Origin of the sequence: Mahella sp., assembly GCF_020054945.1 — a bacterium.
GTDB lineage: Bacteria > Bacillota > Clostridia > Mahellales > Mahellaceae > Mahella.
The window spans coordinates 1-93,652 of sequence record NZ_JAIHAU010000001.1; the positions used below are offsets into that span (position 1 = coordinate 1).

Sequence of the window (93,652 nt, forward strand, 5' to 3'; positions counted from 1 at the left end):
AGCTGAGCGAAATTCACCGCATAATCGGATTTGCCTTGATTATACACATATACGGTGGTTTCGGGACCGGCCAATGCTATTTGCGACGTGCCGGACAATATGGCAGTCATGGCCTTATCGGATCCCTGAGCGGTGGTTACCTCTACTTTTAAACCTTCTTCTTCAAAGAATCCTTTATTGACTGCGACATATTGGCCTGTATAAAAGATGGAATGTATAGGTTCCGACACATTCAGCTCTATTAGCTCGCCTTGATCGCTGCAGCCTGCCAAAATAGCCAGTACTAGAATCATAAGTAAAAATACAACTGCGAATTTTTTCATATTGTTATATTCGCCTCCTTCCGATAATCCATATTATTCCGAAGAATAAAAAATGTGATTTCTATTTTCAATCACCGCATATTAGTGATAGAATGTAACTATTCAGTTATTACAATATAGGAGAGGAATCATTGATGAAGCATTCGATACTTATAAAAAACGGCAAAATACTTACCATGGCCGGACAAGATTATGATGACGGCGATTTGCTGATAGAGGATGGTAAGATAAAAGCTGTAGGCTATAACATAGATGCGGCTGAAAGCGTTGATATTGATATCATAGATGCCTCGGGGCTGTACGTATTGCCCGGCTTTATAGATGCCCATTGCCATGTTGGCATGTGGAACGATGGCATGGGGTTTGAAGGCGCCGACGGTAACGAGGATACCGATCCTTCCACACCACATTTAAGGGCGATAGATGGCGTGAATCCGTTTGACAGATGCTTTAGTGAGGCTATGGAAGCGGGTATAACCACAGTGGTCACCGGCCCGGGCAGCGCTAATGTGATAGGCGGACAATTCGTTGCGCTAAAGACGTATGGCCGCCGCACAGAGGATATGATAATAAAGGAACCGTTGGCCGTTAAAGCGGCTTTAGGCGAGAACCCCAAGCGTACCTATCATGATCAGGAAAAATCTCCTTATACACGCATGGCTATAGCCGGTATACTGCGTCAAAATCTCGTAAAAGCGCAGGAATACAAATGCAAACTAGAGGAATGTGCTCAAGATCCGGAAAAACGTCCGGAAAGGGATCTTGAGATGGAGGCTTTGATAAAAGTATTAAACAAAGAGATTCCCTTAAAAGTGCATGCACATAGAGCAGACGACATATTGACGGCAATACGGATAGCCAAGGAATTTGATATAAACATTACGTTGGATCACTGCACCGAGGGTTATATGATAGCCGATATACTAGCGGAAGAAGGGTATCCGGTCATACTCGGCCCGCTTATATCCGAGCGTTCCAAGATAGAACTGCGCAACCAAAGCATTACCGCGCCGGCTATATTATCCAAAGCCGGTATCAAGGTGGCCATCATGACCGATCATCCCGTTATACCGGTGCAATATCTGCCGGTATCGGCTGCCATAGCCGTCAGAGAAGGTATGGATGAGGTCGAAGCCATCAAGTCTATAACTATCAACGCCGCTCAGATAACCGGCATCGCGGATAGGGTAGGAAGCCTGGAAGTCGGTAAAGACGCTGATATAGCGATATTCGACGGTAATCCTTTAGAATTTCGCACAAAAAGCCGAATGGTATTTATAAACGGTCGATTGGTGTTTCGGAGGCAATAGATATGATAGAGGTAGATAGCGACGTTTTAGCGCTTAAAGATTATATCACAGATATGCGCAGACGACTCCATATGCATCCTGAAACAGGATTTAATGAGATTTTTACGCGCGATATGATACTTGAACAATTGAACACAATGCATTTCGACGAGATAAAGATTATGGCACAGACCGGAATAAAAGCTGTGATGATGGCGCCGAATGCGAGCAAAACCATAGCGTTAAGGGCTGATATGGATGCTCTATGCGTAACCGAACTTAACGATAACCCTTATATTTCTCAAAATAAGGGTTTTATGCATGCTTGCGGCCACGACGGCCATATGTCCATGCTTTTGGGCATAGCAAGATTATTGTCTGAGCATAAAAGCGATTTATCAGCAAATGTGGTTTTAATCTTCCAGCCGGCGGAGGAGTCGGAAGGGGGAGCTCAGATAATGATCGAACAAGGTGTATTGGATAACCCCAAAGTAGATGAGATATATGCCATGCACATATTCCCCGATGTGGAACAAGGGAAGATAGGTATACGGCCAGGTCCTATTATGGCGCAAACGGCTGAATTCGATATAGAAATAACCGGCCGCAGCGCTCATGGCGCTATGCCGCACAAAGGCATAGATACTATAGTCATAGCCTCGCATGTAATACAGATGCTCCAGTCTATATTGACGCGAAATGTCGATCCGGCCGAGCAGGCCCTTATAACTATAGGTCGGATATATGGTGGGGAGCGCCGCAACATAATAGCCGAACACACGATATTGGAGGGTATGCTGCGGACATTCAGCGACGAGGTATACGAGCTGATAAAGAGCAGGATCATGGCTGCACTGGAAGGGATGGGAAAAGCGTACAGTGCATCATTGAGCTATAAAGAGGTGGTAAACTATCCCGTAGTATTTAACGATATCGAATTAACAAGGCGTTTTATAAGCGTCATAGGCGAGGAAAATATCGTCGAAGTAAAACCTCAAATGATAGCCGAGGATTTTTCCTTTTATCAGAAGAAGGTGCCTGGCGTATACTTTTTGCTGGGAAGCAAAAATTCAAAAGGGGGGTTTACAGCGCCGCTGCATAGCAATCATTTTGACTTCGATGAGGATATACTCCTTATAGGGGTGCAAATATATAAGAAATTATTGAACATGAATTGTTGGGGTAATTGATAAATATGGAAATGAAAATCTCGATGCTGGATATGATCATGGCGCTATCCGCTGCTACTGATCTTATAAGCCCCTTTGTAAGCGGTCATCACAAAAGGGTAGCGTATATAGCATACAACTTGAGTAAGCAAATGGGATTACCCATTGCAGAGCAAGAAGAAATAGTGATAGCCGGCGCATTGCATGACAGTGGCGCTTTATCTCTTGAAGAAAGGCTGCATACGCTCAATTTTGAGGATGATTATCCGTATTTGCATGCGGAGATAGGTTACAGGCTCTTTAAGGATTTTGACCATTTAACCGTCTCCGCTTCTTTAATACGCCATCACCATGATAGATGGGATATACGCGGTGAAAGCACTCCGATGGGCAGCTATATACTGCATTTGGCTGATCGAATCGATGTTTTGATAGATAAAAACAGGGAAGTATTAGGACAGATAGACGGTATAAATAGCCAAATTGAGCCGCAATTTGGACACATGTTTATGCCCGGGCTAAGAGATGCATACCGCGCTTTGGCTGCAAAAGAAAGTTTTTGGCTTGATATTATATTTAAACCATTAAATGACATAAAAAGGCGATTATCATTATTAGAACCGATGCCTCTGAATATTGATAGCCTCTCGGATCTTACCGATATATTCAGGCATATAATTGATTTTAGAAGCCGATTTACAGCGACGCATTCGGCCGGCGTGGCTACGGTAGCCGAAACATTGTCTAGATTGTTCGGTTTTACAGAACAACAATGCCATATGATGAAGATAGCCGGTCATCTCCACGATTTAGGGAAACTGGCCGTACCCGAAGAAATTCTGGAGAAACCCGCGGAGCTTAACGTTCATGAATTCAATATAATGCGCAGCCATACCTTTCACACATATCGCATATTGGAAAGCGTAAAAGGATTGGAAGAGATAAACGAATGGGCATCCTTTCACCATGAACGCATAAACGGCAAGGGGTATCCCTTTCATTATAAGGGCAGCGAATTATCGTTGGGCGCAAGGATAATGGCCGTGGCCGACGTGTTTACCGCTATAACCGAAGACAGGCCATACCGCAAAGCCATGGATAAAAACCAAGCAATAAAAACGCTGAATTATATGGCGGTAGATTCTTTAGACGGCGATGCGGTATCGACGTTAATATTTAATTTCGATAAAATAAACGAAGAACGTAGGCATGTACAAAGTTTAGCGGCAGAAGAATATGACGATTTCCAAATATCGTCAGCTGAATGAATGTTGGTGCGAAAGGGGGGAGTCGAACCCCCACGCCCTTGCGGGCACTAGAACCTGAATCTAGCGAGTCTGCCAATTCCACCACTTTCGCATAATATCGCCTGCATATATGTATTATAATATAATCCAATAAAAAATGCAATAGGATAAATGGAGGGAAAATTATGAAAGTAACATTTTTGGGCGCTGCGCGCATGGTAACCGGTTCATGCTATTTGCTGGAGAACAAAAATATAAAGGTATTGGTGGATTGCGGTATGTTCCAAGGTGGAAAGGAAGAGGAAAAGAATAACTTTATGGATCTCCCGGTCAGCCTTTCCGACATAGACTATCTTCTGTTAACCCATGCTCATATAGATCACAGCGGCCGCATACCGTTGCTTTGTAAGCGTGGTTTTAAGGGCAAAATACTATCTACAAAGGCAACTGCCGACTTGTGCAGCATAATGCTACCCGATAGCGCTCATATACAGGAAATGGAGGCCGAATGGGCCACGCGTAAAGCTATGAGAGCTGGAAGGCCGCCGGTAGAACCGCTGTATACCATAGCCGACGCCGAATACGCCATGCAGTTCTTTGAACCCGTACCTTATAACGACATAATCCGATTAAACGATGATATATCTGTAAGATTTCAGGATGCCGGTCATATACTCGGTTCTGCCATAATAGAGATCTGGAATGCAGAGGACGATATAAAGCTGGTTTTCTCGGGAGACCTCGGCAATAGAAACCAGCCTATTATCAAAGATCCGTCCTTCATCGATGATGCGGATTATATATTTGTAGAATCGACATATGGTGATCGCCTTCATCAAGATAAATCCTATCGCGCTCACATGCTTTGGGATATTATACAGGATACCTTCGGTAAGGGAGGCAATGTAATAATACCGGCTTTTGCCATAGGCCGTACTCAAGAACTGCTTTATGAACTCAATACGGTCATAGAAGGCAATAACGCTGAAAACATATCGGTATATATCGACAGCCCTCTGGCCATAAAGGCTACCGAAATATTCAAGCGCGATGTACATGAATATTATGACAGTGATGCACTCAAACTTTTAAGCAACAGAGATGATCCTCTGGATTTCCCCGGTTTGGCCTTTACCCTTACCGCCGAGGAATCAAAGCAATTGAATTTTCTAAATCACAGCGCCGTTATAATAGCAGCTAGCGGCATGTGCGATGCCGGTCGTATAAGACATCATCTCAAACATAATCTATGGCGCCCCGAGAGCAGTGTGGTATTTATAGGATATCAGGCGGCGGGTACGCTGGGAAGACGTATACTGGATGGGGCTAAAATGGTTAAAATATTTGGCGAAGACATAGCCGTCAAAGCACGTATATATAGCATAGATAGTTTCTCAGCCCATGCCGACAAAAATGGTCTAATCGATTGGATGAGACATTTTAAGAATAAGCCCAAACAGGTATTCGTAATACACGGTGAGGATGATGTGGCTTCCGCCTTTGCTGCTACGCTAAACAGCGAACTCGATATGCATGCAACTGTACCATATTTGGGCCAAGCTTATGAGCTATGAGCATATACTACTTATTCACAGAAATAGTCATGAGCGGTTATGAAAAAACGGTTGTATATAATATAAATGATATGGTAAAATATATATGTAATCGGTATTGTGGAATATAATGGTAGGGAGCGTATGGACATGCCTGATGAAAAAACATATACTATATCGGAGGTCGCTAAACTTACGGGTTATGAACCTCATGTGATAAGATATTATGAGAAGGAATTCGATCTCAATATACCGAGAACGAAATCTAATCATCGCTATTTTACTTATAAGGAAATAGAACTTCTCGAATATATAAAGGCATTGCAGGATAAAGGGTTTACAAATTCCCAAATAAAGGACATCATAAACGCTCCTCAACAGCCATTGGATAATGAAGACACAAAATTTAATGCTGATGTTGCTACCACCGATCTGCCCGTACCGTCAGCAGGGCTGATGATGCAGGCAAATCTTAATGGAATTTTATCTGAATTAAAAGATGATATCCTTGAAGAAATGCGCATGCAGCTTCAAATGGAGCACGAGCCTTACCGTTTGGCATTGGCCGATATAGCCGACCAAATAAAAGAATTAGCCGCCAAGCTTAACGATAAGGATGAGGACGTGCTTATAAGCGAAAATGCCAGGTTAAAGATGCAGATCAAGCAAAAGGCTTATGAAATAGCTAGCCTTAAAGAGGAGCTGGCTCGCGAGAGGAATAAGAAGCGTTCTCTTTTTAGCCGCTTATTCGGGCGGTGACGGTTTATTGCACCGGTACGCCCTTGATCATGAACAGCGTTTCCCCATATTTGATATTTATATCTATATACTTTATCTCCGGTGCCAATGGCCAAAATTTGCAGTTTATAACCTGTTTCCAACCTAAAGGTTGATCCTCTGGGAAATCCAATATTTCAAAATACGGTATAGGTTGATGCGTTTCGCCTTTATCATCTACCAGCCAGATGACTTTGAAATCATCTTTAGAAAGCCTCTCCTTTTTTATATTTTCCACCAAAAACGTTATTCCAAAATAACTTTCGTCGCCTGTACTCCATGAATAAACGATAAAATACCTTTCTTGTATGATCTTTTCCACGCTTATTTTTATATCGCCGACACTGGAGCTATATGCGGATTCGCCATATATCGGATATGAAGAATCGGATGACAAAAATACTGTATCAGCGGTGTTGCCATTATGATATAATATAATAATAACAAGTGCCAGTAATATAATTATAAATATCGGGTACAGCGTGCGTTTCATGCATATCGCCTCCTTTTTATTTATATGATCCAAAATTACCATAAATCACATGCAATGGAATGCAGCCGATATACATATACTAGATCAAACAATAATGTTGAGAGGTGTATAGAAATGGCAGAAATTAATTTTAACCCTGAACAGCATCTTACCAAATTGCCCATAAGGCGCAGAGATAGTGAAACCGGGCGTTGGCATAACGAATCGGCCGATTATATGGAAGTAAAATGGCGTATGGTATGGTTCAGAAACGAAAATACGCAAAACACCCATACCGTTATAAAAGATAAGATAATAGATATAGAACGCCGATTCGCTTACTTTGAGGTGGAAGTCACGGATAGCAAAGGCAATGTAGAGATAGGTGTGGGATCCGAAACGGGCGATGATTTTGAGGATTATATAGAAAAGGCATATACCAAGGCTTATGGCAGAGCATTGGCGGCATTGGGCTACGGAACGCAATTTGCTCCGGAGATCAGCGACGACAACGCAGTGGTCGACGCTCCTGTCAGCCGTCCTGCTGCTGAAGCAACATCGGTAAATGCCAATGTGCGTCATGCTGACGATAATATAACTGATCCGCAGAGAAGGGCTATATATGCCATATATACCGCTATAGGGCTCACCGAAGAACAGATGCGCGATATTATACACAGACGATATAACAAGGATGACAGCAAAAAATTAACCAAACAGGAGGCCTCTGATCTCATAGATTATCTGAATGATATCCGAGTGACCAGGGAAACAACATGATGCGGTATTGTCAGCTCATACCGAATAAGATATACTATAGATAAAGAATCTATTAACGAAGAAGAGGAGAATTTATAGTGGCTCAGATAAAGGCTTTTAATGGAATAAGATATAACGAGCGATATAATAAGGATATAGCCAAGCTAACAGCGCCGCCTTATGACGTTATATCAGAACAGCAGCAGAAAGCGTTGCATGATGTCCATCCGTATAACGTTATAAGGCTGGAATATGGCCTAACGGAAGGGGATAATGAGGCTGATAATCGCTATACCAGGGCTGCCGCATATTTAGAGCAATGGTTGCGAGATGGCGTCTTGGTGCAGGATAAATCCCCGGCAATATACGTGTACCAGCAGGGTTTTACACTCGATGATGGACGGACGCTTACGCGTACCGGCTTTATATCGCTGGTGAAACTGGAGGAATTCTCCAAAGGCGTCGTATTACCTCATGAATATACCCTTTCCAAACCCAAGGCCGACAGATTAAATCTCATGCGCGCATGTAAGGCCAATTTCAGCCAGATATTCTCTTTATATGAGGATTCGGACGCTAAGATATCATACATATTAGAGGGTATAATACAGCAACCGGCCGATGTGGATTTCATCGATAGCGACGGCATATCGAACAAGTTATGGGTGATAGCCGATCAAAATATAATAGAGTTTATACAGCAGGCTATGTCCGATAAACGGATCTTTATAGCCGACGGGCATCACCGCTACGAAACGGCGCTCAATTTCAGGGCTGAAATGCGCGCGATAACCGGCAAATCCGATGGCGAGCAGCCTTTCGATTATGTCATGATGATGATGGTAGCCATGGAGGATCCAGGATTGGTGATACTGCCGACGCATAGAATAATAAAAAATATAAAAGGCTTGGATAAGGATACCTTGTTAAATGATATATCATCGGAATTCGATGTACAAGCGCTGGACGTATGCTCTTGCGAAGTATCGAACGTAATAGCGCAACATGAAGCCGATGAGATGCCGTTTTTTGTATATTATGATGGACGACGGTTTTATGCCTTGCAGCTAAAAAGCTGGGCCGATGTGGATAAGGCGTTACCCGATAAGCCGCGCGCTTATAAGCAATTGGACGTATCAGTGCTGCATTCTTTGATAATAAATAGCCTGTTGAAAATAGACGAGTATAGCGCGGCTCAACAAACATACATAACCTATACGCGCGATATATCAGAGGCTGTGGAGACGGTAAAAGACGGCGATGCTCAAATGGCTTTCATATTGCGTCCTACCAGGATAGAACAGGTGAAGGCCGTAGCATTGGCAGCAGAAAAGATGCCGCAAAAGTCCACATATTTCTACCCTAAATTATTGACTGGTTTGGTGATATATAAGTTCTAGTAACAGGGCATACTAGTTAAAAATTAACTAGTAGGGTGAAATATATGGATCAGCAAACTATAATAGATAAATTGAATTGGTTTTACGCTCTGGAATTAACCCAGATCGATAATTATACTAACCAGGCTGAATTTGTATCCGATCAATATGTATCGCAGGCATTGAAACGCTTCGCTTCTATAGAACAGCAACATGCCGATAACATAGCCGCACAGATGAAGCGTTTTGGTGCTATACCAAGCAAGGCGGGAAACATACTAGCGCCCCAATTGGGTAAAATATTAGGCAATGTTTTGGGTGCGGCCGGCATATTCCTGCTTTTAAGAACAAATGTGGCTATTGAACAAAAAGCCATAAGCGATTATAAGGATTTTATTGCTGAAATAAACGATGATGAGTTATTAAAAGTGCTGTGGTCAAATCTCATAGATGAAGACCTCCACAGCGCATGGATGTTGAATAAAGCGGAGCAATTGGCTATGGAAGGGGAGAAAGGATGATACGATGATATATGATTTGGCCATAATAGGCGCCGGTCCTGCCGGGAGCGCCGCGGCCAAAGCCGCCGCGGAAGGCGGTTTGTCGGTATTGTTGTTGGACAAGGCTGTGTTTCCACGGGATAAAACGTGCGGCGGCATGTTGTCTGCCAAGACGCTGGATGAATTGGGATTTGAGCTTCCCGATGAATTGATACAGCACGAGGCACATAAGGTAAGGGTATACGGTTATAACCTGGATAGCAGCGAATGGGACGAGAAACGCACGATAGGTAAGGCGGTCAAGCGCCGGTATTTCGATGATTTTTTGGTACATAAAGCCATCGACGCTGGCGCTTATTTCATTGAAGGGGCAAAGCTTACGGCAATCGATCAGAATAGTACAGGCATAATTATACGAACCAGTAGAGGCTGTTTCTCAGCCAGATACGTTATAGGTGCAGATGGAGTGTTCAGTCCTACGGCGGCATTGAGCGGTATACACGGTCGTTTGCCGATTTGGCAGATGGGGTTTACCATGGAAGCCGAAGTTCATGTACCAGTGCTGAACAGCGATTATGGAACAGCCGAGTTTTATTTTATACCCTTCCTGGGAGGGTTCGGTTGGGCATTCCCCCAAAAGGATGGCTATAATATAGGCGTAGGGTGCGTTGCATGGAATCATAAGCGTTTGACAACATATTTTTATGAATTCGCCGAGAGGATACTAAAGCATAAAGGAATCAATGCGCCTGTTCCCAAAGCAAAAGGTTGTTTTCTCCCAGCAGGCGGAATTCCAAGAAGAATAAGCAAAAGCAATATTGTGTTGGCAGGTGATGCGGCCGGATTCGTCGACCCGTTTTCCGGAGAGGGTATATACTATGCTTTGCGTAGCGGTCACATAGCCGCTCAAACGCTGTTGGAAGTTATAAAAGCCGGCGGTGACTGGGGTAAGGCATACGCGCGTAGATGTGCGGCCGAGTTCTATCATGATTTTCGCCTCTCCCTTTTGGTGGCACTGGTATCTGGCAAAAAAACTCAATTCCAATATGATGTGCTGAAAGAAAACCCAAGTATGGTGAGAGCTATACCAATTATAATGTGTCAGAGACATCCGTATGATACGGTGTTGAAAGAAAATCTCTTACCTATGCCAGGGAGAATGTTTAGAACTCTTATACATAAACATGCATAAAAAACCTTCAGCCTATCAAAACTAGTTATAAAATATAGGCTGGAGGTAGTTAAATGCCGATAAAGGTTATAAAACGCAAGAAGAATAAATCTGATAAAGCCAATACACAGACTTCATCAGCTATGATAGCTCCGTCAGCTACTTCTCTATATAACAAATTAGAAGATAACATTAGCCTATTTGCGACTCTATTTTCTGATTGTTCCGACGTAATATTTCGCCGTTTCCAAATAGGAAAGGATAACCCTTTACCGGCAGCCATAATATATGTAGACGGTTTGGCAAACCGCCAAAGCGTAGATCTTGAAATAATGGAACCGCTTATGTACTTTACGCGCATAGATCAAAAAAATGCCATGTCGAACATCGATATCGAAATCATAAAACAGCTCAACATAACGGTAGGTGAAATAAAAGAGGATCAAAATGTAATGAACATTGTAAACGCGATATTATCGGGCGATACGGCTATGTTTATAGATAACTTTCCTGTTGCTCTTATACTCAATAGCCGCGGCTGGGAAAACCGCGGTGTCCAAGAGCCCACCACCGAAAATGTGATACGCGGGCCTAAAGAGGGCTTTACAGAAACCGTACGCTTTAATACAGCGCTCATAAGGCGGCGTATTAAAGATCCAAAGCTTAAAATGAAGGGGTTTAAGCTGGGCAAACGCACTAAGACTGATGTGGTCATAGCTTACATGGATGATATAGTAAATGAAACTTTACTTCAAGAGATTGAAAAGAGGCTCAATACTATAGATACCGACGCTGTATTTGAAAGCGGCTATATAGAACAATTTATCGAAGACAGCCCTTTTTCACCTTTCCCCCAGATGCAGACCACGGAACGTCCGGATAAGGTGGCCGGTAATCTATTAGAAGGTCGAGTAGCTATATTAGTCGATGGAACGCCGGTAGCTCTGATAGCGCCGGCTACCTTTGCTCAACTTTATCAGTCCCCGGAAGATTATTATGAGCGAGCTATATTTGGTACGGCAGTTCGACTAATACGTCTAATGGGGTTATTTTTAGCCACATCACTGCCGTCCTTTTACGTGGCTGTATTAACTTATCATCATGAAATGATACCTACGCAATTGGTGCTGGCATTGGCCCGTTCTCGCATGGGCGTACCTTTCCCAGCAATATTGGAAGCATTGCTTATGGAGGGCGTGATAGAGATATTGCGCGAGGCTACGACGCGCCTACCGGGTACTATAGGGCAAACCATAGGCATTATAGGTACGCTGGTCATAGGACAGGCTGCTGTGGCAGCCAAATTGGTCAGCCCCGCTATGATAATTATAGTGTCTATAACCGCCATAGGCGCATACATTACACCCAATTACAGTACCACTTATTCTATACGCTTTATACGGTTCCCGCTTATGATAGCAGCCGCTTTTTTCGGCGTATTTGGTATAGCGGCTATGTGGCTGTTTATTATAATCCATCTGGCCGGCTTGGAGAGTTTCGGTATACCATATCTGGCCCCTGTGGCCCCGTTTAAGCTATCAGATATAAAAGATACCATCGTGCGTTTTCCATTATGGGCTATGAAGAAACGCCCCATGATACCTGAAAATCGAAATCTTATAAGACAGGGTAGCAGCGCTGTGGCGTCATCGAGGAGGAGAACCAGGTGGTAAACCCTAATCTAAATAAAGACGATTCCATATCATTATGGCAATTGTTTGCAATATTAGAAAATAGTATATTGGGTACGGGCCTGCTCAATATAGCCAAGACAGTATCCAAGGTTTCAGGCCAAGATGCATGGATATCTACTCTGTTGGCCGGGTTTATCATCATACCATTTTTGTGGTGTTACAGTTCATTATCAAGACGGTTTCCAGGCCATACGTTAGTGGATTATTCTACCAGGATAATCGGAAAGCTACTTGGCAATATGGTAAACATATCGTACATATTGTTTGAAATCCTTATAGCCGCACTTGTGTTGCGTATAATGGCTGACTTTATATCCACATGGTTCCTTCCGAATACGCCTATTGAAAGTCTTCTGATAATAACATTATTCTTGGTTATATATATGTCTCAAGGCGGTATAAGAACCGTAGCGCGTACGAGTGAGGTTATATTATTTCTAGTGGTTCCATTTATAATATTGCTTATACCGCCGGCTACGCGTATAGAGATAAACAATCTTAAGCCCGTCTTACAAAGCGGCTATGTCAACATAATTAAAGGCAGTATACCTGCGTTATATAGTTTTTACGGCTTTGAGGTATTATTTATAGCATCGGCTTTTATAAGCGATACCAAAAAAATATTTCGAACATCTGCCATGTGCATAAGCATCAACGTTGTTTTTTATACATTGGTAGTAATAGCTATAATAGGCGTTATGGGTACTGAGATACTTAAATATATAAATTATCCTACTATATATTATATAAAAAGTGAGCGTTTTCCGTTTTTTGAGAGAGTAGATTTATTCTTTGCCTTCTTTTGGACGTTTAATATATTTATGACTATAGGCATTGCGTTTTATAGCGCCGCACTGAGCATGTCACAGCTATTGAATCTTAAACCCAAATATGGCAGGAATATCGGTTGGATGTTGGCTATAGCTGTTTACTTTATAGCTAAAATACCAAAAAATAGCATAGAGGTGGCAAGATATATGCTTTATATATCTTATATGGGTATAGTGGTGGCCATGCTGATACCTCTCATATTGGCTGTTACAGCCGCTATAAGGCACATCGGCATAAAGGATGACGATAAAGCATGAAACGATATGTTATTGGCTTGGCGGTTATGTTAGCATTATCATTGACATTAACGGGATGCTGGGATGCTAAACAGCTCCAGGATATGTATATGAGTTACGGTATAGGTATAGATACGGCAGAAGGGCAGTCCAATATGGTGACGGTGACATTAACTGCCCCCACGTTAACCGAAGGCGCTAAAGAGCAGCTACAGATTTTATCAAGCCAGGGGCATTCTATAGACGAAGCCATAAATGATATGCAGGCCAAGAGCCATCAAATAATATCGGTGGCCCATGACCGAGTATTGGTTATAGGGGAACAAGCTGCAAAAAACGGTATTTCAGAATATCTGGACACCTTTGTGCGCAATCCGTCTATAAGAAATGACATGTATGTAACGGTTGCAAAGGGTAAAGCGGAAGAGCTGCTCAATATCCAGCTTAAACAAGATCCGTTCATAGCATTGTATTTAACTCAACTTTTAGAGAAAAACCGAAGGTTATCCAAGGTACCCTTGGTAACCGTAGTAGATTTATTCGGCAAAATGGTCGATAAAGATAGCGATCCAGTATTGCCTTATGTAGAGGTAACTGAAGGCAGGGATGGATTGATTGCCCGGGGAATAGCTGTTTTTGCCGATGATAAATATAAGGGCAACTTATTAAACGATGGGGCCGTGGTTTTTATGATGATGAGCAATAAAGCGAAGAGCGTAAATCTAACGTATAAGAGCTTTAAATCAACAGAGAATGATGATGTTTATTCCACTGTCAATATACATGGCATTAGCAACGATATAAAATGTAGATTGAATGGGGATAAACTATCTATAGATATGAAGATAAAGGGCGATGCCGATCTGATAGAGCATAAAGTCACGCGGCCGTTGAGCGAGAGCGATATAGGACGTGAGGAGCAAGCGTTGGAACGGGAACTTATAAACGATATGAACGATGTCATGAGAAAATTGCAGAAAGAATATCGATCTGATCCTCTAGGGTTGTGCCGATGCGTCAAAATAGAATATCCGGATTATTATGATAGTATCGATTGGAAAAGTATATATCCTGATGTAGATGTAAATATATCTGCCGAAATAAATATAAATCGTATAGGCACATCCAGCTGATTATGGTATAATACAGCTGAACAGCAAAAATATGCAGGGAGGGTTTTATGAGAAAGGGCTATATTCAAGTATATACAGGTAACGGTAAAGGTAAAACCACGGCGGCTCTGGGATTGGCGCTGCGGGCAGTGGGGCGGGGTCTAAAGGTTATAATGATTCAGTTTCTTAAAGGTATAGATAGCGGGGAGCTTCATTCCGCTCAGCGTTTGGCCCCCGAGTTTACCATATATCGCTTCGAGTCATCGCATAAATTTATAAGCGATATGAGCAATGATGAATTGACACAGCTCAGGCAGGATATAAGCCGCGGTTTTGACTTCTCTAAACAGATGATACGGGAAAATGCATGCGACATACTCATACTGGATGAGATTATGGCGGCCATACACAGCGGTTTTGTAAGCATTCCGGAAGTAATAGAGCTTATACGCTTGAAACCTGATAATATGGAATTGATACTGACCGGCCGCAATGTGCCCGATGAAATAGCAGATCTAGCCGACCTCATAACCGAAATGAGACCCGTAAAGCATTATTATGACAAAGGCGTTGCGGCGCGTAAAGGGATAGAACTTTAGTACCTATGGCAGCTCTTTTGTGCTATAATTATATCTGTAAATTAAATTAGCGAATTGGAGCTTTACATTATGCGTAAGACTAAAATAATATGCACTATAGGGCCGGCCAGCGACGATAAAGCGGTATTCGAACGATTGATAGCACACGGTACTAATGCCATACGGCTTAATTTTTCTCATGGCTCTTATGAGGAACACGGAAAGCGTATAGACATGGCAAAAAATGCTAGGCGAAGCCATAATATACCGCTATCGATTATACTGGATACAAAAGGTCCGGAAATGCGATTAGGTAAATTTAAAATCGAGCCCGTAGAACTAAAAGAGGGTCAGTCGTTCACGCTGACCACAAGGGATATAGAAGGCGACAATTCTATAGTATCGGTAAATTACGCCGGTTTGACCAAAGATATTAAACAGGGCGATAAATTGCTATTAGATGACGGATTGATAGAACTGAGGGTAAAAGATATCGATGGTACAGATATCCATTGTACGGTCATGAATAGCGGCCTGATAAGCAGTAAGAAAAGCGTCAATGCTCCTGGCATATCTATACAATTGCCTTCGGTGACTCAAAAAGATATAGACGATATTAAATTCGGCATAGAAAAAGGCATCGACACCATAGCAGCTTCTTTTATACGCAGAGCCGAAGATGTATTGGGGATTAAAAAGATTCTCGAAGATAACAACGCCTATGATGTACAGATAATAGCTAAGATAGAGAATCAAGAGGGGATAAACAATCTGGATGATATAATGGCTGTGGCTGATGGCATAATGATAGCGAGGGGTGACCTCGGCGTAGAGATACCTACAGAAGATGTTCCGGTGGTACAAAAGGCCATCATATCCAAGTGCCGTGATGCCGGTAAACCGGTCGTAATAGCTACTCAAATGCTCGATTCCATGATACGTAATCCGCGGCCTACGCGAGCCGAGGCTACCGATGTGGCCAACGCCATATACGAGGGGGCCGATGCTATAATGTTATCGGGAGAAACAGCATCGGGTAAATATCCCGTAGAGGCTTTAACTACCATGATACGCATAGCCGAAAGGGTCGAACGCTCACTTAATTGCGATGCTGCTTTTTATGATAAGGCTATATCCTCAGCCAGTATTACAAACGCTATAAGTCATGCTACCTGCACTATAGCGCGGGACCTAGGCGCTAGAGCCATAATAACCGCTACAAAGTCAGGCTATACCGCAAGAATGGTAGCCAAATACAGGCCGGTGGCTCCGATAATAGCAACCACTATAAGCGAAATGGTGTACAATAAACTATCGCTGGTATGGGGTGTAGTGCCGTTTTTAACCTCCCAGATGGAAGGTACGGATGAAATGATAGAACAATCAGTCGATACCGCTTTGGAATCCGAACTAATAAGCAGCGGAGATCTGGTGGTCATCACGGCAGGTGTTCCAGTAGGAGTAAGTGGCACTACCAATCTTATAAAGGTTCATATAGCCGGAGATATACTTGTCAAAGGTGTGGGATTTGGTGTTAAAGCTGTATATGGCAGAGTATGCTCTGTAAAGAACTATATGGATGCAAAGACCAACTTCAAGGATGGCGATATATTAGTGGCTAAGTCTACCGACAATACGTTGTTGCCATTCATGCGCAGAGCCTCGGCAATTATAACCGAAGAGAGCGGTATAGCCTCACATGCCGCTGTGGTTGGACTGACGCTTGAGATACCGGTCGTAGTGGGAGCCCAGGAAGCTACCGAAATATTAACCGATGGTATATGGGTAACGGTAGACCCACAACATGGTTTTGTATATAACGGAAAAGCTGCCGTAATATAACAATAGGAGATGATATAGTCGTGTATAAAATAGGACTTATAGGAGCCGGCAATATGGCAACGGCTATAATAAAAGGCATATTAAAAGCCGAATTGGTACAACCGGCCGACATGATAGTCAGCGATATCGACGATAACAAATTAGTTTCTTTGCAACGATTGGGTGTTGATATAACTAATGATAATAAGGCTTTGGCTGAATCGGCCCGTATAATAATACTTGCTATAAAACCGGCTGTCTATGAACCGGTATTGAAGCAATTGAGGGATGTTATAGCACCTGATACCATAGTAGTATCTATAGCTGCCGGCATATCCATAAAGTACATAAAAAGTTTTTTTGATAGAGACGTAAGGGTTGTACGCGTTATGCCCAATACTCCCGCACTCATAGGCATGGGCATGTCCGTCATAGCTGTGCCATCAAATATAGATGGGAGTACGGCAAAGGAAGTGGAGACAATATTTGCCGCATTAGGTAAGGTCGAGATAGTCGAAGAAAAATTAATGGATGCTGTGACTGCCGTAAGCGGCAGCGGACCGGCTTATGCCTTTATGTTTATAGAAGCCATTGCTGATGCTGGTGTTATGGAGGGCCTGCCAAGGGATAAGGCGTATACTTTAGCAGCTCAGACGTTGCTTGGTTCGGCTGCCATGGTATTGGAAACCGGAGAACATCCGGGTAAACTTAAGGATATGGTATCTTCGCCGGCAGGAACCACTATAGACGCCATATATGCATTGGAACAGGGCGGATTTCGTGGTATCGTAATGCAAGCCGTTAAAGCATGCGCTGAGAAATCAAAATATATGGAGAAGTAGAGCGATTGAAAAAAGTAACTATATATACTGATGGCGCTTGTACGAATAATCCCGGACCGGGCGGATGGGCTGCCATATTAAATTATAAAGACTGCATAAAAGAAATATACGGTGGAGAACCTCTGACTACAAATAACCGTATGGAATTGACAGCAGCGATAAAGGCCTTGGAAGCACTGAAGGAACCGTGTTGTGTAGAGCTGTACTCCGATAGTGCATATTTAATCAATGCTTTTAATCAGCATTGGGTCAACAAGTGGATGAGAAACGGATGGAAAACTACAGGCGGTGATCCCGTTGAGAATAAAGATTTATGGGAAAGACTTATAGAGTTAACCAAAATGCATGACATCAAATGGGTAAAAGTAAAAGGTCATAGCAATAACGAATATAACAACAGATGCGATGAACTCGCTAAAAACGCTATAAAGTAAATTGTATTTTATAATGGAAGAGGGGACAGAGGATGCGAACAAATGGTACGCCTGATATAATAAACGATTTTCTTATATATCTCGAAAATATACAGGGTAAATCTCCCAATACGGTAAAAGAGTACTTTTATGATCTGCGCACCTTCTTTCGTTTTTTGAAAATGAGACGCGATATGGTAGATGAGAGCGAGGATATAAGATCTATAGACATCCGAGATATAGATTTATCCATAGTAAAGAGCGTGCAACTGAGCGATCTCTACGCTTATATATCATTTCTCTCCAACCAGATGCATAACAATGCGCGCAGCAGAGCGCGTAAGGTGGCCAGCATACGCACATTTTTTAAATATCTTACTAATAAAGCCAAACTTTTATCTGTAAATCCGGCTGTTGAATTGGAAAGTCCTAAAGTAGGCTCTCGAAATCCGGTATATCTTTCTCTGGAGGAAAGCCGGGAATTGTTAGCCTCGGTAGACGGACCCTTTAAAGAACGGGATTACGCTATACTTACATTATTTCTAAACTGCGGGTTGCGTTTATCGGAGCTGGTGGGTATAAATATAGGCGATATCAGAGAAGATACCTTGCGCGTAATAGGCAAAGGTAATAAAGAACGTACGGTTTATCTCAATGAAGCATGCCTAAATGCTATAGAAAATTATTTAAAAACGCGCCCTCATGACGGGGTAAAGGATAGGGAGGCGCTGTTTTTAAGTAAGTTAAAAAAACGAATAAGCCCTAAAACAGTTCAGCATATAGTTAAAAAATACATATCAAATGCGGGTCTGGATAGTACCAAGTATTCTACGCATAAGCTGCGCCACACAGCGGCCACACTAATGTATAAATACGGCGATATAGACATACGGACGCTGCAGCAACTTCTGGGCCATGAAAATATATCTACCACTCAGATATATACACATGTCGATAATGATATGGTACGCCATGCCGTAAATAGCAACCCATTATCGCAGGAAGTAGAGCATGATAAGTAACCCAAATCAAGACACAGGTATCTTCAACAATTCGCCGGGTTGCAGTTTAGATGGCTCTATATCGTTTAATTGCCTTATCTCGTATATAAATTCGCGTATTTCTTTGTCTTTAGGAACATATCTCTTAGCTAAAGACCAAAGCGAGTCGCCTGTTTCCACATATACTAATTGATAACTCTTCTCATTTTGCGCCGATGTACGCTCGAGCAAAGAGGGGACAATGGTCAGTATCAGTATGCCTATAACTATCGCCGCTATATATAAACTCTTTTTCATCATGTTTGCCTCCTTCTGTATTTAGCCTTCACAGCGTTTAGTATTCAAATGTACGAACAAATGTTCTGTATATATATTAACACGAACAAACATTCGTTGTCAAGCTATATGCGAACATTCTTTTGCAATATTTTTTATTTCGTGTTATAATTGAGTCATAATTAATATATACGGAGAGTGTTATTAAATATGCCTATAGATTTGACTGTTAAACAAAAACAAATACTGGATTATATAAGAAGTATAACCGAAGAGAGAGGATATCCGCCTTCTATACGGGAGATAGGTGATGCCGTCGGATTAAGTTCCACTTCTACGGTACACGGCTACTTAAAACGCTTGGAGGCTAAAGGAGCTATAAAACGCGATCCAACAAAACCAAGAGCCATGGAAGTGATATACGGAGAGCCGAGCGACGATGAAAATATTTCAAAAGTAGAATTGGCAAATATACCTGTGCTAGGACGTGTGGCAGCCGGTCAACCGATATTAGCCCAGGAGAACATAGAGGAATATTTTCCGTTGCCACTGGACTTTATTCAGAACAGTGAAGCGTTTATGCTCAGAGTCAAAGGCGACAGCATGTACGAAGCGGGTATATTGGATAACGATTATATAGTCGTACGCAAACAGGAGACTGCACAAAACGGTGATATAGTAGTAGCTCTTATAGACGATGATGCCACCGTAAAACGCTTTTATAAAGAAGAGGATCATATAAGGTTGCAACCCGAAAATCCCTTCATGCAACCTATTATAGTGAAAGATATAAAAATACTCGGCAAAGTTATAGCTGTATTAAGGAGACTATAAACGCTTCAAACTATCATTATAGAAGTTGATAATTGGATATCCACGGAAAATAATTCATATGATTATTTTTGGATTTTAGGTGTTTAATATTAATTTTTAAGAGTTATAGAGTTATTAGTCACCGACATAAAATTATCTTCGGTGACTATCGACTATTGTCGGCGGTTAAGCGGCCAATTATACAAAATGAACATTTTGTATAATTGGAGGTGCGCTTAAACTTTGATGCTGACCATGCCTTGTATAAATATTTGTCATTTATTTTGCCATATCCATTTCTTTCAGCGCGAGCATGATACCCAGTTTAACGTGATCATACGTAAGGCCTCCTTGCAGATGACCTATATATGGCGGTCGCATAGGCCCGTCAGCACTTAATTCTATAGATGAGCCCTGTACAAAGGTACCGGCTGCCATTATTACTTGATGCTCATAACCCGGCATATCCCATGGTTCGGGTGTGACAAAACTGTCTACTGCTCCGGCTTTTTGTATACCTCTGCAAAAGGCTTTGAGCTTTTCCGGATCTTCAAAACGAATGGATTGAATTATATCGGTGCGATGATGGTGGCTGGCCGGAAAAACACTATACCCCGATAGTTCAAAGATGCGGCTGGCCAATATAGCTCCTTTCAGCGCTTCACCCACTATGTGCGGCGCTAAAAAAAGGCCCTGATAGAAATTCCGATACCCTCCGGCGTATGATCCCACCTCTTTACCAATGCCCGGTGCTGTAAGGCTATAGGCTATGCACTCCACCATATCCTTCTTACCTACTATATAACCGCCGGTGGGTGCTATGCCGCCGCCGGGATTTTTGATAAGCGAGCCAGCCGCTATATCCGCTCCTACTTGAGTCGGTTCTATCAATTCGGTGAATTCGCCATAGCAGTTATCCACTACGATGGCTGCATCGCATCCGAGGCCGCGTATGAACTGGATAATATTGCCTATAGCGTTTACATCGATGGATTGGCGCCATTGATAACCACGCGATCGCTGTATAGCTATAACTTTGGGGGTATAAAGTTCAATAGCCTTTTTTATTCCAATTTTATCGAACAAGCCGTCTTCCGACAGCTCTACTTCCTTATAATCTATGCCCCATTCTCTCAGCGAGCCCCTGCTATTGCCGCTTATACCTATAACTTCTTGTAATGTGTCATAGGGTCGACCGCTTATGGAAAGCAGCACGTCCCCGGGCCGAAGCAATCCATAGAAGCATAGCGATATAGCATGAGTACCCGATGCTATCTGCGCTCGCACTATGGCATCCTCTGCTCCAAAAATACGGGCATATATTCGCTCCAGCGCATCCCTGCCCTGATCGTCATAGCCATAACCGCTGGTAGCCGCAAAATGCCTTTCCCCCACCCCCTCACGCTGCATAGCGGCGATAACATTGTATTGGTTATAGGAGCGAATATTATCTATTTTGATGAATGTATGCTTTATATCATCTTCGGCTTGCTGGCAAAGTGCCAGTATATGTTGATCTATATCATAGGTACTTTTAAGAAATTCTTTGGTTGTATCTAACATCGGATTTAGATTGTTATCCTTTCTGTGCATTTATGTAGTCTATTATACCTTTAAAGCCGGCTTTATTCAATGCTGAAACGCATATGATTTTATCGCTGTTAACGTTGAAAGCTTTTGCTCCTTTGCCCAAAATATCGTCGGCTCGATCCACCAGGTCGATTTTATTAATCAACATCACATAATTATCGTTGCCGCCAAAGATATGAGAAAGCACCACATCTATATCATCAACAGGTAATGGTTGTGAGGGCAGCGAGGTGGCATCGATGATATGCAGCAATAACGATGCATTTTTTATAAACGAGATGGTCTGGGCCATAGCCTTACGCAAAGTCGTAGGTTCTACTGCATCGCCTATTAAGCCGGTGGTATCCACCAGCTCTATGTATTGGCAGCCGGCATTCATTCTTATCCATTGAAGCCCCATCGTACTATACGGCTGGCGCCCACACAGATAGCGCTTGGCCACCTCTATATCATAAACCTTTGCCATGCTGTTGCCGTCGGCATCCATAAAATGAAGTTTTATAGTCTTATTTCCTAAAAACTTGGCCAGATTAAGCAACAAAAGGGTCTTACCTACATTGGGCTTGCCTATCAAAACGCAGGTTTTCATGGTCACACATCAACTTCTTCTATATCCTCTTTGCGGATGACTATCAAATCTTCCTTACTGATGGAGCCCTGTTTATGCAGCCTGACGGCTTGTTTCCGTATGGCATTTTCCACTATGTTCCTTACCAGTCTGGCATTGCCCATCCTTTGGTCCATATTCGATTGTTTCCCCGCCAACAGCACATATAACTTGTTGCGGGCATCAGGCAACAGGCTATATTGGCGCTTGTCGAACATAAGATCGGCTATCCGCACCAATTCATCCAATGTATAATCCCTGAACTCCATCTGTATGGGGAATCGCGACCGCAAGCCAGGATTCATGCGCATAAAGTAATCCATCTCATCTTTATAACCGGCTAAAATGGCCACGAGATCGTCTTTGTTGTCTTCCATTTCTTTAACCAGCGTATCGATGGCTTCTTTGCCAAAATCCCTTTCTCCTCCTCTGGACAAAGAATAGGCTTCGTCTATAAACAATATACCCCCCAACGCCCTTTTGACCTGTTCCCTTACCTTTTGAGCTGTATGACCTATGTATTCCCCTACTAGATCTGCTCTTTCAACCTCGACGGTGTGCCCTATCCTCAATAAACCCATTCCATGCAGCATTTTGCCCAACAGCCGCGCCACAGTGGTCTTGCCTGTGCCCGGATTGCCCTTAAAGATCATATGTAAAGTCATGCCGTCATGGGCCATTCCCTCCATCTTGCGGCGTTGTTGTATGTTTATATATGCTTGGAGCTCTTCTACCAATTTCTTTATATTCTCCAGCCCTATCAATGAAAGGAGCTCCTTTTGAGCCTCTGCTATTTCCAAACTATTAATACCGTCCGTATTCTGGTCATGACCATAAATGTACCTTATAGCTTCGGACGGTGTTATCTCTGCGCGTTCTACCTTTTGCATTATCACGCGTTCGTTATCGATCAGACGTCTTGCCATGCTGTCACCTCCCCGAAAGAAAGCCTTATTATCAGTATATGAACAGCGACCGTCAAAGGTGACAACATGACATCTATTATAAGAATGAAAACAGCTTTTTCCTTTTCCCGTTTTTAAGGCTCATCAAGAACCTTTGCACTATAGGTTTGAGTTTTTCATATTCTATAAGGAATGAATCATGCCCGTATATCGATGTCAATTCCACGTACGTGGCATCTATTCCCAAGCCGCGCATCTTTTTTATCAGTTCCAATTGTTGATGTTTCGGAAACAATATATCCGAGCTTATGCCCATGATTTTAACCTTACATATTATGCGCGACAGCGCTTCTTCCATGCTTTCATACCCCATACTCAGGTCAAATAAGTCCATAGCCCGCGATAAATAAATGTATGAATTGGCATCAAAACGCCTTACCAGTTTTTCTCCCTGATAATCGAGATATGTTTCCACATCGAACTTAATAGTAGGGTCTTTTAAGTGCTTTATATCGAAACGCTCCCTTCCCCTTCCTATCATTCGGCTAAACTTTCGTTTCATCGACTCATCGCTCTGGTAAGTCATCATACCCAGCATGCGTGCAATACCTAAACCCAAAGCCGGTTGTTCACCTGTTTCGTAATAATCGCCGTTATTCCATTTCGGATCCAGCATAATGGTCCTGCGCATTATATAATTAAATCCTATGGCTTGCGGATAGAGCTTGCCCGGAGTGGCTATAGGAAAAATACCGTCAATAAAATCAGGATATAACACAGCCCACTCCAGCGCCTGCATACCACCCATTGAACCGCCTATTACGGCCATCACATGCTCTATGCCCATATGTTCCAAAAGCTTTTTCTGCACCCTTACCATATCACGAATAGTGATTACGGGAAAGCGCATGCCATATGGTCTGCCGGTAGCGGGATTGATAGATGAAGGCCCTGTGGTGCCTTGACACCCTCCCAAAACATTAGCGCATATTATAAAGTATTTTTCAGGATCCAGCGGGAGACCTGGACCCAGCATCTGCTCCCACCACCCCTTTCTCGAATCATGTTCCGAATGACGGGCTATATGCGAATCTCCTGTCAGTGCATGCTCAACCAATATTATATTGCTTTTATCGGCATTTAAAGCGCCGTATGTTTCATATACCACGGTAATAGGGCCAAGCTTTTGGCCGCTTTCCAGTACAAGCAAATCCGGCGGGTATGCAAATGTATATTCATGTCTATACAAACTGCTGCTATCCTCCCTAAACCTTATAATAACAATTATTATAGCATATATGGCGATATATTTATATATTCCGGCCCAAGCCCGTCCAAACTATATGTTTTGAGAAGCCTCTATAGCTTGATCCAGATCATCTATAATATCTTTCACATCCTCGATACCTATGGATACGCGCACCATATCCTCAGTAACACCGGCAGCAAGCTGTTCCTCACGTGAAAGCTGCTGATGAGTGGTGCTGGCCGGATGTATAACTAACGATTTGGCATCACCTACATTGGCCAATAATGAAAACAGTTTGAGGCTATCTATAAATTTTTTACCTGCTTTTATACCACCGTTCAACCCGAATGTAAAAATAGCGCCGGCCCCTTTAGGCGTATATTTCTGAGCCAGTGAGTTATACTTGCTGGATGACAGCGAAGGATAGTTTACCCATGATACGGCCGGATTCCCCTCGAGGTATTTCGCTACCGCCAGAGCGTTGGAAACATGTCTTTCCATACGCAGCGGCAATGTTTCAAGGCCTTGCAGCATTAAAAAAGAATTAAACGGGCTTATGCACGCTCCCATATCTCTAAGGAGCTGAACGCGTGCTTTTGTTATATAAGCAGCCGCGCCTATATCCTTTACATAGCTTATACCATGATAGCTTTCATCCGGTTCTACCAAACCAGGGAATCGCCCATTGTCCCAATTGAAATTCCCTGAATCTACCATTATGCCGCCTATGGACGTACCGTGGCCACCTATATATTTAGTTGCCGAATGCACGATTATATCAGCGCCAAACTCGATCGGCCTGCACAAATACGGTGAAGCGAAAGTATTATCCACTATGAGAGGTACCCCCACTTGGTGGGCTATTTTGGCTACAGCCTCTATATCCAGTACATTTATATTAGGATTCCCCAATGTCTCCGCAAAGAACGCTTTGGTATGCTCGTTGACAGCCTTTCTGAAGTTTTCAGGGTCATCGGAATCCACAAACCTGACCTTTATTCCATACCTTGGGAGCGTAGATGCAAACAGGTTATATGTACCGCCATATAGAGTGCTGGCAGCCACTATCTCATCGCCGTTACCAGCTATATTCATTATAGCCATGGTAATGGCCGCCGAACCCGATGCTAATGCCAAAGCTCCAATACCGCCCTCCAGCGCGACCATGCGCTTTTCGAATACATCCGTGGTAGGATTCATCATGCGCGTATACATATTTCCCGACTCTTCCAATGAGAATAGCCTGGCCGCATGATCTGAATCTTTGAAGACATACGACGTAGTCTGATATATCGGCACAGCCATCGCTCCCGTAGCCGGATCCGGTTGTTGTCCGGCATGCAACGCCAACGTATTAAAGCCCCATTTTTTATCTGACATAAAATACTCCCCTTCCTATATGCTTCGCGACTCTAAATATCCAGATAATAAAAAACTCCCCTGCGCAAACAGAAGAGGTTTTATATTTTCCTCTCTTATCTGCCAGGCATATCACACCTGCAGGAATTGGCACCATACAACTTATTTCGATGTTGGTTGCCGGGCTTCATCGGGCCAGTCCCTCCACCTCTCTGGATAAGAGCCTCATATTTAATTTAGCCAATTATAACATTCTTTATCGGTTATGTCAACATTGAAATAATCGTTATATATTATAGCATTTACATCTTATTAGTGATATAATTTTAACAAGAAATTATATATAGCTTCTCGTTAAAATTTAGACAATATATGCCTGCGAAGGAAGGGGTACTCATGGCATTAGAAATAGTAAGAACGGAACCTAACAAATGCCGGCAATGTTATTCGTGTGTCAGAAACTGCCCGGTTAAAGCTGTCAGGATAAAAGACGGGCAGGCCGAGATAATTCAAACAAGATGCATACAGTGCGGCAATTGCATAAAACATTGCAGCCAAAACGCCAAAAAAGTCATAAGCGGCATAGAAAATACTTCTGCCTTTCTGAACAAGGGGTATTATACCGTGGCATGCCTTGCACCCTCTTTTATAGCATCGTTTTATCCGGCCACACCATTACAGGAGGTAGCAGCTGTTAAAAAGCTGGGTTTTGCGGAAGTGTGGGAGGTGGCGGCCGGCGCCGAAATAGTAGCCAGGCATACCCAAGCCTTTCTGTTGCAGCATAAGCAAGGTACTTATATAAATGCCGCCTGTCCGGCTTTGGTAAACCTTATAGAAAGGCATTATCCTGCGCTCATACCGTATCTTAGCCCGATTGTATCGCCTATGATAGCCACCGGTATGATGATACGCTATGCATTAAGGCGTAAAAATAACGTGAGGATCGTATTCGCAGGTCCGTGTATAGCTAAAAAAGACGAAATTCACCGTCCCGAATTCGACGGTATAATAGATGAGGTTTTAACCTTCGATGAACTCAAACAAATGCTCAATGATTGTAATATAAACATTCCCACGTGCCATGAAGAGGCATGGGATAGCCCTGCCGTATCTAAAGGGCGCCTTTTGCCGCTGGTCAGTGGTTTTAGCAAAAATATAAAATCGGCGCAGGGTCAAATGGCTATAGATAGCAAAGAAAATATATTAGGATTGGTAAAAAACTTCAATTCTTTCGGTGCATACTTTATAGATGCGCTGCTGTGCCACGGATGCATAGAAGGTCCTAAAATCGACAGCCCTTTGCCCGTCTATCAACGTGGCATATTAATAGATCAATACAGCCGCTACGATATGCCGACAAACAATGACATGACTTTGGAAGAAATATATGGAGAAATATCTGATAGACTATATAGAAACTATGAAAATAAAACAGCTTCGCTACCCTATCCGAGTGAGCAAGAAATACAGCAGATATTGGCTAGCACGGGCAAATGCTCGTTATCAGATGAATTAAACTGCGGAGCCTGCGGTTACGATTCCTGCCGCGACAAAGCTATAGCGGTTTATCAGGGTGTTGCCGAGATAGAGATGTGCCTGCCCTATCTCATAAATCGAAAGAATACATTGCTAAACCAGCTATCGGATAAATTAAATGAGATATCCTCATTAAACAATGAACTCAACGGCCTAGTCGAATGCTCATATGACGGTATGATGATGACTGACGGGCAAGGAAATATACTGCGCACAAATTCTGCATGGAAACGCATAGTGGGCATATCCGATGAACAATTGCCCGATAATGTCGCAGAGCTTGAGAATAAAAGGATCATATACCCCTCGGCCACATTATTGGCTATAAAAGAGAAGCGCCGTATAACCGTATTGCAACAATGCCTAAGCGGCCGCCAGTTGATAGCGACGGCCAACCCCATATCAGATGAAAACGGCCAGATAACACGTGTGGTAGTAAATATAAGGGCTATGGACGAACTGAATAAACTGCAAAACAAATGGGTGAATTATAACGATAGCTTTTCAAATGCCGATACCGTTAAAAATACTGTCCCTGCGCTTATAAGCAACAGCCCTTCTTTTATAAAAGCCTTAAATATAGCATATGAAGTGGCTGATGTCGATTCCACTGTATTGCTTTTAGGTGAAACCGGTGTGGGAAAGGATATGATAGCCCATTTCATACACGATACCGGCTCACGAAAGAACGGTCCCTTTGTAAAGATAAACTGCGGTGCCATACCCGAAACGCTTATAGAATCCGAACTGTTCGGTTATGAAACCGGTGCGTTTACAGGAGCCAAACGCGACGGTAAACAAGGGCTCTTTGAAGTGGCCAACCACGGTATACTGTTTCTGGACGAAATAGCCGAGCTGCCGATGGCAATGCAGGTAAAACTGTTGCAAGCCATCCAGGAGAAAAAAATAACGCGCATAGGCGGCATCAAACCCATAGATGTAGATATTCGGATAATAGCGGCCACCAACAAGGATCTGGCGACTATGGTAAAACAGGGTACGTTCAGGGCGGATCTTTATTATAGAATAAACGTGGTACCCATAACCATACCTCCACTGCGCGAACGCATCGAAGATATAGTGCCGCTGGCCCAATACTTTGTCAAGCAGTTCGGCAATAAATACAATATTGATAAGCAACTTTCCATAGACGCATATGCAGCCCTCAATGAATATGATTGGCCGGGGAATGTGCGTGAATTGGAGAACATCATGGAACGGCTGACGGTGACCACAAAGGGTGATATAATAACCTCGGAAGATATATGGAGTTGTATAGGAGACCGACCATCCATACGGTCGACTGTAAAAGTAAACGACATAATGCCTATTAAAGAAGCCGTCGAAGAAGTGGAGCGCCAATTATTGCAGATGGCCCACAAACGCTATAAAAGCACCTATAAAATGGCTGAATGCTTGGATATTGATCAATCTACTATAGTGCGCAAGCTCAAAAAATACCAAAATTAATGCAAACATGCATTAAAGCGATGTAGAAATACATCGCTTTAATTCGCTACTTTTTTAACAATAAAACAGCTTATCTATCCTATGCAATGCGCATATGCATTAAAGATAAATATAAATTTCATAACCTTTTTAATAATCATTGTTCTATTATGGCTAAAGATTCGTTAAATTTGTATCTATTTTTTAACCATCTAGTTGGTATATACTTTGCTCTTAATATAAGTAGAATGATTTTTATCGAAGGAGATAGTTTTATGGTAGAAGAAATAATAAATAGCCATGGCATCGCTGAAGATAAGCTCGTGCCGATACTGCTGGATATTCAAAACAGCAACGATAAGCATTATTTGAGCGAAGATGACCTAAAACAAGTGTCGAGATTGCTCGGTATACCGGAAAGCCGCGTATACAGCGTAGCCACATTTTACAGCTTTTTTTCTTTACAACCCAGGGGCAAATATATAATACAGATATGCGATAATGCCCCATGTATAGTCAACGGCGCATACAATGTGATCGATGATTTTCGCCATATATTGGGCATAGATATGGGGCAAACCACTCCGGACGGTCTGTTTACACTTGAATACAGCAGCTGTCTGGGATGTTGCTCACATGCCCCCGCAGCCAGAATAAGCGGGGAATTATATGGCGATCTCGATAGCGAAAAAATAAAATCGATACTGAGCGATCTTAGGAGGCGATAGCATATGTCCGATCTTACAGTAAAACGTTTGACACAGCGTTGCGGCGACATCGATCCGAGAGATGTATCAGAGTATATAAGTACCGGCGGGTACAAGGCGCTGGTTAAGGCGCTCTTGACCATGAAACCGCAGGGCGTAATAGACGAGGTCAAAGCGTCCGGTCTGCTGGGCCGCGGTGGAGCCGCTTTTCCAACCGGCCTCAAGATGCAGATGGTTCACGATACTCCAGGCGATGTGAAATACGTCGTATGTAACGCGGATGAAGGCGAACCGGGCACATTCAAGGATCGGTACCTGATGGAAGGCGATCCATACCAACTGGTGGAAGGTATTATCCTTGCCGGCTACGCCGTTGGTGCACAGAAAGGTTATATTTATATAAGGGGCGAGTATGACCGCGCTATAGAGCTAATGAAAAATGCTGTTGAACAGACCAGAAAGATCGGTTATCTGGGCAATAACATATTGAAACAGCATTTCAACTTCGATATTGAAGTGCGCTCGGGCGCCGGAGCTTATATATGCGGTGAAGAATTCGCCCTGATCGAGTCTTTAGAAGGCAAAAGCGGGCGGCCGCGTTACAAACCACCGTATCCCCCTGTTTCCGGCTTGTGGGATAAGCCCACTTTAATAAATAACGTGGAAACCTTGGCCAATATACCCTATATCGTATCAAACGGCAGCAAGGCCTTTCGTTCGGTAGGTACCGACAATAGCGCCGGCACTAAGCTTATATGCTTATCAGGTAATATCGCCAACAGAGGCGTATTCGAGCTACCGTTTGGCATAACGCTCAAAGATATTATATACGATATAGGCCAAGGCGTACCCGGCGAACGCGAGCTTAAAATGATCCAGATAGGCGGAGCTTCGGGCAGCTGTATACCCTCCGATATGTTGGACGTCAAGCTCGACTTTGCAGATATGAAAAAGAACGGTTTGTCGATGGGTTCGGGCGCTATTATAGCCTTTGACGACAGCCGGTGCGTTATAGACATAGTAAAAAGTCTACTTAAATTCTTTGCCCATGAATCCTGCGGTAAATGCACGCCCTGCCGCGAGGGTAATCCTCAGCTCTATAACCTTATAGACGATTTCAGCAAAGGCTCAGCCACCCCTTCCCATTACGATGTACTTCAGTCGCTGACACAAACAATGCAGCAAGCGGCATTATGCGGTCTCGGTCAGTCATCGCCTATGCCGGTTGTATCAACGCTACTGTATTTCAAAGACGAATACGATATGCACATAAACGGTCGCTGTCCTGCCGGTATATGCTCATCGACAAACGGAGGTGAAATAATATGAACACAGTTACTTTAACTATAGATGGCCAAAAAGTAACCGTTCCGGAGAATACGTCAATATTGGACGCAGCCAAAAAAGCGGGTATAGATATACCTACGCTCTGCTACTTTCCCGACCAAAATATCAAAGGCAACTGCCGCGTATGCGTGGTAGAAGTGGAAGGTTCACGTACCCTGGCCGCTTCATGCTCCACACCCGTAAACGAAGGTATGGCAGTTAAAACATGGAGCAAAAATGTGATGAACGCCAGGCGGACAATAGTCCAGCTCATGCTGGCCGACCACGATGAAGACTGCAACGAATGCGTAAAGAACGGCGTATGCGAGCTGCAATCCCTCGCTCAAAGATTAAATATTCAGCATAATCCGTTCAAGAATATACTTAAACCCAAACCCATAGATACATCGACGCCGTCTTTAATACGCAATCCGAATAAATGCGTCAAATGCGGCAGATGCGTTGATATGTGCCAGGAAACACAGCAGGTAGGCATATTATTTGACGCTTATCGCGGTGCCGATAGCGAGATAGTATCCGGATTGGGCAAATATTTGAGTGACGCCGGATGTATATTATGTGGTCAGTGTTCCACCGTTTGCCCTGTGGCGGCCATATATGAAAACGATGAAACCGATAAGGTATGGCAAGCTATATTTGATACCAGCAAACGCGTTATCGTTCAAACGGCACCGGCTATAAGGGTATCGATAGCTGAAGAATTCGATATGCTTCCCGGTACTGTGGCGCTGGGCCAATTAGCTGCAGGCTTGAGGCGATTGGGTTTCGACGATGTGTTCGATACTGATTTCGCCGCCGATCTGACCATAATGGAGGAAGGGCATGAACTGCTTGATCGTCTCCAACACGGCGGTATGTTGCCCATGATAACCTCATGCAGCCCAGGCTGGATAAACTTCATAGAACAATACTATCCAGACCTATTACCGCACCTTTCCACATGCAAGTCCCCTCAACAAATGTTCGGATCGATAGCCAAGACATATTACGCTCAAAAAATAGGTCTTAAACCTGAAGATATATTTGTGGTATCCATTATGCCTTGCACAGCTAAAAAATACGAATCCGGCAGGCCTGAGATGAACGACAGCGGTGTCAGGGATGTCGATGTGGCGCTGACCACGAGAGAGCTAGCTCGTATGATAAGGCAGGCCGGCATAGACTTCACAGCATTGCCTGAAGAGCCGTTTGACGAGCCGCTGGGCATATCGACCGGTGCCGGTGCCATATTCGGTGCTACGGGCGGGGTTATGGAGGCAGCTCTGCGCACGGTATACGAGGTCGTTACAGGCAATACGTTGCCCTCTTTGGACTTCACTGATGTACGAGGTTTAAAGGGAATAAAAGAGGCCAGTGTGGATTTGGATGACGTCAAGGTCAATGTAGCCGTAGCACATGGTATAGCCAATGCAAAAAAGCTGCTGGAGCTTATCAGAAATGGAGCCGCCGATTATCAGTTTATAGAGATCATGTGCTGTCCAGGTGGCTGTATAGGTGGCGGCGGCCAGCCTTACCGAACGACCAACGCTATACGCCAGCAACGTATCAAAGCTATATATGAAGTCGACAAAGCCATGCCATTGCGAAAATCGCATGAAAACCCTGCTGTACAGGCATTGTACGAAGAATTTTTAGGGCGACCGCTGAGTGAAAAATCTCATCATTTGTTGCATACAACATACTCGAACAGGCAACATTAAAATAAAAGCATTACCGCTGCATCTTCGGTTTATAGAAAAAGGAGGCTTACCTCAAGATGAAGAAAAATATATCATGTCTGGTGCTCAGGAGATTGGCCATATATTACCGTTACCTGTCGCAGCTGCCTGCTGATACGATTCATTCAATATCGTCCAATGAGATATCGAAGCAACTAGGCATAAAGGCGTCGCAATTGAGGCAGGACCTCCATTGGTTCGGAGAATTCGGCCATCAAGGATACGGCTATGATATTGCCTATCTCAAAGAACAGATACGCAATATACTGCACCTGGATATCCAGCATCCGTTTATAATCATAGGCGCCGGTAATCTCGGTCAGGCATTGGCCAATTACGCCGAATTCGAGCATGACGGTTTTATACTTAAAGCATTGTTCGACGTAAATCCAAAGCTTATAGGCCTGCGCATACGCGATGTGGAGATTATAGATATGGATGATCTTGAGATATTCTTGTCGCAACATCCCGTAAGCATAGCCGCTATATGCACGCCGGCCAACAAAGCACAGAGCGTCATAAATCGCGCCGTAAATGCAGGCGTAAAGGGCATATGGAACTTCGCCTGCGCCAATATCAGCGTACCGGAAGGTGTAGTGGTAGAGAACGTATACCTCAACGAAAGCCTCTACACACTGGCCGCACGTTTAGAGGAGGAGTGCGACGAAAGGGCTTTTAATGAGTATTAAACTCATTAATCAATTTATTTTTTAGGAGGAATAAGTCATGCGTTTAGAGAACAAAACAGCAGTAGTAACGGGAGCCGGTTCCGGCATGGGCAGAGCCATTGCTATAGCCCTTGCAAAGGAAGGAGCAAAAATAGTATTAGGCGAATTGGTTGAGGAAAGCGGCAGAGAAACCGAGCAGATGATAAAAGAGGCCGGTGGTCAGGCCATATTCATAAAAACCGACGTATCCAAAGTTGCGGATATAGACAAGCTCGTTTCCACTACCGTACAAGAGTTTGGTAAGCTGGATATCATGGTGAACAACGCCGGCATATTCGATAACTTTACATCATGCCTCGATGCCAGTGAAGAACTGTATGACCGCGTGATGAATGTGAACCTTAAAGGCGTGTTCCTCGGCTGCAAACGCGCGCTGCAGGAAATGATCAAGCAGCGCAGCGGCAAGATCATAAATACGGCGTCTGTAGCAGGATTAAACGGCATGGCCGGCGGTACCGTCTATACTGCCTCCAAACACGGCGTCGTGGGCATCACAAGGCAAGTGGCCTGCGAGGTAGCACCGCTGGGTATAAACGTTAACGCCATATGCCCGGGTGCCATAATTACCGGTATGACCAGGGATTTATTGGGTACCCCCGAACAGCAGGAAGCCATATTAGCCCCCATACCCATGAAACGCGTCGGTCAGCCCGAAGATATAGCAAAAGCCGCTGTCTTTCTGGCATCAGACGAGTCCAGCTATATAACTGGCGCCACGCTGGTAGTAGACGGCGGATGGCGTGCCAAATAATTGATTAAAATCAAAAGCGGGCATTAAAACAGTGCCCGCTCATTTTTACAATTCTTCCAGTCTTTTATACAATTGCTCCAAGCTTTTATAAAGGTCGTTGTACAATCCATAATACTGTCGATAAAATTCGTTATTTTCTCGGTTGGGGCTATATTCACCCACAATCGGATTTAATCGCAACGCGGCTTGAGCGGCATCATCGAATATACCGACGCCTTTGCCGGCGAGAGCCATAGCGCCCAACGAGGCTGCTTCCCTTATCCTCGGTACCTTTATAGGCAGACCGTACACATCGGCCTTTATCCGATTCCACAATTCGGCTTTGGACCCACCGCCCATTATGACCAGTTCATCAGGCGACAACGCCATATCGCTCAGCACATCCAGGCACGCCTTTAATTCAAAAGCCACGCCTTCCATGATACTGCGACCTATATCGCCTTTGGTATGACCGAGCGTTAAACCGAACACAGCGCCGCGGGCATCGGGATTCCAGCGCGTGGCCTTAGCGCCCATAAAAAACGGTAGAGTCAACAGCTTATTAGCGCTCGGCGGGCTTTGCATTATCTCGGCGTCTATAGGTTTATAAGAGGTCTTATCCCTGGCATCCCCGTCTGAATAATATACGCGGTCCCTAAACCACTGCATTATGGAGCCGCTTGTGGTCAAGCCCTGCTCTATCAGCCAATGATCGCGCAATGTATGTACGGAACATACTACCCTGGAGTCTATTACCTCAGGTACGTTGTCGGCAGCAAACGATATATTGCTGGTGGTGCCAGTGGACTCCATAGCTCTTGTGCCAAATATACCGGCTCCCAGAGCTTCGCATTGCCTATCTCCCCCTCCGGCTACCACCGGTATGCCGCTATTTAAACCCAAAGCCGATGCAGCTTTGTTCGTGACATGCCCGATTACCTGATCGGACCATACCAGCGGCGGCAATTGTTCGGGGTTTATACCTAAGTAATCGAGGATTTCAGAACGCCATTGCAGCTTTCGCACATCCAGCATCATGGTCCGAGAGGCCAGCGAATAATCCAATATGAAATTATCGGTAAGCTTAAAGCATATATAATCCCTAGGCTGCAAAAAATAAGCGGTTTTAGCAAAAGCATCAGGCTGATGTTCTTTAAGCCAAGCTATCTTGGTAGCCGAAAAAGTAGAATCTGGTATCATGCCGGTCATGTTGTGTAAATCCTCTTTGCCGAAATGCTCGGCCATTTGATTCGCATAATCCTTGGATCGCCTATCCATCCACATTATAGCATCGCATAGAGGCGTTCCAAATCGGTCTACCGGTACGATGGTTTCCCTCTGGGAAGAAAGCCCTATAGCCTCCACCCCGACAGGTTCGGCCAGCTTATCTTCAGCCTGACGCACGGCTTTTACAACCGCTTCCCACCAATCATCGGCCTTTTGCTCGGCCGCCATAGGCGTGGGATGGGCTGTCGGATACTCGCAATTGCCATCGGCCAACACATTGCCGCTGAGGTCGAAAAATATCGCTTTGCACGCTGTGGTGCCTAGATCTAACGTCAATATCGATGATATCATGCTCACCAGGCCTTTCCTGCCGATCCAAAGACCTTTATCTTTTCTTCTACTACACCCGCTGTCTTTTTTCTTATTTCATTCATTAATAAGGCAAGTTCAAGCCTGTTTCCTGACATATTCCGGCATACTGTTACACCAGCCTCGGATATATCGGTGAAAATGTTGATTTTAGAGATACCCAATTCTATGGAATGTGTAAAGTCATTGTCCGAAAGACCCGAACCTCCATGCAGTACCAGCGGCACATCCACAGCATGGCGAATGTCATTTAGGCGCTTAAAATCCAGGTGCGGCGTTCCCTTATACACGCCATGCACAGAACCATATGAGATAGCCAGAGCGTCTACTCCGGTCTTTTTTACGAATTCCACGGCTTGTTCCACCTTGGTAAAAAGATCTGGATTCAACGTTTCGGCATCTATATCACGCCCCACATACCCGATCTCGCCCTCAACCGACACGCCAACGGCATGCGCTACTTCTACTATATTGCGCGTTTGAGCTATATTCTCTTCAAATGGCAAAGCGGATCCGTCGAACATAACCGATGAAAATCCGAAGCGTATGGCCTTCATTGTATTAGTAAAGGTCTTGCTGTGATCCAGATGCAGCGCTATGGGTATAGAAGACCTCTCTATACGTGAAAGCGCCATATCGGATAATATATTAAGATCGAGAATGCTCAATAATCTCTCTGGCACGCCCACTATAAGCGGCGAATTTAAGCTTTCAGCCGCCGTTATTATGCCTTCTAACGTTTCCATATTTATGAAATTAAATGCTCCCACGCCATAGCCTTCATTCTGAGCCTTCTTTAATATTGGCACAATGGTAGTTAACGGCATTATATTTCCCCTCTCTCATTTTAAAATGGCATATCAATGCGATCGCATTGATATGCCATCGAGTATAGTTTTATTTTTTAAACGCTTCGGGATTGACGCAATTTGGCGGCAATTGACCGTTAAGCGCCGCTACTACGTTGTCCACATCCAACAAGCCCATTTTTGTACGCGTCTCTATCGATGCACTGGCTATATGGGGCAGCAGTACAGCATTATCCAGCTCGGCCAAGCCGGGTGTGAGCTCCGGCTCATTCTCGTACACGTCCAAGCCTGCGGCCCATATCTCACCTTCCTTGAGCGCATTTACTAGCGCTTGCTCGTCTACCACCGGGCCTCTGGATGTATTTATCAATACGGCCGTTTTTTTCATCGTTCTGAATTCATTCTCGCTTATAAGATGCCTGGTCGATGGCAACAACGGCACATGCAAGGATATGAAATCCGATTCTTTCAATAATGTTTCTTTATCAACAAATCTGCCACCGGTTTCGGCTTCAAATCTAGGATTAGGGTTTACATCATTATATAGAACGGTCATATCAAAGCCTTTTGACTTTTTGGCAAATGCCGTGCCTATACGCCCGCTACCTATAATGCCCAACGTCTTGCCGGTTATGTCCTGGCCAAGGAAAAGCATCGGCGCCCATCCTTTATATTTACCTTCCCTTGTGAATTTATCGGCCGGAACTATGCAGCGCGCAGCGGCAAACAATAGAGCCCACGCCAGATCAGCGGTGGTGTCGGTCAATACTTCCGGCGTATTTGTAACCAGTATACCCCTTTCGGTAGCCGCAGCTACGTCGATATTATCATAACCGACCGCGTAATTGGCGAATATCTTAACGCCCTTTGCAACGTCCATAACCTCGGCATCGATTTTATCGACCAATTGGGTTATAACGGCATCGCGACCGCGCACTTTCTCCAGAAGCTCCTGTCGCGTAAGCGGACGATCCTCCGGATTAACCTCTACTTCCAAATCCGGATTATTGTATAAAGCCTCCATAGCCTTAGGGGGCAGAAGCCGTGTCACATAAACCTTCCATTTAGCCATATGTATATTCTCCTCCTTCTATAATTTTGCCCATGCCTCAGTGAGCACACGCTTGGCATTTGCTATAACCAGTTCGGGGCATTCATCGCCGACGGGCTTGACTTCAAAGCTTACCACAGGCGGGTTCTCGGGATTTAAGAATCCTATATCCAATAGCACTTTCAAGAAGGCCACGGTTTCATCCACATCATTCTCTCCGCCTTCTATGCCAAAGCGCGGGTGTTTATCGCCGTAAGCAGGATGTGTTTTATCCTTTAGCACACAGTTGCCCAAATGAGCATGCGTCAAATAATCTTTTACTGGCAATAAGGCCTGCTCAGCCGATTCATTCAGCTGTGGTATATGGCTCAGATCTACCACAAGGCCGAAATTATCACATTGTTTGGATATAGCCTCGGCAAAAGCTTTAGCGTCGGCTGCCGGTCCTATAAGCGACTTTTTCTCTATATCGCGGTCAAAGACCTCAAGCTCTACGCGCATATCGCCCTTGGACTTAGCATAATTGCAAAGTTCCACAGTAGACTTTATCAGGGCGTCCATGGCAGCATCTTTTTTGTCATCGCCTGGATATTTGCCGCTTAAAAAGGCGAAACCCGACGCGCCCATTTCGTAAGCCTCATCTATACCCTCTTTTAATGTCGCCAGGGCTTTCTGCCTCATATCCTCGTCCAACGAGTTGATGTCGAAACCTGTAGTCAATAACCTAGGCTGCGCGCCATATCCCACAGTCATATGGGATGTTTTGAGGATTTTTTTGGCTTCGGCTTTTGCCGCGGGATCCTTTATCCACGATATCTCTACAGCATTAAAATAATCATCTTCAGCAATCTTCTGCAGCGTCTCCGCTACAGGACCCTCACCGTTGAGCACGGGATAAGCCATGAAATGTATTATACCTACTTTCATATACTTATACATGGATTCTATCATAGTCATGCAACTCCTTTCTCGATTATAGAATATCACATTTTGCAACAAAAAGCAATATGATGGTTGAAATTTTATTGATTTTTTCCATACTAACCTATAATTATATCAAATCTACCGCTTTTATTTACACAGAGCAAGCTATCTGATATATACCAGTCTCGCAAAAACCCAACATCTCGGCCTTGGTAAGTTTACCGCCGACTACCTTCAGTATTTCGTCGTATATTTTCAAGCCCATGCTTTCTATAGTATCTTGCCCTGTTAATATAGTACCTGCATTTATATCTATATTATCCAGCATTTTTGAATAGGTATCCGGGTTACCGGTTATCTTTATGACAGGTGCTATGGGATTGCCTAAAGGCGTGCCTAATCCAGTCGTAAAAGCAATTATCTGGCATCCTCCGGCCACCATGCCTGTGACTGCTTCTACATCATAACCTGGCGTATCCATTATATTCAAGCCTTTTACAGAAGGCGTATCAGCATACCCTATAACGTCTACTATAGGTGATAGGCCACCTTTATGTATGCATCCCAATGACTTCTCTTCTATGGTGGTTAAACCGCCTTCCATATTGCCCGGAGAGGGATTGCCGCCACGCAGATCAACACCCAATCGTTTTACCTCTTGCTCGACATTGGAAACTATTTTAAGTATTTTGGCCGCTACCTCTTCATTTATCGCTCTTTTGGCCAATAAATGCTCGGCACCTATAAATTCCGTCGTTTCTGAAAGAATTGACGTGCCTCCGTCTTTAACTATCATATCGCTGGCATAGCCTAGCGCTGGATTAGCAGCAATACCTGATGTGGGATCAGAGCCACCGCATTTAGGTCCGAGAATCAATTGCGAGCTGTCGCATTGCGTCCTCTGCTCCAGCGAGGCCTGCTCCACCATTTGGTAAGCATATTCCACGCCTTTAGCTATCGCCTTGACAGTGCCACCCTCCCTTTGTATAATCACCGTCTTTACAGGCTTATGTCCTCTATCTTCTATTTCCTGAGCTAATATATGAGGTTGAGCTGTCTCGCAGCCAAGACCTATCAATACAACCCCGTATACATTCGGGTTTATGCCCAGGCCCACCAGCGTCTTTATGGTTTGTTCAGCGTCATTCCCGATCTGCCCACATCCGCGAACATTGGTAAATGTGGTTGTGCCTTTGACTTGATAGGAGATCATTCGGGCTGTTTCCGAAGAGCATGAAACGGTAGGCAGTATTAGCACATGGTTCCGCACTCCCACCCTGCCGTCACTCCTTTTATATCCCATAAACATCATGATCCGGTATACCCCCTTAAACTCCTGACATTATGAATATGCACATGTGCCCCAACCGGAACGTTTTGCGTGGTTTCGCCTATAGTTTCTCCGTATTTAATTACCCTCTGTCTTACCGGTATACTCACTATGGCAAATTTATGGTATTTGGGTATACTCTCTATAACTTTATAATGCAATATGTCTTCTCCGCATCTTATATCCACAAGCTCATCAGCTTCTAAATTATCCAATGCAACAGCCACATTGTCGTCTTTATTTATAATCAACGCCTTATAGTTCATATATATTTCTACGCCCACCTTTCACAAGTATGTACGCAAGATCATCTTAAGTTCATACAATTTACTATACGGCATCCTGCCTGCTGGTATGCGGTCGGTCATATTATCCTCACTTATCATGTTGGCAGCTAATAATGCCTCTTTTATGACAGTAGAGCCCGGTTTCCACAATCCGTATAACTTCATCAGATGTGAAAGCGTTCTATTTTGGCGCTCTATCATGCTTATATTGCTGTTTTTATACTCTTTGTACAATCCGACCAATACATCGGGCGCAAAGTTAGATATGCCGCCGATAACCCCACTTCCTCCCAGGCTTAATGTGGGCAGAAGATAATCGTCAAAGCCGCAAAATACATATATCTCCCGCTGCACACTTTGAGCTGCATCTATAATAGTTCTTATATGACTTAAGCTGTCTATAGTATCTTTTATACCAACCACCGCCGGTATGTGTTCTATGATATTTTTAAAAACACCTGGAGTAATACAATAACCTGTAAGGGCTGGATAATTGTAAATCATCATGGAGATATCCGAATTATTGGCTAAAAATTCATAGTATTGGTAGTATGTGTCATCTTCATAGTTAAAATAGTAAGGGGTTATGACCACAGCATAATCGGCCCCTGCTTTAGAGGCATATTGGGTTAACTCAAGCGATTCTCGGCCATATGTGGAGCCTGTTCCTACCAACACCTTTGCGCGATGGCTGACCTGCTTAACAGCAAAGTCAATGAATTCTTTGCGTTCATCCACTGAAAGATATGGAAACTCGCCGGTGCTACCCATAAACAATATTCCGTTTACGCCTTTGCTTAGCAAGTATTCTACAAGATGCGATTCTGCATCATAATCAATAGATCCCTGTTTATCAAATAAGGTTACTATCGGCGTTATGACTCCCTCGAGCATGTCTTTATACTCCTTTTATCTTCTGATCGTCTTTACTTTATTACTTTACAGTAATATTGTCAAGAGCCAACCAGTCTGGCAACCTCCATCCTCGCTTGTGTAAACAAGTATGTCGGTAGGCATTTGTTGTTACGGCTGTGAGGCTGCCGACGATTCCGGAAACATCTTTTTCACCACTTCATCTACCTGTTTCATATACGGTTTCCAGTAACTTATACTATCCTTATTCATAAACCAGCCTTCCACAATATACGTATCGATAGAGGGTTCATTCGCATCAGCCATAAAATAGCCGAGACTCATTAGCTGTTGTATGTTCATATCTGTATAGGTCATCTCTTGCACCGCCTTATATATATCCATAAGCTGTTCAACGCTGATCTGTTTTGAGGCTATCTTCCTTTTAAGATCATCTTTCATGGCCAACAAAAACCTCTGTTGCCGCTTGACGCGGTCGATATCCCCCATCGAAGAATATCGGAAACGCAAGTATTGCTGAGCCTTTTGTCCGTCCAAGACTTGTACCCCCTTGCTCAAGTCAATACCGTTCTTATGATATTCCACGTCCACATCATATTGTACCTCTCCGATGGCATCTATAATAGGCGCAATAGCCTCCATATCCATGCCGAAATAGTGGTCGATCTTTATGCCTCCCAAAAAGTTCTCTACCGTAGCTATGGAATTTGCAAAACCATCGCCCTTTATTCCTCCCCCGAACGGGAAAGCGTGATTGATTTTATCATGGCGTTCTTTATTGGCTATAGTAACATAGGTATCCCTGGGTATGGATAGCATGATTATTTTATGCGAGGCGAAACCGATCCTCATCACTATGATGGTATCCGTACGAAAAGAACCGAGTGAGGTTTCACGCTCTTCAGTCTTATCAAGGCCGAAAAATGCAAGCGTAATGGCGTCCTTGCCGAATGCCTGCCTCGGTTCTATGGCGCTTTCTTTTTGAAAAAACTACATCCGTAAAGCAAAAACGCTATGCACAATATTAATGCTGCGGTGGGCATAAAGCGTTTAAACATATGATCTCCCTCTCATTCACTATATGGCCTCATTATACCATCTTTTTACCACAGCCACATCTCTTTCAGGCGTCTATTCACTTTCTCTATGTCAAAGTCTTCATAGCCTTGGTAACGTCCCCAATTTACCATACTTTCATGCTCCGGATGCTGTTCATCAGCGATTATTTCTAAGAACTCTTCATAGCCCGATGCGCTGCCCACATCTTCAGGAGGTGCGTTACCTTCCCCTTCTATACATGTCGCATAGTTGAGAAAATAATCATCCACAACTTTTTCAACATCTATATAATGTTCCCAATAGTCACCGAAGTCGTAAATGTACCTTAGCCTTTTGTATCGGGGAATATACTCCGAGAGCGCTACTCCCTTCTCCAATCTTGCAGGCACTATATTTTCAAATTCATATTCATCATCATCGCACGTCAATTTGACAACTGGTGTATACCCTTCCTTATGATAATCAGGGTGTTCGCTATATAAATCATCCTGAATCTTCTCATTAGCATAAATAAGAAATTCATGTAAATGGTAGTCTTTCCATCCAAAGGCAGTCTGAATTATTTCGTGGAGAAGATCAAACGTCGTATTAAGCGGTACTATCAATTTTCTCCAAACACTTCGATTTTCAAGCTCCAATGTCACTTTAATTACTACAGCCGTGCCGTTAAAAATCGGCTTGCCAAATAGTTTTTCCAAATCCTTATACATTTCCCTGTTCGGGTGCATATATCCGCCATTTTTACCTCTTACCAAATACCTGCTTGCCTTTATACTTGCAGCCGGTTGTGGAATGGAGTTTCCGTCCAGTAAATCAGCATAATGTTGTACGACATTGCAGGCATTGTTCAATCTGCCTAATATGCTGCGATTCTTTGTTTTTGCATATCTAATTTCACCAGCATGGCTCAAGTACTGCTCTATAACATCATTTGTGATATTTTCCCGTTGAAATGTCTTATATATAGCAGTTGGTACGATATCATCGAATTTTTTGAAGTCTTTTGCTTTCAAGCCATAAAGTACTATAGTATAGTAGTTTTTGTCATTTAAAAGAACCACAGCCCTTCTATGGTCTATAGTTATTAAATTAGCATGCCAAGAAAAGAGAGGTTCCTCATCTGCTTGAGGCTCATGCTCAATTTCCAACCGATCCAACAGCTTTCTCGTACATTGTATTAACATTTCATCCACATCCTATAATATAATATTGCTTTTCACTGAGACTGCTTCTTGCATATAGTACAACGTTAATAATAGTATAGCATATTTCACCATTAATAGCTATCGCATCAATATTGCGATTCAGATGAGCGATTAGATTATCATAGCACCATGATTCCCGTATGACGCTCGTTTGGTGGTTGAAGATAGAAAAATATGTAGATAAGCGGCGCGATTTATGCTAAAATTATAGTATACAAAATTTCATTAAGAGGAGGCGTTACATAAAGTGAGCAATATAGACAGAAGTATGTTCAGACAATACGATATACGCGGCGTATTCGGTGAGGACCTGACTGAGCAGGCGGCTGTACTGCTGGGCAAGGCCTTTGGCACGTTTGCCAGACGCCATGGCAAGGACACAGTAATGGTAGGCAGAGACAACCGCTCCTCGTCATTGCCGCTGCGCGATGCCATTGTGGCAGGGTTACTATCGACCGGCTGCAGTATATTGGATATAGGGCTGGTAACCACACCGCTTTCCTATTACAGCAGGATACTATACGACATAGACCCTGCTATAATGATAACAGCCAGCCATAATCCGCCGCAGTTCAACGGCTTCAAGGTCTGCTACGGACCGGCCACGCTGTACGGCGATGATATACAGATGCTGTGCGATATGATAGAGAAGGATGATTTTATAGAGGGCAATGGCGGGACGATATCTTATGCCTACCCTATGATAGATTATATAAATATGATATGCGACAAGGTGAAGCTGGGACAGCGTAAGCTCAAGGTAGCAGTAGACTGCGGTAACGGTACGGCATCGCTGGTACACCCGCAGGCCCTGTACAGGCTGGGCTGTGACGTTATACCGATATACTGCGACTCGGATCCGCATTTCCCTAATCATTTCCCTGATCCGGTCAAAGCCGAAAATCTTGAGGATTTACGTAAGGTGGTATTGGACATAAAGGCTGACCTCGGCATAGGTTTCGACGGCGACGGCGACAGAATAGGTTTGATAGATGATAAGGGCAATATCATATGGGGCGATACGCTGATGGTATTGTTCTGGCGCGAGATATTGCCAAAATATCCCGGTACTACGGCTATAGTAGAGGTCAAATGTTCCCAGGCATTAGCCGAGGAGATAGAGCGTCTCGGCGGCAAGCCGATGTTCTACAAAACTGGACATTCGCTCATAAAGGCTAAAATGCGCGAGATAGGTTCGGTATTCGCAGGAGAGATGTCCGGCCATATGTTTTTTGCCGATGAGTACTACGGTTTCGACGATGCGCTGTACGCTGCCGCGCGTCTGTTGAGGATATTGTCCAATACTGAAAAATCGCTATCGGAGCTGCTATCCGATGTGCCGCGCTATCCATCCACGCCCGAGCTTAGGATACACTGTGACGATGACAAGAAATTAGGCATAGTGGAGCAGGCCAAAGCATTCTTCAAGGATAAGGGCTATCCCATCATAGATATCGATGGCGTGCGCGCTATCATAGACGGTGGATGGGGGCTTATAAGGGCATCCAATACCGGTCCTGAGATAATAGTGCGCTGCGAAGCCAAGACCGATGAGCAGTTGGAAAATATAAAGCGGATGGTATCGCAGGCTATTGCACCGCTGACATTGACCGAGTAAATAAAGAAAATCCCGACCGGTATGTATATTATCCGGTACGGGATTTTCTTTATTTATCAGTGTTTTTCTTATTTTTCATCTCTAGATATACGGTTTTGCCGCTCTCATACAAGCCGGCTGCGCTCAGACCCAGTGCCGATCCCACCACAAAAGCGGTGGCTGGATCCTGTGGCGCGATATACAGAAAGCCTATCGCCAACCCTATAACCCATGATACCAGCGGGCCGTATTTGGCCGGCATACCGAGGGCCTTGAATACCTCGGTTATGCCCATTATAATCGGAACTATAGCTATATCGCCTATATATGCTTGCAAGTCGCCAACACCCCCTCACAAGCATTATATGCGCAATATGGCGTCACTTATTACCGTTTGTTACGCGCCTTGCAAGCTTCCATATCTCCACCGCGGCTATGGGCACCAATGCCAGCGCTATTGCATAGATCCAATGCACGCCGTCTAACATGGCCAACTCGAATATATTTCGCAAAAATGGCACGAATATGATAACAAGCTGCATTGCAGCCGATAAAAGTAGCGCCAGTATCATAAATCTGTTGTCTGACCACTTCATGGTGAATATCGATTTATCTTGAGAACGCATATTCACCGAATGAGCCAACTGGGATAAGCCCAGCACCAAGAAAGCCATGGTACGGCCAGCTTCCTGGCTTACCGCCAGCCCTATCTGAAAAGCGGTCAGCGTAGTTATGCTGATGATCATGCCCTGCCACAATATGTTGATAAACATGGGCAGCGGTATGATGCTCTCTTTGGGATCACGCGGCGGGCGGCGCATGATGTCCTTCTCACCGCGCTCCATCCCCAACCCTATGGCCGGCAGGCTGTCAGTGACCAGATTTATCCAAAGGATATGTACCGGCAGCAAAGGCTGCACCCAGTTAAGCATAGTGGCTATGAACAATACGAATATCTCACCTATGTTGCACGACAGTAGAAAGTGTATGGCCTTGATGATATTGGAGTAAATGATGCGCCCTTCCTTAACCGCAGCTACGATGGTGGCAAAGTTGTCGTCGGTCAGCACCATATCGGCGGCGCCTTTGGCCACGTCGGTACCCACCTTGCCCATAGCTGCCCCTATATCGGCGCTCTTTAATGCAGGCGCATCGTTTACACCGTCGCCGGTCATGGCTACCACGTCGCCGCGACGCTGCCATGCTTTGACTATCTTAACCTTGTGTTCGGGCGATACCCTTGCATATACCGAATAATGTGGCACCCTTTCGACCATGGTATCATCGTCTATGTCGTCCAGCTCGGAGCCGGTTATGGCCTCATCTCCCTGCTGCAATATGCCTAAATCTTTGGCTATGGCTACAGCCGTCAATTTATGGTCACCGGTTATCATAACCGGTTTTATGCCGGCCGTGCGGCACAGTCCCACTGCATCCCTGGCCTCTGGCCGAGGCGGATCTATCATGCCTACCATGCCTAAAAATATCAAATCGGATTCCAAATCTTTTTGTTTATCGCTGTATACGATATTGTCTATCTCTTTATATGCCATAGCCAGTACGCGCAGCGCACGGCTGGCCATTTCTTCGTTTATCGCCGATATGCGTTCCATATCGTCATGGGTGAGCTCTCTCACCGCATGGCCATCGTGTATGTATGTGCAGCGTTTAAGCAACTCATCCAGTGCACCCTTTGTGAATACGACATATTTGCCCTTATACTCATGCACGGTGGTCATGAGCTTTCTCTCGGAGTCAAAGGGTATCTCGTCTACGCGCGGCATCTTATTTTCAATGTCGCTCTTATGCAGCGCCAGCTTTATGCCAAGGTCCAATAATGCCGTTTCAGTCGGATCTCCTATGGTTTTGCCGTCATCGATATCCTCTACGGCATCGTTGCATAGTATGGTCACTTTGAGCAGCATATCCATCGGGCTGCCCTCTTCTACCTCTATACGCTCGGAGGTATCGTATATCTCGTCTGCGGCATATATGCGCTGCACTGTCATGCGATTTTGCGTAAGGGTGCCGGTTTTATCCGAGCATATCACGGTAGCCGCGCCCAGTGTCTCCACTGCGGGCAGTCGTCTTATTATGGCATTGTGCTTGGCCATGCGTTGCACGCCTATGGCCAATACTATGGTGACGATAGCCGGCAGGCCCTCGGGTATGGCCGCCACTGCCAGGCTGACCGCTGTCATAAACATATCCAACCAGTCTCTACCATATAATATACCGGCCAAAAAGATCATTGCGCATATGGCTAATGCTGCTATAGCCAGCCATTTGCCCAATTGCTCCAGTCTCTTTTGCAGTGGCGTCTGGTTGTCCTCTTGTTGTCCTATCATCTCGGCTATCCTGCCCACCTCGGTATCCATGCCCGTAGCCACCACTATACCCCTGCCGCGACCGTATGTGACAGCCGACGTCATATAGGCCATATTTATCCTGTCGCCTAGCGCTATATCGTCACCGCTTAAAGTATCGGCGGTCTTATCCACCGGCGCCGACTCACCGGTAAGCGACGACTCCTCTATCTTCAGGTTTGAAGCTTCTACGAGACGAAGGTCGGCCGGCACAAAGTCTCCAGCCTCCAGCACCACTACATCGCCAGGTACCAATTGAGCGGCCGGTATAATCCTGAGCTTGCCGTCACGTATAACCTTGGCATTGGGAGCAGCCATTTTTTTCAACGCCGCCAGCGCCTGCTCCGCTCTGGACTCCTGTATCACGCCCAATATGGCATTCAGCACCACCACTATGATGATTACAATGGCATCTACCCATTCGCTGAGTATCGCCGATACGATTGCGGCTATGAACAGCACTATTATCATAAAATCCTTAAACTGCTCGGCAAACATCTGCCATATGGTGCGCTTGTGTTCTTCAGCCAGTTCATTGGTCCCATACTGCTCGAGCCGCTTTTGCACCTCCTGCTCAGATAACCCATTTTGTATGGAGGTATTTAGCTGTTGAACTATCCGCTCAGCAGCGATGTTATGCCAGTCCATCGTCACAAATCTATCCTTTCTAATATTTCTTCTCTCAGCCTCTGTTGCACTGTTTCTATGTCCATGCTGCCGTCCATTATTATAAAGCCGTATTCTTGAGCCAGATTATCGAACTGATCTTTGAGCATGGACTGATACTGTTTGAAGCTTTTGAACATATCGGGTGATATGCCGAGATCCATGCCCGATTCCCAATAATCCAGATGCCCGTACTGCATAAACGCTCTGTGAAGCAGTACGTCTGGCGATACTTGAAGATAAAATACGATGTCGGGTATAAGTGCAAAGCCGAACATCTCTTTAAGCCAAGCCCTTCTAGCACCGCGCACCATGTCCCTGGCCATCAGCGTGAATATATATCTGTCGGCCAGTACGATAAACCCGGCCTCCAGCGCCGGTATTATGTTATTCTCCAGCCTGTCTCCAAAGTCGGTGGCATATAAAAGGCTGAGCGTGGTTCTGCCGAGCAGATTTCCTTTCTTGGCCTCATCTATGGTGCCGCCTACCAATGTCGAGCGTTTAAGGCCGGTGTCCAAGACAGCGTGGCCTCTGCTTTCCAGCCAATCCTTTAGCATGTTTATCTGCGTAGAGCGCCCGGAGCCGTCCGCTCCTTCTATAACTATGAGGTAACCGGGCAATTTATCCATTTTTAGATAAGGTAGCCCGCTGCCATAAAAAAGTTTATCCTTCTGTATCATTTCTCGTACCCCTCTTCATGATTTGCCGATGAGCGGTTGTATATAACAGGTTTGTACCGCCTGAGCATAACCTCTACCATCGCCCTCATCTGCTGCTGCTGTTCTTCTATAGGCAAAGTACCGTCTATAATGTGAAATCCTTCTTTATCAGCCATGGCATCGTACTGATCCTTTATTATGCCTTGAAACAGCTTAAAGCTCTCGGCCGGATCATTGCTGAGGCCCAGATCCATACCGGCTTCATGATATTTCAAGGCGGTCCTGCCCCGCAGTATGCGCGATACCCCTACATCCACCGGCACCTGGAAATAAAATGCGGCCGTAGGTTTGACAGCAAAGCTGTATATATTCCTTACCCAGGCCGGGTCTACGCCGCGCGCTATATCTCGGGCATAAGCCGTGTATATGTACCGGTCAGCCAATACTATATAGCCTGCCTTGAGATGAGGCCATATCAGGCGCTCATATCTATCGGCAAAATCCGCCGCATGTATGAGGCTGAAGGTGGTAGGCGTCAGCATGTTCTTCTTTTTGGCCTTGCGCGTCGCATCTTTAACCAGATCCGACGAATTCCATTCTGTAAAGAACACCGTATACCCATGTTCTTCCAGCCAGCGCTTGAGCAGATATACCTGCGTGCTCTTGCCCGAGCCATCTATGCCCTCGACTATTAAAAGCTTACCGGGATACGTTTTGTTAATCCCTAATTCCTTCACCTTTCTCATCGCCATAACGTATCTCTCCTTTATAGTTTTGTAATATGTATGTTCTTACCATATACCTTCTTAAAATAGCCTGTATGATTGCTGGCATCGGCTAATTCCAATGCCCCATCACCGTTCGCTATCGCCTCCAATTTCACATAGTCATCGCTTATAGTGCATACCACATCCTTTACCACGCCGGCTTCGCTACGATCCATGCTCTCGGCCAGGCGCAGTATGGCGCTCATGCGCTGCATTTTGTCTATATCATCTTTATATAGTATATCAACATAATGTCTGGCATAACTTTTTACCATATCCTTATGATGGGAAGCCGCAATAAGGGCGCACAGCACCAATTCGCGATGACTAAAGCCGTAGATCTGCGAATTGAGTATTATATACAACGTATGCTGGGCATGATTATAATAATTGATTGCTGTACCCACATCGTGCAACAGGGCTGCTGCATATAATATCCTTTTGAAATCGCTGCCGCAGCCATGCAGCGCAGCCAATTCATCGAAAAGCTTTATGCTCAGCCCCATCACATGATGCGCATGGTGAGCATTGACGTTGTATACCTTCAATATATTGTCTATACTGGTATCCAGCACATCGCGATCGCCTCCGCACCAGTCTAGCACCTCTTTATAAAAGGCGCCTTCTCTTACGCCGTTTCCGCTTATCACAACGTTATCGATATTGGAAAATTCCAATACATTGACCAGAGCAGCCATCCCTCCGAGAAATATGTCGGCTCTGTCATCGGATAAACCCCGCATTTTCTTGCGCTGAGAAATCGTGGTGTTGCGCAGATCATCCCATAGCGATTTTACATCGGCAGCAGGCATCGCGTAACCATGAAGCAGCGACAGTTTGTAGTTCGATTTTGCTTGATGTATCTTGGCCACGTTGCGTATAGTGCCACCCACGCCAATTAAAGCGGCTCCCGGAAAGGCAGTCCATGCATGTTCCCTCAATTTGCTTTGAACAAACTCATTCAATCTGTCCACATCATCGGGTTTCGGTTTGTTTCTGCCCAGAAATGAATCGGTAAGCGTGATAGCTCCAAATGGCAGGCTAGTGGCATGAACAAGACGCCTGTGTTCAAACCGCACAAGCTCAGTGCTGCCACCGCCTATATCGACTATCAATCCGTCCTCGATACTAGTGGAATTTATAACGCCGATATAATCGTATTCGGCCTCCTGCATACCGCTTATAACCGAGAATAATACACCGGTCTGCTGCTGTACCATCTCTATAAAACGCTGTTTGTTCCGAGCCTTACGAACGGCCGCTGTAGCCAGACCAATTATACGGGTTACACCGTTTACATCGCACAGTTTCTTGAAAAGGCGTATAGTATTCACAGCGTGCTCTACAGCCTGACCTTCCAGCAAACCGCTGACCTCGACCGAGGCATCCAGCCTGACTGTCTCTTTCTGCTCATCTAATAACATATAGGCTCCGTCCTCGGCTATCTTCATTATAACCAGGCGCACGGTATTGGATCCCAAATCTATAATGCCCACCTTTTGCTCCATAACTTTTATCTCGCTTTCGTTTTCCAGCATATTATAAATGAGCGATCGAGCTGTTCGGGATCGGCTACGTCCTCAAACATATCGTTTTTAACGCTGACATCGGCAAAACCGATCTCATATAACGACGCAACCACCTTATTTATGGGAAAGGTTACCTCGGTGACTGTCTCTTCATACCCATCGAAAAGCCCCTCGCCGCGCTGCACAAAAGCCGTAAATGTAACGGCTGCCGATGCTTTATCGCGGAAAGCTATGCTTTTGCTTATAACATAGTTGCCATTTGCATCTTTGCGCACGTGTATATTATCCCAATTCTCGCTCAAATCTTTCACTGTGTTCATATCGAATAAGAACAAGCCGTTATCATCCAAATGGGCCAGGGCGCATCGAAAGGTATCCTCCCAATCGTCGTACGCTAAAAGATGATTTATAGCGTCGAACGTGCATGTTATAATATCATAGTGCCGGTTCATGCAAAAATGGCTCATATCACCGCACATGTAAGAAACCTCTATATTGGCCTGCATGGCGTTGTATTCGGCTTTTTCCAGCATTGCCTCCGATATGTCAAGTCCATGAGTCTCCACTCCATGCTGTGCGGCTTTTATAGTCAAAATGCCGGTACCGCAGGCTAAATCCAGTAGGCTGCGCGGCTTAAAGCCTATTGAGTCGAGATATTTATTCAGTCTGTCCCATACGCCTGCTGCATATTGACTCCATCCAAGTTCGTCATAAAATCTCGCAAATTGTTCATACATAGATGATTTCTCCTACTATATTTTACTAGATTATTATATATCATAATCTCAATCATGGCAAATTATTAATTAAACTATAGTGTCGAAAATGCCGAATAAAAAGAAGGATTTATAAATTTCATGTCGAATAAATATATATATAGCAAATGGAGGAAGATTTTATGAGAAAGATGAAGATTAATATATCATCTATTGCCACCAGGCTTATAGCAGCCTTTCTAATATTAATACTTATACCTGTTATATTCATAGGGTACATAGCCACTACAAACGCATCGGATGCCATTACTGAAGAGATAAGCAAAAGTACCGTCAATACCGTCGAACAACTTAACAGGACTATGGATACCGTGCTGGACATGGTCAACGGCACATCCATGGAAGTATTCGGCAATACGCAGCTTCAGGAGCTTATTACGGCAGATAAAAGCAAATTATCGGACTACGACAGATTTCAGAATGCCCAAAACATAAACGATATACTCGGATCGATAATACGTTCCAATGAATACATAAGCCTTCTGGCCATAATATGCGAGGACGGTTCATCCTACGGCGTACCAGCCGCTCCACTAGTGGACGACATCGAAGCGGTAAAGAAATCGGACTTTTACCAGAAAGCGGTAGAGGCCGGCGGTTCTCCCGTATGGTTGGATGAGCGCGATCTTAAAACATCGTCGTCGGCTGGCAGCGATGTTTATGCTGTATCCCTGGTTAGAGCCTATAAGGATTTAACGGTCACAAACAGATTAATAGGCGTGTTGGTCATAGATGTAAAATTAAAACCTATACAGGATATGCTCAACAGCATTAAACTGGGTGATACGGGTAAGGTTTATCTTATAACCCCCAGCGGCAAAATCATAAGCGGGACAAATATGGATGAAAAGGCCATATCCGATCTTAAAAACACGTCGTATATGAAAAAGATATTGTCATCTTCTGAAAAATCCGGCACATTGCATGAAACCCAAAACGGCCAGCCTATGCTGGTAAGCTACAGCAAGGCTGAGGACACCGGCTGGACGGTGCTAGGCGCAGTGCCCGAAACTGAATTGACCTCGTTGGTGGATACGCTGAGAAACGACGTAGTTATAGCCGCCGTAGCCTTTGGCATAATAGCCATACTGGTAGGCATATTCATAGCGTTATCGATGTCCAGGCGGCTGAATAAAGCCATGCAAGCGGCGGCCGTGGTAGAAAGCGGTGATCTCACCATCGATACCGGAATAACCGGCAATGATGAAATAGGTCAACTCGGCAGAAGCCTGGATTCCATGATATACAAGATAAAGGGTCTTATACAAAAAGGTATGGATTTGACTCGCGAGGTATCGGCCTCGGCCGACAATGTGGCTGCCGTATCCGAAGAAGCCACCGCCGCTTCTTCCGAGATAGCCACTGCCATACAAGAGATAGCTAAAGGGGCATCCGAACAGGCAAACGACGCTACCATGGGCGCCCAAAAGGCGAGCGAACTGGCGCAGCAGATAGATGATGTAGCCGAAAATGCCAAGGCAATGAATACCATATCTCAACAGACGCTGGGGGCAGCATCTGATGGGTTGAATGCGGTTGATACGCTCAAGAAAAAGAGCAGTCAGGTGAATGACGTGACCCAATCAATGGTAGAGGCTATACAACAACTGGGCCAGGAATCCAGAAATATTAATAACATAATAAAGGTGATAGATACTATATCCGATCAAACCAATCTGCTGGCATTAAACGCGGCTATAGAGGCGGCCCGCGCCGGTGATGCAGGCAAGGGATTTGCGGTGGTGGCCAATGAGATACGCAAGCTGGCCGAACAATCGCAAACATCGACGCGCAATATAAACGATATAATAAAGCGTATAACTGGCATGACACAGAACACTGTGAGCAATACGGAGATAATGGCCGATATCGTATCGCAGCAAAACGTTGCGGTGGACAGCGCTGCTCAATCATTCCAGAATATAGCTCAGTCGGTGCAAAAGCTATCTGAACAGATAAAATCCATAGATATTGCGGTAGAAGCAATGAATGCAAATAAGAATGGTGTACTCAGCGCTATAGAGAATATATCGGCCGTGTCCGAGCAATCGGCAGCTTCAGCTCAAGAGGTATCGGCTTCGGCTCAGCAACAGTTGGCGGCAATGGACGAGCTGAGCAATGCCGCTCAAAAACTGAACGAATTGGCCACAGACCTGTTAAATGCGATGTCGGTATTTAAAATAAGTTAAACAACCCTTTACACCTCCAAAATAGAGGGCATCCTCCGCTATATTAAACTGCGGTAGATGCCCTCTATTTTTTTTACCATGGTGCGTACATCGAAGTGTCCGTCTAAACGCCGGCGTGCTCTTAGCCCCATGTCGATCGCTTCCTTCTTATGCTCTATAAGGTATTCCAAGTACATAGCCAGCGTCCCGCTGTCGCCCGGCGGAAATAAAAGGCCGGTTCGGCCGTGATCTATTATCTCCGGCACGCCACCTACCGACGATGCTATAACAGGCTTTGCACAGGCCATGGCTTCCAACACCGATATGCCGAAACCCTCGGATAACGACGGCAGTACGAATACGTCAAGCCGTTGCATAAAAGCGTTTATATCACTGATATACCCTAAAAAACTGACCCTGTCGGCTATGTTCATTTCCCAGCACCAACGCTCGAGTTCCATACGCGACGGACCATCGCCCGCTATAACAAGTTTGGCGTTATTGTATTTATGCAGCAACATATAGAATGCTTCAAGCAGAACATCTATTCCTTTTTGGGGTATGAGCCTGGCCGCCGTACCTATAACAAAGCCTCCTTCCTTATGATATTCTCCGGTATCGATGTTGTCATAGTACCTGATGTTCACACCGTTATATACCACGGCTATCTTATCCTGCGATATACCGCATGAACAAAGGTATTCGGCTAGTGCATCGCTTACTGCTATTATCCTGGCCGTACGCGCCGCCAGCATTTTATATGAAGCCTTCATTATGCGGCCGTCCTTATATGGAAAGTTATGGATCGAGGCCACTATGGGTACGCCATGCAGTGAAACCGCCGCTATTTGCCATGGCCGTACGCCATGGACATGCACGATGCTCGGCTTGTAACGATGAAATACAGCATTTAGTTTTATGATGGAAAGTGTATCGTTCCATGGTCTTATGGCACTGGATATATCCAAAGGAAAGGTAATGACCTGTCTGGCTGCCAGCTCCTTCGCCAACGCACTGCCGCTCTCGCAGCCCACGCATATATTGTAGGCGTCTTTATCTATATGATCCACTAGCGACAGTATATGGCGTTTGATGCCGCCCTCTGCCCGTCGTACTACCGTCATCACCTCAGTGCTCATACGCGCTGTCACCGCCATATCGCCGTATTATCAATGCTATAAGAAAGGGGGCCACGTATATCATGGCCATAGCAGCGGCCACCACTCCGGAATCGTTGACTAAAAAAGCCACTATACTGGCCACTATAGCGGATTTAAAGCCATTTGCCAGCACAGGGTATTCATCCAGCACGTCCTTAAGCACGCCTACCGGCCGGTATATGAGGAACATCAATATAGCAAACGAGGCTATAAATGTCGGACTCCATATCGTATATCGTATAAGGTATATATTCCTGCTTATCTTTCTGGCCGCTATGCCAACCAAGGATATTATGCCTTGCTCACGTAATATATCGGCAGTCTGCCCTATATGCGATTGCATATCGACGCTGCGCAACGAATCCATGTAAAATACTGCAATCAGTATGACAATCAGCGAGCCTGCCACAGCCGCCGCAGAATTCAGGTTTATCCTGAAGCCCCACATCAGCATTAACACCATGCCGAATCCCATGAAGGCTGCTATAGAGCCGCCTACATTGGTGCCCATATTCGGGCTGATCAATATGTAAAACACGCCGGCATACAATATTGGCAGTATATAGATCCATATATGAAGGGTATACTTCTGTGCCAATGCCATAGTGCCTACTATGACGGATGCTATAAGCACGCCCATGAATTCGTTGCCTATCCCATAATAGCGGGAGCCGGCTATGACATCGTATCCCAGCGCCGAGCCTTGCATAAGCGACGCACTGTTGAACAGCATATCCAATATGATAGCGGCTGCTGTAACCAGACTGGATAATGCGATCCTTTCAATCCATCCTGACAACGATTTCATCGATATGTAGGTCATGGTGGATGTAACCGCTGCGAGGCCAATGACAGTCCACAATATATCATCCCGCTGCCACAATGACATCAGAAGAAATGCTATGGGCATAAACGTTATGCTGTATAAGAACGGGAGCGCATACGGCGACCATTCTTTTTTGAATTGGAGCATGGCAAAGGCCGTCAATAATACTATAAGCTGAAACCCTATAAACATTTGTATAAGCGTTGGCCGTTGCCGGTATATTGTCACGAGCTTATCATTAAAAGCTAAAAGCTGATCCGGCGTTTTATCCGTAGGTACGCTATCAACATTATGGCCGAGCATAGACGTGGGCGTTGGGATATCGAAGAATCTCAGTATGGTCGGCGCTATATCCAAATTGGTTATAACGCCGGCGCGCTTGGTGGTAGAGGATGTTGCCCATCCATGGCTGACGTCCTTACCGACTGCTATAAAAGGGGTGAGCGAATTGCTCTGGGCCAATGCTTTAGCCGACGGGTACGGCGTTATTATCATAATCATATCTTTATCAAGATCTATGCTGGCCGACAGGCGTCCTATAAATGCGTCGGCCTCCATAATAGCCTGATGGCGATATTTGGTCAGCATGGCGTCGGTGGTCGATTGTCTGAACTCATCGGCCCTGTATGTGTCGCCGGTTTGTATGAACAGCACGTCGCTTTGCTTGCTGAACCATTGGGTTTCATTCCATAGCTTTTGGTAATCGGTCTTAAGCGAATACGGGCGCTCCACATCGCGTACCAATACATTCTTGCTCACATCGCCCAGCGGCACCTTACCCTCTTCATCCATGATAAGCGATACAACGTTTCTGCTGTATACATCATCGGTGTCCTCATTGCCCAGTACCGCGGTTTTAATCCCGTATAAGCGCAATATGCGCCCCAATTCGCCTATGTATATGTCATGATCCTGATTTGCATTGTTTCTGATGAGCTGTGGCATGGACAGGTTTACAATCTGATCCCATTTCGTGCTGATACCGCTGGATTGTTTATACCTGTTTGCAGCTATTTCGCCATTATATAATTCGCTGGCGTTGAAGGCCAGATGAGAACCGCCGGCATATGTGGCCCTGACACCCGCTCCTATGGTGATATATGCGCTTTTGGGATTGCGGCTGCCTGCCACTTTTGTATTCATAAGCGCTATAGTGCCTTGATCGATCAGATGCATGATATTGGGCGGCTGTATAGCTATTAGGTCCTCCATAGCCACCCTGTCCAGCACGACTGCGTACACTTTGCCCTGTTGATCGGCGGCCTGCGCGGCGCCGTTCGGGGAAAAGCAACAGATGGCCACCATACATATGAGCAAAAAATATATCGCTTTTTGCCTATTGCATGTCATCTTAAATCAAGATACTCCTGCAAATGGTTCCTCATTTTTTCGGCCAAGTCTTTGTCATCGGTCTTTATCCTTATATTTTTGTTGTCGTATTCCATAGTATAGCCGTTAAAGCCCAAAGAGTTAAGGAAATCTTCCACTGCTTTGGCCTGATCTGCGTTCAACCCCATTTTATCGCCTATATAATCGGTGTTGATATATATCCTGTACCTCTCACCGGTCAGGCGCGTATCCACAGCTTCGCTGTCCCACATATCGCCTATGCGTATATTTTTTGGCATGGTTATCCTCCTTATGGTTTCAAAAACAGATATTAATTATGATGTCCAATATGAGCGGATTTATGATTCCATAGGCGAAAAACAGCGCTTGACAGTGTGACAAAAATACGATAGAATAAATATTGTCTTAGGGGAGTAGCTCAATTGGCAGAGTAGCGGTCTCCAAAACCGTTGGTTGCGGGTTCGATTCCTGCCTCCCCTGCCAAAAATATGTTGATTTTAAGCCTCGCAAGAGGCTTATATTTTTATCTCAACAATGTTGTTTTGTTATGTTCTATTATGCCACCGCCCACCACAACATCGCCCTGGTAGAATACTACCGCCTGTCCGGGCGTAACAGCTCGCTGAGACCTATCAAATACGACCTTTACTTTAGCGCTGTTATCTAGCGGGTATAAGGTAGCTTGTACCTCTTTAGCATTATATCGTATCTTGACGGTGACCTCCATTGGTTTATCCAGACGATCAAACGGGATAAAATTTAAATCGCCTGCTATCAAACTATCATCAAATACATCATCTTGTTCTCCCAGCACGATCACGTTATTGACTGCGTCTATATCTACAACATACATAGGTTTGCCCAGCGATAGGCCCAGCCCCTTGCGCTGGCCTATGGTATAAAAGGCTATGCCTTTATGCTTACCCAGTACATGGCCGGCGGTATCCACAAAGCAACCCTCTTTTATGGCATCCGGGCGTTGCTCTGCCAAAAATCGCCCGTAATCATCGTCCTCGACAAAGCATATCTCCTGGCTGTCAGGTTTATCGGCCACGGTTAACCCTATTTTCCGCGCTATTTCTCTAATTTCTGTTTTGTTGTAACTGCCCAGCGGCATAAGCGTATGTTCCAGTTGATATTGGGTAAGCGTATACAGGACATAGCTCTGATCTTTCTTATCATCGATCGAGCGTTTCAATATAAAGCGCCGGAGATGTTCGTCGTACTCTATTTTGGCATAATGGCCTGTTGCTACATAGTAAGCCCCTATAGCATGAGCCCGCCTCATAAGTTCTTCAAATTTTATATACCTGTTGCATACAAGGCAGGGATTGGGCGTGCGGCCTTTTGTATATTCATCGATAAAATAATCTATGACTTTTTGCCTGAATATATCCTTAAAATTCATCACATAGTAGGGTATATCCAGTGCCTGAGCCACGCGGCGCGCATCGTCCACCGCATGCAAAGAACAGCAGCCGCCTTCCAGCCGTTGCCGTTCGGGATCATCGTCCTGCCATACCTGCATGGTAACGCCTATAACATCAAACCCTTGCTGCTTGAGCAGATAAGCGGTAACGGAGCTATCCACTCCACCGCTCATGCCCACCACAACACGGCTTTTATCCATTTGCCGCCTCATCATCGGCGCATTCATGGTCATGCTCATGAGGTTTTGACATCTCATCCTCGGTTATGAGGCCCTTCTTGTGCTTGTAATCCTCGATAGCGGCACGCAACCCATCTTCAGCCAGCACAGAACAATGCATCTTTATAGCCGGAAGGCCGTCCAGCGCATCGGCCACGGTCTTATTGGTTATATCCAGCGCTTCATCCAACGTCTTGCCTTTTATCAGCTCGGTTGCCATGCTGCTCGTGGCTATGGCCGCCGCGCAGCCGAACGTCTGGAATTTGACATCTGTTATAACATCGCCATCAATCTTTATGAATATCTTCATTATATCGCCGCATCTCGGGTTGCCTACCTCGCCTACGCCATCAGCATCGGGTATTTCTCCTACATTGCGCGGATTTGTAAAATGATCCATAACCTTTTGACTATACATTTTTCAACGCCCCTTCTCTTTCTGCAAATAATGGTGACATCTGCCGCAACCTTTCCACTATATCCGGCAGTATCTCAATGACATAATCTACATCCTCTTCGGTATTATCGTCGCCAAGTGTAAGACGCAGAGAACCATGTGCTATTTCATGCGGCAGCCCTATGGCCAGTAGTACATGCGACGGGTCGAGCGAACCGGACGTACAAGCAGACCCGCTGGACGCCGCCACGCCCTTTAGATCCAGACTGAGCAGCATGGATTCGCCCTCTATAAATTCAAACGATAAATTAACATTGCCCGGCAGCCTTTCGGTAGGATGACCGTTCAAGCGTACAAAGGGTATTTTATCCATTATGCCTTTTATCAAGCGATCCCTTAGCTGAGTAAGGTGCTCCCGCCTTTGAGGTATAGTAGCCGTAGCCAGCTCTATGGCCCTGCCCAAGCCAACTATCCCTGGTACATTCTCAGTGGACGCGCGGCGGTTCCTTTCCTGAGCTCCGCCATGCATAAACTGATCTATTTTTACACCCTTCCTTATATATAAAGCGCCTATGCCTTTGGGTCCATAGAATTTGTGGCCCGAGAGCGACAACATATCCACATTTAATGACTTTACATCGATATCCATGCTTCCTATGGCCTGTACGGCGTCGGTGTGGAAGTAAACGCCACGTTGCCTGGCTATCCTGCCTATCTCAGCTATCGGTTCTATGGTGCCTATCTCGTTATTGGCCATCATTATGGATATAAGCACTGTTTTATCGGTTATAGTCTTGTACACATCATCGGGATCTACAAGCCCGTACTGATCGACCGGCAAATAAGTAACCTCAAAACCCAATTTCTCTAAATATTGGCACGTATGCAATACAGCATGGTGTTCTATGGCAGAGGTTATTATGTGGTTACCCCTTTTTTTACTGGCAAAGGCGGTACCTTTTATAGCCCAATTATCAGATTCAGTTCCGCCGGACGTAAAATAAATTTCTGACGGCTCGGCCCCTATAGCCGTAGCTACTTTCTCCCGCGCTGTTTCTATAGCTTCCTTGGCTTCGCGGCCATAGAAGTATATACTCGACGGATTACCGAATTTATCAGTGAAATACGGCAGCATTTCATCCATTACTTCAGGTTTTACATATGTTGTGGCCGCATGATCCATGTATATTTTTCTATCCATAAACCTATCTCCTGTTCGCTTATATATAATACATATAGCCTTTTTGGCCATTCATGCTATTATATTCATCTACCATATCCTGTAGTGTTATAGAATCCACTACCTGATTAATACTATCCCTTATTTTTTCCCATATTATTCGAGTGACACAATGATCGGCCTTTTCGCATGATACGGGTTCGTTTTCGATAACACAATCCACAGGGGCCAACGGACCTTCAAGCACTCTCATAACATCGCCAACTGTTATCTTATCCGGTGGATACGCTAAAATATAGCCTCCCTGCGCTCCTCTTACGCTCTTTACCAGACCGGCCTTGCGCAGACCGGCTATAAGCTGTTCCAGGTAAGGCTCGGATATGCCTTGACGCTCCGCCACATTCTTTAATGCTACAGGCTCTTCCCCATAATTCAGAGCCAGATCAAGCATGGCTGTAAGGCCATAGCGTCCTTTTGTCGATAATTTCACGTCTCTCACCTCCATATTTTAATAAAGCCTAGTTAATAGCTTGGAATTCTATATATAATAATAGCATTCCCAAGTATTATTGTCAACATGATTTGAAATGAAATATTATATGCTGCGGCCTACAACAGCAGCCAATGCCTTGAGATTCGCCATTAATTCTCCAAAGCGCTCGGGCAATATTGACTGAGGACCGTCGGACAAGGCGTGAGACGGGTCATTGTGCACTTCTATTATAAGACCGTCTGCTCCGGCCGCTATCACGCCCATAGACACAGAAGGTACCAATCGCCACAGCCCTGTGGCATGACTTGGATCCACTATTACGGGCAAGTGCGTCAATTCTTTTAATAGTGGTATGGCATTGAGATCCAGCGTATTTCGCGTAGCTGTCTCATATGTGCGTATGCCGCGCTCGCATAATACCACATTCGGATTGCCATTGTAAAGTATATATTCGGCCGCCATAAGCCATTCCTCTATAGTGGCCGATATACCGCGTTTTAATATAACCGGTTTTTTAGATGCTCCTATTTCCTGCAACAGGCGATAATTCTGCATATTTCTTGCGCCTATTTGAAGCATATCTGCATAACTGGCCACTAATTCGATATCGCGTGGATCGACTACTTCTGTCACCACTCTCAGACCGGTTTCCTGACCGGCTTGAGCCAATAATTTTAATCCGTCTTCACCAAGCCCCTGAAATGCGTATGGCGATGTCCGAGGCTTATATGCCCCACCGCGCAGCATATCGGCACCCGCTTTTTGCACAGCCAAGGCTATATCCATTATCTGCTGCTCACTTTCTACAGCGCAAGGACCAGCAATAGAGACAAGTTTGTCACCCCCTATCTTTACCCCGTTCACATCCACTACAGTATTGTCAGCTTTTAGTTCTCTGCTCACCAATTTATATGGCTTCATAATAGGCACTACAGTTTCTACCCCGGGCATATTCAAGAATACCTGTGGGTCGAAACCGGTTTTATCGCCTATGGCTCCTATTACGGTCTTAAATTCGCCGTATATAGGATGAGCCTGAAAACCAAAGGTTTTTATCTGCTCTTCCACGTACTTTATCTGTTCTTTGCCGGCATTAGGTTGCATTACTATTATCATCTTTATCTGCTCCTTTTCTATATAATAAAAAAACGCCCATCATCCCTATATAGGGACGAAGAGCGTTTTGCTTTCCGCGGTACCACCCATCTTAGTTTTATATATGAATATATAAAACCCTCTTTATCGCAGGCACTAACATGCCCTCTTACCTTTAACGGCGGAAGCTACCGGCACAGCCTATTGGTATCCACATGCGGACACGTTCAGCCTGCAGCTCCGAGGAGAACTTCGATATAACCACCTTCCTCGGGTTCTCACCTTATCCCGATTCTCTGTAAAAGCAAGGCAATACCTACTTTTCCTCATCTCAGCTTTTATAAACTTGTTTATATAATATATTACAATATGATCTATGCTGTTATTTTGCTATTGTATCCACTTCTTCTATCATTATTTTCCCGGCTTTTTTAATAGTCCCCTTTATCCTGGCTATATCATGAACCATTGTATCCATTTCTGCTCTCTTGAATTCATTGCTATCTTCTAAAGCTCTGGCTATCATATACGTCTCATCTTGGCGTTCTTTGAGAGCAGTTACTTCATCTTTCAAACCATTGACGCCCTGCTTAAGGTCAGCAATATCCTTTTGCATCTCGTCTTGACGCTGATTCAATATCTTGATGTCTTGCTTTAATCCGACGATATCTTTTTGCATCTCGTCTTGACGCTGATTCAATATCTTGACATCCTGCTTTAGACCACCGACGTCTTCTTTAAGACCGCTGACATCCTGCTTTAGACCACCGACGTCTTCTTTAAGACTGCTGACATCCTGCTTTAGACCATCGACGTCTTCTTTAAGACTGCTGACATCCTGCTTTAGACCGGTAACATCTTCTTGCAGATCATTTACATCTTCCTTTAATCCTCTCACATCGGTCTTAAGCTCATTTACATCGGCCTTAAGCCCGTTTATATCAGCCTTAAACCCGCTAACATCGGCTTTGAGGCCTCTGACGTCATCTTTTAACCCGTTGATATCCTGTTTTATGCCGCCTAATTCCTGTAGGATTAGATCCATCTTATCCATAAGCTTTACTCCGTTCAATGTTCATAGGATAATTATAGCATCACATGTTCGAAACATCAATAGCATTTTGGCAAAACGCAAGGCTCATATTGCCAATACCTGCGCGGGCAGCCACCCATGGGCATTTAGCTCTAAGAAGGAAGAAGGTTTTTCGGCCGGCTAAAAGAGAACCTTCCAATGATTCATAATTTCCCTGTCCTTTGGATATGACGAGGTCGGCTGTTTCTAATTCGCGTAAAAACTCCTGAGAACAAGCTTCCAATACAGTACCGAGATATTGATTGCCATTCTCTATAACATGAGCTATATTTGTCATACCCGTCATAACGGCATCTTCCATAGTGGCATCATTGAGTATAGGCCTTGATTTAACAGAATATACGATATCTGATACATAATGCGCCAATTGCTCCACCAGCAATTTATCGAATACTATCTCGCCGCTATTATCGCCTATGATCAGTATGCGGCGGGCATTGGATAAAATCTCTTTAAACTGCTTATAGTCGCTTATGGCAAAACCTGTGGATAATGCTTCGCTTATGCTCTCTTCAACGTTGAACTCCCTGAGTATGCCCATATCTATGATATTTCCGGCTGCAGCAATGCGGATAGCCATAAAAAGCGGGTCATCGGCTTTGGCGATGCGTTCTTTTAATTCCGGATATAATCGCATCGCCATGATGTTGGATTGCTCTTTAGCCTTTTTGAATGGATCTTCTATGCCCATCAACCTGTATGCTTCCAGTAAAACTATGGATGAATTTTCCGCAGGGCTCTTGCTATCATCGATAGATGGCAGTATTTTGGTCACTTCTTTTATAAGCCGACGCTGTTTCTCTTGATCCAGATCCGCCGCCATAAAAGCCGATATCACTTGCTTAAGATAACACGGCGTGCATTCAGCTACACACTCCATCAGCTTTCCACCTTAGCTTTCATCTGTTCTGATATGATATCGCGAGCACCGGCTAGAGCTTTGTCCAGCGCTTCGGCGTTTTTAGCTCCGGCCTGCCCCATGTCCGGCCGGCCGCCGCCGCTGCCGCCCAGCGCTGCTGCTATCATCTTGGCCAAATTGCCTGCGTGTACGCCGTGTTGTACTGCGGATTTAGTCGCACCTGCTACGATATTGACCTTGCCGTCGCAGACACCGGCCAGCACAGCTACGCCATCTTTTAGCCTGTCCTTTATATTATCCAGCATATTTCGCATAGACTGCATATCGACATTATCCGCCCTATATACTATAATGCGAGTATCGCCTATAGCGTCGGCCGAGGACATTATATCATCTATTGACACCGCCTTCTTATTTTTGGCATCCTGTACCTGCTGCTTGAGGTCCTTTATCTCTTTGAGCAGGGCCTCTATGCGAGACGGTGCGTCCTTAAGGGCGGTTTTTAAGGTGGCAGCTACAGCATCTAATAATTGTTGCTGCTGTTTGATATGTTCCAGCACTCCAAATCCCGTAATAGCCTCTATGCGGCGTACACCCGCAGCCACACCCGATTCGCTTATTATCTTAAAAAGCCCAGCCTGACCCGTGCGTTTCAGATGAGTACCTCCGCATAGCTCTTTGCTGTACGCATCTATAGATACTACGCGTACCTTATCGCCATATTTCTCATCGAACAATGCCATAGCACCTGTTTTTCTGGCCTCTTCTATAGCCATCTCTTCTATAGTTACCTCAAGGTCATCCAATATATGTTTATTAACCTCATATTCCACCCTATCCAGTTCTTGCCGGGTCATAGGAGCAAAATGCGAAAAGTCAAAGCGCAGCCTGTCGGGTGTTACCAATGAACCGGCTTGCTCTACATGCGTTCCGAGCATATCCCGCAAAGCTTTATGGAGCAGATGGGTTGCCGTGTGATTGCGGGCGGTAGCCATGCGACGTTCTTCATCTACTTTAGCATGTACCTTATCGCCCACTGCCAGACTGCCTTCAACTATGCGTCCCAGTTGAATTATACGCCCTCCGCTAGCCTTCTTGCAATCATAAACCTCTACACGAGCGCCGTTACTATAGAGCCAACCCGTATCGCCAACCTGGCCACCGCTCTGTGCATAAAAAGGCGTCCTATCCAATATAATCTCCGCTTGGTCGCCTTCTATTGCCACATTGCGCAATTCGCCGTCTACAACAATAGCGGATACGATGCCGTCATCTTCCAGTGTGTCATATCCGGTAAAAACAGAGGTTGCATCATCGGGCAACTGGGCGTATATATCCTCATCGCTGCCCATATAATTGGTCTGCTTACGCGCCGCCCTGGCACGCTCTTTTTGAGCCTGCATCTGCTTTTCAAAGCCGTCCGTATCTATTTTTATGCCGCGTTCGTTCAATATTTCCTGTGTAAGATCCAATGGGAAACCATAGGTGTCGTATAGCTTGAACGCATCTTCGCCGTTAAGCGTATCGATACCTTGCGCTCTCATGCGCTCTACGATCTCCTCCAGACGAAGCATGCCCTGATCCAGTGTTTGGTCAAAACGCTCTTCTTCCATATTTATAACGCGCAGTATGAAATCCCTGCGCTGAGCTAATTCCGGATATGCTTCTTTAAAGTGCTCTATAACCTGATCGGTTACCCTGTACAGAAAAGGATCGCGTATCCCGAGCAGGCGACCATGTCTTATTGCCCTGCGTATCAACCTGCGCATGACATAGCCGCGCCCTTCGTTTGACGGAAGTATGCCGTCTCCCGCCATAAATGTAGCGCTGCGGGCATGGTCGGTTATAACTCGGAGTGACATATCGTTTTTGTCATCGCTTCCGTAAGAGATACCGGCTATTTTAGCTACATAATCCAGAATCGCCCCTATGGTATCTATTTCGAATATTGAATCGACGCCCTGCATTATGACCGCCATGCGCTCCAATCCCATACCTGTATCTATATTCGGGTGCTCCAATTTGTCATATGTGCCGTCCTCATTGCGATAAAACTGCGTGAATACTAGATTCCAGAATTCCACAAATCTATCGCACTCACACCCGACGCCGCAATCGGGTTTGCCGCAGCCTTTATCCTCACCCCGATCGAAGTACAATTCCGAACATGGTCCGCATGGGCCTACACCTATTTCCCAGAAATTATCTTCCTTACCCATGCGCACTATGTGCTCCTCGGGCAGGCCGACATCATTATGCCATATATCAAAGGCTTCGTCGTCTTCTTCATATATGCTGACCCACAGCCTGTCCACAGGCAGGCCCAACACTTGCGTAACGAATTCCCATGCCCACGGTATAGCCTCTTTTTTAAAGTAATCGCCAAATGAGAAATTGCCCAGCATTTCAAAAAATGTGCCGTGACGTGCTGTTTTTCCCACGCGCTCTATGTCCGGAGTACGTATGCATTTCTGGCACGTGGTCACCCTCTTGCTCGGCGGCGTCTCTTGGCCGGTAAAATACGGTTTAAGCGGTGCCATGCCAGAATTTATCAGCAACAGGCTCTTGTCATTTTTTGGTATCAAGGAAAAACTAGGCAGTATCAAATGCCCTTTGCTTTCAAAAAAATGCAAGAATCTATCCCTTATATCGTCTACATTAAGCCTTTCCATTGTATCCTCCTGCGATGTTCATTTGTGCATGATTATATTATATAAGCTGCGCGTATGTCAATGTTTGCGCCTGCGACGCTCTAAATATGATGCTATATCGTTTAACGGCATGGCATTGAGCACATCGCCGGCCTCCAGCCAGCCTTTCCGGGCTATGCCTATGCCGTATTCCATATCGTCTAGACCGGAGATATCATGGGCATCGGGATTTATAGCTATCTTAACGCTTCTTTCCTTGGCTATCCGACACCATCGCCAATCCATGTCCAGCCTATGCGGATTAGCATTTAATTCCACTGCCACGCCATGTGCGGCACAGGCATCGATAACAGCGTCCATATCCAGGCTATATTCTTCCCTGGCCAACAGTAGTCTGCCGCTGGGATGACCCAACATGGTAACATGCGGATTTGATACTGCCGCGAGCAGTCGGGCCGTCATCTGTTGCTCGGTCATGTTGAAGTGCGAGTGAACCGACGCTATAACGAAATCGAATTCTGACAGCAGGTCATCATCATAATCCAAGCTGCCGTCAGGCAATATATCGCATTCCACGCCTTTAAAAATATGAAACCCCTCCAACGAACGATTCAATTCGTCTATCTCGCGCCATTGCCTGCGTAAAATCTCCGGCTTCAGTCCGCCTGCATAGAACGCCGATTGACTGTGATCGGATATACCCATATATGTATATCCTCTGGCTATAGCCGCCTTTACCATGTCCGATACGGTGGCTATACCATCGCTGTAAGCTGTATGGATATGGAATAAGCCTTTTATATCGCTGCCCTCTATAAGATCAGGAAGCATGCCTTTTTCGGCGGCCTCTATCTCCCCCATATCCTCGCGAAGTTCCGGTGGAATGTATTCCAAACCCAGAGCATGGAAGAATTCATATTCATCGCCGCAAGAAATAAGCTCTTCGCCTCTGAAAAGTCCGTATTCGTTTATCTTTATGCCCATCTGTTTCGCCCTATGCCGCATAGCGGTATTATGCTCCTTGCTGCCGGTAAAATGATGCAGAGCATATGGATATTGCTCGTGCAACACCACCCTTAAATCGGCATTTATGCCAGAGAGCAAGCGTACCGACGCTTTTGTATCGCCGCTTGCTATGATGCTCTCCACCGACGGCAACGCTATAAACGCATCTATGACAGATTGCGGCGTATCCGACGCAGCTACTATGTCTATATCCTTGGTGGTCTCCTTCCGACGCCTTAATGCACCAGCAATAGAGATATCGTATATGCCCTGAATGCTCTTAACTTCATCCAGCAACCGATCGGCTGCTTGTTTGGCATCGCAATATAGGAATTGCCCTTGATAGCGTTTTACATATTGTATACCCTTCAATATATTTTCCTGCATTTTACGCCCGAAGCCCTCCAGCTCCAGCAACCTATTTTCTATACAAGCATATTCCAGTTCACCTATGGTCGTTATGCCCAGTTTCTTGTAAAGGGTTTGTATACGTTTAGGGCCTAGCCCCGGTATCTTAAGCATCTCTATGAGACCGGGTGGTATTTCTTTTTTGAGCCTCTCATAATATTCCAGGTGACCGGTAGTAGCCAATTCGGTTATTTTCTTGGTTATGGCATCCCCTATGCCCTTTATATCTTTCAATTCGTTCAGGGCTATCAGCTCATCTATATCTTTTTCCTGCATCTCTATAGCCCTGGCCGCGTTGTAATAGGCTCTGGACTTAAACGGAAGCTCCCCTTTGAGCTCTAATAGGAGGCCTATATCATTTAGTACATCCGCTATCTGTTTTTTATCCATAAATATCACTCACATTCTGGGAATATATGAAAAGCCCGTATATACGGGCTTTTAAGTTGTTCTCATCTATATATTATCGGCGCAGCGCTCGCATATGGTGGGATGTTCCGGATCTGATCCTATCGTGTCACTGTATACCCAGCAGCGCTCGCATTTTTCGCCCGATGCTCTATGCACATGGATCTTTAATCCATCTATGGTTTCGGCAGATAGCGCTTCATCGGGTGCATTGCCGTTTTTGACAGCAGCCTGAGACGTTATAAATATCTCGCTCAGACGCGATTCTTCGCTCTTTAAGAAATCGTACCACTGTCCATCGGCATATATATCCACTCCGGCCTCTAAAGATTGGCCTATCAGCTTTTGAGTGCGCGCCGATTCCAAAGCTTTCAGCACCTCGTCGCGCACTTCTATCAATTTATCCCATTTCTCCATAAGCGCACTATCTATATAACGATCGTCAGCTATCGGCCACGATGCCACGTGAACACTTTGGATGTCATTGCCGGCGCTGTGCGGCATATAGCGCCATATTTCTTCGGCTGTAAAACTGAGCACCGGAGCCAGCATCCTTACTATAGCATCCAGTATGGCATACAATACGGTCTGCGCCGAACGCCTCTCTTTGGAATCGGCTCTATACGTATAAAGCCTATCCTTTAACACATCCAGATAAAAGTTGCTCATATCGACCACGCAAAAACCGTATATAGCGTGGTGCACAACATGATATTCATAGTTGTCGTACGCCTCGCTTACCTCTTGTATCAATTGATGAAGGCGCATAAGAGCCCATCTATCGATCTCTTTCAACTCATCATACGGCATGGCGTCTGTATCGGGATCAAAATCGTAGAGATTGCCCATCAAAAAACGCGCCGTATTGCGTATTTTGCGGTATACCTCGGATAATTGCTTCAGTATGGATTTCGATATACGCATATCATTTTTGTAATCGGCCGACGTAACCCAAAGCCGTAATATATCTGCGCCATACTCTTTTACAACATCCTGCGGATCTACTCCGTTGCCAAGAGATTTGGACATCTTGCGCCCTTCGCCGTCGACTACCATGCCATGAGTTAACACCTCATCGTAAGGAGCACGTTCACGCGTGGCCACCGACGTAAGAAGGGACGACTGAAACCAGCCCCTGAACTGATCATAACCTTCCAAATACATATCAGCCGGCCAACGCAGGTCATCTCTCGTCTCCAAAACGGCTGCATGGCTGGAACCTGAATCAAACCATACATCCATTATATCTTTTTCTTTTGTAAAATTCCTGCCTCCGCAATGCGGGCATGTAAAACCTTCAGGCAATATATCGGCTGCATCCATGGCAAACCATGCATCCGAGCCTTTTTGTCTGAATAAATTACTGACAGCAGCTACGGTCTCATCGTTTATGATGGCTTCCCCGCAATCCTTACAATAAAATATCGGTATGGGTACACCCCATAGACGTTGCCTGGATATGCACCAATCATAGCGCTCACGGATCATGCCGCTCATGCGCTCCTGTCCCCATGCCGGCGTCCACTTAACCGATGCCACCGCATCCAAAGCCTGTTGCCTGAAACCGTCTATCGAGGCAAACCACTGCTCGGTTGCTCTAAATATAACAGGATTCTTGCACCGCCAGCAATGCGGATACGAATGCTGCACCGTTTTAACAGCCAGCAGCATTTTATTAGCGTTTAATTCCTCTATTATAGCCTTGCCGGCATCCTCATAGTACATGCCGGCGAACTTACCAGCTTTTTGAGTCATATACCCCTTATCATCCACGGGGTTTAATACCTCGAGGCCGTATTGGCGCCCTACTTCAAAATCCTCCTGCCCATGGCCCGGCGCTATATGAACGCAGCCCGTGCCTTGCTCCAGCGTTACATATTCTCCTAGTATCACAGGCGAAAGCCTATCAAAGAACGGATGTTTGGCTTTAACACCTTCCAATTGCTCACCCTTAAACCGCTTCAATATATCATAATGCCCCAATCCAGCATCAGCAGCCACCGAATCGATTAGATCAACGGCTAAAACATATGCCTCACCATTGTCAAAGCGCACCAATCCATATTCTATATCGGGATTAAGGCATACAGCCATATTGGCCGGCAGTGTCCATGCCGTAGTGGTCCATATAACCAAATATGCATTATCCACGCCGTCAAATAAGCCTTTGTCATCGACCACGGGAAATTTAACATAAAGCGATTCGGTAGCATGATCGGCATATTCTATCTCGGCTTCGGCCAGAGCAGTTTCGCAATCAGTACACCAATATACCGGTTTGAGGCCTTTATATATATACCCCTTTTTAGCCATCTCGCCAAATACTTCGATCTGTTTGGCTTCAAATTCCGGTTTTAATGTAAGGTAGGGGTTGTCCCAATCACCTCTGATGCCCAACCTTTTAAATTCATCCTTTTGTATATCGACGTATTTTAAAGCAAAATCCCGGCACATGCGCCGGAACTCTACTGGATCGGTTTCATATCGATTGACGCCCAGTTTCTTTATGGCTTGCGACTCTATAGGCAAACCATGTGTATCCCAGCCCGGCACATAAGGGGCTTTATAACCTCTCATGGATTTGAATTTTACTATTATATCCTTCAATATCTTATTTAACGCATGTCCGAGATGAATATCGCCGTTGGCATACGGCGGCCCGTCATGCAGTATGAACAGCGGCTTTTGGTCATTGACTTCAAGTGATTTTATATATATATCGTTATCTTCCCACCATTTAAGTATCGCCGGTTCCCTCTGTGATAAATTGGCCTTCATGGGGAAATCGGTTTTTGGCAAATTCAATGTCTTGCTGTAATCCATCTTTGCTATATCATTCCTCACCATCATTATTTTGTTCTAAGAATGTTTCATTTTTTATCAATTCCAATTGCGTTTCCAAAAAGCTGCGGAATTGCGTCTTGAATATTTGCAGCTGCTTTTTCTTGTCCTCTATCTCCTTATGGATGTCAACCACTTCTTTATTAGCGTTGGCTATTATCGCTCTGGCCTGGTTTTCAGCATCCTGTATTATGAGCTCGGCCTTTTTCCGGGCATTATCGGCAACGTCATCGGCGGCCTTTTGCGCGGTCAATAAGGTTTCTTTTAATGTGCCTTCTATTGCTTTATAATGTCTCACCTCATCGCTCAGCATAGCAATGCGGTCCTTTAGGTCAAGATTTTCTTTATATAGTCTTTCATAATCCACTACGATCTCGTCTAAAAATTCGTCTACCTCTTCCTCGCTGTACCCTCTAAATCCGCGTGAAAATTCCTTATTATGTATTTCCATAGGCGTCAATACCATAACGTTACCTCCTTTATTCTCCTTTAAGATATCGGCCTTGCCTAGTACCCCAGGGTCTATTTCCATGAACATTCTGCCTCCTCTATGCTAATCCTTGCAGTACGGCGATCAATATCTGTATTACTATTATGGCCAGCAATGGCGATATGTCTATAGGCAGATTAGCCGTGGGCATACGCTCTGTCAATCGCCGAAACGGATCTAGGATCGGTTCGGTAAAGCGCCTTATAAACTGCATTATCGGATGAAACGGGTCCACTACCCATGACAACAGGGCCTCTATAACTATAAGCCATGAAAATATCTGTAACAAGTATATAAAAGCAACTATCACAGCCCTTATAAACGTCATCTATGCCCTCCTATATCGTCGTTGCTATCAAAAAATGATGTATAAAAATTATCATCCTCGGTGCTATTCAATATATTGCCGCTTAGCTCTATATTGCTCGGTACTACTATGAATATACTTTTCGAAACCTTCTGCACATTGCCATCCAGCGCATAGGCTGCACCGCTGGTAAAATCCAGTATACGCTGTGCCATAGCGCCGTCCAACGCTTCCAGATTCAGCACCACCGGCCGGCGATTTTTTAGATGGTCTATAACCGTTTGGGCATCGTCATATGAGTATGGCTGGCACAACATTATCTTAGCATAAGCAGCACTGTGTATATTCACAACTTTGGCCTTCTTTTTTGGCTGCTCATATGCAGTTTCCTCCTCATATGTACCATTAAATTCCTCTTCTTCATCTATTATATCATCTTCCAGCCCCATAATATTCAGTATTTTTGAAAATACGCCGTTAGCCATTTTGGTATACCTCCTTCATGTATTTATCGGTCTTTGGCCGAATATGGCTGTCCCAATCCTTACCATATTGGAACCTTCTTCTATCGCTACCTCAAAGTCTCCGCTCATGCCCATGGAAAGATACTTCATTTCTACATTGTCTAGTTTTAGTTTTTTTATTTTATAGCTCAAATCGTTCATCCGCATGAAGTGCGGCCTTACAATTTCGGGATTATCTGTTTGCGGCGCTACGGTCATTAACCCTTTTATCCTTATATTCTCAAAAGCCGCACTCTGCTTTACAAAATCGATAACATTTTCTACCGCCACACCGCCCTTGGACGTTTCGCCGGCAACGTTGACCTCTATAAGTATATCCATCATTCTATTTGCTATTTCGGAGCGCTTATCTATTTCCTTTAGCAGCTTGAGGCTATCTACCGAATGTATAAGCGATACCCTGTCTATTATATATTTCACTTTGTTTGTCTGCAAGCGACCTATCATATGCCAGCGCACATCATCCGAAATATAAGGATACTTCGCCGCCAATTCCTGCACACGATTCTCTCCCAGGTCCTTTATGCCATAATTCACTGCCGCTTTGATACGCTCCACATCAACCGTCTTTGTGACAGCTATGAGCACTATATCATCAACCGAGCGTCCAGAACGTTCAGCCGCTTTCTTTATGCGCTCCTTTACACGATCTATATTTGAGGCTATGTATTCATACAATAGGCTATCACCTTCCAGATAAATCAAATTGCTTTACCGGCGTATATACGCGTCGGCCGTCTATAACGCGGCTATCCATAAGACAGAACGCTCTTACGTATATAAGGTCCTTCCCTGCACTGACAGTATCCTTTAACTGCTCAAACGGCACATCCAGCTTTACATCCTGCCCCAGCGTTATATGTGGCGAAAACCGATTGTCATCTCTGAAGTTCAAAAGTGCTAAAGTATCTTTCACATCGCGCTGTAAAGCATTTAAGGCATCCTGATCGCCTTCTATACCGAGCCATACCACTCTAAAAACGCCGCGGCCCTTAAAAAATCCGATCTTCCCGAGGCACAGCTCAAAAGGAACGTGCCTTCCAGCTACCTCACCCATCAAAAGGCAAATCCTATCCATCTCCCCGGGCGTTATCTCGCCTAAAAACTCCAATGTCAGATGAAAATTATCCATCTGTTTCCATCGCCCGGCTGTTGCATGATTTTGCACCGCCTGTTGTACATGCACTATATTCTTTTTTACGTCATGGTCAAAATCGACAGCAATAAACGCTCTCATCATTCACCTGAATAAAATAAGTTTTCTTTATTATATCATCTTTGCACCGTTTCAACAACCAAAAATACGAAAATCTTTCATTATCATGGGTTCTTTTTTTGCTCTGATATATACTCGTGCAGTATGCAGTTCATCGTCGAGTGTTAATGGTATGCTTAGCAGCGTTGAAGATAACAGCAATTTCAAATAGCCATATAAATATTAATATAATCCCATTTACAAGGCAGGATAAGGATGTTAATATAATAATATAGATATATTTAGGAGGTTTTATTGTGCAATACGATTGGCAAAATCAATATATATTAGCCAAGAACAGAGAGCCTGCTCATGCCACCTTGATTCCATATGCTGATGCGGGTGCCGCTGTTTCTTTTGAAAGAGGCCTTTCTCCATATTTTAAGTTATTGAACGGTCAATGGAAATTTTGTTATCTGCCATATCCTGCTGCTTGTCCAGTGGGTTTTGAGCAACCCGAGTACGATACGGAAACGTGGGATGATATTCCTGTGCCTAGCAATTGGCAGATTCTCGGCTACGGTAAGCCCAACTATACCAATGTGGCATATCCTTATCCGGTAGATCCGCCTTACGTCCCCGATGACAATCCCACAGGCTTATACAAGCGCGATTTCGAGATACCGTCATCGTGGCAGGACAAACAAATATTTTTAACCTTTGAGGGCGTCGATTCGGCCTTCAGAGTATGGATAAACGGTCATGAAATCGGATATAGCCAAGGCAGTCATCTGCCGTCGGAATTCAACATTACGCCATACATACATGCAGGCGGCAACGCGTTGGCCGTACAGGTATATCAATGGTCGGACGGCAGCTATCTGGAAGATCAGGACATGTGGCGCTTAAGCGGTATATTCCGCGATGTGTATCTTATAGCCACACCAAGCGTACACATGCGCGATGTGCACGTCGACACAATTCTTGATGATGTGTGTGCGGATGCTGTACTCAACGTAAAAACATACATCAAAAATTATGCAAATCACGAGAGTGAAAACTATACGGTAATAATGGAGCTATTAGACAGCGGCGGGCAAAAAGTAGCCAAAAAAGACGCCACAGCTGCCCCAATTTTAGGAGAAGAAATCATCGTAAATATGGAAACGCCCGTCTCTGATCCTCATAAGTGGTCAGCCGAGGATCCATATTTGTACACATTGATACTGACTCTAAAGGATGCCGAAGGCAATACAAAAGAAATCGAAAGCTTTGCCGTGGGCTTCCGCAAAATAGAGATAAAAAATCAGCAACTATTGGTAAACGGTGTATCGGTGAAATTAAAGGGTGTGAACAGGCATGATACACACCCAGACCTCGGCCACGCTGTATCGTTAGAATCCATGGTCAAGGATATAACGCTTATGAAGCAGCATAACATAAACGCTGTGCGAACATCCCACTATCCGAATGATTCGCGTTGGCTGGATCTGTGCGACCGTTACGGCCTATACGTCATAGATGAAACCGATCTCGAATGCCACGGATTTGCATTTACGGGCAATCTCAATCAGATCTCCGACGACCCGGAATGGGAGCAGGCTTATGTGGATAGAGCCGAGCGCATGGTGGAGCGGGATAAAAATCATCCATCCATCATCATATGGTCGCTGGGCAATGAATCAGGCTATGGGTGCAATCACGATGCTATGGCAGCCTGGATACGCCAACACGATACGACGCGGCCCATACATTATGAAGGTGCTCACGACGTGCCGGTCGTTGATATAGTAAGTGTCATGTACCCCACAGTGGAAAAGCTTGCACAAGAAGGACAAAGGACCGATGACCCACGCCCATTCTTCATGTGCGAATATGCGCATGCTATGGGCAACGGCCCCGGCAATCTCAAAGAATACTGGGAAACCATCTATAAATACCCACGGCTTATAGGCGGTTGCGTTTGGGAATGGGTAGATCACGGCATACGCCAATATACACCGTCGGGCGAGGAATGGTTCGCATACGGCGGAGATTTCGGCGATAAGCCGAATGATGGTAATTTCTGCATCGATGGTTTGAATTTCCCCGACCGTATACCTCATACCGGCCTTATCGAATATAAAAAGGTCCTAGAACCTGTAAAGGTATACGCTATAGATATGGCGACAGGAACATTTTCCATCAGCAATCTATATAATTTCATATCGTTGAGACACCTCGATGGCAGATGGTCTGTGGTGAGCGATGGAAAAACGATGCAGCACGGTATCTTGCCTGCTCTGAATATAGCCGCCGGCCAGTCCATGACGATAACCGTACCTTATGCCATGCCTGCCGCCAAAGCAGGCACCGAATACTGGATAAACTTCAGCTTTACATTAAATCAAGACATGCTATGGGCCAAATGCGGCTTTGAAATAGCATGGGCACAGTTTAAGCTGCCTGTAGAGGCTCCGCCTACATCTATAGCTGTATCGAATATGCCGGCACTAAGCTGTCGACAAACCGATAATACTATAGAAATAGCAGGCCAGGATTTCGAATTGATATTCGATAAGCATTATGGGAGAATAGCGTCCTATAATTACAACGGTATGCCAATGATACATGAAGGCCCGCGAATAAATCTATGGAGAGCTCCTACCGATAACGATATACATCAAGCAGAATTGTGGAAAAAGGTGGGGTTGGACAGGCTGATAAGCCGTATTGCTGACATCTCATTTTCTACGCTTTCTCCGCAAACAGCGCAAATTACTGTGTCGCATGTATTAGCTCCATACAGTCTGACGCCGGTATGTCGTGCTAACGTTGCATATACACTATACGGTAACGGTGATATAGAAGTAAATGCCGATATATCACTGCGTTCCGATCTGCCGCATCTGCCGCGCATAGGTATGGAAATGCAATTGCCAAAAGGTATGGAACAATTTATATGGTATGGACGCGGCCCGCATGAAAATTATATAGACAAGAAAGAAAGTGCCAGAATAAGCGTATATGCTGGTACTGTGGATGAGCAGCACGTGCCTTATGTACGTCCGCAGGAAAACGGCAATAAATCGGATGTACGCTGGGCTACTGTTACGAATTTGCGCGGCATAGGATGGCTCATAATGGGCAAGCCGACATTCAATATAAGCGCGCATCATTATACCGCGCAGGATCTGACCGAAGCTGAGCATACTTATGAGCTGGTACATCGCGATGAAACTATAATCAATATAGATTATGAACAAGGCGGCCTCGGCAGCAATAGCTGCGGTCCCGGTCCGTTGGAAAAATACCAGCTCAAGCCGGAGAATGTGAACTTCAGCTTCATATTAAGACCGTTTGCGGCGGATGCCATGTCGGCTGTGGCATCGAGCAAACATTATCCTCAAATAATTTGAGAATCATTTATAATGGGAGGGGTGTACACACCCCTCCCATTATAAAACATATTCGGCTATTTCCCCAGCGCTTTTTTAAATTCGTTTGTGATTAGAGGTAATATCTCGAGCACATCGCCTACTATGCCATATGTGGCCACCTTGAATATAGGCGCATCAGGATCTTTATTTACAGCCACTATTATATCCGACGACGACATGCCAGCCAAATGTTGTACAGCGCCAGATATACCGCATGCGAAGTATATCTTCGGGCCTACCGTTTTGCCGGTCTGCCCCACCTGATGGCTGTACGGTATCCAACCGGCATCCACCGCCGCTCGCGATGCTCCTACAGCACCGCCCAATGTCTTAGCCAATTCTTCTACAAGAGCAAAGTTTTTGGGATCTCCAAGACCTCTCCCTCCCGACACGATTATATCGGCCTCCAACAGGTTAAGGGTTTCTCCGGCTTCTTCTACCACCTGCAGCACGCGCGTCTTTAAATCTTGTTTTAGCTGAGCCTGTTGGCGCAGTATATGCCCCGAGCGTCCGGAGTTCGGTTCCAATGGCCTCATAACCCTGGGACGCACTGTGGCCATCTGGGGCCGATGATCCGGGCATACAATGGTAGCCATAAGGTTACCGCCAAAGGCCGGACGCGTCTGCATGAGATTTCGCGTATCGACATCTATTTCCAATCCAGTACAATCCGCAGTAAGACCGGTACCTATGCGCGCAGCCACCCTCGGTCCCAATGAGCGACCATAAACCGTTGCCGCAAGCAACACTATATTGGGACGATAGCGTTGTATAAGATAGGAAAGATTGTCCGCATAGAGCTCATCGTTAAAATATTCAAGATCGGGATGATCTACCCAGTAGACCTTATCGGCACCATAGGCTATAAGCTGCTGAGCCACAGGCCGTACTTTATTGCCTATCAATACAGCGGCCAAATCCTCACCGAGTTGATCGGCCAGACGCCGACCGGCGCCTAATAGCTCAAATACCGCACTATCTGCGATACCGCCCTTTTGTTCCGCAAATACCCATACATCCCTGTAAGATGACAGATCGCCCATACCCGTCCCACGCTCGGCCTGAAAATCTATCGCGTCGAACTTGCATGCATCTGCGCACGAACCGCATAACGTACAGTTGTCCAATATAACGGCTTTGTCGTTTTCCATCTTTACTGCATTAAACGGGCATGCCCTGATACACACGGCACAGCCCGTACAGTTTTCTTCTATAATTCTTATGCCCATCATATACCCCTCATACAGGTACTTTTATCTGCAACTGCAGCAGTTTTTCCACAAGCTTATGAGCTTGCTCCTCCGGAGCACCGTCTATTATTTCGGTGTTTATATTTATTTCCGGAGTAAACGTTTTTATAACCTTGGTAGGTGAACCTCTGAGCCCTATTTTATCCTTATCGGCACCTACGTCGTCAGCCGTCCATACCGGTATAACCGCTTTTTTGGCTTTCATCATGCCTTTTATGGACGGCAAGCGCGGCTCATTTATCTCTTTTACAACGGTTATGACGGCAGGCAGCGAACATTCTATAACCTCGTAACCGAAATCGGTCATACGCTGTGCTCGTATATAATCTTCCTTTATCTCCTCTATTTTTCTGACGCACGTTATATGCGGGATACCGAGACGTTCGGCTAATTCCGGCCCTACCTGTCCAGTATCTCCGTCTATAGCCTGTTTGCCGCATATTATGATATCATAGTCACCTATCTTGTTTATTCCTGCAGCCAGTGCCGCCGAAGTAGCCAATGTATCCGCCCCGGCAAATGCTCTATCGCTCAAGAGTATACCATCGTCCGCTCCGACAGCTATGCATTCCTTTAATATGTCAGCTACTTTAGGTATACCCATGCTTATAACCGTAATTTTGCCGCCCGTTGCTTCTTTAAGCCTCACGCCTTCTTCTACCGCATATGTATCGAATGGATTTATGACGCTTTGAGCCTCATCCCTAACCAGCGTATTGGTATCCTTGTTTATCTTGACATCATTAGTAGCCGGCACTTGCTTTATGCATACTATTATATTCAATGCGCTATCACCTCATTTTTTGCTGGCATATTGCTTTATCAATTCCAGCGCTATTATATTGCGTTGTATCTGATTGGTGCCTTCATATATTTGAGTGATCTTCGCATCGCGCATCATTTTCTCGACAGGATAATCCCTCATATAGCCATAACCCCCCAGAATCTGGACGGCATCGGTGGTAACCTTCATGGCTACATCTGAAGCAAACACCTTAGCCATCGATGACTCTTTGCTGAAATCTTTGGCTCCTGCATCGATCATGCGCGCCGTAGCATACACGAGTGCCCTGGCAGCCTCGGTTTGCGTAGCCATGTCAGCCAGCATATGCTGTATGGCCTGGAATGAGGATATGGGCTGTCCGAATTGATAGCGTTGATGCGCATAACTAGCTGCATAATCCAAAGCCCCTTGGGCTATGCCGACCGCCTGAGCTCCTATGCCCGGCCGCGTACGGTCAAAATTCTTCATAGCCACTATAAAGCCCATGCCTTCCTTGCCAAGGATATTTTCTTTCGGTATGCGACAATCGGTGAATATCACTTCACGCGTGGCCGATGCCCGTATACCGAGTTTCTTTTCTTTCTTTCCGAATGAAAGGCCGGGAGTATCTTTTTCTACAATAAAAGCCGAAAACCCACGGCTTCCTTTACTCCTGTTGGTTACCGCCAAAACGACATAGACATCAGCCTCACCGCCGTTGGTTATCCACTGTTTGGTACCGTTTAATATATAATAATCGCCGTCTTTAACGGCCATAGTCTGTATACCGCTCACATCGCTGCCGGCATTGGCCTCGGTCAATGCAAAAGCAGCTAATTTTTTACCGGCTGCTATATCCGGCACGTATTTTTGCTTTTGTTCTTCTGTACCAAATAGCAATATTGGCGTGCAGCCTAACCCTGATGCAGCATAGCTGACAGCTACGCCGGCGCAGGCACGGCTCAATTCTTCGATCACAAGGCACTGCTCGGTTATACCTCCGCCCAGTCCACCGTATTCCTCCGGTATATATACGCCGAAAAGATCTGATTCAGCTAATATTTTCATTATCTCGTATGGGAATTCCTCTTTTTCATCCAGTTCCCGGGCTACCGGCGCTACTTTTTCATCGGCTATGCGCGCCGCCAATTCCTTTATCATTTGTTGTTCTTCCGTAAGGAAATAATCCATCCGTCAAATCCTCCCCATAAATTATATTATAAGTTTAACATATTGCATATAACTTGACAATATAAAAGATTGGTGCGCTATTCAATAGATAAGAAAGAAGCCGAGATAAAACCCCGGCTTCTAATAAATAATTATATTTATCGTTATTTCTGGCTTATTAATTTTAGTATATGTTTATCGTTGTATACGCGAGTTAAATCCATAGATTTTAATTCCATAATGACTATTTCAGCAAGATATAGCACCCTGCATCCGTTCTCAAGATGCCCTGAATAGGCCTTTTCAGAATCGGCTACAACTGCATGCAAATGAGGCTTGCTATCGGCTATTATTCCATCTATCGATGAAAGCTCCAGAGGTTTATTCTCCCAACGCTCGAAGTGCTCTACTGCTGGATATCCCGTGGTGGTCACCATATGCAATACGCACATATCCAATGTGCCTATGGCGGATATCACTACCGCATCCTTTATTCCCTCTTTCGCGATTAATTCGTTTATATTTTCCAGGATCATATCGCCTTGATCAAGCCTCAATACAAACGTCCTGCCTATCTGTTGTGTTGAAAAATATTCCATAATTCCATTTCTCCTTATTGCAATAAAATATTATGTCAGGCTGCTCAATCTGTCAAATATAGATTTAAGCGCCGGATATACGCTTTTATAATTATCGTACAATTCATCGTATAAATCTTTATTTTTATAATCAGGATCAGTTTCGCTTTCCACTTTAAGCATTTCTATTGCCTGGTATATATCAGTCCATATATGAGATCCTACGCCAGCTATTAAGGCTGCGCCAAAAGCTCCTCCATATTCACTGCCGTTTACGGTTTTAACCGGCAATTGAAATACATCCGCCTGAATCTGCCTCCAAAGCATACTACGTGAACCGCCTCCTGAAGTCCTAATTTCGGAAATCGGCACGTCGCTGCAATTTATTATTAGTTCCGATACATGCCTTAAGCTGAATACAACACCCTCCAGCACTGCCCTTATGAGATCTGGAACATGATGCTGATAAGTTATACCTATAAAAGCACCTCTGGCCAATGGGTCAGCATAAGGACAACGTTCCCCAAAGATATATGGAAGAAATATAAGGCTCCTGCTGCCTGGTGGTGAAGCAGCCGCATTTTCATCCATTCTTTTATATATATTATCGCAGTTATCGTCATATAAAATATCCTTAAGCCATTCCAATGATGCTCCGGCACCCAGGGTAACACCCATAGCATGCCATGTGCCGGGATAATTATTGCAAAATATCTGCAAAGACCCATGTTCATTGAATTTATAGTTATTCAACCCCATAGCTACTATCCCGGCTGTACCGATTATAGTACCGAGTATACCTTCTTTTATCAAGCCGGTACCGGTCGTCTGGATTACTGCATCCCCGCCACCCGCCACCACCGGCAAACCTTTCGGTAAACCTGTCATTCCCGAAGCTTTGGCATTGACATAGCCGGTAACTTCTATGGATTCAAAACAAGAGGGTAAACGGTCTTTAGAAATATTCAATATAGATAGCAGTTTATCACTCCAGCGGCGATGTTCTACATCAAATAAGCCGGTTCCGGATGCATCAGAAACATCGGTTGCAAAATCGCCTGTCAACCTGTATCTTATATAATCCTTTGGGTTAAGGAATATATGTGTCTTTTCGTATATATAAGGCTGATGTTGTGCTAGCCACAATATTTTACTTGCTGTATAGCCCGGCAGCATATTGTTATTAATCATCTCCAACAAACGTTCTTTACCACCAACCATTTCAATGATACTTTGACATTCCTGAAATGATCTTTGGTCATTCCAAAGTATAGCAGGTCTCAAAACATTTCCGCCGCTATCTATGGCAACAAGGCCATGCATTTGTCCGGAAAGGCCCATGCATGATAAAGCATCGGTATTAATTCGACTTTCTTTTAATACCTTCTTTATGCTTAAAATCACCGCATTCCACCAATCGACCGGGTTTTGCTCCACCCAGTTTAACCTAGGCATGTCGACTCCGTATCCAGCAGAAGCATCGGCTATTACCTGGCTATTCTCATCGATTATCACGCTTTTACAGCTCGATGTACCGATATCTACTCCCAGCATATACTTATGCTCCAAAATATATCCGCCCCTTATCCTAAAATCATCTATATATAACGCAGCCTTATGTGTTTTATATGCAAGTACTCATATAGTCCCTCAGGACCATGTTCCACACCAAAACCACTATCTTTCCATCCTCCATAAGGGGCGTTTATAACGCCGGCATCAACATTATTGATCGCTATATTACCGGCCTCAATCAGATGAGATAAACGTTTAGCGGTACTTATATCCTGCGTAAATACTATGGCAGCCAAACCGTATTTTGTATCATTGGCCAATTTAACAGCTTCTTCCAAATTCTTAAATGGCATAACACCTACCAGCGGCCCGAAAGTTTCCTCGTTCATCACTAACATGCTATGATCCACATCGCGTAGAATAGTCGGTTCAAAGAAATATCCCTTTTCAAACTTTTCGCCCGACGGCCGTTTGCCGCCGCATACGATCTTTGCCCCTTTACCAACGGCATCTTTTATATGCGACATTGTTTTCTCCAAACCACTCGATGTACACATCGGACCAAGATCGCATGGATCATCCGTCAGGCCATTGCCTATTACGAGCTTCTCAGTAGCCTCGGCGAAACGCTCTATAAATTTCTCGTATATATCCTGAGACACATAAATCCTGTTTATAGCTATGCATATCTGCCCCATATTCCTAAAAGATCTTCTTACGGCACCAGCTACGGCGGCATCCATATCGCAATCGCTGCAAATAACCATAGGTAAGCTGCCGCCGAGCTCCAAAGATACCTTTTTTAAGGTATCGGCAGTACTCTTCAGAACCCCTTTACCCACTTCCGTGGATCCTGTGAATGCTACTTTTTTGACCAACGGATGAGCTGTTAAAATTGCGCCTATAACCGAACCCGGCCCCGTAACCGCATTCAACACACCAGCAGGTATACCGGCATCGACTACGCATTTTATGAAAGCCAGCGGAGAAAGAGGTGTTTCCGACGGCAGTTTGGCCACGAGCGTGCATCCCGATGCTAGGGCTCCGCCTACTTTCCACGCTAACAGTTCTATAGGATAATTCCACGGCGATATAGCCGCTGCCACGCCAATAGGCTGATATATAACCATACTCTCCATGTCCACTTCGGCATTAGCTATAATACGGCCATATACTCTCTCTCCTTCTTCAGCATAATAGCGCAATATATCTGCTCCTTTTTTCACCTCTCCCTCAGCTTCAGCCAATGGCTTGCCCTGTTCCATGGTCATCAGCTTAGCTATTTCTTTGGAACGTTCCAAAATCGTGCTGCTGGCTTTGCGCAAATATCGCCCTCTTTCAAACGGCGTCAAAGCGCTCCAGTCTGTAAAAGCCCCGTCAGCCGCAGCTATAGCCATCTCCACGTCATTTGGGGTAGCCAGCGGTACCTCGGCAAACACTTCCTCCGTAGCAGGATTAATTACTTTAAATGTATCTCCAGTTTCCGACTCTACCCATTTGCCGGCTATAAACATCTTCTCATGTATCATTTCTCGTATTCCTCCGGGTCCAATTTACCTGTCACCCACAGTACTGTCAGCGGTATATTTCCCCTCTGGTATGTGGTATGAAACTCTTTAGGCGGCACATACAATGCATCACCGGTTTTTATAGGAAACTCGTCGTCACCCACAACCATTACCCCTTCGCCTGAAATGACATAATAGACCTCTTCTTCATCATGTGCATGACCGGTGGTAGTCCCTGTAGGATAAATAACAGTGTATCCCATCTTCAAGCGTTTTGATACGCTATCGTCGGGGTCAATAAGGAAATATGTATCCCTAAGCACCGCTTTTTCACGGTCTTTTACCCTAGCTCTTAAAGAACGCGGATCGACATCCGGTTGCTTTTCTTGTACATTTACTAGATATTTCATCGTTTTATCTACCTCTCATTAAAGCATTTTTTCAAGAACATCTAAAGTAATATACCTGATAGGCCGATCACTCATATTAGAATGTCCTTTTATAATTTCCATGGGCTGATCAGGATCGCCCAAGGAAGATACGACCATATCGGCCTCGGAAAAATCCTCACCTATTGAATAGAAACTGACCTGTAAGCCAAATTGATCTTTTACTAAATTATAAATATCAGGTGCCGGCTTCTTAGCCTTCACAATATCCCCTGCAAAAATTCCATCAAACCAGTCCAGACGTTCTGAACCCAGTACCGCCCGTAAAAGTGATCTGACGCTTTTCTCATTAGATGTGGAGCAGACAGCCAAGATAACCCCCCTATCATGAGCCTCCTGTATTATTCGCTTTATCCCAGGCCTTATGGGCAACTCGCCCCTCGCGTTCATCTCTGTAAATATTTCTGTCTTACGCTTATGAAGGCCGTTTATAAATTCATCGTTTAAAACTTCAGGTGGCAGAAGATAGCGGTGTTCATTGAAATATGCCCTCATTCTTTCTTTACCGCCGGCAATCTTCACGAGCTCACGATATTCTTCCACACTCCATTCAATATCCAGCCCAGCTTCTTTAAACGCTCTGTTGAAGGCTACACGATGGCCGTCCCTTTCTGTTTCGGCTAAGAGCCGCAGCATGAGGTGTTAGAATAACATTATCCAATGTCAGCAAAGGATCATCTTGTTCTATTGGTTCTTGTGCAAAAACATCTAAGCCCGCTCCCGCTATCCTATGCTCTTTCAGTGCAGACGTTAATGCTCCCTGATCGATCACTTCTCCTCTGCTGGTATTTATAATATACGCTGTCGGCTTCATCAATCTTATCAGATGTTCATCGACCATCTTTTTATTTTCTGGTATATTGGGAACATGTAATGTTATGACATCCGATTGGGTAAATAATGTTTCCACATCGTTGCAGAATCTAATATCATTATCTTTTAGTGCGTTTTCAACATATGGATCATACACCAGCACATGCATTCCCATCGATTTACATCGAAACATAACCTCTCGCCCTATTTTCCCTAGTCCCACGATACCTATAGTTTTACCGAACGCCTCTTCGGATATAAATTCGGAACGTTTGCCCCATTGTCCATTTCGTACATACAAATCCATTTTAGGAAGTTGCTTTAATAAAGCCAGCATCAACGATATGGTATGTTCGGCCACAGCCACAGTGTTTATCCCCGGTAAATTACATACCATTACATTATGCTCGGTAGCAGCTTGTACATCTACATTATCATAACCAGCGCCGGTACGTGAAATTACCTTGAGCTTGGGAGCAGCTTCAATTATACTTCTGGTAATTTTAGCCTTACTCCTTAAAATTATAGCGAAAGCATCGCTAACTTCATCTATAATTGACTGCTCCGATGCATCTTTGGTTATAATTATTTCGGCTTTATCTTTGAGCAACTCCAATCCCTCATCTATTATTCTTTCAGGTAGTAATACTTTTTCCATAATGCATCTCTTCCATAATAATTATAAATAACCTGCTCCGATAAAAGCGGCTTTTATCATTTCCCTTTGCTCATCCGTGCAGTCAGCCAGCGGATTCCTGACCTCTCCACCCTTATAACCGAAAATATCACATGCGGCTTTCACACCTGCCACACTATATTTATCGGTAGCATTTTTGCTTAATCTAATCAATTTATCGCTCAACGCGTCGGCTTCCTCTAGCCTTCCATGCACATATAACTCATACAATGAACAACATGGTTCTTGCAAATAATTGGCCATCGACAGTACGCCTCCGGAAGCACCGGCCTTCAGTCCATCCAGAAAATTGGTTATGCTGCCTGCCAGCACATCGAAGTTTTCGTCTTTTACAGCAAGGTATTTGCCTATATTGCCGCTGGACGTATCCTTCATACCAAGGATATTCGGATGAGCGGACAAGGTTCTTACCACCTCAGGCGATATAGTAACACCAGAAGCAAATTTAGGACAATTGTATAAGAGTACAGGAATCGATAGGGCATCGGCTACAGCCGTATAGTATCTTATGAGCGCCGAGTCATCCATAAAAGAAGCAAAGTAGCTTGGGCATAGAACCGAAACGAAGTCGGCCCCTATGTCCTCTATGCGCTTGCCGAATTCAATGGTACAATATGCGGACTGGCGTGCTATGCCAACCATAAGAACTTTATCTTTCGTCATATTTTCTTTAACCGTTTTGAAAACCGACATTTGCTCCTCGTCATTCATATGAGCAAATTCTCCATTGCTTCCCAGAGGCATGTAACCTTTTACCGATGTTAGGTTGGATTTTTGTATATTATAAGCCAGCTTATCCAAATCTACCTTTTGATCAGTAAACGGCGTAACGACCGGTATAAATACGCCTTTCAGTCTATCGTTCATATCATCACTCCCTAAAATTATACTTTATTTGCGCTACCAAATATATTCATGAAATTTTCCACTCGATGCATAGTCTGGTTTTCTACATATTCTATAGCCTTTACAGGCTCATAATCCGTTGGGTTAGCTCTGTAATATTCTTCAAATGAATCTCTGAATATGTGCTTTATCTCGGTGGATATGTTTATCTTATTTCCCCCGCATGCTATACATTTTTTAAATACATCATCAGATAAACCGGTACCTCCGTGTATCGCCAAAGGGACATCAACTCTATCGGCAATTTCATGCAATAAATCGAAATTCACATTGGGCTCTTTATGATAAACACCATGTGCCGTTCCTATAGCGGGTGCTAATACATCTATACCGGTGGCCACAACATATTTGACACATGTATCGGGATCGGCCAAATGGCTTGCTTGCTCATTTACAAATATGTCATCTTCTACGCCCACTATGGCGCCAAGTTCACCCTCTACAGTGACATCTTTGCCCTTGGCCATATTCACAACTTTTTTTGTCATCTCTATATTATCATCCAACGGTAGCGATGATGCATCTATCATAACCGAACTCCACCCCGCATCGATACATTTTTTGATCATATCCAAATCTTTGCAGTGGTCCAAATGAAGAGCCACAGGTATATCCGTATCCTCGGCCAGCGTCTTAACCCAGATTACAATCGGCTTATAGCCATACAGCGCTACCGTTTTAGTCGATGTTTGTATGATGACCGGCGACCTTTTTTTTCTTGCCGCCTTGACCACAGCCGATGTAGTAATATAATCGACTATGTTAAATGCCCCCACGGCATAACCCTGCTTTTTTGCATCCAAGAGGATTTCTTTAATATTTACGTAACTCATATATCCACGTCCTCGTTCTAATATTCTTCGACAAGTTCTATTCGCTCATTACTAGGCCCGTAAATAAATATATGTTTGATCCCCTTCCAAAAAGACGGTAAATTCTCAATCTCATCAGGATAAAATTGTATGCCTTTATCTTTAAGTAGCATTGTAAGTGTATTTATATCTTCCACTTTCAATGCTATATGCTGAACGGGGCCAGCTTCTTTAGCTACTGCATCGGGATTAGCGGGCTGCACAAGTTCAATAATGCAGCCCCCGAGTTCCACCATGGCCACCGGCATTTTGCCCATGGTCGGGTGATCTACGATACCACGCCACTTCACAGTAAATCCTAATATTTGGGAATAAAACTCTATCGATCGCTCTATATCCTTTGTATAAATACCTATATGATATAATCCTTGAATCAATCTCTAGCCTTCTCTCTGCTTAATAATCTTAACCTTTAATACTACCTAACATTATGCCTTCTACCAAATAGCGCTGGAATACAATAAATATAAATAGCAACGGTACCAAGGACAGACACGACATGGCAAAAAGCGCACCCCATGAGCTTTCACCGGTTGCATCCACAAACATACGCAGTGCAAGCGACACTGTAAATGTCGGAGGCGCACTCAAGTAAATCATCTGGGAAAAGAAATCATTCCACGTCCAGATAAATGTAAAAATCGCTACGGTGACAAGCGCCGGTACCGATAACGGCATTATAAACTGCATATATATCCTGAACGTTCCTGCTCCATCTATCCTCGGTGCTTCTAGCAGTTCATTCGATATTCCACGCATGAACTGCACTAATAGAAAGATAAAGAACCCTTCTGTCGCAAAAAACTTCGGCACCAATAACGGCAGATAGGTGTTAACCCATCCTATTTTGCTGAATACTATATACTGCGGGATTAGTCTTACATGAAACGGCAGCATCAGCGTTACCAGCATTATAGCAAAAAGAGTATTCTTGAATCTAAACTCAAGTTTGGAAAAAGCATACGCTGCCATTGAACATGATAATATATTGGCAATAATGCTTACTATTGCTAAGAAAAAAGAGTTTATAAAGAATTTGCCGAAGCTGACCCCTGATACACCTTTCCAGCCGTATATATAGTTATTTAGGGTCGGATTTTTAGGTAATAGGCTGGTGCTTTGAAATATTTCAACATCTTCTTTAAATGAAGCGCTCAGCATCCATATGAGAGGGTATATCATAATCAGCCCAAATAGTATGATTAAAAAGTGCATCAGCAAGTTCCTTCTTTGTTTAACCTTCATTATCTTATATACCCTCCTTATCATTCATCATAATAAACCCATTTTTGAGCCAGTAGAAACATAATAGCTGTTATGATGGCTATTATGATCAATAGCACCCATGCTAAGGCAGATGCGTATCCCATGGAAAAGTGCTGGAATCCTTTGATATAAAGATATAACGTGTAGAATAATGTCGAATCTACAGGTGCTCCTGTTCCTCCACTAATTATATAGGAAGGTGTAAACGCTTGAAATGCATTTATTATGGTCATAACTATGTTGAAGAAGACCATCGGTGTAAGCAATGGTAATGTTATGTGAAAGAAAGTACCCACTTTGCTCGCTCCGTCTATTTCTGCCGCTTCGTAATAGTCCGGAGATATCTGCTTTAATCCTCCTAGAAATATGACCATAGGAGAACCAAATTGCCAGATAAGCAACAAGATTAATGTATAAAGTGCTGTATCCGGCGATGCTATCCAATTCTTGCCTTCAATGCCTACAAGAGATAAGAGTTGATTGATCGCTCCTTCTTTGTTGAACAGCTGCCGCCACAATATAGCTACTGCAACGCTACCGCCGAATAATGACGGCAAATAATATATGGCACGGTATATGCGAATACCGGGTATATTGTTCTTGAACACAACCGCCAACAGCAGGGCAAAGATCAATTGGAAAGGAACGCCGAGTGCCACATAGGTAAAAGTAACCTGCAGACTTTTATGAACTCTGGGATCGTTAGCTAAGTCTATATAATTTTTGAGCCCTACCCATTTAGGGGATGTCACAACGTCATATTGCGTAAAAGAGAAATACAATGATAAAACCATGGGAATCGCTGTGAATAAAAGAAATCCCAAAAGCCAGGGCGTTAAGAACGCATAGCCTTCCCATGGCCTGTTGAATTTATATTTCTTCATGTGTCAGATCATCACCTCAATTCAATTTAGCTGTTAGAACAGCCTAGAACGTGTTGAAGGTACACGCTCTAGGCCAAAAATATTGTATTGTTACTTTTTGTTTGAGTCCAATATAGCCTGTGCTTCAGACACTAGTTGAGCTCCGGCATCTTCCGGTGTTAGTTGATCAAATCTTACTTTTTCAGCAATCTGCTGGAACAGCGAATCAACCTCACTTGCACCGGACGGCGGGAAAGTCGTCGGCGTCGCAATTTCGATCGTTTTTGAGACATAATCTACGATAGCCTTATCCTGCTCATCCAGTAACGGCGTAAGAAATTCTACCATTTTTGTATTAGCTGGTACACCTTGGTCCAATCTGAATAATTTAATTGAATCCTCATCATTGACCCAAAAATTTATCAGTTTTGCGGCAGCCAATTTTTTCTCAGGCGTTGTTTTTGAAGAAATTGCAAAGTGAGCGCCTTCAACAAATTCTCCTACTTTCCCATCAGGTTTAGATGGATTTCGGACCATAATAAGTTCAGCTTCTGGCAATGCTGCACTATACAACTTATATTGATTGGGAGGAATACTCACCATAGCCGTTTTCCCTCTTGCTATTAAACTATCTTCAAGTGTAGCTTTTGCGTATTCCGTTGTAGTAGCTGAATCAGGCACAATACCGCTATCACGCAAATCTTTCCACATGGCAAACCATGAAGCAGCATCTTCTTTTGTATATGCTATATTGCCATCTGCCGTATATAAATCTCTACCATTTTGACGCGCCCAATAACGAAATATTTGATAAGCTCCTGAAGCATCTTCTCTTAGCCATGAATCTTTTTTGCCCTTTGCGTCAAGTGCTGCTCTCGCTTCACTTCCTATAGCCTTGAGATCATCCCATGTCCAGTTAAAATCCGGAACTTGCACACCTAAATCTTCAAGCATTGACTTATTGACAAGCACGGTATTTGTAGTAAGACCCATTGAAATCATATAATTAATACCATTGACTGTACCACTATCAATAGCTGCCTGAGAGAAATTACTGAGATCAATCGTGCCATCTTTAACGTAAGCATCTAGCGGCTCAAGAACACCTCTGCGTACATAATCACTTGCAAATTGCGGATGCATTCCCATGAAATCTGGAGCCCCACCGCTTGCACTTTGAACTGTAAGCTTATCCCAATAATCAGTCCAGCTGACCGGTTCACGTATCAATTTTATATTTGGGTTTTTAGACTCAAATACGTCACAGATCTGGTTATACAACTCGTGTCGTTTAGTATCTCCCCACCAGGCAACACGTATTTCCACCGGCGCACCTTCATCGACTGCGGGCTTAGAATCATCTGCTCCAGTTGACTCAGGCTTTTCCTCAGGTTCTGTAGCAGTATCCCCTCCACCGCAAGCCGACAACAACATAACCGACATCAGCATTACTGCCATCAAGATTATGGCGATCATCTTTTTCATAGAACAATTTCCTCCTCGATTTAGATAAATTTTATAGATCAACAAGCAGGCTCATAAATTATTACCGCTTGATAATCACCTTTTTGCTACCATCACACTATTCGTTCATTTTAAAGTATCAGTATCGACTGTATCATCCAACGGCAAGCCGCCTTGCACATAGAGATTTCGCCTGGCTATCTTATCACCCTTCATTTCCTGATATGCATATTTATAAACATCATATATAATTTTTTGAGGCACAACAATAACGCCGTCCCCATCTGCGACCACGAGATCACCGGGATAAATAGCTACTCCACCTATACCGATTGGTATATCCTTCTCACAATAGCGTATGCGGCACTGATCCATCGGTTGGGAAACAAACTTCGACCAGACAGGAACTTTCTCCAATATGACTTCATCTGTATCTCGTATACCACCACCGTTGAGCATAAAACCGACAGCCCCTTTGTTCATACATGCCAATGTATTATTAGAACCAAGCAAGCCTACATCTAGCCCACAAATGTCCAAACAGATAAAATCCCCTTCGATAATATCCTTTGACCAATTATCCGTGCATACATTGCCATAATACCAATTAGACCATTCAGTATACTTATCACCAGTTACCATCGGTACCGGTCCTTCAAAAGGCACATATCGTGCTGTTCTGGCAAAACCAATAGCTTTAGTGCGCCATAAGGGCCTTATGCTATGATGGACAGTACCATAATGATGGTAACCGCACCAATCCATCCCATCGCGCACATCGGTTACTCTAAAATCCCTGTACATCTCCAGTATTTCTTTTCGTTCTTTTATATCCATATCAGCCATATTGCTTCTCTCCTTCAACATATTTATTATGATGAATATTTAAGATAACGTTTACTCAATGTTCCTGCTAACCTATTATAAATTATCAATCAACGAATATGAGATTTAATTCTGAATGATAAACACCTCCTTGTGCTTAACTAGCATTCAATTTTCATTCCAACAACCGCATTCTCGTAAACGTATTCTTAAATAATATCAAACAATTTCCTACTTTAATGGCTTACCGAATACATTTGGTTACTTTCAATCTTTTTGACACTATTGCCTTCTATCAACTGTGGTACATATATGACCTCTCTGTTGCTGACAGCTTTGTTCTTTATGCGCTCTAATATCATTTCTCCAGCCTTATTCCCTATAACCCAAGCGTTCAACGTTACAATAGTAGGCTGTACATACATTAATTCTATGTTATCTATATTGCCATAAGCGACGATAGATATATCATTTGGTACATCTATGCCATTTGACCTAAAATACTTCAGCGCTCCCATGGTCATGACATTATTCATAACTACTATAGCTGACGGTTTATCCGATGCACTCATTATTTTGGCAGCACCTTGGTATCCCGATTCTAGTGTAAAGTCTCCATCATATCTATAAGGATAATCCTCATTTACTTCTATGCCTACCTCAGACATGGCCTTAACGAAGCCCTTAAACCTTTCTTTACCAGTGCTGACGGTCAACATACCGTTAATAACGCCGATCTTTCTATGTCCTAGCGATAATAAATATGAAACCAGATTATAAGCGCCTTGTATATTATCACTATCTATAAAGTCACCCTTAAATTTATCACTGTACACCTTTCGGTTAACTAATACTAATGGCATATGCTCGCTCAACGATGCTATAAAGTCATCATTTTCACCTGTGGTATTAAGAATCAGACCATCTATTTTTTTGCTTATAAGCAGCTTCAAATACTCTAATTCTCTCTCTTTTTTATCCTCCGTACTGCATACTATGAGATTATACCCTTCATTATGAATGACATCTTCAACCGCTTTAGCCATAGTGGTAAAATAATTATTCGATATATCAGACACCAAAAAACCTATAGTATTAGTAGCATCGTTCTTTAAACTTCTAGCTACTGAATTGGGATAATAATGCAATTCTTCAATAGCTCGCAAAACCCTCTCTTTTATATCCGGGCTCACATAGTAGTTATCGTTTATGACCCTTGATACTGTGGCTATTGAGACACCGGCACGTTTAGCTATGTCCCTTATAGTTACGCCAGCCACTTGATACCCCCTCAATAAGTATATTTAAGTAAACGTATTCTTGAACTATTACTAGTATAGTACGACTTTATTCCCTTGTCAATACTCATTATAAAATTTTTATGTAGAATAATTTCCCTATATAAGCCATGCGTGATTATGTCACGGCAAAAGCATGAAGAAAAATTATTCCAAGGGATAATTTGCCACTAAACATTTAAAGGTCTTTATGATAGGATATTGTTCATAGATTTTTTATATG

85 protein-coding genes, 2 tRNA genes, 1 riboswitch and 1 other annotated feature are annotated in these 93,652 nt (G+C 44.4%); of the genes, 28 read left to right on the top strand and 59 right to left on the bottom strand.

All coding sequences use genetic code 11. The annotated features are described in order from the left end of the window. Positions 1 to 323: ABC transporter substrate-binding protein (locus JG770_RS00005; protein ID WP_291953634.1), on the bottom strand; the 323-nt coding region annotated here is incomplete at its 3' end. Between the two features lie 134 nt (positions 324 to 457). On the opposite strand from JG770_RS00005, the gene JG770_RS00010 reads away from it, so the two are divergent. From JG770_RS00010 to JG770_RS00020, 3 genes are read left to right on the top strand one after another with little or no spacing between them, the layout of a single operon-like run. Continuing rightward, positions 458 to 1,633: an amidohydrolase gene (locus tag JG770_RS00010; protein WP_291953635.1), complete on the top strand. Its 1,176-nt coding sequence runs from the start codon at positions 458 to 460 to the stop codon at positions 1,631 to 1,633. Positions 1,634 to 1,635: 2 nt separating this feature from the next. Next, positions 1,636 to 2,802, top strand: coding sequence for a M20 family metallopeptidase (locus JG770_RS00015; RefSeq protein WP_291953636.1), 1,167 nt, complete (start codon positions 1,636 to 1,638; stop codon positions 2,800 to 2,802). A 5-nt stretch (positions 2,803 to 2,807) separates the two neighbouring features. After that, complete coding sequence (locus tag JG770_RS00020; protein WP_291953638.1) at positions 2,808 to 4,049, top strand: HD domain-containing phosphohydrolase; 1,242 nt, start codon at positions 2,808 to 2,810, stop codon at positions 4,047 to 4,049. Positions 4,050 to 4,053: 4 nt separating this feature from the next. Here the strand turns inward: JG770_RS00020 and JG770_RS00025 are convergent. Beyond that, positions 4,054 to 4,140 (bottom strand) — tRNA-Leu (locus JG770_RS00025). 73 nt (positions 4,141 to 4,213) lie between these two features. On the opposite strand from JG770_RS00025, the gene JG770_RS00030 reads away from it, so the two are divergent. Beyond that, positions 4,214 to 5,602: an MBL fold metallo-hydrolase gene (locus JG770_RS00030; protein WP_291953640.1), complete on the top strand. Its 1,389-nt coding sequence runs from the start codon at positions 4,214 to 4,216 to the stop codon at positions 5,600 to 5,602. 129 nt (positions 5,603 to 5,731) lie between these two features. Beyond that, on the top strand, positions 5,732 to 6,340 hold the full coding sequence (locus tag JG770_RS00035; protein WP_291953642.1) for a MerR family transcriptional regulator: 609 nt from the start codon (positions 5,732 to 5,734) through the stop codon (positions 6,338 to 6,340). Between the two features lie 4 nt (positions 6,341 to 6,344). On the opposite strand, the gene JG770_RS00040 is transcribed toward JG770_RS00035, so the two are convergent. Continuing rightward, positions 6,345 to 6,851: a hypothetical protein gene (locus tag JG770_RS00040; RefSeq protein ID WP_291953644.1), complete on the bottom strand. Its 507-nt coding sequence runs from the start codon at positions 6,849 to 6,851 to the stop codon at positions 6,345 to 6,347. A 114-nt stretch (positions 6,852 to 6,965) separates the two neighbouring features. On the opposite strand from JG770_RS00040, the gene JG770_RS00045 reads away from it, so the two are divergent. The 12 genes from JG770_RS00045 (at position 6,966) to JG770_RS00100 (ending at position 19,188) form a co-directional block, all read left to right on the top strand. After that, on the top strand, positions 6,966 to 7,610 hold the full coding sequence (locus tag JG770_RS00045; protein ID WP_291953645.1) for a hypothetical protein: 645 nt from the start codon (positions 6,966 to 6,968) through the stop codon (positions 7,608 to 7,610). A gap of 77 nt (positions 7,611 to 7,687) precedes the next feature. Then, positions 7,688 to 8,989 carry a DUF1015 domain-containing protein gene (locus JG770_RS00050; protein WP_291953647.1) on the top strand — a complete coding sequence of 434 codons (1,302 nt, stop codon included), beginning with the start codon at positions 7,688 to 7,690 and terminating at the stop codon, positions 8,987 to 8,989. 44 nt (positions 8,990 to 9,033) lie between these two features. Next, the gene (locus JG770_RS00055) at positions 9,034 to 9,489 is read left to right on the top strand and encodes a ferritin-like domain-containing protein (RefSeq protein ID WP_291953649.1); all 456 of its coding nucleotides are present in this window, start codon (positions 9,034 to 9,036) and stop codon (positions 9,487 to 9,489) included. Positions 9,490 to 9,493: 4 nt separating this feature from the next. Beyond that, positions 9,494 to 10,660, top strand: coding sequence for a geranylgeranyl reductase family protein (locus JG770_RS00060; protein WP_291953651.1), 1,167 nt, complete (start codon positions 9,494 to 9,496; stop codon positions 10,658 to 10,660). 53 nt (positions 10,661 to 10,713) lie between these two features. Beyond that, on the top strand, positions 10,714 to 12,312 hold the full coding sequence (locus JG770_RS00065; protein WP_291953652.1) for a spore germination protein: 1,599 nt from the start codon (positions 10,714 to 10,716) through the stop codon (positions 12,310 to 12,312). After that, positions 12,306 to 13,421: an endospore germination permease gene (locus JG770_RS00070; protein WP_291953654.1), complete on the top strand. Its 1,116-nt coding sequence runs from the start codon at positions 12,306 to 12,308 to the stop codon at positions 13,419 to 13,421. The genes JG770_RS00065 and JG770_RS00070 overlap by 7 nt, the downstream gene beginning before the upstream one ends. Beyond that, positions 13,418 to 14,533 (top strand): Ger(x)C family spore germination protein, encoded by a 1,116-nt coding sequence (locus JG770_RS00075; protein ID WP_291953657.1) that lies wholly within the window; start codon positions 13,418 to 13,420, stop codon positions 14,531 to 14,533. The genes JG770_RS00070 and JG770_RS00075 overlap by 4 nt, the downstream gene beginning before the upstream one ends. Positions 14,534 to 14,580: 47 nt before the next feature. Continuing rightward, the gene (locus JG770_RS00080) at positions 14,581 to 15,111 is read left to right on the top strand and encodes a cob(I)yrinic acid a,c-diamide adenosyltransferase (RefSeq protein ID WP_291953659.1); all 531 of its coding nucleotides are present in this window, start codon (positions 14,581 to 14,583) and stop codon (positions 15,109 to 15,111) included. Positions 15,112 to 15,180: 69 nt separating this feature from the next. Then, positions 15,181 to 16,932: a pyruvate kinase gene (gene pyk / locus JG770_RS00085; protein WP_291953661.1), complete on the top strand. Its 1,752-nt coding sequence runs from the start codon at positions 15,181 to 15,183 to the stop codon at positions 16,930 to 16,932. 20 nt (positions 16,933 to 16,952) lie between these two features. Further along, the gene (gene proC, locus JG770_RS00090; RefSeq protein ID WP_291953663.1) at positions 16,953 to 17,753 is read left to right on the top strand and encodes a pyrroline-5-carboxylate reductase; all 801 of its coding nucleotides are present in this window, start codon (positions 16,953 to 16,955) and stop codon (positions 17,751 to 17,753) included. Between the two features lie 5 nt (positions 17,754 to 17,758). Beyond that, a complete protein-coding gene (gene rnhA / locus JG770_RS00095; RefSeq protein WP_291953665.1) occupies positions 17,759 to 18,187 on the top strand; it encodes a ribonuclease HI in 429 nt (142 codons plus the stop codon). Positions 18,188 to 18,219: 32 nt separating this feature from the next. After that, on the top strand, positions 18,220 to 19,188 hold the full coding sequence (locus JG770_RS00100) for a tyrosine recombinase XerC (RefSeq protein ID WP_291953668.1): 969 nt from the start codon (positions 18,220 to 18,222) through the stop codon (positions 19,186 to 19,188). Between the two features lie 6 nt (positions 19,189 to 19,194). On the opposite strand, the gene JG770_RS00105 is transcribed toward JG770_RS00100, so the two are convergent. Then, the gene (locus JG770_RS00105) at positions 19,195 to 19,467 is read right to left on the bottom strand and encodes a LysM peptidoglycan-binding domain-containing protein (protein WP_291953670.1); all 273 of its coding nucleotides are present in this window, start codon (positions 19,465 to 19,467) and stop codon (positions 19,195 to 19,197) included. Between the two features lie 186 nt (positions 19,468 to 19,653). On the opposite strand from JG770_RS00105, the gene lexA reads away from it, so the two are divergent. Then, positions 19,654 to 20,277: a transcriptional repressor LexA gene (gene lexA, locus JG770_RS00110; protein WP_291953672.1), complete on the top strand. Its 624-nt coding sequence runs from the start codon at positions 19,654 to 19,656 to the stop codon at positions 20,275 to 20,277. 258 nt (positions 20,278 to 20,535) lie between these two features. Here lexA and JG770_RS00115 read toward each other — a convergent pair whose 3' ends face one another. The 5 genes from JG770_RS00115 to JG770_RS00135 all read right to left on the bottom strand — a co-directional run bounded on the left by JG770_RS00115 (position 20,536) and on the right by JG770_RS00135 (position 25,987). Beyond that, the gene (locus tag JG770_RS00115) at positions 20,536 to 21,819 is read right to left on the bottom strand and encodes a methionine gamma-lyase family protein (RefSeq protein WP_291953674.1); all 1,284 of its coding nucleotides are present in this window, start codon (positions 21,817 to 21,819) and stop codon (positions 20,536 to 20,538) included. Between the two features lie 13 nt (positions 21,820 to 21,832). After that, positions 21,833 to 22,435 (bottom strand): GTPase, encoded by a 603-nt coding sequence (locus JG770_RS00120; RefSeq protein WP_291953780.1) that lies wholly within the window; start codon positions 22,433 to 22,435, stop codon positions 21,833 to 21,835. Positions 22,436 to 22,437: 2 nt separating this feature from the next. Further along, the gene (locus JG770_RS00125) at positions 22,438 to 23,379 is read right to left on the bottom strand and encodes an AAA family ATPase (RefSeq protein ID WP_291953676.1); all 942 of its coding nucleotides are present in this window, start codon (positions 23,377 to 23,379) and stop codon (positions 22,438 to 22,440) included. 76 nt (positions 23,380 to 23,455) lie between these two features. Then, positions 23,456 to 24,607, bottom strand: coding sequence for a homoserine O-acetyltransferase (locus tag JG770_RS00130; protein WP_291953677.1), 1,152 nt, complete (start codon positions 24,605 to 24,607; stop codon positions 23,456 to 23,458). A gap of 90 nt (positions 24,608 to 24,697) precedes the next feature. Beyond that, positions 24,698 to 25,987 carry a homocysteine synthase gene (locus JG770_RS00135; RefSeq protein ID WP_291953679.1) on the bottom strand — a complete coding sequence of 430 codons (1,290 nt, stop codon included), beginning with the start codon at positions 25,985 to 25,987 and terminating at the stop codon, positions 24,698 to 24,700. A 92-nt stretch (positions 25,988 to 26,079) separates the two neighbouring features. Continuing rightward, a riboswitch (SAM riboswitch) is annotated at positions 26,080 to 26,189 on the bottom strand. A gap of 173 nt (positions 26,190 to 26,362) precedes the next feature. Between JG770_RS00135 and JG770_RS00140 the strand changes: the two genes are divergently transcribed. The 6 genes from JG770_RS00140 (at position 26,363) to JG770_RS00165 (ending at position 34,202) form a co-directional block, all read left to right on the top strand. After that, positions 26,363 to 28,972: a sigma 54-interacting transcriptional regulator gene (locus tag JG770_RS00140; protein WP_291953681.1), complete on the top strand. Its 2,610-nt coding sequence runs from the start codon at positions 26,363 to 26,365 to the stop codon at positions 28,970 to 28,972. Positions 28,973 to 29,226: 254 nt separating this feature from the next. Further along, entirely contained in the window at positions 29,227 to 29,679 is a 453-nt protein-coding gene (locus JG770_RS00145) for an NAD(P)H-dependent oxidoreductase subunit E (protein ID WP_291953683.1), read from the top strand. A gap of 3 nt (positions 29,680 to 29,682) precedes the next feature. Beyond that, on the top strand, positions 29,683 to 30,987 hold the full coding sequence (locus tag JG770_RS00150) for an NADH-ubiquinone oxidoreductase-F iron-sulfur binding region domain-containing protein (protein WP_291953685.1): 1,305 nt from the start codon (positions 29,683 to 29,685) through the stop codon (positions 30,985 to 30,987). Beyond that, positions 30,984 to 32,705, top strand: coding sequence for an NADH-dependent [FeFe] hydrogenase, group A6 (locus JG770_RS00155; protein ID WP_291953686.1), 1,722 nt, complete (start codon positions 30,984 to 30,986; stop codon positions 32,703 to 32,705). The genes JG770_RS00150 and JG770_RS00155 overlap by 4 nt, the downstream gene beginning before the upstream one ends. Before the next feature lie 56 nt (positions 32,706 to 32,761). Beyond that, complete coding sequence (locus JG770_RS00160; RefSeq protein ID WP_291953688.1) at positions 32,762 to 33,412, top strand: redox-sensing transcriptional repressor Rex; 651 nt, start codon at positions 32,762 to 32,764, stop codon at positions 33,410 to 33,412. A 37-nt stretch (positions 33,413 to 33,449) separates the two neighbouring features. Further along, positions 33,450 to 34,202, top strand: coding sequence for a glucose 1-dehydrogenase (locus tag JG770_RS00165; RefSeq protein ID WP_291953690.1), 753 nt, complete (start codon positions 33,450 to 33,452; stop codon positions 34,200 to 34,202). Between the two features lie 45 nt (positions 34,203 to 34,247). Here the strand turns inward: JG770_RS00165 and JG770_RS00170 are convergent, their stop codons facing one another. From JG770_RS00170 to JG770_RS00210, 9 genes are all read right to left on the bottom strand, one after another. Beyond that, on the bottom strand, positions 34,248 to 35,759 hold the full coding sequence (locus JG770_RS00170) for an FGGY family carbohydrate kinase (protein WP_291953782.1): 1,512 nt from the start codon (positions 35,757 to 35,759) through the stop codon (positions 34,248 to 34,250). 2 nt (positions 35,760 to 35,761) lie between these two features. After that, on the bottom strand, positions 35,762 to 36,604 hold the full coding sequence (locus JG770_RS00175) for a class II fructose-bisphosphate aldolase (RefSeq protein WP_291953691.1): 843 nt from the start codon (positions 36,602 to 36,604) through the stop codon (positions 35,762 to 35,764). 70 nt (positions 36,605 to 36,674) lie between these two features. After that, positions 36,675 to 37,658 (bottom strand): D-glycerate dehydrogenase, encoded by a 984-nt coding sequence (locus tag JG770_RS00180; protein ID WP_291953693.1) that lies wholly within the window; start codon positions 37,656 to 37,658, stop codon positions 36,675 to 36,677. Positions 37,659 to 37,676: 18 nt separating this feature from the next. Beyond that, positions 37,677 to 38,588 (bottom strand): TIM barrel protein, encoded by a 912-nt coding sequence (locus tag JG770_RS00185; protein ID WP_363320852.1) that lies wholly within the window; start codon positions 38,586 to 38,588, stop codon positions 37,677 to 37,679. A 124-nt stretch (positions 38,589 to 38,712) separates the two neighbouring features. Continuing rightward, the gene (locus JG770_RS00190) at positions 38,713 to 39,873 is read right to left on the bottom strand and encodes a UxaA family hydrolase (protein WP_291953696.1); all 1,161 of its coding nucleotides are present in this window, start codon (positions 39,871 to 39,873) and stop codon (positions 38,713 to 38,715) included. Further along, complete coding sequence (locus JG770_RS00195) at positions 39,870 to 40,157, bottom strand: UxaA family hydrolase (RefSeq protein WP_291953698.1); 288 nt, start codon at positions 40,155 to 40,157, stop codon at positions 39,870 to 39,872. The genes JG770_RS00190 and JG770_RS00195 overlap by 4 nt, the downstream gene beginning before the upstream one ends. A 21-nt stretch (positions 40,158 to 40,178) precedes the next feature. Next, a complete protein-coding gene (locus JG770_RS00200; protein ID WP_291953699.1) occupies positions 40,179 to 41,072 on the bottom strand; it encodes a dihydrodipicolinate synthase family protein in 894 nt (297 codons plus the stop codon). Positions 41,073 to 41,201: 129 nt separating this feature from the next. Beyond that, positions 41,202 to 42,020 carry an LCP family protein gene (locus JG770_RS00205; RefSeq protein WP_363320853.1) on the bottom strand — a complete coding sequence of 273 codons (819 nt, stop codon included), beginning with the start codon at positions 42,018 to 42,020 and terminating at the stop codon, positions 41,202 to 41,204. Positions 42,021 to 42,154: 134 nt separating this feature from the next. Beyond that, on the bottom strand, positions 42,155 to 43,294 hold the full coding sequence (locus JG770_RS00210) for a plasmid pRiA4b ORF-3 family protein (RefSeq protein WP_291953701.1): 1,140 nt from the start codon (positions 43,292 to 43,294) through the stop codon (positions 42,155 to 42,157). Positions 43,295 to 43,583: 289 nt separating this feature from the next. Between JG770_RS00210 and JG770_RS00215 the strand changes: the two genes are divergently transcribed. After that, positions 43,584 to 44,933 carry a phosphomannomutase/phosphoglucomutase gene (locus JG770_RS00215; RefSeq protein ID WP_291953786.1) on the top strand — a complete coding sequence of 450 codons (1,350 nt, stop codon included), beginning with the start codon at positions 43,584 to 43,586 and terminating at the stop codon, positions 44,931 to 44,933. Positions 44,934 to 44,982: 49 nt separating this feature from the next. Here JG770_RS00215 and JG770_RS00220 read toward each other — a convergent pair whose 3' ends face one another. From JG770_RS00220 to JG770_RS00245, 6 genes are read right to left on the bottom strand one after another with little or no spacing between them, the layout of a single operon-like run. After that, positions 44,983 to 45,249: a hypothetical protein gene (locus JG770_RS00220; protein ID WP_291953703.1), complete on the bottom strand. Its 267-nt coding sequence runs from the start codon at positions 45,247 to 45,249 to the stop codon at positions 44,983 to 44,985. Positions 45,250 to 45,292: 43 nt separating this feature from the next. Continuing rightward, entirely contained in the window at positions 45,293 to 47,926 is a 2,634-nt protein-coding gene (locus JG770_RS00225) for a calcium-transporting P-type ATPase, PMR1-type (RefSeq protein ID WP_291953705.1), read from the bottom strand. A gap of 2 nt (positions 47,927 to 47,928) precedes the next feature. Further along, entirely contained in the window at positions 47,929 to 48,624 is a 696-nt protein-coding gene (locus JG770_RS00230; protein WP_291953707.1) for a thymidylate kinase, read from the bottom strand. Then, positions 48,621 to 49,355 carry a dTMP kinase gene (gene tmk, locus JG770_RS00235; RefSeq protein WP_291953708.1) on the bottom strand — a complete coding sequence of 245 codons (735 nt, stop codon included), beginning with the start codon at positions 49,353 to 49,355 and terminating at the stop codon, positions 48,621 to 48,623. The genes JG770_RS00230 and tmk overlap by 4 nt, the downstream gene beginning before the upstream one ends. A gap of 14 nt (positions 49,356 to 49,369) precedes the next feature. Continuing rightward, positions 49,370 to 50,878: a Ppx/GppA phosphatase family protein gene (locus JG770_RS00240; protein WP_291953710.1), complete on the bottom strand. Its 1,509-nt coding sequence runs from the start codon at positions 50,876 to 50,878 to the stop codon at positions 49,370 to 49,372. 5 nt (positions 50,879 to 50,883) lie between these two features. Then, positions 50,884 to 51,636, bottom strand: a complete 753-nt coding sequence (locus JG770_RS00245; protein WP_291953712.1) for a class I SAM-dependent methyltransferase — start codon at positions 51,634 to 51,636, stop codon at positions 50,884 to 50,886. 161 nt (positions 51,637 to 51,797) lie between these two features. Here JG770_RS00245 and JG770_RS00250 point away from each other — a divergent pair, with 161 nt between their 5' ends. Continuing rightward, complete coding sequence (locus tag JG770_RS00250) at positions 51,798 to 53,864, top strand: methyl-accepting chemotaxis protein (RefSeq protein WP_291953714.1); 2,067 nt, start codon at positions 51,798 to 51,800, stop codon at positions 53,862 to 53,864. A gap of 38 nt (positions 53,865 to 53,902) precedes the next feature. Here JG770_RS00250 and JG770_RS00255 read toward each other — a convergent pair whose 3' ends face one another. Genes JG770_RS00255 through JG770_RS00265 form a run of 3 tightly spaced genes read right to left on the bottom strand, consistent with a single transcriptional unit; the run spans position 53,903 to position 57,457 of the window. After that, the gene (locus tag JG770_RS00255) at positions 53,903 to 54,982 is read right to left on the bottom strand and encodes a glycosyltransferase family 4 protein (protein ID WP_291953715.1); all 1,080 of its coding nucleotides are present in this window, start codon (positions 54,980 to 54,982) and stop codon (positions 53,903 to 53,905) included. Next, positions 54,972 to 57,179 (bottom strand): hypothetical protein, encoded by a 2,208-nt coding sequence (locus JG770_RS00260; protein WP_291953716.1) that lies wholly within the window; start codon positions 57,177 to 57,179, stop codon positions 54,972 to 54,974. The genes JG770_RS00255 and JG770_RS00260 overlap by 11 nt, the downstream gene beginning before the upstream one ends. Next, the gene (locus tag JG770_RS00265) at positions 57,176 to 57,457 is read right to left on the bottom strand and encodes a hypothetical protein (protein WP_291953718.1); all 282 of its coding nucleotides are present in this window, start codon (positions 57,455 to 57,457) and stop codon (positions 57,176 to 57,178) included. The genes JG770_RS00260 and JG770_RS00265 overlap by 4 nt, the downstream gene beginning before the upstream one ends. Positions 57,458 to 57,586: 129 nt before the next feature. On the opposite strand from JG770_RS00265, the gene JG770_RS00270 reads away from it, so the two are divergent. Beyond that, positions 57,587 to 57,662: transfer RNA gene (locus tag JG770_RS00270), tRNA-Trp, on the top strand. Positions 57,663 to 57,702: 40 nt separating this feature from the next. Here JG770_RS00270 and mnmA read toward each other — a convergent pair. The 15 genes from mnmA to thpR form a co-directional block, all read right to left on the bottom strand. Further along, positions 57,703 to 58,809 (bottom strand): tRNA 2-thiouridine(34) synthase MnmA, encoded by a 1,107-nt coding sequence (gene mnmA / locus JG770_RS00275; RefSeq protein WP_291953720.1) that lies wholly within the window; start codon positions 58,807 to 58,809, stop codon positions 57,703 to 57,705. Beyond that, positions 58,802 to 59,245, bottom strand: coding sequence for a Fe-S cluster assembly scaffold protein NifU (gene nifU, locus JG770_RS00280; protein ID WP_291953722.1), 444 nt, complete (start codon positions 59,243 to 59,245; stop codon positions 58,802 to 58,804). Before nifU ends, mnmA begins: the two co-directional genes overlap by 8 nt. Then, positions 59,238 to 60,425 carry a cysteine desulfurase NifS gene (nifS, locus tag JG770_RS00285; RefSeq protein ID WP_291953724.1) on the bottom strand — a complete coding sequence of 396 codons (1,188 nt, stop codon included), beginning with the start codon at positions 60,423 to 60,425 and terminating at the stop codon, positions 59,238 to 59,240. Before nifS ends, nifU begins: the two co-directional genes overlap by 8 nt. A 19-nt stretch (positions 60,426 to 60,444) precedes the next feature. Next, positions 60,445 to 60,894, bottom strand: coding sequence for an Rrf2 family transcriptional regulator (locus JG770_RS00290; protein ID WP_291953726.1), 450 nt, complete (start codon positions 60,892 to 60,894; stop codon positions 60,445 to 60,447). A gap of 105 nt (positions 60,895 to 60,999) precedes the next feature. After that, complete coding sequence (gene aroF, locus JG770_RS00295) at positions 61,000 to 62,013, bottom strand: 3-deoxy-7-phosphoheptulonate synthase (protein WP_291953728.1); 1,014 nt, start codon at positions 62,011 to 62,013, stop codon at positions 61,000 to 61,002. A 48-nt stretch (positions 62,014 to 62,061) separates the two neighbouring features. Beyond that, positions 62,062 to 62,334: a binding site (T-box leader), on the bottom strand. A 40-nt stretch (positions 62,335 to 62,374) separates the two neighbouring features. Next, positions 62,375 to 63,046: a hypothetical protein gene (locus JG770_RS00300; RefSeq protein WP_291953730.1), complete on the bottom strand. Its 672-nt coding sequence runs from the start codon at positions 63,044 to 63,046 to the stop codon at positions 62,375 to 62,377. A 40-nt stretch (positions 63,047 to 63,086) separates the two neighbouring features. Then, positions 63,087 to 63,965, bottom strand: a complete 879-nt coding sequence (locus tag JG770_RS00305; protein WP_291953732.1) for an ARMT1-like domain-containing protein — start codon at positions 63,963 to 63,965, stop codon at positions 63,087 to 63,089. Then, positions 63,965 to 66,616, bottom strand: a complete 2,652-nt coding sequence (gene alaS / locus JG770_RS00310) for an alanine--tRNA ligase (RefSeq protein ID WP_291953734.1) — start codon at positions 66,614 to 66,616, stop codon at positions 63,965 to 63,967. The genes JG770_RS00305 and alaS overlap by 1 nt, the downstream gene beginning before the upstream one ends. A 57-nt stretch (positions 66,617 to 66,673) precedes the next feature. Continuing rightward, positions 66,674 to 68,398, bottom strand: a complete 1,725-nt coding sequence (gene polX, locus JG770_RS00315) for a DNA polymerase/3'-5' exonuclease PolX (RefSeq protein ID WP_291953735.1) — start codon at positions 68,396 to 68,398, stop codon at positions 66,674 to 66,676. A gap of 66 nt (positions 68,399 to 68,464) precedes the next feature. Beyond that, complete coding sequence (gene ileS / locus JG770_RS00320; protein WP_291953788.1) at positions 68,465 to 71,239, bottom strand: isoleucine--tRNA ligase; 2,775 nt, start codon at positions 71,237 to 71,239, stop codon at positions 68,465 to 68,467. A gap of 10 nt (positions 71,240 to 71,249) precedes the next feature. Continuing rightward, positions 71,250 to 71,789, bottom strand: coding sequence for a DivIVA domain-containing protein (locus JG770_RS00325; RefSeq protein WP_245543942.1), 540 nt, complete (start codon positions 71,787 to 71,789; stop codon positions 71,250 to 71,252). 16 nt (positions 71,790 to 71,805) lie between these two features. Next, a complete protein-coding gene (locus JG770_RS00330; protein ID WP_291953739.1) occupies positions 71,806 to 72,075 on the bottom strand; it encodes a YggT family protein in 270 nt (89 codons plus the stop codon). Next, complete coding sequence (locus JG770_RS00335; protein ID WP_291953741.1) at positions 72,072 to 72,539, bottom strand: cell division protein SepF; 468 nt, start codon at positions 72,537 to 72,539, stop codon at positions 72,072 to 72,074. The genes JG770_RS00330 and JG770_RS00335 overlap by 4 nt, the downstream gene beginning before the upstream one ends. Before the next feature lie 15 nt (positions 72,540 to 72,554). Next, on the bottom strand, positions 72,555 to 73,256 hold the full coding sequence (locus tag JG770_RS00340; RefSeq protein WP_291953743.1) for a YggS family pyridoxal phosphate-dependent enzyme: 702 nt from the start codon (positions 73,254 to 73,256) through the stop codon (positions 72,555 to 72,557). Positions 73,257 to 73,263: 7 nt separating this feature from the next. Continuing rightward, the gene (thpR, locus tag JG770_RS00345; RefSeq protein ID WP_013780966.1) at positions 73,264 to 73,818 is read right to left on the bottom strand and encodes an RNA 2',3'-cyclic phosphodiesterase; all 555 of its coding nucleotides are present in this window, start codon (positions 73,816 to 73,818) and stop codon (positions 73,264 to 73,266) included. A 272-nt stretch (positions 73,819 to 74,090) separates the two neighbouring features. Here thpR and JG770_RS00350 point away from each other — a divergent pair, with 272 nt between their 5' ends. Further along, positions 74,091 to 77,171, top strand: coding sequence for a glycoside hydrolase family 2 TIM barrel-domain containing protein (locus JG770_RS00350; RefSeq protein WP_291953749.1), 3,081 nt, complete (start codon positions 74,091 to 74,093; stop codon positions 77,169 to 77,171). A 56-nt stretch (positions 77,172 to 77,227) separates the two neighbouring features. Here the strand turns inward: JG770_RS00350 and JG770_RS00355 are convergent, their stop codons facing one another. The 17 genes from JG770_RS00355 to JG770_RS00435 form a co-directional block, all read right to left on the bottom strand. Further along, positions 77,228 to 78,421, bottom strand: a complete 1,194-nt coding sequence (locus JG770_RS00355) for an electron transfer flavoprotein subunit alpha (protein WP_291953789.1) — start codon at positions 78,419 to 78,421, stop codon at positions 77,228 to 77,230. Between the two features lie 10 nt (positions 78,422 to 78,431). Then, positions 78,432 to 79,226 carry an electron transfer flavoprotein subunit beta/FixA family protein gene (locus JG770_RS00360; RefSeq protein ID WP_291953751.1) on the bottom strand — a complete coding sequence of 265 codons (795 nt, stop codon included), beginning with the start codon at positions 79,224 to 79,226 and terminating at the stop codon, positions 78,432 to 78,434. A 12-nt stretch (positions 79,227 to 79,238) separates the two neighbouring features. Beyond that, positions 79,239 to 80,396, bottom strand: a complete 1,158-nt coding sequence (locus JG770_RS00365) for an acyl-CoA dehydrogenase (RefSeq protein ID WP_291953753.1) — start codon at positions 80,394 to 80,396, stop codon at positions 79,239 to 79,241. A gap of 143 nt (positions 80,397 to 80,539) precedes the next feature. Next, entirely contained in the window at positions 80,540 to 80,974 is a 435-nt protein-coding gene (locus JG770_RS00370; RefSeq protein WP_013780940.1) for a PPC domain-containing DNA-binding protein, read from the bottom strand. 30 nt (positions 80,975 to 81,004) lie between these two features. Then, positions 81,005 to 82,522 carry a xylulokinase gene (gene xylB / locus JG770_RS00375; RefSeq protein WP_291953756.1) on the bottom strand — a complete coding sequence of 506 codons (1,518 nt, stop codon included), beginning with the start codon at positions 82,520 to 82,522 and terminating at the stop codon, positions 81,005 to 81,007. Positions 82,523 to 82,551: 29 nt separating this feature from the next. After that, the gene (locus JG770_RS00380; RefSeq protein WP_291953758.1) at positions 82,552 to 83,997 is read right to left on the bottom strand and encodes an NAD-dependent succinate-semialdehyde dehydrogenase; all 1,446 of its coding nucleotides are present in this window, start codon (positions 83,995 to 83,997) and stop codon (positions 82,552 to 82,554) included. Next, entirely contained in the window at positions 83,994 to 84,386 is a 393-nt protein-coding gene (locus tag JG770_RS00385) for a cupin domain-containing protein (protein ID WP_291953760.1), read from the bottom strand. Before JG770_RS00385 ends, JG770_RS00380 begins: the two co-directional genes overlap by 4 nt. 18 nt (positions 84,387 to 84,404) lie before the next feature. Next, on the bottom strand, positions 84,405 to 84,968 hold the full coding sequence (locus JG770_RS00390; RefSeq protein WP_291953762.1) for an HAD family hydrolase: 564 nt from the start codon (positions 84,966 to 84,968) through the stop codon (positions 84,405 to 84,407). Positions 84,969 to 84,996: 28 nt separating this feature from the next. Next, on the bottom strand, positions 84,997 to 85,896 hold the full coding sequence (locus JG770_RS00395; protein ID WP_291953764.1) for a hydroxyacid dehydrogenase: 900 nt from the start codon (positions 85,894 to 85,896) through the stop codon (positions 84,997 to 84,999). Between the two features lie 21 nt (positions 85,897 to 85,917). Further along, a complete protein-coding gene (locus JG770_RS00400) occupies positions 85,918 to 86,802 on the bottom strand; it encodes a dihydrodipicolinate synthase family protein (RefSeq protein WP_291953766.1) in 885 nt (294 codons plus the stop codon). Between the two features lie 17 nt (positions 86,803 to 86,819). Next, positions 86,820 to 87,674 carry a class II fructose-bisphosphate aldolase gene (locus JG770_RS00405; protein WP_291953767.1) on the bottom strand — a complete coding sequence of 285 codons (855 nt, stop codon included), beginning with the start codon at positions 87,672 to 87,674 and terminating at the stop codon, positions 86,820 to 86,822. 17 nt (positions 87,675 to 87,691) lie between these two features. Beyond that, complete coding sequence (locus JG770_RS00410) at positions 87,692 to 88,090, bottom strand: VOC family protein (RefSeq protein ID WP_291953768.1); 399 nt, start codon at positions 88,088 to 88,090, stop codon at positions 87,692 to 87,694. A gap of 28 nt (positions 88,091 to 88,118) precedes the next feature. Next, complete coding sequence (locus JG770_RS00415; RefSeq protein ID WP_013780931.1) at positions 88,119 to 88,958, bottom strand: carbohydrate ABC transporter permease; 840 nt, start codon at positions 88,956 to 88,958, stop codon at positions 88,119 to 88,121. A 20-nt stretch (positions 88,959 to 88,978) separates the two neighbouring features. Continuing rightward, positions 88,979 to 89,863 carry a sugar ABC transporter permease gene (locus tag JG770_RS00420; RefSeq protein WP_291953770.1) on the bottom strand — a complete coding sequence of 295 codons (885 nt, stop codon included), beginning with the start codon at positions 89,861 to 89,863 and terminating at the stop codon, positions 88,979 to 88,981. Between the two features lie 90 nt (positions 89,864 to 89,953). Next, positions 89,954 to 91,327 carry a sugar ABC transporter substrate-binding protein gene (locus JG770_RS00425; RefSeq protein WP_291953773.1) on the bottom strand — a complete coding sequence of 458 codons (1,374 nt, stop codon included), beginning with the start codon at positions 91,325 to 91,327 and terminating at the stop codon, positions 89,954 to 89,956. 105 nt (positions 91,328 to 91,432) lie between these two features. After that, positions 91,433 to 92,152, bottom strand: a complete 720-nt coding sequence (locus JG770_RS00430; RefSeq protein WP_291953775.1) for an RraA family protein — start codon at positions 92,150 to 92,152, stop codon at positions 91,433 to 91,435. Between the two features lie 215 nt (positions 92,153 to 92,367). Then, a complete protein-coding gene (locus tag JG770_RS00435; RefSeq protein ID WP_291953778.1) occupies positions 92,368 to 93,411 on the bottom strand; it encodes a LacI family DNA-binding transcriptional regulator in 1,044 nt (347 codons plus the stop codon). Between the last annotated feature and the right edge of the window lie 241 nt (positions 93,412 to 93,652).

What these genes read in the sequence shown, in the direction of transcription:
- JG770_RS00030 (WP_291953640.1), top strand. Translation starts at nt 4,214, where the DNA reads ATGAAAGTAACATTTTTGGGCGCTGCGCGCATGGTAACCGGTTCATGC.
- JG770_RS00195 (WP_291953698.1), bottom strand. Translation starts at nt 40,157, where the DNA reads ATGAACTATAAGGCGTTGATTATAAATAAAGACGACAATGTGGCTGTT.
- JG770_RS00385 (WP_291953760.1), bottom strand. Translation starts at nt 84,386, where the DNA reads ATGAAATATCTAGTAAATGTACAAGAAAAGCAACCGGATGTCGATCCG.
- JG770_RS00260 (WP_291953716.1), bottom strand. Translation starts at nt 57,179, where the DNA reads ATGACATGCAATAGGCAAAAAGCGATATATTTTTTGCTCATATGTATG.
- JG770_RS00105 (WP_291953670.1), bottom strand. Translation starts at nt 19,467, where the DNA reads ATGATGAAAAAGAGTTTATATATAGCGGCGATAGTTATAGGCATACTG.
- JG770_RS00040 (WP_291953644.1), bottom strand. Translation starts at nt 6,851, where the DNA reads ATGAAACGCACGCTGTACCCGATATTTATAATTATATTACTGGCACTT.
- JG770_RS00300 (WP_291953730.1), bottom strand. Translation starts at nt 63,046, where the DNA reads ATGGATAAGATGGATCTAATCCTACAGGAATTAGGCGGCATAAAACAG.
- JG770_RS00080 (WP_291953659.1), top strand. Translation starts at nt 14,581, where the DNA reads ATGAGAAAGGGCTATATTCAAGTATATACAGGTAACGGTAAAGGTAAA.
- JG770_RS00265 (WP_291953718.1), bottom strand. Translation starts at nt 57,457, where the DNA reads ATGCCAAAAAATATACGCATAGGCGATATGTGGGACAGCGAAGCTGTG.
- JG770_RS00250 (WP_291953714.1), top strand. Translation starts at nt 51,798, where the DNA reads ATGAGAAAGATGAAGATTAATATATCATCTATTGCCACCAGGCTTATA.
- JG770_RS00370 (WP_013780940.1), bottom strand. Translation starts at nt 80,974, where the DNA reads ATGGAATATTTTTCAACACAACAGATAGGCAGGACGTTTGTATTGAGG.
- JG770_RS00330 (WP_291953739.1), bottom strand. Translation starts at nt 72,075, where the DNA reads ATGACGTTTATAAGGGCTGTGATAGTTGCTTTTATATACTTGTTACAG.
- polX (WP_291953735.1), bottom strand. Translation starts at nt 68,398, where the DNA reads ATGGATAAAAAACAGATAGCGGATGTACTAAATGATATAGGCCTCCTA.
- alaS (WP_291953734.1), bottom strand. Translation starts at nt 66,616, where the DNA reads ATGGAAAGGCTTAATGTAGACGATATAAGGGATAGATTCTTGCATTTT.
- nifS (WP_291953724.1), bottom strand. Translation starts at nt 60,425, where the DNA reads ATGGATAGAAAAATATACATGGATCATGCGGCCACAACATATGTAAAA.
- aroF (WP_291953728.1), bottom strand. Translation starts at nt 62,013, where the DNA reads ATGATAATAGTAATGCAACCTAATGCCGGCAAAGAACAGATAAAGTAC.
- JG770_RS00230 (WP_291953707.1), bottom strand. Translation starts at nt 48,624, where the DNA reads ATGATACAGAAGGATAAACTTTTTTATGGCAGCGGGCTACCTTATCTA.
- JG770_RS00150 (WP_291953685.1), top strand. Translation starts at nt 29,683, where the DNA reads ATGTCCGATCTTACAGTAAAACGTTTGACACAGCGTTGCGGCGACATC.
- JG770_RS00020 (WP_291953638.1), top strand. Translation starts at nt 2,808, where the DNA reads ATGGAAATGAAAATCTCGATGCTGGATATGATCATGGCGCTATCCGCT.
- JG770_RS00425 (WP_291953773.1), bottom strand. Translation starts at nt 91,327, where the DNA reads ATGAAAAAGATGATCGCCATAATCTTGATGGCAGTAATGCTGATGTCG.
- ileS (WP_291953788.1), bottom strand. Translation starts at nt 71,239, where the DNA reads ATGGATTACAGCAAGACATTGAATTTGCCAAAAACCGATTTCCCCATG.
- JG770_RS00135 (WP_291953679.1), bottom strand. Translation starts at nt 25,987, where the DNA reads ATGTCAGATAAAAAATGGGGCTTTAATACGTTGGCGTTGCATGCCGGA.
- nifU (WP_291953722.1), bottom strand. Translation starts at nt 59,245, where the DNA reads ATGTATAGTCAAAAGGTTATGGATCATTTTACAAATCCGCGCAATGTA.
- JG770_RS00065 (WP_291953652.1), top strand. Translation starts at nt 10,714, where the DNA reads ATGCCGATAAAGGTTATAAAACGCAAGAAGAATAAATCTGATAAAGCC.
- JG770_RS00245 (WP_291953712.1), bottom strand. Translation starts at nt 51,636, where the DNA reads ATGTATGAACAATTTGCGAGATTTTATGACGAACTTGGATGGAGTCAA.
- JG770_RS00060 (WP_291953651.1), top strand. Translation starts at nt 9,494, where the DNA reads ATGATATATGATTTGGCCATAATAGGCGCCGGTCCTGCCGGGAGCGCC.
- JG770_RS00420 (WP_291953770.1), bottom strand. Translation starts at nt 89,863, where the DNA reads ATGAAGAAATATAAATTCAACAGGCCATGGGAAGGCTATGCGTTCTTA.
- JG770_RS00415 (WP_013780931.1), bottom strand. Translation starts at nt 88,958, where the DNA reads ATGAAGGTTAAACAAAGAAGGAACTTGCTGATGCACTTTTTAATCATA.
- JG770_RS00145 (WP_291953683.1), top strand. Translation starts at nt 29,227, where the DNA reads ATGGTAGAAGAAATAATAAATAGCCATGGCATCGCTGAAGATAAGCTC.
- JG770_RS00200 (WP_291953699.1), bottom strand. Translation starts at nt 41,072, where the DNA reads ATGCTCGAGGGAGTCATAACGCCGATAGTAACCTTATTTGATAAACAG.
- JG770_RS00240 (WP_291953710.1), bottom strand. Translation starts at nt 50,878, where the DNA reads ATGGAGCAAAAGGTGGGCATTATAGATTTGGGATCCAATACCGTGCGC.
- JG770_RS00010 (WP_291953635.1), top strand. Translation starts at nt 458, where the DNA reads ATGAAGCATTCGATACTTATAAAAAACGGCAAAATACTTACCATGGCC.
- JG770_RS00255 (WP_291953715.1), bottom strand. Translation starts at nt 54,982, where the DNA reads ATGAGCACTGAGGTGATGACGGTAGTACGACGGGCAGAGGGCGGCATC.
- tmk (WP_291953708.1), bottom strand. Translation starts at nt 49,355, where the DNA reads ATGGCGATGAGAAAGGTGAAGGAATTAGGGATTAACAAAACGTATCCC.
- JG770_RS00395 (WP_291953764.1), bottom strand. Translation starts at nt 85,896, where the DNA reads ATGGAAAAAGTATTACTACCTGAAAGAATAATAGATGAGGGATTGGAG.
- JG770_RS00175 (WP_291953691.1), bottom strand. Translation starts at nt 36,604, where the DNA reads ATGCCGTTAACTACCATTGTGCCAATATTAAAGAAGGCTCAGAATGAA.
- JG770_RS00405 (WP_291953767.1), bottom strand. Translation starts at nt 87,674, where the DNA reads ATGAGTTACGTAAATATTAAAGAAATCCTCTTGGATGCAAAAAAGCAG.
- JG770_RS00045 (WP_291953645.1), top strand. Translation starts at nt 6,966, where the DNA reads ATGGCAGAAATTAATTTTAACCCTGAACAGCATCTTACCAAATTGCCC.
- JG770_RS00400 (WP_291953766.1), bottom strand. Translation starts at nt 86,802, where the DNA reads ATGAACGATAGACTGAAAGGCGTATTTATACCGGTCGTTACGCCGTTT.
- JG770_RS00215 (WP_291953786.1), top strand. Translation starts at nt 43,584, where the DNA reads ATGTTCAGACAATACGATATACGCGGCGTATTCGGTGAGGACCTGACT.
- JG770_RS00015 (WP_291953636.1), top strand. Translation starts at nt 1,636, where the DNA reads ATGATAGAGGTAGATAGCGACGTTTTAGCGCTTAAAGATTATATCACA.
- JG770_RS00115 (WP_291953674.1), bottom strand. Translation starts at nt 21,819, where the DNA reads ATGTTAGATACAACCAAAGAATTTCTTAAAAGTACCTATGATATAGAT.
- JG770_RS00305 (WP_291953732.1), bottom strand. Translation starts at nt 63,965, where the DNA reads ATGGAGTGTGTAGCTGAATGCACGCCGTGTTATCTTAAGCAAGTGATA.
- JG770_RS00335 (WP_291953741.1), bottom strand. Translation starts at nt 72,539, where the DNA reads ATGGCTAACGGCGTATTTTCAAAAATACTGAATATTATGGGGCTGGAA.
- mnmA (WP_291953720.1), bottom strand. Translation starts at nt 58,809, where the DNA reads ATGGATAAAAGCCGTGTTGTGGTGGGCATGAGCGGTGGAGTGGATAGC.
- JG770_RS00120 (WP_291953780.1), bottom strand. Translation starts at nt 22,435, where the DNA reads ATGAAAACCTGCGTTTTGATAGGCAAGCCCAATGTAGGTAAGACCCTT.
- JG770_RS00180 (WP_291953693.1), bottom strand. Translation starts at nt 37,658, where the DNA reads ATGGCTAAATGGAAGGTTTATGTGACACGGCTTCTGCCCCCTAAGGCT.
- thpR (WP_013780966.1), bottom strand. Translation starts at nt 73,818, where the DNA reads ATGATGAGAGCGTTTATTGCTGTCGATTTTGACCATGACGTAAAAAAG.
- JG770_RS00355 (WP_291953789.1), bottom strand. Translation starts at nt 78,421, where the DNA reads ATGGGCATAAGAATTATAGAAGAAAACTGTACGGGCTGTGCCGTGTGT.
- JG770_RS00055 (WP_291953649.1), top strand. Translation starts at nt 9,034, where the DNA reads ATGGATCAGCAAACTATAATAGATAAATTGAATTGGTTTTACGCTCTG.
- JG770_RS00160 (WP_291953688.1), top strand. Translation starts at nt 32,762, where the DNA reads ATGAAGAAAAATATATCATGTCTGGTGCTCAGGAGATTGGCCATATAT.
- JG770_RS00325 (WP_245543942.1), bottom strand. Translation starts at nt 71,789, where the DNA reads ATGGAAATAGACCCTGGGGTACTAGGCAAGGCCGATATCTTAAAGGAG.
- JG770_RS00155 (WP_291953686.1), top strand. Translation starts at nt 30,984, where the DNA reads ATGAACACAGTTACTTTAACTATAGATGGCCAAAAAGTAACCGTTCCG.
- JG770_RS00140 (WP_291953681.1), top strand. Translation starts at nt 26,363, where the DNA reads ATGGCATTAGAAATAGTAAGAACGGAACCTAACAAATGCCGGCAATGT.
- JG770_RS00190 (WP_291953696.1), bottom strand. Translation starts at nt 39,873, where the DNA reads ATGATGTTTATGGGATATAAAAGGAGTGACGGCAGGGTGGGAGTGCGG.
- JG770_RS00075 (WP_291953657.1), top strand. Translation starts at nt 13,418, where the DNA reads ATGAAACGATATGTTATTGGCTTGGCGGTTATGTTAGCATTATCATTG.
- JG770_RS00430 (WP_291953775.1), bottom strand. Translation starts at nt 92,152, where the DNA reads ATGGCTGATATGGATATAAAAGAACGAAAAGAAATACTGGAGATGTAC.
- JG770_RS00185 (WP_363320852.1), bottom strand. Translation starts at nt 38,588, where the DNA reads ATGATAGAATCCATGTATAAGTATATGAAAGTAGGTATAATACATTTC.
- JG770_RS00165 (WP_291953690.1), top strand. Translation starts at nt 33,450, where the DNA reads ATGCGTTTAGAGAACAAAACAGCAGTAGTAACGGGAGCCGGTTCCGGC.
- JG770_RS00170 (WP_291953782.1), bottom strand. Translation starts at nt 35,759, where the DNA reads ATGATATCATCGATATTGACGTTAGATCTAGGCACCACAGCGTGCAAA.
- JG770_RS00225 (WP_291953705.1), bottom strand. Translation starts at nt 47,926, where the DNA reads ATGGACTGGCATAACATCGCTGCTGAGCGGATAGTTCAACAGCTAAAT.
- JG770_RS00365 (WP_291953753.1), bottom strand. Translation starts at nt 80,396, where the DNA reads ATGGATTATTTCCTTACGGAAGAACAACAAATGATAAAGGAATTGGCG.
- JG770_RS00125 (WP_291953676.1), bottom strand. Translation starts at nt 23,379, where the DNA reads ATGGCAAGACGTCTGATCGATAACGAACGCGTGATAATGCAAAAGGTA.
- JG770_RS00380 (WP_291953758.1), bottom strand. Translation starts at nt 83,997, where the DNA reads ATGATACATGAGAAGATGTTTATAGCCGGCAAATGGGTAGAGTCGGAA.
- lexA (WP_291953672.1), top strand. Translation starts at nt 19,654, where the DNA reads ATGCCTATAGATTTGACTGTTAAACAAAAACAAATACTGGATTATATA.
- JG770_RS00210 (WP_291953701.1), bottom strand. Translation starts at nt 43,294, where the DNA reads ATGTTAATACAATGTACGAGAAAGCTGTTGGATCGGTTGGAAATTGAG.
- JG770_RS00100 (WP_291953668.1), top strand. Translation starts at nt 18,220, where the DNA reads ATGCGAACAAATGGTACGCCTGATATAATAAACGATTTTCTTATATAT.
- JG770_RS00035 (WP_291953642.1), top strand. Translation starts at nt 5,732, where the DNA reads ATGCCTGATGAAAAAACATATACTATATCGGAGGTCGCTAAACTTACG.
- pyk (WP_291953661.1), top strand. Translation starts at nt 15,181, where the DNA reads ATGCGTAAGACTAAAATAATATGCACTATAGGGCCGGCCAGCGACGAT.